Source organism: Streptomyces sp. SAS_270, from assembly GCF_052543295.1.
Map to the genome: position 1 here is coordinate 1 of NZ_JBMNDS010000028.1, position 107,108 is coordinate 107,108.

Consider the following 107,108-nt stretch of genomic DNA (forward strand, 5'->3'; position numbering starts at 1 on the left):
TCCCCCCCCCCCGCCGTCCGCCTGTTCTGCCCCGCACTCACCCGGCGGGAACGGCCTCCGGCTCCCCGGTGCCCGCCACTGCCTCGGCCGGGACATCACCCGGCGTGTCGACCACGGCCGAGTCGAGGGCCGGCCACCCGCCCTTCGGGGTGAGGGCCACACCACGCCACCAGGGATCGGCGGGAACGTTCTCGGCCGTGGGTTCGAAGGGCTCGCCGGGACGGGGCAGTGCGATGCGCGCCCCGGTCGCCCGTGCGGCCGCGATGGTGCCCTCGCCGGGCTCCGCCCACGGGTGCGTGGCCAGGTTGAAGGTCGCCCAGTGGATCGGCATCATCACGCCGGTGGGCTGCCCGCCCTGGAGGTCCAGGTGAGCACGCATGCCCTCCTCGGGCGTCATGTGGATGTCGGGCCAGAAGTCGCTGTACGCGCCGATCTGGATCATCGTGGCGTCGAACGGGCCGTGCTCCGCGCCGATGTCCTTGAAGCCGTCGAAGTAGCCGGTGTCGCCACTGTGGTAGATCCGGTGCTCGTCACCCGCGACCACCCAGGAGGCCCACAGGGTGTGCTGGGTGTTGCGCAGACCCCGGCCGCAGAAGTGGCGGGCGGCCGTCGCCGTCAGGGAGAGCCCTGCGATCTTCGTCGTCTCGTTCCAGTCCAGCTCGCGCAGGCGGTCCGGCGACACTCCCCAGTGCTCCAGGTGGGCACCGACGCCGAGGGGCACCGCGAACACCGTGTCGGTGTCGGCCAGGGCCTTGATGGTGGGCAGGTCGAGGTGGTCGTAATGGTCGTGGGAGATCACGACGACGTCGACCGGGCCGAGCGCGGCCAGCGGCAGCGGCACCGGGTGCAGCCGCTTGGGTCCGACGAAGTCGAACGGAGAGCAGCGCTCTCCCCAGACCGGGTCGAAGAGCACGCGGTGCCCGTCGATCTCGGCGAGCACGCTGGAGTGCCCCATCCAGGTGACCCGCAGCCCGCTCGGCGCGGGCTTGGCGAGGTCCGCGAACGTCGTCGGGTGGACCGGCACCGTGCCCGACGGGCTGCGGTGGACACGCTCCTCCTTGCGGAAGAACACCTTGGCGAACTCGATCATGGAACCGTCGGGCCGGATCCGGGCGCCCTGCGGGTTGACGAAGACACCGTCCGCGAAATTCGGGGATCTCCGGATGCGCTCCAGGCGCGCACCGCTCGGATCCGCGCCGAAGGCGGCGGGCTGCAGCGCGCGGAGCCCGGAGCTCAGGGTACGGAAACCGGTCACGGCACCTCCTGGTGGAGTCGGTCCGACACATGTCTGGGTCGGACACATTTCATTATGGTCGCCCCCTCCGACAGCGCCGAGTCCAGCGCGTCACAGGGTGATGTCTCCGCGAACGGAGGCACGGCCCATGATCCAGGAACCCGATGTCACATCCGTCGAGGGTCCATGGCCCGTATTCCCCTAACCCCGCACCGGGCGTACTTCTTCCGCATCATGGAGTGGCAATCGAAGCGGACATACGGAAAGGTCCTCGCGACCCACCGCATGCCGCCGGGCGTGCGACCCCGGACCGCTCTCCCCGGGGCACCCCCACTGGCGAGGGCCCCACTTCGTTGACAGCGCCGCACACACCTTCCGATACTGACTGACGGTTCAGTACCGGCACCATGGCACCTCACCTGCCGCTCCGCCCCCACCGAAGCCCTGCCCCCGACCCCCACCCCGATCGCCGCACCTGAGGAGAGCTCGTGACCGCCCCCCTGATGTCCCTCACGTGGACCGACCACGTCACCGGTCGGGAGGGCTTTCTCGTCGTCGACCGGCTCGTACGGGGTGTGTCGAGCGGCGGTCTGCGAATGCGGGACGGCTGCACGCTGGAAGAGGTCACCGGCCTGGCCCGGGGCATGACGATGAAGGAGGCCCTGCACTACAACCCCGAGGGCCGCTACATCCCCCTGGGCGGCGCCAAGGGTGGCATCGACTGCGATCCCCGGGCCCCGGAGGCGTACGGCCTGCTGGTGCGATATCTGCGCGCTGTACGGCCGTACATCGAGACCCTGTGGACCACCGGCGAGGATCTCGGCCTCACCCAGGATCTCGTCGACCGCGCCGCCGAGGAGGCAGGCCTCGTCTCGTCCATCCAGGCGGTGTACCCGCTGCTCGACGACGAGCCGACGGCCCGGCAGCGCCTGACGGACGCGTTCGCCGTCGACGTGGACGGAATCGGGCTCGATGAGCTGGTCGGCGGCTGCGGTGTCGCCGAGTCGGTGCTCGCGGCGCTGGACCGGGCCGGGGTGCCCCACTCCGGGACACGGGTCGCCGTACAGGGCCTGGGCACCATGGGAGGGGCGACGGCACGGTTTCTCGCACGGGCCGGCCTCGCGGTCGTGGCCGTCGCCGACGTCAAAGGCACGATCGCCAACCCCGAGGGCCTCGACATCGAGACGCTGCTCGCCGCGCGGGACGCCTACGGGACGGTCGACCGTTCTGCGCTGCGCCCGGCCGACCGTGAACTGCCCGGCGACGCATGGCTGTTCACCGACGACGCCGAGGTACTGGTGCCCGCTGCAGTCTCGTACGCGATCGACACCGTGAACCAGCGGCGGATCACGGCCCGTTGGATCGTCGAGGCGGCCAACATGCCCGTACTGCCGGAGGCGGAACAGTTGCTGGCAGCGCGCGGAATCACCGTCCTGCCGGACGTCGTGGTCAACTCCGGGACGAACGCCTGGTGGTGGTGGACGCTGTTCGGCGACATCGGTGCGGACGCGGACGAGGCGTTCACGTACACACGCCGCTCGATGCGCGCCCTCGTCGACCAGATGCTGGCCCGCGCGGAAGCCGACGGGACGACGCCGAGGGCCGCCGCGCACGCCATCGTCGCCGACCGGCTGCCGCTGATCGCGGAACGGTTCCGGTGGTACAGGTGACGCGGCGTGGGCGGTCCCGACCGGTAACGGGGGCACCGGATCGGTCATTCCCTGCGGGGAATTGAGGCACGGACCGGGGTGAAGCAGAGTCGACGGCACAAGGAACGCGCAAAGGAACGCGCAAGCAACACGCACGGCACCGCGGACCACAAGAACACCCCGCCGCGCCGTCCGACCGCCGAGGAGCCCGCCCCATGCCTGCCATCGACGCACAGGACCTGATCGAGCGCTACATCGGCGTCTGGAACGAACCCGACCCGGAGATCCGCCGCAAGACCGTCCACGAACTCTGGGCAGCGGACGGCCTGCACGCCCTGCGGCCTCCCCAGGAGATGCACGACACGGCGGTGGGCCTCGGCTTCACCACCGCGGCACTGGAAGCCCGGGGCCACGAAGAGCTGCACGCGCGCGTGACGCGCGCCTACGAGGAGTTCGTCGCCCCGGGGACCTACGTCTTCCGGATCCAGGAGGCCGCCCGACAGGTGCGTGACGTCATCACGTTCCGCTGGGAGTCCTTCCACACGCAGGAGGGACAAGTGACCGGCGGCGGCCTGGAGTTCCTCGTGCTCGACGAGGACGGTCGCATCACCGCGGACTACCAGTTCGTCGACTGACCGCACGCGGGTGCCCCCGGGCGCCCGACCGGCGTCAAGGGGTCGGCAGCGCTGCCCTTGGCAAGGGATTAGGGTTGCCGGGTGGCGAGAGTGCGGTTGAGTGTGGCGGAGCGGCGCGAGGAGTTGCTGCGAGCCGCGATTGGGCAGATCGAGGCGCGGGGCGTGGCGGCGGTGCGAATCGCCGACGTGGCCTCGGCACTCGGGGTCAGCAACGCGCTGGTGCTGTACCACTTCTCCACCAAGGAGAAGCTGGTCGCCGCCGCGTTCACCTACGCCGCCGAGGACGACCTCGCCCGTCTGCGCAAGCTGCTCGGCCGCCGGACGACGGCGCTGCGGCGGCTGCGGGCAGCCGTGCGCTGGTACGCGCCGACCGGGCAGGCCAAGGGGTGGCGGCTGTGGATCGAGGGCTGGGCGGTGGCGCTGCGCGAGCCCGTACTTCGCGACGTCACCCGCGATCTCGACCGGCAGTGGAAGGCCGCGATCGCCGAGGTCATCGAGGAGGGCGTCGCCGCCGGCGAGTTCCCGTGCCCGGATCCCGCCGTGGCGGCGCTGCGGCTCACGGCGCTGCTGGACGGGCTGGCGGTGCAGATGACGGCGTACCCGGGGGCGGTGTCGCGGGCCCGGACCCAGGAGTGGGTCGACGAGGCGCTCGCACGGGAACTGGGGGTCCCCCGCGAGGCGTTGACGGCTACGCCCACGGCAGCGGTGTCCGCGACATCGCGCTGAGGCGCCGTCGCACCCCTGGCCCGCGGACCCCTTGGTTCAGCCCGGCTCGTACGGCGGACACGCGAGCGCCGGGACCGCCGGATGACCTCGGCGCCCCAGCGGTCCCGGAGGCTCAGGCCACCGCCTCGATGCGCATCTTGATGTCGTCCGGCGACAGCGTGCCCTTCGCCGCCACGTGGTCCCCGGAGGACTCGCCGCGCAACCGCCGCCCGATCCACGGGACGAGGTACTCGCGTGCCCAGTGGATGTCGTCGCGCCGGACCTCCAGCGTGCCGCGCGGCGGCAGCGGGGGCCACGGCTGGTCCGGATCGGCGGGCACCTCCAGACCGAGGACCTGGCCGGCGCGGAGCGCGACGCGGGTGTGGCCCTCCGGCGAAAGGTGCAGGCGGTCGCCGTCCCAGGCCCGGCGGTCCTGGACCGTCTTGAGCGACCACAGGTCGAGGACCGGACAGCCGTACCGGTCGGCGATGGCACGTACATGCCCGTTGTACGTGGCGATCTTGCCGCGCAGATGCTTCAGCACCGGGACGGTGCGGGTGTCGAAGCCGGTGGTCACCAGGACGGTGCCGACGGCTGAGGTGAGGTCGGCGATCGCGCGCTCGAAGCGCTCCGCGACCTCGTCGGGGTCGGTGCCGGGACGAATGATGTCGTTGCCGCCCGCACAGAAGGAGACCAGGTCCGGGGAGAGCTCCTTGGCCCGCCCGAGCTGGTCCTCGACGATCTGGTCGAGGAGCTTTCCGCGTACCGCAAGGTTGCTGTAGGTGAAGTCGCCCTCGGGCCGGCGGTCCGCGAGAAGCACCGCGAACCGGTCGGCCCATCCGACGAACGCCCCGTCGGGCCCGGGGTCGCCGACGCCTTCGGTGAAGCTGTCCCCCACCGCCACGTACGACCCGATCACTGATCTGTTGTCATTCTTCGAATCGTCTGCCACGTCGGCCCATGATTCACCTTGAGGTGTGAGCTACGCGACCGTAAGAAGGGGTTGACGCGCGGTGAGATAGGCCACTCGTCAAGTATTGGTCAACTTTGGAATAACGTTCTGATCAGGGGCGTTTGGTAAGCCGCCACACTCGGAAGTCCGTGATCCGGAAATGGCTCCATGTGGTCCGGAACCCGAAGTGCCCGCTCGTGTAAGGCTCTGGGTCGGTGTAGTCGAACACGAGCTGCCCGTTGTCCCACCACTGGACGGCCGAGCCGTCGGAGACGATCCGGACGCGGTTCGGTTCGCCCGCGGTGAGCAGCGGGCGCGTGTAGTCGTAGACCAGCGGGCGGACACCTGCCTCACCCACGTACCGGCGCAGTCGGGTCGTGGTGTTGGTGTTGGCGCCGTAGCCGACGTAGTACGTCTTGAGGTAGTCGTACTCCGCGAGCGCGCCGCCGCGCGCGGTGGCGAAGAGGTCGTCCGGGGAGCGGACGTCGACGGCGTTCCAGAAGTTGTTGAGGTCGGAGACCCGGTCGTTGACGCCGCCCGCGGAGACCGGCGTGGCGGTGTACTCGATGACGTACGGGCCTTCCAGCCGCTGTTTGAACCAGACCGTCGCGCCGGCTGGCACATCGACCTCCAGGGTTCCCCGGGAGGCGGCGACCGTGCCGCCCTTCTCCAGCTCCACGGCCCACTGGCCCAGGCCGTGGCAGAAGTCGTCGTGGGCGATCAGCCGTCCACGGCGATGGCGGGACGCGGTGCTCGCGGCGGCGGCCGTCACCGGGGCGAGCGCCGCCAGGGCCGCGCCGGCGGCCAGTGCTCCGAATGCTCTACGCGTGGTCGTCATGGGAAACAGCTCCTTCAGCAGGGATACGGGGTGTGGTGATCGCCGGCTTCGGCACGCGCCGGGTCTCGGTGCCGAGGTAGAAGTCCGTGTACGTCGACTGGAGATAGCCGCGCACGGTCCAGCCGAGCCGGTACTCGGGGTTCTGGGCGAGTGTGTGGATGCGCGTCGACGTCGGCTCGGTGCTGGTGTAGAGGCGCAGCGCGCTGTGGTCGTCGGTCTCGGCGAGGATCTCCTCGCGCCAGTCGCCGAGGAGGTCGCCGTAGAAGGGGGTGGCGTTGCGGGCGCCGGAGACGACGCCGGACGGGTCGAAGACCCTCTCCACGACACGACGCGCGGGCTGCTGCTGCCGGGTGGCCTGCGCGGGGGCGGCGACCAGCCCGGCCAGCAGGGCCGCGGCGGCTACGGCGCCGAGTCTTCGGGGTCTCACGGTTCAGTGCTCCTTGTCGAGAGCGAGCGCGGAGAGGATGACGGCTGAGAGGCGGTCGGCCACCTTGCTGTGGCCCTGGGTGTTGGGGTGGACGGTGCCGTTGAAGTCGCCGTCCTCAAGGGACAGCCACCCCGTGGTGTCGACAAACTCCACGCACTGGTCGGCGAGTTGGTCCACGACGGCCGCGATGTCCTCGGCGTGCGTGCCGTTGAAGGGGCGCAGGGCGAGGATGCGGGCGTGCGGGGCGGCGGCCCTCAGCTCTTCGAGGTAGGACCGGTAGGCCGACCGGAAGTCGCCTGCTGTGGACGCCGCATCGTTCGTGCCCTGGTTGACCACGATCACGTCGGCTCGGCGATCCGAATCCGCCCTGGACTCGGCGTAGTTCCAACCGTAGGCGTCCCCGGCGGCGGGCACTCCCCCGTTTCCGGTCTGGATCACGCCCTGTCTGCCGAAGCCGACCTGGGTGAGGGAGGCGCCCAGCCGGTCCGCGACCAGGGTGGGGTAGGCGGCCGTGCCGTCGGCGCAGTCGGAGGTGTTGACCTCGCACAGCGCCATGACTCCCTGGGTGATGGAGTCGCCGTAGAACGCCAACCGCCTTGTGGGCGGCCGGTGTTGGGGAAGCAGACGCGCGCCCTTGTCGAGTCGCAGCCCGGTGAGCACGACGCCCGTCTCCAGGGGAGGGGTCCAGCGGTTGGCGCGCGAGAACACGTCCTTGACGGAGATCTCGACGGTGTGCGGTCCCCGGCCGGGCGCGTCGATGTCGAGGTCGTCCCGGTCGACGGCGTACAGCCTCTTCGGTCCGCCGTCGACCGACACATAGATCTGCGCGGGTACGGTGATCGACCCGACATCGAAGAGGGCGTGCACCTCGCCGCCGGTGAAGCGGAAGTGCAGCCGTGCGCCGGAGTTGACAGTCGTCGCGGCCTCCGGCGTACGCCTCCAGTGACCTTCGTAGGACAGGCGCCTGTCGTCGGGGCGTGCGACGTTCGCGTGGTCGGACGCGAAGACGGGAGGGGCGCTCGCCAGGGCCAGGAGCGCGGCCACGGCGGTGATCAGCCGGCGTTTCATGACGGGATCCGGTCTCCGATCAGCGCGAGGTTCTGGATCGCCGCGAGTGCCCACTGGGCGGAGGAGTTGGTGGAGATCCAGGGGATCTCCTCCGTGGTGCGCAGCACGGCCGGGGTCTTGATCCTGACGCGCGACCAGTCGTTGGACGGGAAGTAGGTGTCGCTGCCCGTGTAGAACTCGTTCCAGGCGCGCTTGGCGAGGGTCGGGTCGTCCTTGCGGTGGGCCGCGTAGGCGGTGATCCGGGAGTGCGCGGCGGGCAGTGCGGACTTCCAGGTGGAGCCGGTCAGCGCCGTCTTCTCGGCGTTCGAGCCGTTGTAGTACTGCGCGTACTTCAGCCAGGCGTCGGCGAATTCGGGCTCGGCGTCCGCGAGCAGCGAGACGATCTCACTGTTGGTCTCGACGAGGCCGAAGACCGCGGACAGGTGCGAGACGCTGACGCTCTTGTCCGTGGTGACCGTGAACTTCCCGGTGTCGGCGTCGAGGAGGCCCGTCCCGGTGAAGAAGCCGTTCGGCTGTGCGGCGATCGTGCGCAGTGAATTGACCAGCTTGGCCCGGGACTTCTCCGCGTGCGGGCCGCGGCGCTCCCACTCCGTGAGCCAGGCCGCCGACAAGCCGCCCCAGTCGGTGCCGAATCCGACGGACAGGGCATGCCGGTCGCCGGGGGTGTAGCCGTCCGTGCGGACCTTGCGCTGCGGGTCGACCTCCAGGAACGTCAGTTCCACGTCGACGAGTTCGCTCAGCAGGTCGCCGGTGCGCTCGTCGCCCGTGAGGAAGTAGTAGAAGCGGCGGTTGGCCGCGGTGGAGATGCGGACCTGTTTGGCGCTGTCCGCGGAGTGCTGCACGCCGTGCCGGGTGCCGAGGCCCGCCCACTTGCCGAGGTGGTAGACATCGACCTCACCGGTGTGCCGGGTCATCGCCTCCGCGAAGCGGAAGACCTCCGCCGATCCGGTGCGCAGGAAGTGGTACCAGAGCCAGAGGTCGGTGCCCAGTTCGGAGTTGTCCCAGGCGAAGCCGCCGACGTCGTAGCGCCAGACGTGCCGGTCGTTGTCGTAGGTGTGCTGGACGTCGCCGTAGTCGAGGAAGCCGTACCAGCGGCGTTCCTCACGCTGGTCGCGGTAGTAGGCGAAGAGGTCGTCGAGGTGGTCCTCGATGACCTTGCGAGGTGCGATCGAGCGGTCGACCGGCGCCCAGTCGCCGAAGATCCGGGCGGAGTGCAGGCGTTCGGGGCTCGCGGTCAGCAGCGGCGGGGTCGCGACGGCGGCGGCCTGGGCGGCCAGGTCGGCGGCGCCCGGCGTCTTTTCGAGGGCCCAGAACGTCAACTCGCTGGTGCGGGCGATGCCGTAGGGCGTGCCGAAGCCCGGCTCGTAGTCCTCGTAGGTGATCTCCAGGCCCTCGGACTGCTTCTCGTACGTGTCCTGGCCCAGGCCGTCGTGGTAGAAGCGCAGGTCGAGCGGGGGCGCTTCCGGCGAGTAGAGCCAGAGGGTGACCTCGGCGGCGTCCGAGGCGGCGCCGCGGATGTCGAGCTGTGTGGGGTGGCGCTGCCAGAAGTCACGCAGGCCGAAGGAGAGTCCGCCGCTCGCGCCACCGACGTAGCCGAAGCCACCGGCCCGGCGTCCGGCCGCGGCCTGGATCCAGCCGTGCCCGGCCTTGGTGCGCTTGCGGATCGCATAGCCGTCGGCCGTGGGCTGGGTGAGCGTGAAGTCGCCCCACTGCGGGATGTAGGCGAGGCGGCTCGACACGCGGGTGTCCCAGGTCGAGGTGTCGGGCAGCTTCTCGCCCGCGATCTGCGCGGTCCGCGCAGCCTCTCCGGGGTCACGGCGCAGCCCGGTGATGCCCTGGACGGCCTCGCTGAAGAGCCCGCCCGCCGAGTCGGCGAGGCGCACATGGCGGTCGTACGCGGCATCGCTCAGCGGCACCGTGAAGCGGACGCCGAGCCCGCGCAGGAAGTCCCCGTCGTCCTTGCCGGGCTCCTGCTTGCCGTCCCAGACGAAGGTGTGCACCAGCCGGAACGACTCGGCCCCGGCGTGGAAGGAGAAGCGCAGCACGAAGGGCAGCCAGCCGCGGTTGCCGTGCCGGTGGCGGCCTTCGACGCGTACGACGGCGCGGACCGGCCCGTCCTGTTCGACCTCGGTCTTCTCGATGCGCCCGGTGAAGTCCTCGGTCGCGACGCCGTCACGGAGCGAGCCCTGGCGCAGGGCGACCAGCCGTCCGTCGCGGGCGATCTCCGCCGAGCCGCGCCGGACGCTGCGGACGACGGTGTCGGAGCCCTTTGCGCCGAACACGGCCGTGATGACACCGGTCGACACCTCGATACGGTCGCCGGTCCGCGTGACGGTGACCTTCCGGGCGGGGAGGGCGGGGGCGCCCGCGGCCAGCCGGTACGTGTCGGCCTTGGCGGCGCCGGGCGCGATCGCGTGGGCGGTCCACTTCACCGAGCCGTCGGGCCAGTGGCCGGTGACCCAGCTCTGCACGGGGACGTCGTCGCCGGAGGCGGTGCTGAGCCGGAACGTCCGGTCGGGCTGATGGGTGCCGCGGGCCCAGGGCACACCCCAGGTGGTCCCGGCGTGGGCGGCGGGCGCGGAGCCCTCCAGCCAGTGCAGTTCGGTGTCACCGCCCGCATCGTCGGCGGCGGAGGCGCTGCGGGACAGGGCCCAGGAGAACGGGGCGGTGGCGGCCGCGGTTGCGGCGCCCTTGATGACAGTGCGTCGCTGGACGCCGGGCACGGGGACCTCCGTAAGCATAGAAAGCGCTTGCGGAGATCACTGTGGCGTCACTGTCGCACGCCTGTCGATACCTCGTGCGGTCGTGCCACAAGACCGCAATGTGGCGATCATGAACCGCACATGGAGCCGCGCACACCGAAGGCCGGGCCCCGGGGATCGTGGGGTCCGGCCTTCGGAGGCGAGGAGCAGGCGGGCGTCAGCCGACGGCCACGCCGTGCGAGCGCAGATACGCCACGGGGTCCACGTCCGAGCCGTAGTTCGGCGTGGTGCGGATCTCGAAGTGCAGGTGCGGCCCGGTGACGTTGCCGGTCGCGCCCGAGAGGCCGAGCTGCTGGCCCTCGGTCACGGTCTGGCCCGCCGAGACGGAGAGCTGCGACATGTGGGCGTACTGGCTGTACTGGCCGTCGGCGTGCTGGATGACGACCTCGTTGCCGTATGCGCCGTCGTAGGCGGCCGAGACGACGGTGCCCGCGGCGATGGCCTTGATGGTGGTACCGGTCGGGACCACGAAGTCCACACCCGTGTGGTAGCCGCTGGACCACATGCTGCCGGCGACCTTGTAGCCGGTGCCGACGGTGGCGCCGGAGACGGGCAGGCCGTAGCCGGAGCTGCTGGCCGTGTCGGCGGACTGAGTCGTCTTGGACTCGGTCGTCGGCGCGGCCTTCGACTCGGTCGTCTGCGTGCTCTTGCCGGACGACTGGGTTGCCGCGGTCGCGGCCTTCTTGCCGATCGTCAGCTTCAGGCCCGGGTGGATCAGCGAGGGGTCGCTGCCGACAGCCGCGCGGTTGTCGGAGTAGAGCTTCTTCCAGCCGCCGGTGACGTTCTGGTCGTCGGCGATCTTCGAGAGGTAGTCACCGGCCCGCACCGCGTAGGTCCTCGTGCCCGACTTCTGGGCGGCGGCCGGAGCGGCGGTGATGGTCTTCTCCGAGACGTTCTGCGCGACGTTCTCGGCGGTCTTCTCGGGAACCGTCGAAACAGCGGCGGCGGGGGTGGCGGCGTGCGCACCCGTGGCCCCCATCAGCGGCAGCGCGAGCGCGGCGCCACCGGTTCCGGCGACTGCGATGGAGCGGGTGAAACGCTGGGACTTGGGACGGCGATGCTTACCCTTCGCGGGCATGGCGTTTTCCTCTCCGGCGCCTGCGAGGTGAGCTGTCGGGTGCGGACTGGAGATGCCCGGCCGCGCTCTCGCGCGGCTTTACCCCTAGCCGTTCCGGAGACCGGAACAGGCGTTCTACCTGTGGGTCCCCCGCTCCTGCCGTGACGGGTGAGTGTGCGGATTCCGGGCGGCGGCAGGATTGGGCGTCCGTCCGGATTGGTGGCGAACGTAAGCGAAACGAGCGCAGCGGGACAAGCATTGCGATTCCTGTGAACACCGCTTTCTTGATCCTTGTGGACAAACCCGGTGACGCTGCGTGGATAAGGATCTCCGGCATTCTTTGAATCCACTGAAAACAAAGGGAAATTACGTGAGCATGACCACGACTCACCGTTACCACTATGACGCTGCTCACGCCACGCAAGCCCAGGTAGCCCTATTCCAGGGCTAGTTGTAACGAAGGCTCTAATTCGGACAGAACAGTCACTTGCGACGCAGTCGAATAACCGTCGCATCAAGGTCACCGCGCAGCTTTGTGCGCAGCCCGTGATGAAGCAGCACCGCACCACGGTGCACTTCGCCGGTTTCGCGGCATTCGTACGCGTCTTCAGGGCCAAGTCCGCGCAGTCTCAGCGGGGCGACGGGCTCACCGTGACGCTGAGCCTGGAGCCAGGCGAGGACGACGACCTCGTCACCGTGGACGTACTGCACCGCGCTGAGCCCGCCCTCCGGGGGCCGCAACCGGTAGAGGTCCCCACGCTGCACGACGGGCCGGATCTCCTTGTAGAGCTCCACCCACTGCCGCGCCTCGTCGAGCTCCTCCTCGCTCCACTCGGTCAGATCGCCGCCGACACCCAGTACCCCGGCCATGGCGCTCACGAACCGGAAGCGCAGAGTGCTGACACGCCCGTTGAGCTGGGTGTTCGGGCTGTCCGTGACCCAGGCGGCCATGACCCGGGAGGGGTGGATCTGACTGAAGCCGTGCTGGATGGCGAGCCGGTCGAGCGGGTCGGTGTTGTCCGAGGTCCACACCTGGTCCGTGCGGGCCATGATGCCGAGGTCGATCCGGCCGCCGCCGCCCGAGCAGGACTCGAAGGCGACCCCGGGGTGGGCGGCCCGCAGCCGGTCCAGCAGGGCGTACAGGGCCTGCACGTGGTCGACCCACAGCCGCTGCGGGTAGGGGTCGCCGGGCCAGCCGGCATCCGTGAAGCAGCGGTTGAAGTCCCACTTCACGTAGTCGATCGGGGCGCTGGAGAGCATGCTGTGGAGCTGCTCCCACAGGTACTCCTGGACGTCCGGGCGCGCGAGGTTCAGTACGAGCTGATTGCGGTACTCAGTCCTGTTTCGTCCGGGCTGGAACTGCACCCAGTCAGGGTGCTGCCGGTAGAGCTCGCTGTCCGGATTGACCATCTCCGGCTCGACCCAGATCCCGAACTGCATGCCGAGCGCGTGCACGTAGTCGCCGAGCGGCTTGAGGCCGCCCGGGAAGCGGTCCGGGTTGGGCGTCCAGTCACCGAGCCCGGCCCGGTCGCTGGTGCGCGCCCCGAACCAGCCGTCGTCGACCACGAACAGCTCGACACCGATCGCCGCGGCCCGCCGTGCGAGCGTGCCCTGCTGCTCCTCGGAGATGTCGAACTCCGTGGCCTCCCAGGAGTTGAAGAGCACCGGCCGGTCCCGGTCCGCGTCCGGGATGACGTACGCACGCTGGTACGCGTGCCAGGCCCGGCTCGCCCCGCCGAAGCCGCCGTCGCTCCACAGCCCCGCGAAGACCGGCGTCGTGAACGATTCCCCGGACTCCAGGCGCAGCAGGCCCGAGTCGTCGTATCCGGCGCCACCGGTGATCTGCACGCGCCCGTCCGGGAGTTGGGCCACCGAGATCCGCCACGAGCCGGACCAGGCGAGCGCGCAGCCATACACCTCGCCGCGTTCCTCGGTCGCCTCGTCGTCGAGCGCGACCCAGGGCAGGTGCTGATGCCCGGTGTGCCCGCGGCGGCTGCCGATGACCTTCTCACCGTAGGTGAGGGGGGAGCGTACGAGCCGGGACTCGGCCGCCCACCGTCCGTGCAGCTGGGACAGCCGCCGGCCGTCGCGCTCGGGCAGCGTCCAGGTCGCGGAGTCGGCGCGCAGCAGCTCCACGGCCGGGCCCTCGTTCTCGAGGGTCACCCAGCGCTCCACGACGTCACCGCGGGTGCGGTAGTGCAGCGTGATGCCGAGGCCGGAGTCGGAGAAGCGCAACCGCAGTTCGTCACCGTCCGCCTCGTGCGCCTCGAACCGCCACTCGGTGCCGCGCCGCTCGGCCGTACGCACGGACAGCGCGGGGCGTACGAAGCGGGGGCCGCCCTCGACGGGATACTCCTCATGGCCGTCGAGCTGTGACTCGAAGGGCCAGTACTGCGGCGCGGGCAGCGCGGCCAGTGCCTCGGCGTCGGCGAGGGTGATCCGCGGGCCCCAGTGCAGGTGCAGCAGCTCGTCCTGCTCGGTGAGCCGCAGTGCGTAACTGCTGGTCGGCCCGGAAAGCAGCCAGATGCGGCCGTTGCCGCCGATCTCCATCATCAAGCCCCCACAGATACGAACAGGTGCGATCAAGCACCAACATCATCCGGCGCAGTCGGCCCCGCGGGCAACGCCCTGTGGACAACTCATTGCCCCAGGAACCCATGTCGTATCGTCGAGAGCGCACCGTCGGCCACCACCGAAGCCGCGTCGACGGGGCGCAGTGGGAGGAGCCCCCGTGACGCAGCAGGTCCCGTCGACCGAGCCCGAACTGGCCGCAGTGCGCAACTTCCGGGACGTGGGCGGCCTGCCCACCGTGGACGGCCGGAGGGTGCGGCACGGGGTGCTGTTCCGCAGCGGTCACCTCGCGCACGCGACCGAGGACGACGCCGCGTTCCTCGCTTCGCTGGGCCTGCACACGATCTTCGACTTCCGCAATGCCTCGGACCAGAAGCTGGAGGGTCCGGACGTCGAGCTGCCGGGCGTGCGGAACGTGAACCTTCCGCTCAGCGATCCGGCCGACGGCGCCGAGTTCTGGAGGATGGTCCGCGACGGCGACATCGACCAGCTGCGGGAGCTCCTCTCGGACGGCAAGGCGGCGAACCGGATGATCGGGTCGTACCGCAAGATAGTCAGGGATCGCACCGCCGAGCACTCCCAGGTGCTGCGCGCACTGGCCGAGGACAGCGCGCCCGCCCTGATGCACTGCGCGGCGGGCAAGGACCGCGCGGGCCTGTCCATAGCCGTGACGCTCCTCGCCCTCGGCGTCGAGCGCGACGCGATCGTGGCGGACTACCTGGAGTCGAACGCGGCCCACCGTCGCTACAAGGTCCACCGCAGCAGCACGTCCGCCTCCGCGTACTCACCGGAGGTCATGGAACTGCTCGCCCCGCTGTTCGACGCCCGCGCCGAGTACCTCACGGCGGCCTTCGAGACGATCGAGGAGACCTGGGGTGATGTCGACACCTACCTGGAGAAGGGGCTGGGCATCACGCCGGAGCTGCGCGAGCGGCTGCGCGAGCGCCTGCTGGACTGACGGCCGCCGGGGTGGCGGCGCCGCTCACTGGTTGTGCGCGCCCAGGGTGAACAGCAGATAGATGAAGGCCGCGAAGAGGTGGCCCACGGCGACGTAGATGATGAGTCGCACCCACAGGGCGCGGGGGAACTTCTCTTCCATGTCTCTCATGACGTCTCTCCCGTCAGGGGGCCGAGGCACAGCGCGGCGCTGGGGCTCTGCAGCAGGGTGTGTACGAAGAGCAGCTCGGCCCCCTCGCGGCCGTCGGCGGCGAGGCGGTGCGGGGTGAGCGAGTCGAAGTGCGCGCTGTCGCCCGGCGCGAGCACATGCGCGGCGTCGCCGAGGCGCAGCCGCAGCCGCCCCTTGAGGACGTACAGCCACTCCTCACCGGGGTGGACGCGCACGATGTCGCCCTGCGCCCCGTAGGGCACATGCACGCGCAGAGCCTGCATTCCGCGCCCCGCGGCGCCGGCCGGCCAGTACGTCCAGCCACCGGCCCGGGTCGGCTCCATGTCGGCGGCGCGCACGACCGCGTCCCGCTCGGCGACGGTCTCGCCGAGCAGCTCCGAGACGGTCGTATCGTAGATACGGGCGAGCGCGAGCAGCATCGGCAGCGAGGGCTGGCGCTGCCCGGTCTCCAGGCGGGAGAGGTGCGCGGGCGAGAGTCCGGCGGCGCGGGCCGCGGCCTCCAGGGTCAGCGAGGCACGGCGGCGCAGCGCACGCAGCTGGGGTGCGACGGCGGGCAGCACGGCGGACGGCTCTTCTTCGGCCGTCCCCGGTTCGGCAGGGGTCCTGCCCTCAGCAGGGGGCAGATCCTCGGTGGGGCTCATACCTCGATTCAGCCAGAGGCTTGCCTCTGCGGCAAATTTCTTGCCTCAGAGGCAAAATCCTCCCGTAGGCCCACTCACCCGCGCCTACCGGCCGCTCAGCGGTTCGCCACTGCCTGCTTCACCAGGGTCTTCCCGAAGTCCCACATCAGACCGCCACCACTGTGCGCGTCGTCCATCACCGCGGTGAACGCCTCGACGAACCGGTCCACATCGCCCTCGTCGACGACCAGCGGCGGAATCAGCTTGATCACTTCCAGGTGGTCGCCGGAGACCTGGGTGAGGATGCGATGCCGCTGGAGCAGCGGGACGACCACCATCTGCGCGAACAGCCCCTTGCGCGCGGCCTGCAGCATCGTCCAACGGCTGCGCAGCTTCAGCGACTTGGGCCGCCCGAACTCGATGCCGATCATCAGGCCCCGGCCGCGGACGTCGCTCAGCAGCTCGTACTTGTCCACGAGCGCCGCGAGCCGTGTCTTCAGCTGCTCCCCGGTCGCACGGACCTGCGCGACGATCTGCTCGTTCTCCATGACCGACAGCACGGCGAGGCCCGCCGCCATGGCCTGGGCGTTCGAGCCGAAGCTCGCCGAGTGGACGAGGACACGGTCCATCGACGAGTAGACCTTCTTGAAGATCCAGTCCCTGCCGAGGGTCGCGCCGACGGGCACATAGCCGCCGGAGAGCGCCTTGGCCACGCACACCAGGTCCGGCTCCACGCCCTCCTCGTGCTGGTAGGCGTAGAAGTCCCCGGTGCGGCCGAGCCCGGTCTGCACCTCGTCCGCGATGAGCAGCGCCTTGTGCTTGTGCAGCAACTCCTGGGCAGCGCGCAGATATCCGGGCGGCGTCTCGTGCACGCCCTTGCCCTGGATCGGCTCGACGATGAGCGCGGCGACGTCGCCCTTCTTCAACTCCCGTGCCAGTGCGTCGAGATCGCCGAGCGGGACGGCCGTGTCGGGCAGCAGCGGGGCGAAGCCGTCGCGGAAGCCGTCCTCGCCGTTGACGGAGAGCGAGCCGGTGGTGAGCCCGTGGAAGGCGTGCGCGCAGTACAGGATGCGCGGCTTGCCGGTGGCGTACCTGGCGAACTTCAGCGCGGTCTCGACGGCCTCCGTACCGCTGTTGCCGAAGAACACCCGGTCCAGGTGCGGGCTGTGGGTCAGCAGCCGCTCCGCGAGGAGGCCGGGCAGGGGCTGGCAGTCGAAGCGGGTGAGGTCGGCGAGCGAGGCGTCGAGGACGTCGTGCAGCGCCTTGCGGACGACGGGGTGATGGCGGCCCAGGCCCATCACCCCGAACCCGGCGAGCATGTCCAGGTAGTCGTTGCCGTCCGCGTCCCAGAAGTGCGCGCCCTCGGCCCGCTCGTAGACCTTGTCGAAGCCGATGGTGTGCAGCATGCGCGGGAGCTGGTGGTTCAGGTGCTTGGTGTGCAGCTCGTAGCGCTCGGCTCCGCGTTCGGCGAGGAGCGCGCCGAGGTCGAACTCCCCCTTCTGAGCAGGGTCGGTCATTCCTTCTTCTCCTTGGACAGCTCTTCCTTGACGGCCAGCCCGGCGCTGATCCGCCCCGCGATCTCGACGGGCGTGAGCCCTATGTCGGCCAGCACCTCGCCCCGCTTGGCGTGCGCGAGGAACTGCTCCGGAATGCCGAACCGCCGTACGGGAACGTCGACTTCGGCGTCTCCCAGTGCCAGCGCGACGGCTGCGCCGACTCCGGACGCCCGGCTGTTGTCCTCGACGACCGCGATCATGCGGTGCTCGGCGGCCAGTCCCGGCAGCGAGGGGTCGACCGGTTTCACCCAGCGCGGGTCCACGACCGTGCAGCCGATGCCGCGGGCTTCGAGCAGCTCGGCGGCCTGGAGGCAGACCGGCGCCATGACGCCGACGGCGACGAGCAGCACCTCGGGGCGCTCCCCGCGGTGCAGCACGTCCACCCCGCCCACGTGGTCGATCGCCTCGATCGAGGGTCCCACCGACTCCTTGGGGAAGCGGATGAGCGTCGGCGCGTCGTCGACGGCGACCGCTTCGCGCAGCTGGGCCCGGAGCTGGTCGGCGTCGCGCGGCGCGGCAATCCTGAGGCCCGGCACGACCTGGAGGATCGACATGTCCCACATGCCGTTGTGCGAGGCTCCGTCGACGCCGGTGACGCCGGCCCGGTCCAGCACGAAGGTCACGCCGCAGCGGTGCAGCGCGACGTCCATCAGGAGCTGGTCGAAGGCGCGGTTGAGGAAGGTCGCGTAGACGGCGACGACGGGATGCAGTCCGCCGGTGGCGAGGCCTGCCGCCGAGACCGTGGCATGCTGCTCGGCGATGCCGACGTCCCACACCCGGTCGGGGAACTTCTCGGCGAACTTGCCGAGCCCCACGGGGTGCAGCATGGCCGCCGTGATCGCCACGACGTCCTCGCGTTCCGCTCCGATCGAGACGATCTCGTCGCCGAACACCGAGGTCCAGGAAGGTCCGTTGGAGGGCGCGAGGGGCTCGCAGGTGAGCGGGTCCATCACGCCGACCGTGTGGAAGTGGTCCTCCTCGTGCGCGAGGGCGGGCTCGTAGCCGCGGCCCTTCTCCGTCAGACAGTGGATGAGCACGGGCCCGTGGAAGCGTTTCGCGCGCCGCAGCGCCGACTCCACGGCCCCCACGTCGTGCCCGTCGATCGGCCCGACGTACTTGAGCCCCAGGTCCTCGAACATGCCCTGCGGCGCGAACGCGTCCTTGAACCCCTTCTTCGCGCCGTGCAGCGACTCGTAGACGGTGTTCCCGACGACCGGCGTGCGCAGCAGTACGTCCTTGCCCCAGGCGAGGACCTTCTCGTAGCTGTCGGTCGTGCGCAGCGTGGCGAGGTGGTTGGCGAGGCCGCCGATGGTGGGCGAGTACGAGCGTTCGTTGTCGTTGACCACGATGATCAGCGGGCGGTCCTTCGCGGCGGCGATGTTGTTCAGCGCCTCCCACGCCATGCCGCCGGTGAGCGCGCCGTCGCCGATGACGGCGACGACATGCCCCTTCTCGCCCTGCACCTGCCGGGCCTTGGCGAGTCCGTCCGCCCAGCCGAGCGCCGTGGAGGCGTGGCTGTTCTCGATGACGTCGTGCTCGGACTCGTCGCGCGACGGGTAGCCGGACAGGCCGCCCTTTCCGCGCAGCTTGGAGAAGTCCTGACGTCCTGTCAGCAGCTTGTGCACATAGCTCTGGTGGCCGGTGTCCCACAGGATGCGGTCGACGGGTGACTCGAAGGCCCGGTGGAGCGCGATGGAGAGTTCCACCACCCCCAGATTGGGCCCGAGGTGACCGCCTGTCCTGGCGACCGCGTGCACCAGGAACTCCCGGATCTCCTCGGCCAGTTCACGTATCTCCGCCTCGGACAGCGCCTTCAGGTCGCGTGGTCCCCGGATGCTCTCCAAAATCGTCACGCTCGGGCCCCCTCTCGGTCCGTGCCTACTTCAACTCACAGTCACTGCGGGTGTCCCCGTGACGGTCGGAGCGCCGGACTCGGCGCCGTCCTTCCCCATCTGCTCGGCGATCTTCATCGCCTCGTCGATGAGGGTCTCCACGATCTTCGACTCGGGGACGGTCTTGATGACCTCGCCCTTGACGAAGATCTGGCCCTTGCCGTTGCCGGAGGCGACACCGAGGTCGGCCTCGCGCGCCTCGCCGGGACCGTTGACGACGCAGCCCATGACCGCGACGCGCAACGGCACCTCCATTCCCTCCAGGCCGGCCGTGACCTCGTCGGCCAGCTTGTACACGTCGACCTGGGCGCGCCCGCAGGAGGGACACGACACGATCTCCAGGCGCCGCTGCCTGAGCCCGAGGGACTCCAGGATCTGGATGCCGACCTTGCACTCCTCGGCGGGCGGGGCCGACAGGGACACCCGGATGGTGTCCCCGATGCCCTCGCTGAGCAGCGCGCCGAAGGCGACCGCCGACTTGATGGTGCCCTGGAAGGCGGGGCCGGCCTCGGTGACGCCGAGGTGCAGCGGGTAGTCGCACTGGGCGGCCAGTTGCCGGTAGGCGTTGACCATGACCACCGGGTCGTTGTGCTTCACCGAGATCTTGATGTCCCGAAACCCGTGCTCCTCGAAGAGCGAGGCCTCCCACAGCGCCGACTCGACCAGCGCCTCCGGCGTGGCCTTGCCGTACTTCTGCAGCAGCCGCCGGTCGAGCGAGCCCGCGTTGACGCCGATCCGGATCGGGGTGCCCGCGTCCTTGGCGGCGCGCGCGATCTCCTTCACCTTGTCGTCGAACTGCTTGATGTTGCCCGGGTTCACCCGCACCGCCGCGCAGCCCGCGTCGATCGCGGCGAACACGTACTTCGGCTGGAAATGGATGTCCGCGATCACCGGGATCTGCGACTTGCGGGCGATGGTCGCGAGGGCGTCGGCGTCGTCCTGCGTGGGACAGGCGACGCGGACGATCTGGCAGCCGGACGCGGTGAGTTCCGCGATCTGCTGCAGGGTGGCGCCGATGTCCGACGTACGCGTCGTCGTCATCGACTGCACCGAGACGGGTGCCCCGCCCCCGACCGCCACCGGCCCGACCTGGATCTGCCGCGAGAGGCGGCGCTCCGCGATCGGTCGGACCGGCACCTCGGGGACGCCCAAGGAAACGGCGGTCATGACCTCAGCCCTTGCTTTCCGTGAAGGTCTCGCGGGCGGCGCGCAGCGACTCCTTGAGGGAGCCCATGGTCGCGAGGACGGCGGTCGGCTCGTAGCCGCAGTGCGCCATGCAGTTGGCACACCGGTCGTCCTTGCCGCGGCCGTAGGAGTCCCAGTCGGTCTCCTCCAGGAGCTGCTTGTACGTCTGCACGTACCCGTCGCTCATCAGATAGCAGGGCTTCTGCCAGCCGAAGAGCGAATAGCTCGGGATCGCCCACGCGGTGCACGGGAAGTCGACCTTGCCCTCCAGGAAGTCCAGGAAGAGCGGGCTCTGGTTGAGCCGCCAGCGGCGCCTGTTGCCGCCCGCGAAGGCCTTCTTGAACAGCTCCCGGGTCTGCTGGACGCCGAGGAAGTGATCCTGGTCGGGAGCCTTCTCGTAGGCGTAGGCGGGCGAGAGCATCATCTCGTCCACCTTCAGGTCGTCATTGAGGAAGTTGAGGACCTCGATGATGGTCTGCGGGGTGTCGGTGTTGAAGAACGTCGAGTTGGTGGTGACCCGGAAGCCGCGCCGCTTGGCCTCCTTGATGGCCTCGACCGCCTCGTCGAAGACGCCTTCCTTGGCCACGGACTCGTCGTGCCGCTCGCGCAGCCCGTCGATGTGCACGGCCCACGCGAAGTACGGCGAGGGCTTGAACTTGTCCATCTTCTTGCGCAGCAACATGGCGTTGGTGCAGAGGAAGACGAACTTCTTCTTCGCCACCAACTGGCGCACGATCTCGTCGATCTGAGGGTGCATCAGCGGCTCACCGCCGGCGATGGACACCATCGGCGCACCGGACTCCAGCACCGCGCCCACGGCCTGCGCCACGGGCATGCGCTGCTTCAGCACCCCCGCCGGGTGCTGGATCTTGCCGCAGCCCTCGCACGCGAGGTTGCACGCGAAGAGCGGTTCCAACTCGACCAGCAGCGCGAACTTGTCCCGCTTCCTGAGCTTCTGTTCAAACAGGTATGCAGCGACCTTCATGGTCTGCCGAAGGGGCATGGCCATATGGCTCACCTCCGAGGGAGCAGCAAAGAACGGTGCCATTCAAAAAAAGCGGGAAGGACGGCACGAAGGACACGGAAAGCTGATATTCCACCGCGCACCGTCCCGATTCGGACGAGTTCATGTTCTGGAGCGTCCACGACCACCCGTACGGCCGCAACCGGGCGCACGCCCGTGCGCACGGCGCTGTGGAGCGTGGACGCCGATTCCATGTCGACCGCGATTGCGCCGGTCGCGAGCAGATCCGCCCGTTCGTGACCGCGGACGACGTGATCGGAGCCGGTGAGCGGCCCCGTGTGGACGGTGCGCCCCGGCATGGCACGCACGAGTTCCTTGACGAGCAGGTCGGTGCCCACGCAGGCGGTGGTGGAGCGCGGGTCCCTGGTCTCCTCGGCGACCACCAGGTCACCGGGGTGCATGCCGGGTGCGAGCCCCGCGCAGAAGCCCGTGGCCAGGACCGCCGCATCGCGCAGCGCCGGGTCGGCGAGCAGGCGGGTGACGGACCGCTCGGCGGCCTTGGGCCCCATGCCGGTGCGCAGCACGGTGACCGGCCCGTCGGCGCCGCTCCGGTCGCCGCTGCGCAGCGCGAGGTGCTCGATGCCGAGCGCACAGGCGATCACGAGCGGAGTCGGCGCGGGTTGCCTTTCCATCAGACCCCCTTGACCTGGACGACCGGTTCGCCGTTGACGTAGCGACCGAGCGCGGTGAGCGGGAAGACCTGACGGTAGAGGTTGTAGTTGATCGAGAAGTCCCACGGGAACCCGGTCCCGGTGAAGTACGGCTCGTCCCAGGAGCCGTCCGCCAACTGGGTCTCCGCGAGCCAGGCGACCCCGCGCTCGACGGCCTTGGAGTCGGTCTCCCCGGCGGCGAGCAGCGCCATCAGCGCCCACCCCGTCTGGGAGGCCGTGGAGGCGCCGCGTCCGCTCCACTCGGCCACGTCGTGGTAGGAGCGCAGATCCTCCCCCCAGCCGCCGTCCTCGTTCTGCACGGTCTCCAGCCAGGTCACCGCCCGGCGGATCGCGGGGTGCGAGCCGGGGAATCCGGCGGCGACGAGGGCCGGGACAACCGACCCCGTTCCGTAGACGTAGTTGACGCCCCAGCGGCCGAACCAGGAGCCGTTCGCCTCCTGTTCGGCGAGCAGCCACTCGATACCGCGCCGGGTGCGCGGATCGTGGGCGAGGCCTTCGAAGGCGAGCATCTCGACGACGTGCGCGGTGACGTCCGCGGACGGCGGGTCGATGACCTCGCCGAAGTCGCAGAACGGCAGCCGGTTGGGGAACGGGCTGGTGTTGTCGACGTCGAAGGCGCCCCACGCACCGTTCTTCGACTGCATCCCGAGGTTCCAGCGGACCCCGCGCCCGATGGCCTTCTCGACGCGCTCCGGGTCATGGTGCCTGACCCGGCGCAACGCGAGCACCACCTCGGCGGTGTCGTCGATGTCGGGGTAGTTGTCGTTGTGGAACTCGAACGCCCAGCCGCCTGGCGGAAGTTGGGGCCGCTTGACGGACCAGTCGCCGGGCCGGACGATCTCCTCTCCGAGCATCCAGTCCGCGGCCTTCACCAGCGCCGGATGGTCGGCGGGCAGCCCCGCGTCGGCGAGCGCGATGGTGGCGAGGCAGGTGTCCCACACCGGGGACTGACAGGCCTCGATCATCCGCGCCCCGTCCTCGCGCCACACCGTGAAGCGGTCCAGGGACTCCAACCCGGCCCGCATCACCGGGTGTTCGAGGTCGTAGCCCAGCAGGTGCAGCGCGATGACCGAGTACACGGCGGGCGGCTGGATGCCACCCCAGCAGCCGTCGTTCTCCTGCCGCTCGATGATCCAGCGCGCCGCGGTGTTCATGGCGGCCTTGCGCAGCCGGCGCGGTGCGACCTTGCGATAGGTGTGCAGCACCTTGTCCAGGCGCTGGAAGACACCGTCCCAACTCGCCACCGGAGCAAGGGGCTTGACCGGGTTGGGATCGGCGGCGTCGCTGTGCAGCTCGTCCAGCGGGAACGGGGCGGGCCGCACCGGGCGCTTGGCGGAGACGACCGTCAGCGGCACGATGGTCTGCCGCGCCCAGCACCCGAAGTCGTAGATGTTCAGCGGCACCCACTTGGGGAAGTAGATGAGCTCCGGCGGGAGTTCGGGTAGGTCGTCCCACTTCCACCAGCCGAACAGGGCGAGCCAGATCCGGGTGAAGACGCGGGCCGCGGCGATGCCGCCCCGCTCACGGATCCACCCGGACGCCCGCGCCATGTGCGGCTCGTCCGGGCTGTCCCCGGCCAGCCGCAGGGCGACGTACGCCTCGATGGTGGTGGAGAGTTCGCCCGGGCCGCCGTAGAACGTCGCCCAGGCGCCGTCGTCCCGCTGCTCGCCGCGGATGAACAGCCCGGCGGCCCGCGTGGTCGCCTCGTCCTGGATGCCCAGGAACTGACGGAGCAGCAGATCCTCGGCGTCCATCGTGACGTTGGTCTCGAGGTCGCCCTTCCACCAGCCCTCGGCGTCCTGCCGGGTGAGCAGGAAGTCGGTGGCACGCTGCATCGCAAGCGCGGCGGCGTCTCGGGTCTCGACTGTCCCGGCCGCCTCGGGAGTCGTCTGTTTGCGGGTGTCGCTGGCCGAGGCAGCGCGGGGCGGCAGGGCCCCGGTGCTTCCGTCGGTCGTCGCTGTCATGGCTTCCCCTTCGTGCAGTGGTTCTTCTGCTGGGTCCGCCGTCGGCCGGTGCTCGTGCGCTGCCGGGCACCGGCCGGCGACTAAGCGAGGGATATTCGACCGATAACGATCATCTCTTCCGTACGACGACGAAGTCGGCCAGCGCCACGAACTCGTCCCGCACCCGCTCGGGCATGGCGATGGAGTCCAGTGCGTCGATGGCGATGGTGTGCTGGCGGCGCGCCTCCTGGGCGGTCCACTCGCGGCCGCCCGCCTCCTCGATGAGCGCGGCGCGCGCGGCGAACTCCTCCTCGGAGAAGTTCTCGAAGTCGTTGCTCTTGGCGTCGGCGGCGAGGAGTTCGCCGAGGCGCTCGGAGGCGGGTCCGCCCGCGGCGAGCGCTGCCACCACGGGCAGGGACTTCTTGCGCTGGCGCAGATCGCTCCAGGTCTGCTTGCCGGTGGCCTCCGGGTCGCCCCAGATGCCGAGGAGGTCGTCGACGGCCTGGAAGGCGAGGCCGAGGTGGTAGCCGTACTTCTCCAGGGTGTCGGCCGTGCGGTCGTCGGCGCCGCCGAGCACCGCGCCGATGGAGCAGGCGCAGGCGAGCAGGGCGCCCGTCTTGTTGCCCTCCATCTCCAGGCACTCCTCGACGGTGACGCGCTCGCGGTGCTCGTAGGAGATGTCCTGCGCCTGGCCGTCGATGAGGGCGCGGGTGGCGCTGGTCAGTCGGCGGGTGGCACGGCCGGCCTCGACGGTGCCCAGTTCCAGCAGAACTTCGTTGGCCAGCGCGAACAGGGCGTCGCCGACGAGGATGGCCTGGGCGGGCCCGTGCACCTTCCAGACGGTGTCGCGGTGGCGGCGCTGCTCGTCCCCGTCCATGAGGTCGTCGTGCAGCAGCGAGAAGTTGTGCACCAGCTCGACCGCGACCGCGCCGGGCACGCCGACCTCGGGGTCGGCGCCGGCGGCCTGCGCGGAGAGCACGGCGAGCGCGGGGCGCACGGCCTTGCCGCCGTCACCGTCGGCAGGGTTGCCCTCGGCGTCGATCCAGCCGAAGTGGTAGGCGGCGACGGTGTCCATGGGGGGTGCCAGGCGGTCGACGGCCGCCCGCAGTACCGGTGTTGCCAGGGTCCGGCCGCGCTCCAGGAGCGCGGTCACGTCCACCGCGTCGGCAGCCGTTTCGGCCGGGGGCACAGTGGGCACAGTCTCTCCTCTTGTTGCGGTACCGGGGGTGCGGGGACCAGTCCCGTGCAGATCGAGCGTCATGCCGCCTCCTCGAAGGACTCGAAGACTTCGAGAAGGTGATCGCGGGACCGGCCCAGGGCGCTCAGTGCGGCACCGGCCGCACCGACACCACTGCGGACCGCACTCTCCATGGTCGCGGGCCACCCTGTGGCGGTCCACGCTCCGGCCAGGTACAGGCCGGGGGCCTTGGTGCGGGCGCCGGGCCGCAGTCGCCCGACGCCGGGGGTGGGGGCGAACGTCGCCGTGCGCTCCCGGGTCACGAAGAAGTCCTTCACCTCGGCGCCGCGCGCGCCGGGCAGCAGCCGCTCCAGCTCCGGCAGATAGCGCTCGCGCAGCGCGGCGACGGGCGCGTCGATCTCGTCCTGCGCCGCGGACTGCGACAGCGCCAGGTACTGGCCCTCCCGCAGCCCGGACGCCTCGGTGCGGTCGAAGACCCACTGCACCGGGGAGCCGAGCGCCGCGAAGAACGGCCTTGCGAGCACCTTGCGGTCGTAGACCACATGGATGTTGAGGATCGGAGCGGTGCCGATCTCCAGCAGGCGTCCGGGATCGTCGAGCGCACCCTCGGGCAGCAGGTCGTGCGTCTCGCGCTGGGGTACGGCGAGGACGACCGCGTCGGCGTCGATGCTCTCGCCGGGAACCTGAACGCTCCAACGCCCGTTTTCGTAGGGGGAGATGGAGGTGACGCGTGTACGGACTTCGGTACGCACGCCCGCGGAGTCGAGCGCCTTGCGGGCCAGAGTGTCGTGCAGTTCGCCCAGCGGGACGCGCGCCCAGCCGATGTCGGCCGCGCCCGGGTCGGACAGCAGACCGGTCTTGAACACCATCGCGGCGAGCCCGAGCGAAGCATCGCCGGCCACCGCGTTGAGGGTGGCGACCCCCACCAGGTCCCACAGTGCCTCGATGGCACGCTGCGACTGACCGTGCTCGGCCAGCCAGGTGCCGAAGTTCTGCGCGTCGAGCGCCGGATCGGCGAGGTCGAGGCCCTTGAGCGCCAGTGCGGCACGGCCGACCTTGGCGCGCTCGGCGAGCGACAGATGGGGATACGTCGCGAGGCTTTTCGCCAGATGCAGCGGTACGGGCAGTGCCGTGCGGCCGATTCTGCCGAGCCGTCGCCCGGGCCTGGCCTCTGCGTCGAGAACGGGCACGTCGAGACGATCCTGCAACGGCGCGAGCGAGGCCCCGTCGACGCGGTCGAGGAACCACCGGTAGGCGGTGCAGCAGCGCAGGTACACGTGCTGTCCGTTGTCCACGGTGAGATCGCCGCGCCGGAAGGAGAAGGCGAGTCCGCCGAGCCGTGGCCGCCCCTCCAGCAGGGTCACCCGCACGCCGGCGTCGGCGAGCGCGAGCGCGGCGGTGATCCCGGCGAGCCCTCCGCCGACCACCACGGCCGACGCCGGCACGGACGCGCCCGGCGTCTCGGCCTCCGTGGCCTCACTCATCGTGCACCCTCCCCCTCGACCGTGCCGCGGTGCTTGAACGATGCACGGCAGGTCGTTGCAGTCAGGGACGCCACGCGGCAGCGGAGGGTTGCCTGCCGGTTTCCTCCGTTGGAATCACCTTGGCCCAGTTTGTCCATCAGGCGCGCCTCCTGACGGCCTGGCGCGACACATGCCGGGCGTCGAGGCCCGACAGACCGCGCACGGCGACGTAGGCCTTCTCCCGCCCGGGCAGCGAGACCCGGCCGCGCAGCACCGCCTCCGGCTCGCGCTCGATGCGGTCGAGGAGGCGGCGGTAGATGCCGGCCATGGCCGCCACACAGGCGCCGCTGCGCCGGTCCAGCATGGGCAGCAGCCGGTAGCCCTCCGCGAAAAGAGCGCGGGCCCGACGCACTTCGAAGTGCACGAGGCCCGCGAAATCGGAACCCTCGGGTGGATTCGCCCCGCTGAACCCGGCCGAACAGCCGAACTTGGCCAGGTCGTCGGCGGGCAGATAGGTACGCCCGCCCTCGGCGTCCTCACGCACGTCCCGCAGGATGTTGGTGAGCTGGAGCGCGAGCCCGAGCGTGTCGGCATACTCCGGCGCGCGCTCGGCTCCGCGCGCTCCCCGTTCCGTGCCGAACACACCGAGCGAGAGCCGCCCGATCGCCCCGGCCACACAGCGGCAGTAGACCTTCAGGTCGTCCCAGGTCTCGTAGGTCTCGCCGCGGACGTCCATGACGACGCCGTCGATGAGCTCGTCGAGGCCCCCGAGCGGGATCGGGAAGTGCCTGCCCGCGTGGGCGAGGGCGACCGCGACCGGGTCGGTGTCGTCCTCGTCGATCAGGCCCTCGCGGACCTGTTTGAGCAACGCCCTCGTCTCCTCCAGACGGGTCGCCTTGACGTCCGGTGCGAGCGCACCGTCACCGATGTCGTCGACGCGCCGCGAGAACGCGTAGAGCGCGGACATCGCACGGCGCTTGGGCGTCGGCAGCAGTCTGATGCCGTACGCGAAGTTCCTGGCCTGCTGCCCGGTCACTGCCTCGCAGTAGCTGTACGCGGCGAGTACCGGTGCGGACACATGCTGTTCCGACTCCACGGTCCGGATCACCCCTCTCCTCGCAGAGTCACGCCCGCCTCACGCAGCAGCCGGAGCTTGCCGGGCTTGGGCGGGCCGGGAAGTACGTCGTATTCAGCGGCGGCGATCGCGTGGATCGCCGCCCTTCCCCCCGCCACGAACCCTGCGAGCAGCAGCTTCAGCCTGCCGTGGACGCTACCCACGAGGGGGGTGCCTTCATTCAGGAGGTTCAGGGCGCGTTCCGATTCGTATGCAACCAGAGCGCGCAATGATGCGCCCGCGGTGGGCGTGGCGAGATCCGCCTCCTGGACGTGAAAGCGCTTCATGTCCTGGGCGGGCAGGTAGATCCGGTCGCGGCCGAGGTCCTCGGCGACGTCCTGGAGGTGTTCGACGATCTGCAGTGCGGTGCAGACGGCGTCGGAGCGGCGGACGCGCTCGGGCGTCGAGGTGCCGGTGACGGAGAGGACGAGGCGGCCGACGGGGTTGGCGGAGAGCTCGCAGTAGGCGACCAGGTCCTCGTATGTCTCGTACCGGGTGACCAGCTGGTCCTGGCGGTTGGCGGCGATCAGGCCGAGGAAGGGCTCGGGGGTGAGGCGGGCGCGCCGGACGGTGGGCTGCAGCCTGCGCAGCAGGGGGTGGCGCGGCGTCGAGTCGAACACCCGGTGCAGGTCGGCCTCGAAGGCGTCGAGCAGGAGCAGCCGGTCATCGGCGTCCTGCGGCGAAACGCCGAGCAGGCGGGCGTCCGCGCCGCCGGGGGCCAGGTCGCCGTCGCCGATGTCGTCCACGAGGCGGGCGAAGCCGTACACGGCCATCAGGTCGTCGCGCCAGGCCTTGGGCAGAAAGAACGGCGCCACGGGGAAGTTCTCGTGCGCGGCCTTGTCGAGCGTGCTGCGCTCAGGGTCCCCGGCGCGCTCCGTCCCGGCTCCCGTCACCGCTCACTTCCCGGTACGGGGACGGCACGCGCAGCGCGCAGCTGGAGAGTTTCCGTAGCCATGGCCGTCACATCTCCCGTTCTACACTGCCGACCCAATACTGCCCATTTCGGACACGCCGCCCGGAGGTCCGCGCAGCGCGGCGGTGCCGGTGTCGCGCATTATCGCCCCACTTGACGCGATTCAGCACCGGTACAGCTTACGTTGTACAACGCGCCATGCTCCGTCGGGGTGTCCTGCACATCACAAGAACACACCGATTGGCGTCAAGATTCCTAAGGGCAGAGGCAGTTGGCGTTTCCCTTGCAGACGCAGGGCCCCGCCGGAGCAGTTCCGGCGGGGCCCTGGGCAATTCGGGTCACTTACCCGTGAACTTCTCGTATTCCTTGAGGACCTCGTCGGTCGGGCCGTCCATGCGCAGCTCACCGCGTTCCAGCCACAGGACGCGGTCGCAGGTGTCGCGGATCGACTTGTTGTTGTGGCTGACCAGGAACACCGTGCCGGCTTCCTTGCGCAGCTCGCGGATGCGGGCCTCGGAGCGCTTCTGGAACTTGCGGTCGCCGGTGGCGAGGGCCTCGTCGATCATCAGGACGTCGTGGTCCTTGGCGGCGGCGATGGAGAAGCGCAGGCGGGCCGCCATGCCGGACGAGTAGGTGCGCATCGGGAGGGTGATGAAGTCGCCCTTCTCGTTGATGCCCGAGAATTCGACGATGTCCTCGTAGCGCTCCTTGATCTGCTCGCGGGACATGCCCATGGCGAGGCCGCCCAGGATGACGTTCCGCTCGCCGGTCAGGTCGTTCATCAGGGCCGCGTTGACGCCGAGCAGCGAGGGCTGACCGTCGGTGTAGACGTGGCCCTTCTCGGCGGGGAGCAGCCCGGCGATCGCGCGCAGCAGGGTGGACTTGCCGGAGCCGTTGGAGCCGATCAGGCCGATGGCCTCGCCGCGGTAGGCGGTGAAGGAGACGCCCCTGACGGCGTGCACCTTGCGCACGCCGCGCTCCTCGCCGCGCTTGAGGATGCGGCTGAGGGCGGAGGTCGCACTGCCCTTGCCGGTCTTGGCTCCGTTGACGCGGTAGACGATGTGCAGCTCGTCCGCGATGACGGTGGGAACGTGGGAACGCTGCTCGGTCTCAGCCACGGCCGTACCTCTCTTCCGCCTTCCAGAAGTACACGAATCCGCCGACGGAGATTGCTACGGCCCAGAACAGCGCGATGAGCCAGACATGCGGCGGCAGGTTGCCGGATCCGTAGCCGTCGATGAGCGCGAAGCGCATCAGGTCCATGTAGACGGCGGCCGGGTTCACCTGGAGGGCGCGGGCGATCCACTCCGGGCGGCCCTCCAGCATGTGCGCGATGGAGAACATCACGCCGGACGCGTACATCCAGGTGCGCAGCAGGAACGGCATCAGCTGCGCGAGGTCGGGGGTCTTGGCGCCCGCCCGGGCCACGATCAGCGCGAGGCCGGTGTTGAACAGGAACTGCAGGACCAGCACCGGGAAGATCAGCAGCCACGACAGACCGGGGTAGCTGCCGAACGCGACCGCCACGGCGAACAGCACGATCATCGAGAAGAGCAGCTGCTGGAGCTGCTGCAGCGCGAAGGAGATCGGCAGCGAGGCGCGCGGGAAGTGCAGCGCGCGCACCAGGCCGAGGTTGCCGGAGATCGCGCGGACCCCCGCCATGATCGAGCTCTGCGTGAAGGTGAAGACGAACACCCCGGTGACCAGGAACGGGATGTACACGTCGTGCGCCATGCCTCGGCTGGCCTTGAGGATGAAGCCGAAGATGAAGTAGTACACGGCCGCGTTCAGCAGCGGTGTGGCCACCTGCCACAGCTGGCCGAGCTTGGCCTGGCTGTACTGCGCGGTGAGCTTCGCCTGCGAGAAGGCAAGGATGAAGTGACGCCGTCCCCAGAGCTGGCGGACGTACTCGGCGAGGCCGGGCCGGGCGCCGCTCACGGCGAGCCCGTACCTGGCAGCCAGGTCGGCCGATGAAAGCCCTTCATCGGGCGACGGTCGGGCGCTCACCGCGACTCCGCCGTCCTGCGTTGTCTCACTCACAAGTGGAAACTTTCGTCCTCTAAGTACGCATCATTACGCATCAGTACGCAGCCGGATCGGGCCTGGGCACACGCCAGGCACCGGGGTACGGCCGCATGCTCTCAGATATCGAGCTTGTCAGATGACCGGCGGTCGGCCCAGTCGGGTCAGCCGCCACACCGTACGCCACTTCATGGGGCGCCGGGGCCCGCACGGGCTGGTCCAGCCCTCCTTGAAACCGCCGAACCACGCCTTCAGGGCGGGGGCGGAGGGCCTGCGGGCCAGCGTCAGGAGCATCCAGACGCCGAGGTAGACCGGGACCAGCGGCGCGGGCAGGTTGCGGCGCGCGAGCCAGACGCGGTTGCGGGCCACCATGCGGTGGTAGACCGCGTGCCGGGACGGGGCAGTCGTGGGGTGGTACAGCACCATGTCGGACCGGTAGTCGATCATCCAGCCCGCGTCGAGGGCCCGCCATGCCAGATCGGTTTCCTCGTGCGCGTAGAAGAACGCGTCCGGGAGTCCGCCGACCTCGGCCAGCACCTTCGTACGGACGGCGTTGGCGCCGCCGAGGAAGGTGGTCACGCGGGAGTTGCGCATCGGGTCGGAGGCGCGCAGCCGCGGCACATGGCGGCGTTGGGTGACGCCGGTCTCGGGGTCGGCGATGCGGAAGCTGATGATGCCGAGTTCGGGGTCGGCCGCGAAGGCGGTGCGGCACAGCTCGGCCGTGTCGTGCTGGGCGAGCAGGCCGTCGTCGTCCAGGAAGAGCAGGATGTCGACGTCGGTGCCGCCGGGGCCGAAGGCCTCGATGCCGACGTTGCGGCCGCCGGGGATGCCCAGGTTCTCGGGCAGCTCGACCGTGCGGACGCCCTCGGGGACCTCCGGGACGGGCGAGCCGTTGCCGACCACGACGACCTGGACCGCGTCGCCGTCCTGCTTGGCGACGGAGTCGAGCAGGGCGCGCAGCTCGTCGGGGCGGTTGCCCATGGTGATGATGACCGCGCCGACCTTCAGGGCCGCACTGTTCATGGCCGTACTCATTTCAGCCTGCTGGAGGCGAGGATGGACACGAGGTGCAGCAGGGTCTGGAGCAGTGCGATGCCGGCGAGTACGGCGGTGCCGAGGCGGGTGAAGAACAGGTCGCCCCGGCTCGCGTCCATGATCGCGAGGACCAGGATCAGCAGGGACGCCTCGATTCCGAGGATCAGCCGGTGGAACTTGAGTGCGCCGGCGGCCCTGCGGGCCAGTGCCATGCCGGAGGAGCGCGGCTCGGACGCGGACTCCTTCACCGGCGGCAGCCCACCCTGGTGGCGGGCGACGCCGACGAGGTCGGTCTCGGCCTTGACCAGGATCGCGCCGAGGGCGGCCAGGGTGCCGAGGAAGGCCCACAGCCAGTCGATGCGCCCGGGGCCCCACAGATCGGCGGCGCGCAGGCCGAGGCCGACCAGGACCGCGGCATCGGTGAGATAGGCCCCGACCCGGTCCAGGTAGACCCCGCCGAGCGAGAACTGCTTGTTCCAGCGCGCGACTTCGCCGTCGACGCAGTCCAGCAGCAGGTACAGCTGGACCATCACGACGCCGAGCACGGCGCCCGTGATCCCCGGCACCAGAAGTGCCGGGGCCGCGAGTACACCGAAAACGGTCATCAGGTAGGTGAGCTGGTTGGGCGTGACGCTGGTGTCGACCAGGTAGCGGTCGATTCGCAGGGACACCTCGCGCATGTAGAGGCGTCCCATCCAGTGCTCACCGCTGCGCCGGTCCTTCACCCCTGCGGGGTGAACGACGGGGCGGAGTTCAGCTACTGATGGCCTTGGCATAGTCGGTGTAGATGTCCTTGATCTGGTTGGTCTTCAGGTCGAGGTGCTCGAGGATCGTGTAGCGGCCGGGCCGGGTCTGCGGAGCGAACTCCACGACCTGGACGAACTCGTCCACGGTGAAGCCGATCTCCTCCGGCAGCACCGGCAGTCCGTGCCGGCGCAGTACCTCGGCCATGTAGGCCGCCTCCTCGTGCGCCCCTCGCAGGTACATCGCGAAGGCCGCGCCCAGGCCGCACTGCTCGCCGTGGCTCGCCGCGCGCTTGGGGAAGAGGAGGTCGAAGGCGTGGTTGATCTCGTGGCAGGCGCCGGAGGAGGGGCGGGAGTCGCCCGACACCGACATGGCGATCCCGGTGAGGACCAGTGCCTCGGCCAGCACCTGGAGGAAGGCGTCGTCGCCGATCCCGCCGGGGTGGCGCAGCACGGCCTCGCCGGCCTGCCGGGCCATCGCGGCGGCGAGACCGTCGATCTTCTCGCCGTTGACGCGGCCGGCCAGCTCCCAGTCCGCCACCGCGGAGATGTTGGACAGGGCGTCGCCGATGCCGGAGCGGACGAAGCGGACCGGGGCCTCCCGGATCACGTCGAGGTCGATGACGACCGCGATGGGATTCGGTACGCCGTAGGAGCCGCGGCCCGCGTCGTTGTCGAGCGTCGCGACCGGCGAGCACAGGCCGTCGTGCGCGAGGTTCGTGGCGACGGCGACCAGCGGGAGGCCGACGCGCGCGGAGGCGAACTTCGCACAGTCGATGATCTTGCCGCCGCCGAGACCCACGACGGCGTCGTAGTGGCCGGACTTTATGGCGTCGGCCAGCCGGACCGCGTCGTCGAGGGTGCCGCCGCCGACCTCGTACCAGGTCGCACCCGGCAGCGAGGGCTCCAGCCGCTCGCGCAGCCGGGCGCCCGAGCCGTTGCTGACCGCGATGGCCAGCTTGCCGGAGTGCGAGATCCGCTGGTCGGAGAGCACGCCCGCCAGGTCGTCCAGGGCACCCGGGCGGATGTCCACGACGACCGGCGAGGGAATGAGCCTCGTCAGTACTGGCACGCGATCTCCCGTCCCTTGGCGAGGTCCTCGTGGTTGTCGATCTCGACCCACTTGACGTCGCCGATCGGTGCCACGTCGATCCGGAAGCCGCGGTTGACCAGTTCCTGGTAGCCGTGCTCGTAGAACTGCTGCGGGTCGGCCTCCCACACCGTCTTCAGGGCGTCGGCCAGCTCGGCGGCGGCCTCGCCCTCGATGAGGGTGACCCCGATGTACTCACCGGTGGCCTCGGACGGGTCCATCAGCTTGGTGATCTTCTGGACGCCCTTGGCGGGGTCCACGACGACCTTCATCTCCTCGTCGGCGAGGGACTTCACCGTGTCGAGGGCGAGGATGATCTTCTTGCCGTCGCCGCGGGCGGCGAGCAGCGTCTTCTCGACGGAGACCGGGTGGACGGTGTCGCCGTTGGCGAGGATCACGCCGTCCTTGAGGGCGTCACGGCCGCACCACAGGGAGTAGGCGTTGTTCCACTCCTCGGCCTTGTCGTTGTCGATCAGCGTGATCTTGACGCCGTACTTCGCCTCCAGGGCGGCCTGGCGCTCGTAGACGGCTTCCTTGCGGTAGCCGACGATGATGCCGACCTCCGTCAGGCCGATCTCCGCGAAGTTGCCGAGGGTCAGGTCGAGAACCGTGATGCTGTCCTCTATGCCTGCGGGTCCCACCGGAACGAGAGCCTTGGGAAGGCTGTCGGTGTAGGGACGCAGACGCCTTCCGGCGCCGGCCGCCAGCACGAGGCCGATCATGCGGGTTCTCCTTCATCGTGTACGGCGGGGGCCCCGGAGGACACCCAGAAGCGGATGCTCTCGAAGAGCACCAGCAGGGCCACGGCCACGGCGAGCGCCGTGAGCGCGACCTTGAACTGTGTGGCGGTGAGCAGCGCGGCCAGGACGGTGACCAGCAGCGTCCTGCCTTCGTGCCCGCCGATCGCCCGCACCAGCCAGTGCGGGGACGCGCCGGCGTTGCCGCGAATGCGGTACACCGTGTCGTAGTGATGGTAGGCGACCGCGGCCACCAGGCCGAAAGCCGCAGGAAGGGCTCCGTTCACGTCCGCTTCGGCGGCCAGGATCAGCACGGTGCAGTACTCGGCCGCCCGGAAGAACGGCGGGATCAGCCAGTCCAGGGCGCCCTTGAGGGGGTGCGACACGGCTTCCACCGAGAGCAGGACATACAGGCCGGCCAGCAGGACCAGCTGCCAGCCCGGCCCGAACGCCCAGGCCGCGGTCACCATCGCGACGGCTCCGAAGGCCGCGGAGAGCGGGGCTGTGCGGCGCGGCTTGCCCCGCAGGACGGGGGTGAGCAGTTCGACGAGCGGTCCGCTGTCCGCCAGGTCCGCCAGCGCCTGCGCGGCCCGGTCCGTGCGCTTCGCCTTGCGGGTCAGCGAGCGCAGCACCCGGCCGGCCGTCGTGTACGTCGCCGCGAAGGCGCAGCCGACGAGCAGGGCGTAGAAGGTGATGCGGGGCGTGGTGAGGGCCGTCAGGACGGCGATCATCGCCCAGCGCTCGCCGATCGGAAGCACGATCATCCGGCGCACCCAGACCGTCCAGCCGACGCTGTCGAGCTTGTCGGAGAGCGCGGCGGTGGGGCTGGTGTTGGCGGTGGCGTCGTGGTTCGCCTCGTTGAAGGAGAAGTCGACGACGTGCCGGCAGGTCTGCAGGATCATCGCGCCGAGGGCGAGCGCCCACACGTCGTCGCCGCCGCGGGCCGCCCCGAGAGCGAGGCCCGCGTAGTAGGCGTACTCCTTGGCGCGGTCGAAGGTCGCGTCGAGCCAGGCGCCGAGCGTGGAGTACTGCAGCGAGTAGCGGGCGAGCTGCCCGTCGGTGCAGTCAAGGACGAAGGAGAACAGCAGGAGCAGTCCCGCCGCGACGAACCCGGCGCGGGTGCCGGTGGCGGCGCAGCCTGCCGCTATCAGGGCGGTGACGAGCGAGGCGGTGGTGACCTGGTTCGGGGTCAGGCCGCGGCGGGCGCACCAGCGGGCGATGTAGCGCGAGTACGGGCTGATGCAGTACGTCGTGAAGAAGCCGTCGCGGGCCTTCACCGCCGAGCGCAGCCGTACGGCCTCGTCGTCCACGGCGGAGACGGCCTGCCGGGCTTCGTTGCGCTCCTGGGGGTCGGCGGGGACCGCGGCGACGAGCGTGCCGAGTTCCGGGCGGCGCACGTCGAGGCCGTCCGCGGCGAGGGCCGCGGTGATGCGGTCGGCGAGGTTGTCCGTGGCGACGGCGACACTTCCGGCTGCGGAGCTCTCGCGGGCCATGGCCCGGGTCAGCGCCCGGCGGGCCTCGGGCTGCACGGTGACGGCGCCGGGCAGGCCCGCGGCGGCGAACCGGGGGTCGGTGAGGCCGAGGCGCAGTGCGTGGAGGTGCCCGACGAAGCGGGCGTCGACGAGGGCGACGCGCTGGTCCGCCGGAACCGCGGCGAGGAGCGTTTCGGCGTCACCGGCGTCGGAGGCGACCCGCACGTCGAAGCCGAGCGACCGCAGATCGCCCTCGAGCGACGATCCGGGGACCGGCTGGCCGGTGAGGATGGCGGTCGACAGCGAACTCACTCCCTGGGTGCCCGGCGCGGCCTCGCGCCGGGCGTTGCGTGATGGAGGGCGCCCTGGCGCCGAGAACAGCGGCCGGGCGGCGTGTCGGCAGAGGCTATCGGATGAACGGAAGCGGCCGTTCACCGCCCGTTCACGGCCCGATCAACCCGGTCTGCTCGGTCGCCTCCGCCGCGATCATCATCGGGGATCCGGGGCCCGCGCCACAAACCGCTGCCGCATACCGGCACATTCACGGCATTGCCCGCGGCGCCCTGGGAGACGGTCGTGAACGGCTCGGGCCGGGGTGCGTGGGGCACCGGCATAGGGTGGGCGTCCATGACATGGCTGATCACCGGCGGGGCCGGATACATCGGGGCACACGTGACGCGGGCGATGGCCGAGGCCGGTGAGCGCGTCGTCGTGCTCGACGACCTGTCGGCCGGGGTGCCGGCCCGCCTCCCGGCGGACATCGAGCTGGTGCAGGGTTCGTCGCTGGACGGGCAGCTGCTGAAGCGGGTCCTCGCCGAGCACGCGGTGACGGGTGTGGTGCATCTCGCGGCCCGCAAGCAGGTCGGTGAGTCCGTGGCCCAGCCGACGCGCTACTACCAGGAGAACGTGGGCGGCCTCGCCACGCTCCTGGAGGCGGCGGCCGGGGCGGATGTCCGGCGCTTCCTGTTCTCCTCTTCCGCGGCCGTCTACGGCAACCCGGACGTGGACCTCATCACGGAGGACACCTCCTGCGCCCCGGTGAACCCCTACGGCGAGACGAAGCTGGCCGGGGAGTGGCTGGTGCGGGCGGCGGGCCGAGCCCACGGCATCGCGACCGTGTGCCTGCGCTACTTCAACGTGGCGGGGGCGGCCGCGCCCGAGCTGGCCGACACCGGCGTCTTCAACGTGGTCCCGATGGTCTTCGACCGGCTCACGCGCGACGAGTCCCCGCGGATCTTCGGCGACGACTACCCGACACCGGACGGCACCTGCATCCGTGACTACATCCACGTCTCCGACCTCGCCGAGGCCCACCTCGCGGCGGCCCGGCGGCTGGCCGGGGACACCGCCGGGGGCGATCTGACGGTGAACGTCGGCCGCGGCGAAGGCGTGTCGGTGCGCGAGCTCCTCACGCTGATAGGCGAGGTGAGCGGAGACACCCGGCCGGCGCTCGTCGAGCCGCGCCGTCCCGGTGACGCGCCGCGCGCGGTCGCCTCGGCCGCCCGAGCCGCGGCCGAGCTGGGCTGGAGCGCACGGCGAGGGGTACGCGAGATGGTCGAGTCGGCGTGGGAGGGCTGGCTGCTGCACCATCCCGAGACATCCGCCAGGTGATCTTCCGATGCTCTGACCAGCGGATCGTTTCCGCAGGTCAGGGCACATGACAACGGTGTTCACTGCCGCGTTGCCCGATACCCCCTGCCCGTAGTTCACTGTGATCCCGAGCAGAGCGCAGGAAGGCGGCTTCCATGGGGGCTGGGCACGATCACGGACACGCGCACGCCGCGCCCACCACGGGTACGGCGGCCGCGGCGTACCGGGGAAGACTGCGCGTCGCGCTGTCGATCACGCTCGCCGTGATGGTCGTCGAGATCGTCGGCGGTCTCCTCGCGGACTCGCTCGCGCTCATCGCGGACTCGGCGCACATGGCGACGGACGCGCTGGGCCTGGGCATGGCGCTGCTCGCGATCCACTTCGCCAACCGGCCGGCGAGCACGAACCGCACATTCGGGTACGCGCGCGCCGAGATCCTCGCCGCGCTCGCCAACTGTCTGCTGCTGCTCGGGGTCGGCGGTTACGTCCTGTACGAGGCGATCCAGCGCTTCATGACGCCCGCCGACACCGAGGGCGGCCTGACCGTCGTCTTCGGTCTGATCGGCCTGGTCGCGAACATGATCTCGCTGACGCTGCTGATGCGGGGCCAGAAGGACAGCCTGAACGTGCGCGGCGCCTTCCTGGAGGTGGCTGCGGACGCGCTGGGTTCGCTGGCGGTGCTGATCTCCGCCCTCGTCATCATGACGACCGGCTGGCAGGCCGCCGACCCGATCGCCTCGCTCGTCATCGGCCTGATGATCGTGCCGCGCACCTGGAAGCTCCTGCACGAGACGCTCGACGTCCTGCTGGAGGCGGCTCCCAAGGACGTCGACATGGCGGAGGTGCGGTCGCACATCATCGCGCTGCCCGGCGTCGAGGACGTCCATGACCTGCACGCCTGGACCATCACCTCGGGCATGCCGGTCCTCTCCGCCCACGTGGTCGTCAGCTCCGACACGCTCAACGCGATCGGCCACGAGAAGATGCTCCACGAGCTCCAGGGCTGCCTGGGCGACCACTTCGACGTGGAGCACTGCACGTTCCAGCTGGAGCCGAGCGGTCACGCGGAGCACGAGGCGAGGCTCTGCCACTGAGGACCGGCTACGCACCGCCTCCGGTCGTCGCAGGCGGCCGGCAGCAGACGCCTGGCGTATCAGCGCCGCGGCGCGGTTCCCCGTCGCCGTCACCGGGCACGAACGGGTATCCGACGGCTCGCGGGGCGGGACATGCGGGAGCCGCGAAGTGTCGGGAGTGCCGGTTTCGTACGGCAGACTTGAGGTTCGAAGACCGAGGCGAAGGATGGGTATGCCGATCACACCTGCCACCGCGACGCACAGTTCGTCGAACGGCACCGCTGAAGCGATCATGCTGGAACTGGTCGACGAGGACGGCAACACCATCGGCACGGCGGAGAAGCTCGCCGCCCACCAGGCGCCGGGGCAACTGCACCGCGCGTTCTCCGTGTTCCTCTTCGACGAGCGCGGCCGGCTGCTGCTGCAGCAGCGGGCCCTCGGCAAGTACCACTCCCCGGGCGTCTGGTCGAACACCTGCTGCGGCCACCCCTACCCCGGCGAGGCGCCCTTCGCGGCGGCCGCCCGGCGGACGTACGAGGAGCTCGGGGTCTCGCCGTCGCTGATGGCCGAGGCGGGCACCGTCCGCTACAACCACCCGGACCCGGACTCGGGCCTGGTGGAGCAGGAGTACAACCACCTCTTCGTCGGGATGGTGCAGTCGGCGCTGCGGCCCGATCCGGAGGAGGTCGGCTCGACGGCCTTCGTGACCGCCGCCGAACTGGCCGAGCGGCACGCGAAGGACACCTTCTCGTCGTGGTTCATGACCGTGCTGGACGCGGCTCGTCCCGCGGTCCGGGAGCTGACGGGCCCGGCCGCGGGCTGGTAGCCCCGGCCCTCAGATCAGTTCGGCGGGCTTGAGCGGCAGGGCGGCCCAGATCACCTTGCCGCCGCTCGCCGTGTGCTCGACGTCGCACACCCCGCCCGCCTCCCTGGTGACCTCCCGCACGAGCAGCAGGCCCCGGCCGCCGGTCTGCCCGTGGTCGGCCTCCAGGGCTGTCGGGCGGTAGGGGTGATTGTCCTCCACGGAGACCCGCACCCACTCGGCGCCGACGGCGATCTCGACCGCGAGCATCGGCGACAGCAGGGCCGCGTGCCGGACGGCGTTCGTGACCAGTTCGGAGACGATCAGCAGGAGTCCGTGGACCAGATCGGCCGACACGGGCACTCCCTGCCGGGCGAGCAGATCGCGGACGGCGTGCCGCGCCTGGGGTACGGAGGCGTCGACGGCGGGAGCGGTGAACCGCCACACCCCTTCGTACGGCAGCGGTCCCGGCGGTCTCGCGTCGGGGGGCGTCTGCCCGCCGCCTTCTGGGCGCGGGTCGGGCCCCCGCCCATGGTTCTCCATCGTTCGGTCGCCACCCTTGCGCTCGATTGTCACCACACGTCGAGTGTCAGTAACGCGCTGCTCCGGACCCGAGAACTGAACAGAAGTCAGCGACTATCGACGGCATTTGACCGTTCGGGTATGACGACGTCACCTGATGGGACCGATCCCGTCCCCGTTGTGCCGACTTACAGAACTATTCGGGTTGTACGGGTTTGCCGCCGGACTCAACCGATTCGTCCCCCTCGACCGCCTCCGCGGTGAGCCGTTCGGAGACCATGCCGACGATGCGGCGCCCACCGTAGCCGGTGGCGATCAGACCGAGGCCGTCGAAGAGCAGCGCCAGTCCGAAGAAGGTGCCGATGACGTACTTGCTGCTGCTCGGCCAGGCGGCGAGCACGAGGATGCCCAGCAGCAGGTCGAAGGTGCCCTGCAGCAGGGTCCAGCCGAACTGCGGGCCGCGCACCACGAGGCTGCCGGCCAGCCGGAACACACCGCCGGTCAGGAACAGCAGGGCCGCGAACATGGTCAGCGCCTCTGCGGCCGCCTCCGGCCTGCTCATGATCACCACGCCCGCCGCGATGTTCAGGGCCGCGACGACGACGCCGAGCCAGAAGAAGTTGGTGCCGCGTGCCTGGATCGCGTGCAGCAGCCCCACCACACCGCCGATCAGGAGCAGCCACCCGAACAGGAGCATCGAGGTGAGGGTGGCGAGCCCGGTGTAGATGAGTCCGACCAGCCCGGCGAGCACCAGGATCACGCCGAGTGCGGCGAGCCAGCCGAAGCCGCGGCTGAGCTTGGCGGTCTCGTCCTTGGCGGTGGCCGCACCGGGCGTCGCACCTGGCCCGGCCGACTCCGATCCGTCCATCAGCGCCTCCTCGCGCGCCTACCCCTTCTTGATCGTGCGTTCGACGGTTGCGGATAGCATCCGGCTCATGGAGCCGCAGCTACTGCACCGCGTCACCGACGGTGTCGCCACCGTCGTCATCCACCATCCGGCCAAGCGCAACGCCATGACGGCCGGCATGTGGCGGGCGCTGCCGCCCTTGCTCGACGAGTTGACCGTCGACGCCGATGTACACGCACTGGTTCTGACCGGTGAGGGCGGGACGTTCTGCGCCGGGGCCGACATCTCGACCCTGCGCGGGTCCCCGGACGAGGCGCAGCGCCTGGCCGTGGCCGCCGAGGAGGCGCTCGCCGCGTTCCCGAAGCCGACGCTCGCGGCGGTCCGCGGGTACTGCGTGGGCGGCGGCTCGCAGCTCGCGGCGGCCTGCGACCTGCGGTTCGCGGAGGAGGGGGCGTTGTTCGGGGTGACTCCGGCCAAGCTCGGGATCGTCTACGCGGCCTCGTCCACCCGGCGGTTGGTGTCGCTGGTGGGCCCTGCGACCACCAAGTACCTGCTGTTCTCGGGCGAGTTGATCGATGCGGAGCGGGCGCTGCGTACCGGCCTGGTGGACGAGCTGCTGCCCTCGGGTGAACTCGACAAGCGTGTCGCCGAGTTCACCCGGGTGCTGGTCTCGCGCTCGCAGCTGACGCAGGCCGCCGCCAAGGAGTTCGCGGACGGCCGCACGGACCGCGACGCCCACTGGGCCGCGCAGGCGCTCGGCAGTGGTGACACCGAGGAGGGGGTCACCGCCTTCCTGGAGCGCAGACAGCCGCGGTTCACCTGGACTACGTCAGGCTGAAGCGGTTGTTGGTGCGGAACTCCTCGACGAGGTACGCGGGCGCCTTGTGCGGCGATCCCGCGTCGTAGGGCGGCTGCGGGTCGTACTCCGTCAACAGCTGGACGGCCTGGGCGTGTTCGTCGCCCGCGACTTTGCCGACCAGGGTGAGCCCCATGTCGATTCCGGAGGAGACGCCGGCGGCGGTGACGTACTTGCCGTCGAACACGACCCGCTCCCCCGTCGCCTCGGCGCCGTACTCCTTGAGGAGGTCGAGGGCCAGCCAGTGGGAGGTGGCGCGGCGGCCGTCGAGGAGCCCGGCGGCGCCGAGCAGCAGCGAGCCGCTGCACACGGACGTCGTCCAGGTGCTGGTGGCGTCGACGGCGCGCAGCCAGTCCAGCAGCACCTCGTTGTCCATCTGGTCGAACTGTCCCGGGCCGCCGGGGACCACGACGATGTCGGGGTGCGCCACCTCGGCCAGAGTCCTGTCGGCCGTGAGGGCGAGGCTTCCCACGTCGTTGCGGACCGGGCCCGTGTGCTCGGCGACGAACACGGTCTCCGCGTCGGGCAGCCGTCCGAGGGTCTCGTACGGGCCCACGGCGTCCAGGGCGGTGAAGCGGTCGTAGAGGACGATCGCGATCTGCATGGCGTTCTCTCCTGGGTGAGGTTCTGTGAGGTTCAGTGAGGTTCAGTTGGTGAGTGACGGGCGGAAACGGCGTCGGTACTCGGCCGGTGCCGTGTCGAGCGCTTTGACGAAGGCGCGGCGCATCGCCTCCGGTGTGCCGTAGCCGCTCGCGCGGGAGACCTCCTCGACACCGTCGGCGGTGTCCTCCAGGAGGCGCCGGGCGTGTTCCAGGCGGACGCGGTCGACGTAGCGGCCGGGCGTCGTGCCCGTCTCGGCCCGGAAGGCGCGGGCGAAGTGCCGGGGCGAGAACCCGGCGCGGGCGGCGAGTGCCTCGACCGACAGATCGCCGGCGGGGTGCTCGGTGATCCACTGCTGGACCTCGCGCAGCGGTTCGCGCCGCGCGGTCTGCGCGGCCAGCTGTGCGCTGAACTGGGCCTGGTTGCCGGGGCGGCGCAGGAACACCACCAGATGGCGGGCGATCTCGAGCGCGACCTCACGGCTGAGGTCCTCCTCGACGAGCGCGAGCGCGAGGTCGATGCCGCAGGTGACGCCCGCCGACGTGGCCACGCGTCCGTCGCGTACGTAGATGGGGTCCGGGTCGACCTCGATCGCCGGATGGTCGCGGGCGAGTTGGTCGCAGTACGCCCAGTGGGTCGTCGCCCGCAGGCCGTCCAGAAGCCCCGCCTCGGCGAGCAGGACGGCGCCGGTGCAGACGGAGACCAGGCGCTCGCAGCGCGGCCCGTGCGCACCCAGCCACCCGGTCAGGCGGGGGTCCGGGAGCCGGGTGCCCGTACCGCCCGGCACGATCAGGGTGTGCGGCGCGGGTACGTCGGCGAGTGCGTGGTCCGGCACGAGGGTGAGGCCGCTGGAGGCGCGCACGGGGGCACCGTCCACGGACGCGGTGCGGATGCGGTAGGACCCCGGGCGCGCGATCTCGGCGCCCGCGAAGACCTCCATGGGGCCCGTGACATCGAGACTCTGCACGTCGTCGAAGAGAACGACCAGGACGGTTCGCATGCCCCGATTCTTGGGCAGCTGCCCGATGGCCGCAACGACGAGTACCCCACCTTTTCTGCCACCGTGCCCTCACCCGTTCCCTCCGTACCGACCAGTCGGTAACGTGCAGGTCATGACCTCTCCCCTGCCGGAGCGCGCCGGGCGGCGCTGCCACAACATCCTCAATCCGCTCCACTCGACGCACTACTTCTCCCCCGATCTGGGCCGGGAGCTGGCCTCGGTCGGGATCGAGGACCGCAGTGCCGCGTACTTCGCCGTGCGCGCGGCCGCGATGGGGCCGGTGGGCGCGGGGGTGGTGACGGCGACGTTCTACAACTTCCGCCACGAACTCGTGGCACGGCACGTGCCCGCGGTGTGGGCGACGGCCTCCGCCGAGACCGTCCTCGCGGCACGCGCGCGTGCCGTCGACGCGACACTGCGGCGGCTGCTCGGCGAGGACGCCGTCGCCGCCAAGGAGGTGGCCGAGGCGGCGGAGCTCGCGCTGCGGGCAGCCGAGGCCTGCGGCAGGGCCGCGCGCCCGCTGTACGCCGCCCACGCCGACCTGCCCGTTCCCGACGCGCCGCACATGGCGCTCTGGCACGCGGCCACCCTGCTGCGCGAGCACCGCGGCGACGGCCACCTCGCGGTGCTGCTGGAGGCGGAACTCGACCCGGTCGAGGCGCTGGTGAGCCACACCGCGACCGGCAAGGGCATGGCCCCGAAGTGGGCGCTGGCCACCCGCGGCTGGTCACGGGCGGACTGGGACGCGGCGGTCGGGCGGCTGCGGGGGCGCGGACTGCTGGACGCCGCGGGCGAGCTGACGCAGGCCGGCATCGCGCTGCGCAAGGGGATCGAGGCAGAGACCGACCGGCTGGACCGCGCGCCGTACGAGCACCTCGGCGCGGCGGGCGTCGAGCGGCTCACGGAGCTGGCCACCGGGCTGCTGAGCACGGCACTCGCGGCGGGGGCGTTCCCCGAGGGCGTGACCGGCAAGGCATGACCCGCACGGCACGAGGTACCCGTACTCTCCCGGCGCACCCGCCGGGAGACGAAAGGGGAAGCACGTGTTCCGCGCGATCGCAGACGTATTCCGACAGATCGGCGGGGCGCTCGCCACTGTGGTGACACTGCCGTTCCGGGCGGTGGCCCGACTGTTCGGGGGCGCCTCGCAGTCCACCCGGCGCGGCGGCCGGACCCGCAGGGCCTGACCGCCGGGGGAGGCCGGAGCCGGGCGTGTCGGCGCGCCCGGCTCCCCGTATGTCCGGCCCCGGCCGCGACCGGCCGGCGGACCTCAGCTCCTGACGGCCTCGGCGATCCGCCGGGCGGCCTCGGCGGGTGTGAGGTGTGTGGTGTCGACGACCTCGGCCTCGCCGTGCAGCCAGGTGCGGGCCGCCTCGGCGTAGGGCTCCAGGTATTTGAGACGGAACGGGGAGTCGGGGCCGAGAACGGTGTCGCCCGCGATGCGCCCGCGGAGGGTGTCCTGGTCGGCGTGGAGGACGAAGTGCCGTACCGGAATGGCATGGTGGGCCAGACCCGTGCTGATCTCACGCCAGTACTCCTCGACCAGGACGGTCATGGGCATCACCAGAGTGCCGCCGGTGTAGTCGAGTACCCGGCGGGCGGTCTCGACCACGAGCTGCCGCCACGGCGGCCAGTGCTGGAAGTTGTCCGTCCCGGGCAGCCCCGGTGTGATGTCCATGAGCGTCTCGCCGACCTTCTCGGCGTCGAACACCCGTGAATCCGGGATCAGCCGCTGCACGAGTGGACTGGTCGTCGTCTTGCCTGCGCCGTGGGTGCCGTTGAGCCATACGATCATGGGACTTGACGCTAGCGCTGCGCGGACCGCGGGAACGGGCACACCGGAAATCCGCAACGGCCGGGCCCCGCCCTGATCCCCCGTTGTCGGCGCCACCTGCCACAATTGCCGCGCAACCCCAGTGGAGAAGGCGGTACGGGATCGTGACGACACCCCTCGTAGGGTCCATCGAAGGCAGGATCGCCGAAGAACTCGGCGTACGGGAGCGGCAGGTCAAGGCGGCCGTCGACTTGCTCGACGGCGGTTCGACGGTGCCCTTCATCGCCCGCTACCGCAAGGAAGCGACGGAGATGCTCGACGATGCGCAGCTGCGCACCCTCGAAGAGCGGCTGCGCTATCTGCGGGAGCTGGAGGAGCGGCGTACGGCGATCCTCGATTCGGTACGCGAGCAGGGCAAGCTCAGCGACGAGCTGGAGGCGCGGATCCGGGGTGCCGAGACGAAGGCACGCCTGGAGGACATCTATCTGCCGTTCAAGCCGAAGCGGCGCACCAAGGCGCAGATCGCACGCGAGGCGGGTCTGGAGCCGCTGGCCGAGGGCCTGCTGGGCGACCCGTCGATCGATCCGCTCGCCGCGGCCACGGCCTTCGTCGACGCCGACAAGGGAGTGGCCGATCCGCAGGCCGCCCTCGACGGCGCGCGGGCGATCCTCACCGAGCGGTTCTCGGAGGACGCCGACCTGATCGGTGAGCTGCGTGAGCGCATGTGGGTGCGCGGCCGGCTGGCCGCCAAGGTGCGGGAGGGCAAGGAGGAGGCGGGCGCCAAGTTCGCCGACTACTTCGACTTCGCCGAGCCGTTCACGGACCTGCCCTCGCACCGCGTCCTCGCGATGCTGCGCGGCGAGAAGGAGGAGGTTCTCGACCTCGTCCTGGAGCCGGAGGAACCCTCCGAGCAGCCCGGCCCTTCCTCGTACGAGGGAATCGTCGCGCACCGCTTCGGGATCGCCGAGCGCGGCCGCCCGGGCGACAAGTGGCTCACGGACACGGTCCGCTGGGCCTGGCGGACCCGCCTCCTGGTGCACCTCGGGATCGATGTGCGGCTGCGGCTGCGGACGGGAGCCGAGGACGAGGCGGTCAACGTGTTCGCGGCGAACCTGCGCGACCTGCTGCTCGCCGCCCCGGCGGGCACGCGCGCGACGCTGGGCCTGGACCCCGGGTTCCGTACGGGCGTGAAGGTCGCCGTCGTCGACGCGACGGGCAAGGTCGTCGCCACCGACGTCATCCACCCCCACGTCCCGGCCAACAAGTGGGACGAGGCCATCGCGAAACTCGCCCGGCTCGCCAAGGAGCACGCGGTCGACCTGGTCGCCATCGGCAACGGCACGGCGTCCCGCGAGACCGACAAGCTCGCCGGTGAACTCATCACCAAGCACCCGGAGTTGAACCTCACCAAGGTCATGGTCTCCGAGGCGGGGGCGTCCGTGTACTCGGCGTCCGCGTTCGCCTCGCAGGAGCTGCCCGACATGGACGTGTCGCTGCGCGGCGCCGTGTCCATCGCCCGGCGCCTGCAGGACCCGCTGGCCGAACTGGTGAAGATCGACCCGAAGTCGATCGGCGTCGGGCAGTACCAGCACGACCTGTCCGAGGTGAAGCTGTCGCGGTCGCTGGACGCGGTGGTCGAGGACTGTGTGAACGGGGTGGGGGTGGACGTGAACACCGCGTCCGCGCCGCTGCTCTCCCGTGTCTCGGGCATCACCTCCGGCCTCGCCGAGAACATCGTGGCGCACCGCGACGCGAACGGGCCGTTCGCCTCCCGCACGGCCCTCAAGAAGGTCGCCCGGCTCGGGCCGAAGGCGTACGAGCAGTGCGCGGGCTTCCTGCGGATCCGCGGCGGGGACGACCCGCTGGACGCGTCCAGCGTGCACCCCGAGGCGTACCCCGTGGTCCGGCGCATGGTGAAGACCGCCGGGAACGAGGTCGCTTCGCTGGTCGGCAACACGGCGGTGCTGCGTTCGCTGCGGCCGGACGACTTCGTGGACGAGACGTTCGGTCTGCCGACCGTGACCGACATCCTGAAGGAGCTGGAGAAGCCCGGGCGCGACCCCCGGCCCGCCTTCAAGACCGCCACCTTCAAGGAAGGCGTGGAGAAGCTCTCCGACCTTGCCTCCGGGATGGTGCTGGAAGGCGTCGTCACCAACGTGGCCGCCTTCGGTGCCTTCGTGGACATCGGCGTCCACCAGGACGGGCTCGTCCATGTCTCCGCCATGTCCAAGACCTTCGTCAAGGATCCGCGGGACGTCGTGAAGCCGGGTGACATCGTCAAGGTGAAGGTGCTCGACGTCGACATCCCGCGCAAGCGGGTGTCGCTGACGCTGCGGCTGGACGACGAGGCGGCACCGCAGGCTCAGCAGGACGGTGGGCGGCGTCCCCAGCGCGGCGGGCGGCCGCCGCAGCAGCGCGGGCAGCAACCGGCGCGCCAAGGGCGTGGCGGTGGTGGCGGTGGTGGCGGTGCACGTCAGGCGGCGCCGCCTGCCAACAGTGCGATGGCGGATGCTCTGCGCCGGGCCGGGCTGACCGACCCGAAGCGGGGCCGGGGCTGACGTTCCGGTCCTCGCCCCGGGTGCCCAGGTGACCGGGCGCCCAGGGCGAGGCCGGCCTCGAAAAAGCCCCTGGCTGTCTGGTGTCTAGGGCGTGCGGCGCTGGTGGTGCCACGCGTCGTACAGCAGCCAGAAGTACGGGGAATCCTCGCCTGTTCCGGCGTAGTCACGGAGCACTTCGTCGCCGCGGGGGTCGTCGCGCAGCACGAGGCGGGTCGCCGCCGTGACGCGTACGGCTTCGTCCTCGTCGTCGAGGCGGGCGGCAAGGGCGTCCGAGGGAGCCGGAAGGTTGGCGGGGGCTTCGGCGAGGGTGAGGCAGGCGGCCCGGCGTACGTCGGCGACGGCGTCCCGGGTGCGGGCCAGCACGACGGTCAGGGAGCCGGAGTCCCCCGCGGCGACCTGCTCGGCCAGGCCGTGGACGGCACGTTCGCGGACCCTGCCGTCGTCGTGGGCGGCCAGCGCCCGGAGTGGGTCGACGCGTCGGGGATCCGTGGTGTCGGCCAGTCCCGCGGTGAGCACCCGCAGCACGCGCGGGTCGGTCTCCTCGGCTGCCAGGTCGACGAACAGGTCGACGAGCGGGCCCTCGAAGCGCGAGTCCTCGCTCTCGTCGAACAGGTTGGTCACCCGGAGCACCTCCGCGCCGAAACACCGCTCCCGCGGATCGGGGCGGGCGCACAGGGCTGCCGCTGCCTGCCACACCAGGGGATCGTGGCGCTCCTGGAGGACGCCGGTCGTGGTCCACCACACGACATGGTCTACATCGGGTTCGGCCAGGGCGCGGGCGAGCAGGTCCCCGAAGGACGGCCTGACGCCGTACTTGGGCTCCAGGAACGTGAGGATGGCGGCATGTCCGGTGCGGACCGTGAGCTCTCCGAGGGTGATCTCCTCGCGGGTGCAGCCGTCCTCGTCACGGATCGCCGTACGGCGGACCGGTCCCGTCAGTCCCGTTCTGCGGCGGAGTTCGAGCGCCGCACCCGTCTCGTGCCAGTACCGGGCCAGTGCCAGGGCGTCACGGCCCTCGGCGTCCTTGGCCCACAGGTGCGCGCCCTTGGCGATCAGGACGACCGTGGTGTCGTAGTCACCGCGGTCGACGGCGCGCAGCAGCAGTGCCCGGCCGTCGGGGGCGGCCCGGTCGAGCCGGGCGCACCAGGCCAGCTCCTCGACGACCGCGGTGTCGAAGGTGTCGACGGCCAGGCAGAGCGCGGGCGTGCCGTGCTCGTCGACGGCGTCGGGATCGGCGCCCGCCTCCAGCGCGGCCTTCACCCCCACCGCGTTCCCGCCGCGTACCGCTGCCACGAGTCGCGCATCCGGCGTCACCCGGCCTCCCCCTCCCCTGCTTCGGCCGCCCGCTCTACACCGTCTCCGTCACCTTGCCGTCCGCGACTTCCAGGCGGCGTGTCGTGTGGACGGCGTCGAGCATCCGGCGGTCGTGCGTGACCAGCAGCAGCGTGCCTTCGTAGGAGTCGAGGGCCGACTCCAGCTGCTCGATGGCCGGGAGGTCGAGGTGGTTGGTCGGCTCGTCGAGGACGAGGAGGTTCACGCCTCGGCCCTGGAGCAGCGCCAGGGCGGCGCGGGTGCGCTCGCCCGGGGAGAGCGTCACCGCGGAGCGCAGGACGTGGTCCGCCTTGAGGCCGAACTTGGCCAGCAGGGTGCGGACCTCGGCGGGCTCGGTCTCGGGCACCGCCGCGCAGAACGCGTCCAGCAGCGATTCGGAGCCGTGGAAGAGCTTGCGGGCCTGGTCGACCTCGCCGACCACGACGCCGGAGCCGAGCGTCGCGTGCCCTGCGTCCAGCGGGATGCGGCCGAGCAGCGCGCCCAGCAGTGTCGACTTGCCCGCACCGTTGGCGCCGGTGACGGCGACCCGGTCCGCCCAGTCGATCTGCAGCGTCGCCGGGCCGAAGGCGAAGTCGCCGCGGCGCACCTCGGCGTCGCGCAGGGTCGCGACGACCGAGCCGGAGCGCGGCGCCGCCGCGATCTCCATGCGCAGCTCCCACTCCTTGCGGGGTTCCTCCACGACATCGAGGCGCTCGATCATGCGCTGGGTCTGCCGGGCCTTCGCGGCCTGCTTCTCGCTGGCCTCGCTGCGGAACTTGCGCCCGATCTTGTCGTTGTCGTTGTTCGCCTTGCGCCGGGCGTTCTTGACGCCCTTGTCCATCCAGGAGCGCTGCATCTGGGCGCGGCCTTCGAGGGCGGAGCGCTTGTCGGCGTACTCCTCGAAGTCCTCGCGGGCGTGCCGGCGCGCCACGTCCCGCTCCTCCAGGTAGGCCTCGTACCCGCCGCCGTACAGGGTGATCTCCTGCTGTGCCAGGTCGAGTTCGAGGACCTTGGTGACCGTGCGGGTGAGGAACTCGCGGTCGTGGCTGACGACGACGGTGCCCGCCCGCAGGCCGCTCACGAAGCGTTCGAGGCGTTCCAGGCCGTCCAGGTCCAGGTCGTTGGTCGGCTCGTCGAGCAGGAAGACGTCGTAGCGGGACAGCAGCAGGGAGGCCAGGCCCGCGCGGGCTGCCTGGCCGCCGGACAGGGCGGTCATCGGCTGGTCCAGGTCCACCGCGAGGCCGAGGGAGTCGGCGACCTCCTCCGCCCGCTCGTCGAGGTCGGCGCCGCCGAGGTCGAGCCACCGCTCCAGGCTGGTCGCGTACGCGTCATCGGCGCCCGGGGCCCCGTCGACGAGCCCCTGTGTGGCCTCGTCCATCACGCGCTGGGCCTCGGCCACGCCGGTACGGCGGGCCAGGAAGTCGCGGACCGTCTCGCCCTCCCGCCGCTCCGGCTCCTGTGGCAGATGCCCCACCGTCGCGCTGGGCGGGGACAGCCGCAGCTCCCCCTCCTCGGGCGTGAGGAGCCCGGCGAGCAGGCGCAGCAGGGTGGACTTGCCCGCGCCGTTGGCACCGACGAGCCCGATCACGTCACCGGGCGCGACGACGAGGTCGAGCCCGGAGAAGAGCGAGCGGTCGCCGTGTCCGGCGGCGAGGTTCTTGGCGACGAGAGTGGCAGTCATCAGGAGGCCGATCCTAACGGCCCCGCCTTCCGGGTCGCGCCCGGGTTTTCAGTGCGCCATCGCCTCCACCAGCACACTCCCCGATGTGCGGGCGACCAGGAAGGACTCCCCCTTCACGACTCCGGCGTCGAGCGCGACGCGGTGCCGGCCCGCGTCCAGGACTCCGTCGAAGACCTCGTGCGCGTGGGTGCGGCGCAAGCGGTCCAGGCGGTAGGCGGTCACCCGGACCCGGCAGGTCGAGGTCACCTCTATGCCGGCCTCGCCGTCGGCGGCGACCAGGCGGGTCAGGCGGCGCTGCTCCGTCGCACTGCGGTCCAGGGCGTGCTCGATCTGAGCGACCAGGAGCGGAATGATCGGGGCGAGACCCTCGACGTAGGCGACGTCGACGCCTGCGCGCGCGAAGGAGTCGCGTACGGCGGCACGTTCCTGCTCCGCCACGGCGCGGCCGAAGGCGACGGCGCCGTACGCGCGCAGTTCGTCGGCGGGCACGCCGGACGCGTCGTGGGTGATGTCGGCGCCGATACCGATGGTGCGCAGGGCGGCGGCGAGCTTGGCGAGGACGGCGACGCGCGCGCCGATCAGCAGGACGCGGCGGCGTGCCCCGGAGTCGCCGTCGAGCAGGGAGGAGAGCGCGCTGCGGTATTCGGCACCGCGGAAGCGGAACGGCCCTATGCCGTGATAGCCGTTGAGCTCCAGGTCGGCGTGCTCATCGGTCTGCCAGGCGAAGTCGCGCCATACGTAGTCGTCGCCGGCCTTTTCGATGGCGGCGGTGACGGCCCCGCATTCGAGGCTCTGGCATTCGGGGCAGCCGTAGATGACGTACCGGCCGCCGTCGAGCGGTGCCTCGGCCTCCAGGAGGAGGCTGCGCACCTGTGCGGTGAAGATGGCGGGCGGCACGTCGGAGGCGAGCGGGGACACCGCGTCGAGGTCGGAGAGCTGGAACAGCAGCGGGCGGCCGTCGACGATGAAGTCCACGAAATCCCGGTGCACTTGGTAGTCACCGTTGGCGAGGACTCCACCGGCACGCATCGCCGGTGCCAGGCCGAAGGTCGCGTACTCGGCAGACATGCTGTGAGTATTCCCGCACGGGGAGTGATATGAGCACGGCATGACATATTCCGCTAACGTCCCGGCGTGGAGAGAGCGCGAAGCGGTGATGTGATCGTGGTCGGCGGCGGCGTCATAGGCCTCACGACGGCCGTCGTCCTGGCCGAGGCCGGCAGGCGCGTACGGGTGTGGGCGCGCGACCCCGTCGGGCGGACCACCTCGGCGGTTGCGGGCGGACTGTGGTGGCCGTACCGCATCGAACCGGAGGCGCTGGTCGGCGCCTGGTCGCTGCGCTCGTTCGCCGTGTACGAGGAGTTGGCGGCGCGGCCCGACGAGACGGGCGTACGCATGGTCGAGGGCGTACAGGGCGAGACACGGCTGGACGACCTGGGCCCGTGGGCCGCGCATGTGCCGGGGCTGCGGGCCGCGACCGCGGACGAGTACGCCGGGACCGGGCTGTGGGCGCGGCTGCCGTTGATCGACATGCCGGTGTACCTGAGGTGGCTGCAGGAGCGGCTGGTCGCGGCGGGCGGCACGGTCGAGGAGCGGGTCGTGCACGATCTCGGCGAGGCGGGCGCCGAGGCGCCGGTGGTGGTCAACTGCACGGGGCTCGGCGCCCGGGATCTCGTGCCGGACCGGGCGGTGCGTCCGGTGCGCGGGCAACTGGTCGTGGTCGAGAACCCGGGCATCCGCACCTGGCTGACGTCCGTGGACCACACCGCGGCGAAGAGCACGTACTTCATGCCGCAGCCGGGCGGGCTGATCCTGGGCGGCACGGCCGACGAGGACGACTGGTCTCTGACGCCCGACCCGAGGGTGGCCGAGGAGATCGTCAGGCGGTGCGCGGCGGTGCGGCCGGAGATCGCCGGGGCGCGTGTGCTCGACCACCGGGTGGGTCTGCGTCCGGTGCGCACGGCGGTGCGCCTGGAGCGTGAAGTGCTGCCCGGCGGGCGGGTGTTGGTGCACAACTACGGGCACGGCGGTGCGGGTGTGACGGTGGCGTGGGGCTGCGCGCGGGAGGCGGCCGAGCTGGTGGGCCCGGCCGCCTCCTGAGCTCAGCAGTCGGTGTCGGGCTCCCCCGCCACGAGGTGGTAGGGCGCGCGTCCGTCGAGGAGCAGCGGGACGAGGGCGCGCGACGACTGCCTCAGCAGTACGAGGACGCCGTCGCCGTCGCGTCTCATGTGCACGCCGTGCAGGGCGAGTTCGTCCCGCACGTCCGCGTACTGGTCCGCCGTGAGCCGGTAGCCGCAGGGCGGGTCCTGGAGCACCTCGGAGGGTTCGGCGGGGTCGTTGTCGGCGCCGCCGAGGTGGACCGGGCCGCTGTCCCGGTACCCCGCGAGCCGGGCCGCCCCGGTCGCCGCCGCGAGCTTTCGGCCCCGTTGCTTCGTGAAGTCGAACAGGCCGCCGAGTGCGGCGAGTTGGGAGTGGACGCGGCGCCGGTGGTTCGTGGCGGGGTCCGCCTTCTCGGCGTCCGTGAGCGGATCGACGCGGCTCTCGATGAGCAGCCCGGCAGCATGCTTGATGCCCGACATGTTGCGCAGGATGCGCTCCTGGCCGTCCCCTGCGGTCTGCTTGATCGGGTCGCCGGTGACGGGGTCGGTCCAGATGCCGTACGTGCCCGTCGAGTACCCGGCGTCCTGGGCGGCGGGACGCACGTACTCCTGCGACAGGGTCCGCGCCTCGTCGTGCACGGCCTCGTCGGTGTTGAGGTTGCGCGGCCAGAGGTCGAAGAGGTCCTTGTCGTAGTAGGGAGGTGTGGCGCCGTACTCGTGCAGGTCGTAGACGACGTCAGGCGTCCGGTCGCGCAGGACTCCGGCCATGGCGCGGGCCTCGGCCGTCCTCAGTGCGAGGTGGTCGCGGTTGATGTCGACACCGTCGCTGTTCTCGCGGGTGTCGGCGGCCCGGCCGTCGGGGTTGGCGGTGGGTACGACGAGGAGGGTGGTGTCCGCGAGAATACGCCGGGTCCGCGCGTCCTTCGCGAAGGCCAGGTCGCGGATGGTGGTGAGACAGGCCTCGCGGCCGGAGGGTTCGTCGCCGTGCTGGCTGCACACGAGGAGGACGGTGGTGGCCGTGCGGTGTCCGCCCTGGATGCGGGCCAGACGGAGCGGACGGCCCTGTTGCGTGGTGCCGACGCGCGACACGGCGACCCGTTCGCTCGCCTTGTCGACGGCCGCCAGGAAGTCCTGCTCCTCTGACTGGCTGGTCCAGCGCGCGCCGTCGCTCTGCTCGAATCCGGTGCGCGGCGGGGTCTGCGTCGCGTAGGCGGGCGCGGTCAGCAGGGGCGCGGCCAAGGCCGTGGCGGAGACCGCCACGGCCAGGGCGCGAACGCGTCGGGACATCACAGACCCGGGACGCGGTGGACGGTGCGCGGTGCGCCGACACCGTCGAGGACGGTGGCGCTCGGCGCGACGGAGGCCGCACCGGTCGCGTGCTCGAAGGCCTTGGCGCCGCCGACCAGCGGGACGCGGGCCGAGGTGCGGGAGAGGTCGAGCGTGAGGGTGGGCGTGGTCGACGGCGGATCGATGAGGTCCTTGTCGGTGCCCGCGACGATCAGCGCCAGGCGGTGGCCCTTGGGGACGACGTGGTCGGTGGCGGCCAGGTCGAGCGTGATCGTGTACGGCTTGCCCGGGGTGAGCGGGACGCCCTTCAGGTCGGAGCCGTAGTTGCCGAGGTCGGCCCAGCCGCGGCTGAAGACGGTGTAGTCGACGGCCGCGGTCTTCGCCTGCGTCACCTTGAAGCAGGAGCTGTCGCCCGTGGTGCTCGAGCCCCAGCAGGTGCGGTCGGTGAGCGTGCTGATCCCCTCGCCGGCAGCGTTGTAGTCGCGGATGGTGTCCGGGCCGAGGTCGACGAGGACCGCGGAGAGGTGGGCGGTCGCGGTGGTGGGCGTCGCGGTGACGGTCACCTTGGAGGAGCCCGACAGGCGCACGTCGTGGGTGAGCGGTCCGGTGGTGAACCCGGCCTTGTCCGGGGTGGACCGGCCGATGTTCGCGGCCCAGTCGGTCTCGCTCAGCTGCGGGTTGTCCGTGAAGGTCTCCGTTCCGGAGCCGGTCCTCAGGCCGAGGGTGCCGACGCCCGCCTGAGTGCCCCGGCCGGGGCGGAGCTTCACGGTGTCGGTGCTGCGGGGCGGCCAGACGGCGGACGTGACCCACTGGTCGGGGTGGCGCTCGATGTCGGCCATGGGCTGCTTGTCGATGCCGTTGTCGTAGCCGAGAAGTTCATGGTCGAACCAGCGGTGCAGGGTGTCGACCCAGGCCCCGCGTCGGAAGTCGAAGGGGTCGACGTGGCCGGTCTGCGACAGCCAGATCTTGCGGTCGACGCCCTTCTTGCCGAGGGCGTTCCACCACTGGCCGAGGTGCTTGGTGCGGACGTTGAGGTCCTGCATGCCGTGGACGAGGAAGACGCTGGCGGTGACCTTGCTCGCGTCCTTCACATAGTCCCGCTCGGTCCACAGCGACGTCCAGTCGCCGGTGCGCGGCGCCTGGTCGACGAGTTTCTGCTGTACGGCGGCGCACTTGGCGCGGGCGTCTGGGCTGTCGACGTAGTCGGAGAGGGCGTCGGGGCCCGAGTCGTAGAGCGGGGCGCCCTTGGCGAAGTAGTAGTCGTACCAGGAGGAGATGGCGCTGATCGGGACGATGGTCCTGAGGCCCTTGACCCCGGTGGCGGCGACGCCGTTGGCGATCGTGCCGTCCCAGCTCTTGCCGATCATTCCGGTCTTGCCGTTGGTCCAGCTCGCCTTGGCGGTCGCGGTGCCGGTGCGCGTGGTGTACGCCTTGGCGCGGCCGTTGAGCCAGTCGACGACGGCCTTCGCGGACTGGATGTCGGAGCGGCCGCCGACGTCCACGCAGCCGTCGGAGCGGTTGGTGCCGGCCAGGTCGACGCCGACGAAGGCGTAGCCGCGGGGCACGAAGTAGTTGTCGTAGAACAACGGCATCTGGACGACGTTGCCGTCGGCGTCGTACGTCTTCAGCTGGCCCTCGTTGCCACGGCCGCAGCAGGAGTAGTAGGGACTCGCGTCCATGATCACGGGGATCTTGCGGTGCTGCTGGGCGGGTTCGCGGGGCCTGACGATGTCGACGGCGACACGGTCGGCCTTCCCGTCCTTGTCGCCGTCGAGTCCGGTGTCCACCCAGACGGCCTCGCGGATCGCGTTCGCGTACGAGTAGACGGGTGTGCTCTCCCGGGGGGCGCCGTGTGCGGCGGCCGGGGTGAGGAAGGCGGCCATCAGGGCGGCTGTGGCCGCCGTCGCGAGCGATCTCCAGGTCGTGAAGCGCATGCGGCGCGCAGGTATCGACATGCGCGGACGGTACTCCGGTCAACTCCTGGACAACAGGGGGCAGATGAAGACACGCCCGGGGCGCAGTCGCTCATGTCGGCCGAATGGCGATCGTGTGACAGGAGCGGCCATGGACACGACCGGGGCCACAGGGACTGAATAGGCTGCGAACAGACTTCGTGCCCCTACGACTTGGAGATTCCGTGCACCGCAGACTCATCGCCCCGGGCGCACTCGCGGCCTCCCTGCTGCTGGCGATCCCGGCATCGGCCGCAAGTTACTCCCCCGGGGCGCCGGGCATCGGCGACCCCTACTACCCGGCCTACGGCAACGGCGGATACGACGTCTCGCACTACGACCTGCGACTGAAGTACCAGCCGCAGACGGACGAACTGGAGGGCACGGCCACCCTGTCGGCCAGGACCACCCAGGATCTGTCCCGCTTCGATCTGGACTTCCTGCTCGATGTCAGTGAGGTGCGGGTCAACGGCGCGAAGGCGACGTTCGCCGCCTCGGGCCAGCACGAGCTGGAGATCACTCCGGCGAAGCCGCTGCCCAAGGACACCGCGATCACCGTCGTCGTCCGCTACAGCGGGGTGCCGTCCACGAAGAGCGCGTACGGCTTCAACACCTGGCACCGCACCCCCGACGGGGCGATCGCGGCGGACGAGCCCGAGGCGGCTTGGTGGTGGTACCCGAGCAACGACCACCCGAGCGACAAGGCCACCTACGACGTCTCGGTGGCCGTGCCGGACGGCACCCAGGCGATCTCCAACGGCCTGCTGCAGTCGACGAGTTCGAAGCTCGGCTGGACCCGCTACAACTGGCGGTCCAACAAGCCCCAGGCCACGTACCTCACCACGCTCGCCGTCGGCAAATTCGACATCACGACGGGGACGTCGGACAGCGGCATCCCGGTCGTCAACGCCTACAGCAAGGATCTCGGCGACAACGAGGGGGCGGCGCGGGCGAGCGTCGAGCGCACCGGCGAGCTCGTCGACTGGCTGAGCGGGTACTTCGGCCCGTACCCCTTCAACTCGGTGGGCGGGTACGTCCCGAACACGACCACCGGGTACGCGCTGGAGACCCAGACCCGGGTGTACTACAGCCCGAAGCAGTTCGCGAACGGCTCCAACACCTCAGTGGTCGTGCACGAGTTGGCCCACCAGTGGTACGGCGACGACGTGTCGCTCAAGGGCTGGAAGGACATCTGGATCAACGAGGGCTTCGCGCGCTACGCCCAGTGGCTGTGGTCCGAGCACGAGGACGAGGGCACGGCGCAGGAGCTCGCGGACTACGTGTACGCCTCCCACCCGGCCGACGACGCGTTCTGGACCGTGAAGCCCGGTGACCCGGGGCCGGACAACCAGTTCGACATCGCCGTGTACGACCGGGGCGCGCTCGCCGTCCAGGCGCTGCGGGGCGAGGTCGGGGACGACACGTTCTTCGCCATCCTGAAGGGGTGGCCGAAGGAGCACGCGTACGGCAACGCATCGGTCGGCGACTTCCAGGCGTACGCCGAGAAGGTGTCCGGGAAGTCGCTCGGCGCGCTCTTCGGCACCTGGCTCTTCCAGCCGTCGAAGCCGGCCGCGCCCGCGGCCCAAGGCGCTTCCATCGCGCGCTCGAAGTCGGTGCCCGCGCAGCCCAGGTCGTGGAAGAAGATCGCGGCCACGAACTCCGCGCACGCCGGTTGATCACTTGAGCGGCGGCTGATCAGAACCGCGACCGAACCCCCGGTCCTCGACCGGGGGTTCTGCACGCTCGCCGCCGATCCGGCGTCAGTTGGCGTGCTCCGCGGATGCGGCGACCGGCTCGCCCACGATGCGGCTCGCCAGTGCCGAGGCCAGTTCCGGGACGGACCTGTGGAGTGCGGCCTCGGCTGCCGTGCGTTCGGACTCGACGGCGGCCCGGCCCCGGACCAGGATCTCCGCGCGGTCGCGCTGCCCGCGTGCGCGAGCTTCGGCTATCAGGGCGTTGCCCTGTTCCAGGGCCTGCTGACGGGTGCGGGCGGCGTCGTGGCGCGCCTCGGCCAGTACAGCCTCGGCATGCGCCCGGAAGGCATCGCCCTCGCCGCGGCACTTCTCGACATCGGCCCAGCTGAGGGCCTCGTGACGCTCAGCAAGAACCTGGTTGATCCGGGGCAGCACCCGGGAGACCAACAGGTAGCAGAGGGCGAACAGTGCCAGTGCGAGGAACACGTCCTGAACTTGGGGGTTGAGTGGTCCTATCGGGTAAGGGATGAGATCCATACCGGCGATCTACCCGCTCATACGTGCATACCAACGCGCATCCGAGCCAGAGTTGGCCGAAAGTCACCCCTCCCGGTCGTACACCGTCACCGATATGCCCCGCCGTACGAGCCTCTCCTCGACAAGCGGCTCGATGCGGGACCATTTGCCGCCCGCCAGGCCGCAGCCGATGCGGGGCATGTGGACGGAGGCGCCGAGTTCGGTCGCGCGGTCGGCGAGCTCGGTCAGCGCCGCGTCGATCGCTTCGTAGCGCACGGGGACGCCCTTGCTGCCCGTCCGTATGCCGCGCTGCCCGACCATGTTGGCCACCCACACATACCGCTCGGCGCGCACCAGTTGGACCGCGCCCAGGCCGAAGTCGTTCGCCGCGCGGCCGCGGTGCCAGGCGCGGTACGCCGCCTCCGGTTCCGGCCAGCGGCGCGACAGGGCCAGCACGAAGCCCTTCCCCCAGCCCCCGATGTCGTTGCAGACATGGGCGATCACCTTGACGCCCTTCCCCAACGGCACGGTGGCGTCACCCCGGACATACGTGATCTCCGACATGACACCACCGTAGGCGCTGCCACTGACAGTGGCCTTGGGCTTGTTTCGCCGCGCGGGCCGCTACTTCGTGAGGTCCGCCAGTTCCCGGTCCTCGTCGCGCGCGACGCGGCGGCGGACGGCGAACCAGCCGCCGACCAGCAGGGCCGCGATGACCGGGATGAGAAGGAGGGTCTTGCGGCCGACGTCAGGGTCGTTGCCCATCAGGCCGAGCACGGCGATCAGGAAGGCGATCGTGACGAGCTCGGTGACCGGGCTGCCCGGCAGGCGGAAGGACGGGCGGGTCACCAGGCCCGCCCTGGCGCGGCCGGCGATACAGCTCACGAGGAAGGGGTGCAAAGGCCGTCATCTGCAGAGGTCGTCAATCGGTGTAGAGCTCGTCGAGCACGCGCGCGTAGCGGTCGCGGATCGCTCGGCGGCGGAGCTTGAGCGAGGGGGTGAGTTCGCCGGTCTGCGGGCTCCATTCCCCGTCGAGGACCCGGTAGCGCTTGATCTGCTCGGGGCGGCTCAGGCGCGCGTTGGCCTGCTCGACGGCCTGGGCGATGCCCTCCCGCAGGGCGGCCGGGTCGGTCGGTGCCGTGGTGTCCGGGACGAGCAGGGCCACCAGGTAGGAGCGGCCGTCGCCGTGCACATAGGCCTGGTCGACGAGCGGATGCTCCTTGAGGGTGTTCTCGACGAGCGCGGGCGAGACGTTCTTGCCCGTCGAGGTCACGATCATTTCCTTCTTGCGGTCGGTGAGCCACAGGAAGCCGTCCTCGTCGATCCGGCCGATGTCGCCGGTGGCGAACCAGCCGTCGGCGTCGCGGGCGTCCTCGACCGAACCGTCCGGGCGCAGATAGCCGTCGAAGACGGTCGCGCCGCGCACGAGGATCTCGCCGTCGGCGGCGATGCGCAGTTCCAGGCCGTCGATCGGCCTGCCGACCGAGCCGAGCCGGAAGGCCCCGGGGCTGTTGGTGGTGGCGACCCCGATCGTCTCGGTCAGCCCCCAGGCGTCCATGATCGCGAGACCGAAGCCGGCCCAGAACGCCGCCACGTCCTGCGGCATCGGGGCCGACGCGCTCGCCGTCCACACCAGGCGGTCGAACCCGGCGAGGGCGAGGACCGGGTCGAGCACCCGCTCCTTGGCGGTGCGGTACGCGGCCTCCAGCTCGGTGGAGGGATCCTCGCCGCGCTCGCGGCAGGCCACGTGCGCGCGGGCCGTGTCCATCGCGGCCTCGACCGCCCGGCGCCGCTCCTCCGGGAGTGCGGCGAGAGCGGCCCGTACGGCGGCGGCGAGCTTCTCCCACACCCGCGGGACCCCGAAGAACTGCGCGGGACGCAGCTCGCGCGCGAGTGCGCCGACGGCCGTGGGGTCGGGGCACAGGTACACGTGCGAGGCGCGGAACACCGGCAGGTAGATCCCGAGCATGCGTTCGGCGATGTGCGCGAAGGGCAGGTAGCAGAGGTGCTCGACATGGTCGGGGAGTTCGACGAGACGGTCGAGGGCGAGCGCGTCGAGGACGACATTGCGGTGGGTGATCCGTACGCCCTTGGGGTCGCCGGTCGTGCCCGAGGTGTAGACGACCGTGAGCGGGTCCGTGGGGCGGCTCTCGCACCAGGCCTTGTCGTCCGGGACCGCCGCACCCTTCAGGGAGTCGTACGTCCGATGGGGTCCGGCCTGCGCCGGCTCGGCGACGACCAGCTGCTCCAGGGGCACGTCCTCCTGTGCCAACAGGGGTTCCCACAGCGCCCGTTCACGCGTGCCCTCGACGATCGCGAGGCGGGCGCGGCTGTGCCGGGCGATGTGCGCGATCTGCTCGGGGGCGGCGGTGCCGTAGACGGAGACCGGGACGGCACCCAGGTGAGTGAGCGCGAGGTCGCTGAGCCAGTGCTCGGGGCGGTTGCCCATCATCATGAGGACGTGGTCGCCGCGCCCTGCGCCGAGGTCCGCGTATCCGGCGGCGAGGGCGACGGCCTCGCGGCGCACCTCGCTCCAGGTGAGGGTGGACCAGTTCTCGCCGGTGCGCCAGGAGAGCGCGGGGAGGTCTCCGTGGTCCTCGGCGTTGCGCAGCAGCAGGGCGGGGAGGGTGAGTTCGGCGGGGTCCGAGGGAAGTCGCAGGATCGTGGTCATGACCGCCTCCCGGCGCCGTCGGCTGGACGTTCCTACGGGCGTACCTGGTCCTACCTCGGACGGACGCTTTCACAACACTGGTGAGACAGCAATACTGTTGCACCTGATCGCCGCACCACCGGGAGAGGCAGGGCCTGCCATGACGACGGACACCGAGGAGCCGACGCTCACGGTCGACGAGCTGGCCGCGCGTGCGGGCGTCACGGTCCGTACCGTCCGCTTCTACAGCACCAAGGGCCTGCTGCCGCCGCCGGTGATCGGTCCCCGGCGCGTGGGTCACTACGGGCAGGACCACCTGGCGCGGCTCGCGCTCATCGAGGAACTGCAGCACCAGGGCATGACGCTGGCCGCGATCGAGCGCTATCTGCAGCAGCTGCCGCCCGATCTCAGCGCCCACGACCTGGCCATCCACCGCGCCGTCGTGGCCTCCTGGGCCCCCGACGCGGCGGAGGAGGTCCCGCGCGACGAGCTGGAGCGGCGGGCGGGTCGCCCCCTGGGCGCGGAGGATCTGGACCGGCTCGCCGCGATGAACGTGATCACGCCTACCGGCGACACGTTCCGCGTGGACCCCGGGCTGCTGCGGCTCGGCGTCCAGCTCCTCGACGTACCGATCGCGCCGGAGACGATCCTCGCGGCGCGGAACGTCCTGCTGGAGCATTCCCGCGCCGCGGCCCACGAACTGTCCGGGCTCTTTCGCGAGGAGGTCGCCGAGCGTGACTCGGTCGCGGCGGTCAGGTCGCTGTCCGCCCATATGCAGCCGCTGGTGGTACAGGCACTGCTGACCGCGTTCCAGCGCTCGTTGAAGGAAGAGCTGCGGGAGTGGCTCAAGGAGTCCTGAGCCACTCCCCCTTAGGGGACCCGGCTCTCAGGCGACCTCGACTCCGGCCGCGGACGCGGTGGGCGTCTCGTCGGCCGCGACCTGGCGCAGCCGCTCGGCGTACATCCGGGTGAGACCGGTCAGGGTGGTGGAGGCCCCCGCGCGCGCCGAGTTGGCGTCGGAGCGGTAGTCCAGGATGCCGATGTACGACCCCTGGAGGATCACCGTCTCCTGAGTGTGCGCCCGTGCCGCCGCCTTGTACTGGAAGGTGACACTTCCGGCGTCGTACGTCGGCGCCTTGAGCACCTGAAGCGCGCTGGTGCGGTTGCGGACGTTGCTGTCCCAGGCCCGGAAGGCCTTCGAGGCGGCGCGCGCGTTGCGGTAGACGATGACCTCGAAGCGGGCGCCCTCACCGTGGTCGGTGCTGCTGTATCCGACGTCGCCGTGCGCCACCGCGTTCCTGCACTTCGCGGACGGTTCCTTGCAGTTGGTCGGCGCCTTGGCCCGGCTGGAGGCGCCCTCCGTGACCGTGCGCAGGGCGGCGGGCATGGTGTCCGCGGCCGGCAGCACGTCCTGGGCGTCCTGGGCGCCGCTCAGCGAACCGCCGCCCGTGGAACCGGTGCCCCTCGAACCGGTACCTGTCGAACCGCCGACGGTGCGACTGTGGGACGTGGACGAACTCCCCCGGTGTTTCTTCTTGTTCTTCTTGCTCTGGCAACCCGTGAGCGCGAGCGACAGGACGAGAACGCCGACTCCGGCCCCTCGCAGCGCTCGTTTGGTGGTGCACCGCACGTACGGCCCCTCCGTTGGCGTGATCATGATCTTCGGCAGCGTAGGGCGTGTGCGTGCGCAGGGGCGGTGTCGCCCTGCGCACACACAACGAATCCTCACAAGAACGCCGAGGCACCTGCCACTTCGGAAGTCGTGAGCCGCCCGCGGTCACGTCATCACGGCCTACTGGTCACGTGCGGCTTCGCCGGACTCGGGCTCCGACTTGGGAAGGATGAGGACGTCGCCGGCGATGCCCCAGCCGCCGTCGGCCACCTCCTCGACGAGGACCATGGTGTTGGGGCGGACGTGGTCGCCGTAGATATCGGCGTACAGGTCGGTGGTCCGGTGCACGATCTGCTCCTTCTGCTTCGGCGTCAACGAGCCCGCGGGGACCTTGAAGTTGGCGAAAGGCATGTCCGTCTCCTGAATGTTGGTGATGAGGAAGGGGGGTGGGGAAATCACGGCCGGTACGGCCGTGAGCGGCACGGTGACAGGAGGCTGCCACCGGTCGGAGAACTGCCGTCGGTCAGAACCGGCTGCCGGTCAGAACCTGCTGCCCGTCAGACACCGCTGCCGCTGGTCAAGAGGTCTTCCAGGCCGACTCGCCGGAAGAATTCGCCCCGGATGCGGTCGGCGACCACGGAGACGACCTCGCTGCCGTCCCGGCTGGGATCCACGTGCACGCGGAACGGGCGCTGCCCGCGAGGCAGTTCGACCACGCGCCGGATCTCGCGGGCCACGTCGGCGACATCGGCATCCGCCGGAACGAGGTCGGCGAGCCGGGAGTTCACGTCGTCCATCAGGGACTTGTAGCGGGCGTCGTAGTCCGCGGCCCTGCGGGTGTCGGCAGGTGCTCCGGCGTGGGCGAAGTGCTGGGTGCCGGAGGTGAACGCGCCGGGCACGACGATCGAGGTGTCGATCCCGAACCGGATGAGCTCGGCGGCGTAACTCACGGCGAGGGCGTCCATGGCGGCCTTGGCCGCGAAGTACGGGGCGAGGAAGGGCGGGCAGCCGCCGCGGGTGCTGGACGAGCCGACCCAGACCAGCAGCCCCTCGCCCCGCTCGCGCAGATGCGGCAGCGCGGCACGGTTGACGCGCTGGGTCCCCAGGACGTTGGTGTCGTAGACCCCGGCGAGTTGTTCGGGGGTGAACGCCTCGGCCGGGCCGAGCACCATGTGCCCGGCGTTGTGGACGACGACGTCCAGGTGTCCCTGCTCCGTGATGATCCGGCCGATCGCCGCGTCCGCGGACTCCTGCGACAGGACGTCCAGTTCGACCGGGTGGGCCCGGACCTGGTGCGCCGCGGCGAAGGAGGTCAGTTCGGCGGCGGCTGAGGCGTTCCGGGTCCCCACGGCGCGCATCCCGGCGTACACGGTGTGTCCTGCGCGGGCCAGTTCCCGCACGGTCAGCGCCCCGAACCCGCTGGAGGCACCGGTCACGACGACGACCTTGCTCTGTTCGGTCATGATGTGTTCCTTCCTCCGGCCCGCGGGCCCGGTTTCCCGACGCCCGCGCGGCGGGTGTCAGATGATGCCGCCGTTGGCGCGCAGGACCTGGCCGTTGACCCAGTGGCCCGACGGTCCGGCGAGGAATCCGACGACGGAGGCGATGTCCTCCGGGGTGCCGAGGCGCTCCAGCGGGGGCTGGGCGGCCAGCCGCGCGATGGTCTCCTCGTCCTTGCCGTCCAGGAACAGTCCGGTCGCCGTGGGGCCGGGGGCGACGGCGTTGACCGAGACGTCCCGGCCGCGCATCTCGCGTGCGAGGACCAGGGTGAGGGCTTCGACGGCTCCCTTGCTCGCCGTGTACGCGCCGTAGCCGGGGAAGGCCAGTCCGACCACGGACGTGGAGAAGGTGACGACGGCGCCGCCGCTGCGGATCCGGCGGGCGGCCTGCTGGGCCACCACGAACGTGCCGCGGATGTTGGTGCGGTACAGGGAGTCCAGGACGTCCAGGTCCAGTTCCGCGACGGGCGCGAGGCTCATGCGTCCGGCGGCGTGCACGACGACGTCGACGCCTCCGAAAGTGCGCTCGGCGGTGTCGAACAGGGCTGTCACCTGCTGCTCGTCCGCCACGTCGGCCTGGACGGCCGTCGCCTGCCCGCCGGCCTGCCGGACTTCCGCGACCGCCTCGTCGGCCGCGTCCTTGCGCCCGGCGTAGCCGACGACCACGGCGAAGCCGTCGCCGGCCAGCTGCTGGACGACCGCGCGTCCGATGCCGCGCGAGCCGCCCGTGACGATCGCGACCCGGGGGGTTGGGGTTGGGGTTTCGGATGTCATGACCGGTCTCCAGAATCATCGCTTACCGCTTGATGTAAGCAACGATAACACAGGATCGAACTACCGCTATCTCCAAATACGTAACATCGATACGGGACGCCGTAGACTGCCCTCATGGACCCCATGGACCCGAGGGAACGCATCCTCAAGGCAGCCACCGACCTGCTGGTCTCGTCAGCGGACGCGGACTTCTCGACCCGCGCCGTGTGCGAGGCCGCCGGCGTCGGGGCACCCGTGCTCTACCGGCACTTCGGCGACAAGGCGGGTCTGCTGTCGGCGGTCGTGGACAGGGGTTTCGAGGAGTACCTGGCGTCCAAGCGCGCCGCACGGCCGAGCGCCGACCCCGTCCAGGACGTCAGGGACGGCTGGGACAACCACGTACGGTTCGCCCTTGCGCACCCCAACCACTACCGGGTGATGTTCTCCCCGGGGCTGCCCGTTCCGCCGGACGCGCTCAACGAGGCCCACCAGCTGCTGCGCGAGACGCTGGACCGTTGTGCGGTCGCCGGACGCCTGACGGTCGCGCTGGAGGCGGCCACACAGATGGTGATGTCCGCCAACACGGGTGTGGCGCTGTCCCTGGTGGCCCGCGCCGCCCACTATCCGGACACGGAGTTCTCCGCCCGTGTCCGTGACGCCGTCATCGACTCCATCACGCAGCCTCTCGCGCAGGAGGAGCAGCCGTCCGCGGCCGCCGACGGCGTCCCGGCCGCGGCCGCGACCCTCGGGGCCCGACTGCGCGTGGCGCCTCCCGCCGCACTCAGCGCGGCCGAGACCGGACTGCTCCACCAGTGGCTGGACACACTGGCCCGCGGTGACGGCAGCGCCTGAGGCCTGTCCGGGCACGCCCGGGCCCGGCACGCGAAGGCGGCGTACCGCTGAGCGATACGCCGCCTCACCTCATCTCACGTCACGTCACTTCTTGGCGTCGCTGAACCTCTCGCCCTTCTCGGCCTTCTCGACCAGCAGGGCCGGGGGCGTGAACCGCTCGCCGTAGCGTTCGGCGAGCTCACGCGCGCGTGCGACGAATCCGGGGAGACCGCCTTCGTAGCCGTTGATGTACTGCAGGACACCGCCTGTCCAGCCCGGGAAGCCGATGCCGAAGATGGAGCCGATGTTGGCGTCGGCGACCGAGGTCAGGACGCCCTCTTCGAGGAGGCGGACGGTGTCCAGGGCCTCGGAGAAGAGCATGCGTTCCTGCATGTCCTCGAAGGGGATCTCGTGACCCGGCTTCGTGAAGTGCTCGCGCAGGCCCGGCCACAGCTTGGCGCGCTTGCCGTCCGTGTAGTCGTAGAAGCCCGCGCCGCCGCTGCGTCCGGGCCGGCCGAACTCGTCGACCATGCGGTCGATGACGGCCTCGGCCGGGTGGGTCGCCCAGGTGCCGCCGGCCTCCTCGACGGCTCGCTTCGACTCGGCCCGGATCTTGCGCGGGAGGGTCAGCGTCAACTCGTCCATGAGGGAGAGGACCTTGGCCGGGTAGCCCGCCTGTGCGGCGGCCTGCTCGACGGACGCGGGCTCGATGCCCTCGCCGACCATCGCGACACCCTCGTTGATGAAGTGCCCGATGACGCGGGAGGTGAAGAAGCCGCGCGAGTCGTTGACGACGATCGGTGTCTTCTTGATCTGGCGGACCAGGTCGAAGGCGCGGGCCAGCGCCTCGTCGCCGGTGCGCTCGCCCTTGATGATCTCGACGAGCGGCATCTTGTCGACCGGCGAGAAGAAGTGCAGGCCGATGAAGTCGCCCTGGCGCTCCACGCCTTCGGCGAGGGCGGTGATCGGGAGCGTGGAGGTGTTGGAGCACAGGAGTGCGTCCGGCTCGACGATGTGCTGGATCTCCTGGAACACCTTGTGCTTGAGGGACGTGTCCTCGAAGACCGCCTCGATCACCGCGTCGCAGCCCGCCAGGTCGGCCGGGTCGGACGTGGGCGTGATGCGGGCCAGCAGCTCGTCCGCCTTCTCCTGCGTCGTACGGCCCCGGGAGACCGCCTTCGCGCAGAGCTTCTCGGAGTAGGCCTTGCCCTTGGCGGCGGCTTCCGCCGACACGTCCTTGAGGACGACCTCGATGCCCGCGCGGGCGCACGAGTAGGCGATGCCGGCGCCCATCATCCCGGCGCCGAGGACGGCGGCCCTGCGCACCGGGCGCGGCTCGATGCCCTGGGGGCGGTTGGCACCGGAGTTGACGGCCTGGAGGTCGAAGAAGAACGCCTGGATCATGTTCTTCGCGGTCTGGCCGGTGACCAGCTCGGTGAAGTAGCGCGCCTCGATGATCAGAGCGGTCTCGAAGTCGACCTGCGAGCCCTCGACGGCGGCCGCGAGGATGTTGCGCGGCGCCGGGTAGGGGGCGCCGTTCAGCTGCTTCTTCAGGTTGGCCGGGAAGGCCGGCAGGTTGGCGGCGAACTTCGGGTTCGCCGGCGTACCGCCCGGGATCCGGTAGCCCGGGACGTCCCACGGCTGCCGCGACTCGGGGTTGGCGTCGATGAAGGCGCGCGCCTTGGCGAGCATCTCCTGGGGGGTGGCGGCCACTTCGTGGACGAGGCCGTTGTCCAGGGCGCGCTGCGGGGAGTACTGGGTGCCCTGGAGCAGCACCTTCAGCAGTGCGTCCGCGATGCCCATGAGGCGCACGGTGCGGGTGACGCCGCCGCCCGCCGGGAGCAGGCCGAGGGTGACCTCGGGCAGGCCGATCTTGGAGCCGGGGGCGTCGAGGGCGACGCGGTGGTGGGAGGCGAGGGCGATCTCGTAACCGCCGCCCAGGGCCGCGCCGTTGATGGCGGCGACGACGGGCTTGCCGAGGGTCTCGATGCGGCGCAGGGACGACTTGATGGCCGTACCGGTGTCGAAGGCGGCCTGGGCGTTCTCCGGGCCCGCCTTCATCATGTCCTTGAGATCGCCGCCCGCGAAGAAGGTCTTCTTGGCGGAGGTGTAGATGATCCCGCGGATGGAGTCCTTCTCGGCCTCGGCGCGGTCGGCGATCGCCGCGATGGAGTCCTTGAAGGCCTGGTTCATGGTGTTCGCGGACTGGTTGGGGTCGTCGAGGACGAGAGTGACGACGCCGGTCTCGTCCTGTTCCCAGCGGATGGTGGTGGGCTCAGTGCTCATCAGGGTGCTCCGTAACAATCCGTTGGGGGGTCAGACGCGCTCGACGATGGTGGCGATGCCCATGCCGCCGCCCACGCACAGGGTGGCGAGCCCGAACCGCTTGTCCTGGCGCTCCAGTTCGTCGACGAGGGTGCCGAGGATCATCGCGCCGGTGGCGCCGAGCGGGTGGCCGAGCGCGATCGCGCCGCCGTTGACGTTGACCTTGTCCAGGGACAGGCCCATCTCGCGCACGAAGCGCAGCACGACGGCGGCGAAGGCCTCGTTGATCTCGACGAGGTCGATGTCGTCGATGGTCAGACCGGCCTTGGCGAGCGCCTTGCGGGTCGCGGGCGCGGGCCCGGTCAGCATGATCGTGGGCTCGGAGCCGGAGACGGCCGCGGAGACGATGCGGGCGCGCGGGGTCAGGCCGTAGCGCTCGCCGACCTCCTTCGTGCCGATGGCGACGAGGGAGGCGCCGTCCACGATGCCGGAGGAGTTGCCCGCGTGGTGGACGTGGTCGATCTCCTCGACCCAGTGGTACTTCTGCAGGGCCACGGCGTCGAAGCCGCCGAGCTCGCCGATGTCCTTGAAGGACGGCTTCAGCTTCGCGAGCGAGTCGGCGGTGGTGCCCGGGCGCAGGAACTCGTCGTGGTCGAGGATCACCAGGCCGCTGCGGTCCTTCACGGGGACGACGGACCGCTCGAAGCGGCCGTCCTTCCAGGCCGCGGCGGCGCGCTCCTGGGAGAGGGCCGCGTACTCGTCGACGTCGCGGCGGGTGAGGCCCTCGATGGTCGCGATGAGGTCGGCGCCGATGCCCTGCGGCACGAAGTTGGTCGCCATGTTGGTCATCGGGTCGGCGAACCAGGCGCCGCCGTCGGAGGCCATCGGCACTCGCGACATCGACTCGACGCCACCGGCGAGCACCAGGTCCTCCCAGCCCGAACGGACCTTCATCGCCGCCAGGTTGACGGCCTCCAGGCCCGAGGCACAGAAGCGGTTCTCCTGGACGCCGGCGACCGTGTCGGGCAGCCCGGCGGCGATCGCGGCGATGCGGGCGATGTCGGAGCCCTGGTCGCCGACGGGGCCGACGACGCCGAGCACGATGTCGTCGATCGCGGCGGGGTCGAGGCTCGGGAAGCGGGCCTGGATCTCGTGGATGAGTCCGACGACGAGGTCGATGGGCTTGGTGCCGTGCAGGGCGCCGTTGGCCTTGCCGCGGCCGCGCGGGGTGCGGATCGCGTCGTACACATACGCTTCGGTGCTCACTGACAAGCCTTTCAGGAAGAGCCGGGAGGGCGGGGAGGGTTAGCCGAGCAGGGAACGGCCGATGATCTCCTTCATGATCTCGGTGGTCCCGCCGTAGATGGTCTGTATGCGTCCGTCGGTGAAGGCCTTGGCGACGCGGGTCTCGGTCATGTAGCCGTAGCCGCCGTGCAGTTGGAGGCAGCGGTCCGCGACGCGCTTTTGCAGTTCGGTGGCCCACCACTTGGCCATCGAGGCGTGCACGGCGTCGAGTTCGCCGTCGCTGTGGTCGGCTGTGCAGCGGTCGAGGAAGGTGCGGGTGACGGCGCACTCCGTGGCCATCTCGGCCACTTCGAAGCGGATGTGCTGGAGCTTGGCGAGCGGACGGCCGAAGGCCTCGCGCTCCTTGACGTACTCCGTGGTGATCTCCAGCAGGTGCTCGGCGGCGGCGATCGCGGAGACGGCGATGCTGAGGCGCTCCTGCGCGAGGTTGGTCATCAGGTGCACGAAGGCGCCGTTGAGGTCGCCGAGCAGGTTCTCCTTGGGCACGCGCACGTCGTGGAAGAACAACTCGGCGGTGTCCTGGGCCTTCTGGCCGATCTTGTCGAGGTTGCGGCCGCGTTCGAAGCCCTCGGTGCCGCGCTCGACGACCAGCAGGGAGAGTCCGTGGGCGCCGCCCTCGGGGCTCGTCCTCGCGACGACGATGACGAGGTCGGCGAGGATGCCGTTCGAGATGAACGTCTTGGAGCCGTTGAGCACCCAGTGGTCGCCGTGGTCCTCGGCGTGTGTCCGAATGCCCTGGAGGTCCGATCCGGCGCCGGGTTCGGTCATGGCGATCGCCGTGATGAGCGAGCCGTCGCAGAAGCCGGGCAGCCAGCGGCGCTTCTGCTCCTCGGTCGCGAGACCTGTCAGATAGGGCCCGATGATGTCGTTGTGCAGGCCGAGCGCGAGCCCGGCGGCTCCCGCGCGCGTGAACTCCTCGGCGAGTACGGCGCTGTAGCGGAAGTCGGGTTCACCACCGCCCCCGTACTCCTCGGGCACGGCGAGCCCGAGGAGGCCCTGCTTGCCGGCCGCCCGCCAGGCGTCGCGCGAGACGATGCCGTCCTTCTCCCACTGCTCGTAGTGGGGCAGCACCTCCTTGGCGAGGAAGGTACGGACGGTCTCGCGGAACGCGTCGTGCTCGGCGGTGAAGATCTGCCGCTTCATTGCCTCAAAGCCTCCTAGAGCCAGCTCTTGACGGTCTCGACCAGCCTGGCCGGCTCCGGTCCCACCGGCGTGACGTTGAGCATGGTCACTCCGGCCTCGCGGAAGGCCTCCACCCGCTCGCGCACGTAACCCTCCGGGCCGCACAGCGACATGAGTTCGCAGAACTCGTCCGGCACGGCGGCCTCGGCCTCCTTCTTGCGGCCGGACAGGTACAGCTCCTGGATCAGCGCGGCTTCCTTCTCGTAGCCGTACGCCGCGGCGAGGTCGTTGTAGAAGTTCTTGCCGGGCGCGCCCATCCCTCCTACGTAGAGGGCGATTTTGGGCCGCGCGAGATCCCGTACGGCCGCCGCGTCCGCGCCGATGGCGAGCAGTCCGCCCGCGACGGTCGCCAGCGGTCCGAGTGCGGGATCCCGGCGCGCGGCGCCCTCCGCCAGGGGTGTCCCCCACACATGGTGGGCCTTCTCGGGGATGAAAAGGGTGGGCAGCCAGCCGTCGGCGAGTTCGGCGGTCATGCGGACGTTGGCGGGGCCCAGCGCGGCGACATAGAGCGGGACTTCGGGGCGCACGGGCCTGGTGAGGATCTTCAGGGGCTTGCCGAGGCCGCCGGGGCGGGGCATGTCGGTGATTCCGTGGTGGTCGATGACCTCGCGACGCAGGATGCGGCGGGTCAGCTCGATGGCCTCGCGGGTACGGCCCAGTGGCCTGTCGTACGGCTTCCCGTGCCAGCCCTCGACGACCTGCGGGCCCGAGGCGCCGAGGCCGATGATGGCGCGGCCGCCGGAGATCGCGTCGAGTCCGGCGGCGGTCTGGGCGATGAGGGCCGGAGTGCGGGAGTAGACGTTGAGGATCCCGGCGCCGATCTTCATGCGTTCGGTGCGGGCGGCCAGATAGCCCATGATCGACGGCGCGTCGAAGCCGTAGGCCTCGGCGACCCAGACGGCGTCCACACCGGCGGACTCCAGCGCGGCGACCTCGTCGGCGGCCGTTCGGGGGTCGCCCGCGTAGTCGAGCGGGAGGGAGAGCTCCATCAGTGGCCGTCCTTGGTGAGGTCGTCCTTGGCGAGGTGGGGTACGTCCCAGTCTCGTGCCACGGCCTCGGTGTCGGCGCCCGGCTGCGCGGGGCCGCTGCGGACGGAGGTGGGCGTCGCGGAGAAGCGGGGCGCGGGGGCGGGCTGGGTGATGCCGCCGTGGTCGGTGAAGGTGCCGCGCGCGGCGAGGTGCGGGTGGGCCGGGGCCTCGCGCAGCGACAGGACAGGCGCCACGCACGCGTCGGAGCCCTCGAAGACGGCCGTCCACTCCTCGCGCGTACGGGTCCTGAAGCGGGCCGCGACACTCTCGCGCAGTTCGCCCCAGCGGGACACGTCCTTGCGGGCCGGGGCCTCGTCCCGGATGCCGAGCAGCGCCACGAACTCGTCGTAGAACTGCTGCTCCAGAGCGCCCACCGCCATGTACTGCCCGTCGGCCGTCTCGTAGGTGCCGTAGAAGGGGCAGCCGCCGTCGAGGAGGTTGGCTCCGCGCCGGTCCTGCCAGCCGCCGGCGGCGAGCATGCCGTGGATCATCGAGGTGAGGTGCGCGGTTCCGTCGACGATGGCGGCGTCGACGACCTGTCCGGTGCCGGTCGCGCGCGCGTGGTGCAGCGCGGCGAGGACACCGACGACGAGATACAGCGAGCCGCCCGCATAGTCACCGACCAGGTTGGCGGGGACCGCGGGTGGCTCGCCCGGATTCCCGATCATGCCGAGGGTGCCGGTCGGCGCGATGTAGGCGATGTCGTGCCCGGCCCGCTGGGCGAGCGGGCCCTGCTGACCCCAGCCGGTCATCCGGCCGTAGACGAGCTTCGGGTTGCGGGCGTGGCAGTCCTCGGGGCCGACACCGAGGCGCTCGGCGACGCCCGGGCGGTAGCCCTCGACGAGGACGTCGGCGCGGTCGACGAGGTCGAGGACGCGGGCCGCGCCGTGCTCGCTCTTCAGGTCGACGACGACGGAACGCTTGTTGCGGTTGGTGATGTCGTAGGCCGGGTCGATCGCGAGGCCGGCGCCGCCCGGGCGGTCCACGCGGACGACGTCCGCACCGAGGTCGGCGAGGATCATGGCGGCGAACGGGCCGGGGCCGATCCCCGCGAGCTCGACCACGCGCACCCCGGCGAGCGGACCGTGCCTTGGCGTCCCTGCTTCTGCCATCGAGCCCCCAGCACTGTGACACTACTGATGTGACATCAGCGATGTTAAGAACGTGTTCCACATCAGACAAGCCTTGACGAGCAAGCGCTTAGTTAAATTACGCCGGGCAGACCGGCCCGGAGCGGGGCGAATCGGGGTGCTTCAGCGAGCGTCCAGCTCCGCGACCAGCTTCTTCGGCGCGATCACGCGGTAGCTCTCCTCGACCCAGTCGCAGAGCAGCTCCGCGGCCGGGGCCCCGTGCCCGTCCAGGGGTATGCGCACCCAGCCGGCTTTGCCCAGGCCGTATCCGGCGGGCTCGGCTCCGGGCGAGGTCAGCGCGTGCGCGTGCGCCTCCTCATCCTTGAGTTTGACCGTGAGGCCGAGTGGATGGCTGCCGTCGTCGACGCCGAGGAAGACGAACACCCTCTTGTTGACCTTCGCGACGGTCTCGCCCCAGGGGAACTCCTCGGCGGCGCCCGGCAGGCCGAGCGCGAAGGCGCGCACCTTCCGCCACCTCTTCAGCGCGTTCTCGGCCACCGCCACCTCCGACCTCGTTGTCCGGCTGCTCGTACCTCACGCTAGCCTCAGCCACCGACAACGGCGCGGGGCGCACGGCTGAGGGGTGTCATGAGCAGGCTGAAGACGACGGATCGCGCGTACGACCTGGTGCTCTTCGGAGCAACCGGCTTCGTCGGGACGCTCACCGCGGAGTACCTCGCCGCCCATGCGCCCGAAGGGCTGCGCTGGGCGATCGCCGGGCGCAGCACCTCCCGGCTGGAGCAGCTGCGCGAGCGGCTGGCCGACGCCTGCGGCGCCGAGGTCGGGGTGCTGCGGGCGGACGTGGCCGATGCGGAGTCGCTGCGTGAACTCGCCCGCCACGCGCGCGTGGTGGCCACGACGGTCGGGCCGTACCTGACGTACGGCGAGGAGCTGGTCGCCGCCTGCGCGGACGCCGGCACCGACTACGTCGACCTCACCGGTGAGCCGGAGTTCGTGGACCTGATGTACGTCCGGCACGACGCACGCGCGCGGGAGACCGGCGCGCGGATCGTGCACGCCTGCGGTTTCGACTCCATTCCGCATGACCTCGGCGCCTACTTCACGGTGCGGCAGCTCCCTGAGGGGGTGCCGCTGACCGTCGACGGATTCGTGCGCTCCCAGGCGATGTTCTCGGGCGGTACGTTCGCCTCCGCGCTCAACCAGTTCGCGCGTGGCAGGCACATGATCTCCGCCGCCCGGGACCGCAGGCGGCACGAACCGCGGCTGATGGGAAGGCGGGCCGCCGCGCCGCCGAGCGCGCCGCGGTTCGCCAAGGAGATCGGCGCGTGGGCACTGCCGCTGCCCACCATCGACCCGCAGGTGGTGCAGCGTTCGGCGCGGGCACTGGAGCGGTACGGTCCGGACTTCCGCTACCGCCACTACGCGGCCGTCGAGAGCCTGCCCGTGGCGCTCGGTGGGGTCGCGGCCGTCGGCGCGATTTTCGCGGCCGCCCAACTGCCGCCCGCGCGGCGCTGGTTGTCGGACCGGGTAAGGCCCGGGGAGGGACCGAGCGCGGAGCGGCGTGCGAAGAGCTGGTTCTCGGTGCGGTTCGTGGGCGAGGGCGGCGGGCGGCGCGTGTTCACGGAGGTCGCGGGCGGCGACCCCGGCTACGACGAGACGGCCAAGATGCTCGCGGAGTCCGCGCTCTGTCTCGCCTTCGACGACCTGCCGGAGACGGCCGGGCAGGTCACGACGGCGGTGGCGATGGGCGACGCGCTCACGGAACGGCTCCGCGGGGCGGGCATCACGTTCCGGGTCGCGGCCACCCGCTGACCGATCCGCGGCCCGCTCGACAACGTCCTTACTGCGCCCATCCCGTGACCGTGTAGACCATCGCGCCGATCCAGGCGACGCCGGCGATCACGGCGAGGATCAGTGCGGCCAGGACGGCACGCTCGACGGGCTGGACAGGGCTGGCGGCGGGCTTCGCGGCACGGTGCGTTGTCATGGGGCACAGCCTGCCGATCATGGCCGGGTCCCACATCCGTACACGTACTCAGAACTCCTACTCAGCACTCGTACTCAGAGCGGACCTTCGCAACGGCCTTCAGAGAGTTGCTTCCTTCAGGGCCCGCCTGCAGAGGGAGTCGGCTCGCCGGGTGGTCTCCGGGAGGCGGTATGCGGGAGTGAGCGCGAGCGTGTGCGCGCAGGCGGTGTCGAGGCTCACCCGGTGGCCCACGGAGACGAACACCGGTTTGATGCCGGGCTGGGTGCGCAGGGCGCGGCCTACCTCCTCGTCGCCCGCGAGGAGCGGGGAGGCGCTGCCGCGCGGGGTGCCGGGCTCCTCGTAGGTGAACGTGAAGGGGTTCTTGGCGACCCCGATCGTGGGAAGCCCGGTGAGCACGCCGAGGTGGCTCGCGAGGCCGAAGCGGCGTGGGTGGGCCAGGCCGTAGCCGTCGCAGACGACGAGGCCGGGCGGGCACGGCAGCGCGTCGAGGGCGGCCAGGACGGTCGGGATCTCACGGAAGGCGAGCAGCCCGGGAACGTACGGGAAGGAGACCTGCCCGACGGCGGTGGCCTCGGCGACGACGTCGAGGCTCGCCGCGTCCAGCACGACCGCCGCGGCCACGACGACGTCGCGCTCGTCGTCGTACGCCACGTCGACGCCCGTCACATGGCCGGTGCCGGGCGGCGGCCCGGGCTCGTCGCGCGCCACCCTCCCCCGCAACTCGTCCTGGACGGCGCGGGCTTGCTCTTCGGTCGCGGGCCAGCCCGCGGGGATCGCTACGGTCGTCATGGTGAGGACGAGCGTAAGGGCCGGCCCCGGCCCGTGTTCTCGCCGGAGTACGCTCGCGATCATGTTTCTTCTCGAACTGACGTACACCGCACCGCTGGAGGCCGTCGACGCCGTGCTGGAGGCGCATGTCGGCTGGCTCGACGAGCACTTCGCGGCGGGCGTCTTCCTGACCGCCGGGCGCAAGAACCCGCGGGACGGCGGAGTGATCCTCGCCGTCGCGGAGAGCCGCGCGCGGATCGAGGAGATCAGCGCCGGCGACCCGTTCGTCACCGCCGGTGTGTGCGAGTACCGGATAACGGAGTTCGTCGCGGCGAAGACCGCGCCCGCCCTGGAGGCGTACCGGGAGACACTGGCCTGAGCCGGGTGCCTCCCGGTCGCCCGCCGGATCACTTGCCGCCGAGGGCGCGCTGCAGCTGCTGCTTGTTCATGTCCGAGCGGCCGTCGATGTTGCGCCGCTTGGCCTCTTCGTAGAGCTGGTCGTACGTCGGCCCCTGCGAGCCCTTGCCCGAGCGCCGGCCGCCACGCTCGCCGGACGACATGTCCTGGGTGGACGTCTTGCTCGCGCTCTTCGACTCGCCGGAGCGGGCGCGCTCCTTGTTGACGGTGCGCGCGGCGATCTCCTCGGCGCGCTTGTTGCTCTCGCCCCGGTCTCGCGCACTCTCCTTGATGTGCTCGTACTGGCGTTCCCGCTTGGCGTTCGAACCGCGTGGCATGACCGGTCACTTCCTTTCGGGGTGCGGTCACGCACGAGTACCCGTTTTCGCCGGGAACATCATCAGCGCTCCAGCCGGGCCACCCTGCCCTTCTCACCGGAGGCCCAGCAGGCCAGGTCGGGGGTGCAGTCCACGGTGTCGTACGAGCCGGTGTCCAGCGTCTGCCAGCTGCGGCCGCCGTCCGTGGTCAGGTCGGTGCCGGTGGGGCCCACCGCGAGTGCGGCCGTGCGGCTGTGCGGGAGCCAGGCCACGCCGGAGCGGTAGGCGGGCGGGGGCCGGCCGGCGGGCGTCCAGGTGCGGCCGCCGTCGGGGGTGACGGCTGCGGCCCGGGGTGACGCCTGGTCGGCGCGGTAGTCGCCGCCGACCGCGAGGCCGTGCGTACGGTCGCGGAAGGCGACGGCGAAGACGCCGCGGGCCGGGTCGCCGGCCGGGACCGGGGTCTCGGCGGCTGTCCAGGTCAGCCCTCGGTCGGCGGAGTGCAGCACGCGCGCGTGGGCGCCGCCGCCGGTGGCGAGCCACACGTCGCGCGGCCCCGAGGCGACCAGGCACTGCCCGCTCGCCGCGAAGCCCGCCTCGCCGTCCTGCGCCGCGGGCATCCCTGCACTGGGCAGCACCGTCCAGGAGCGGCCGCCGTCACTGGTCGACAGGATGCGGAACTTTCCGTCCACCGGGTCGCTCATCGCCAGGCCGTGGCGGCGGTCGAAGAAGGTGAGGCAATCGTAGAAGGCCTTCTCGTCGGTGTTGCGGAAGGACTCGGTCCAGGTCGCGCCGCCGTCGTCGGTGCGAAAGACCCGCGAGGCCTCGCCCTCGCCGATGGACAGGGCCACGGCGCGCCGCGCGTCGAACGCCTCGATGTCGCGGAACTCCAGGTCCGCGGCGCCGGGTGGCGAGACGTTTCGCCAGTGCGCGCCGCCGTCGGTGGTGCGCAGCACGGTGCCCTTGGAGCCGGCCACCCAGGCGGTGTCCCGGGCGACCGCCGAGAGCCCGCGGAACCGTACGTCGGTGCCGCTGTCCTTGAGTTCCCAGTGCGGCACCCGCTTCTCCGCCTGGCTCGCCTGCGCACTGTCCGCTTCATGTGCCTGTGCGGGCGCGGCCAGTACGGCGGCCAGCGCGACCGCGCATGCCCCCACCGTCGTCGTCCGACTCGTACGTCTCATGCGTCGCGTCTTCCCCATGCCCCTCATGGCGGGCGAAGCTAGTCCACGGACCCGATGTCGTCCAGATGCCCTTGGCGGGAACCCCGGAGCCCCCGTCCGGTGTCCTCTCCGATGTCCGTGGGAGCGCGGACGAGAGGTGGATCACCTCAGTGAATGGATTCGGTGACAGAGGTCACTCGGGTCCCTGGTGCACGCATTGGCCGAATCCATCGTCTCTCCAAGTGCCCGTCCTCGTCCGCCCGGAGTACTTCCAGCCGTCACACAAGGGAGCAAGGCGTTGTCCACCGTCATCGAGCAGCCCGTAGAGGCCCGCCTCGTCGCCGCCGCGCCGCGGATGCCGAGCATTCCCGCAACGCTCCACTACGACCGGCGCGACCCCTTCGCCATCCGTATGACCTTCCCCGCCCCGGCCACGCTGGAGGGCGTCGAGGTGTGCTGGACGTTCGCGCGTGAGCTGCTCGTGTGCGGAATGGAGGACCAGGCGGGATACGGCGACGTACGCGTGCGGCCCTACGGCTACGACCGCACCGTCCTGGAGTTCCACGCGCCCGAGGGGACCGCTGTCGTGCACGTCCGCTCCGGCGAACTGCGCGGCTTCCTCGAGCGCACGACGGAGCTGGTTCCCCTCGGGCTGGAGCACCTCCATGTCGACCTCGACCACGACCTCGCGGAACTGATGCGGGACGCGTGCTGAGCGGTGCCGACGTTGGCTTGATTGCGCCTACGGCGGGCTCAGGTCACCCGGACGGGAAACGGGTTCCGTTGGCGAGCGCTAACGAACGCCTCCCAGCAGCCCGTTGAGCTCGGCGTAGTCGAGGCCTCCGGCCAGCGGCCCGTACGTCCCCTCGCCCAGCAGCTCCCGCGCGGCGCGGCGGACCACGGCGTGCGCGGCCTGCGCGAGTCCGGCACCCGCGCTGATCCGGGCGACTCCGAGGGCGGCGAGCTCGGCGACGGACGGCGCACCGGGGCCCACCATCACGTTCAGCGGGCCCTCGACGCCCTCGACGAGGGACTTCACCACCTCCGGGTCGACGGCCCCGGGGACGAAGATCCCGTCGGCACCGGCGGCAAGGAAGGCGGCGGCCCGCTCCAGGGTCTCCTCGACTTTTCCGGCACCCCTCAGATACGTGTCGATGCGGGCGTTGACGAACAAGGGCACTCCGGCCGCGTCGGCCGCGGCACGGGCCGCGGCGATCCGTTCGGCCTGCTCGGCGACCGGGCGAAGGGGCGCCTCTGCGCCGTAGAGGGCGTCCTCGATGTTCACGCCCACCGCGCCGGCCGCGAGGACGGCGCGGATCGTGTCCCCCACACCCTCGGCGTCGGCGGCGTAGCCGCTCTCGACATCCGCGCTGACGGGCACGCGGACGGCTGCGGCGATCCGCTCGACGGCACCGAGCGCGCTGTCCCGGTCGAGCCGGTCCATGTCCGCCGCGCCCAGGTCCCAGGCGAGGCCCGCGCTGGTGGTCGCCACCGCGGCGGCGCCCGCCTCCTCGATGATCCGGGCACTGGCGGTGTCCCAGGCGTTCGGGAGGACGAGCGGACGGCCCGGGACGTGCAGCGCGCGGAAGGCCACGGCGGATTCGTGCAGCGGGTGCGGGGTGGGGTTCGCGTTCTCATTCGCCTGCAGGTTCGTCATGGGCCCGAGCCAACCAGGGGGCACGCTCGGTGGCTGGCGAGAATCCGACATGTATGTGAACCCCCGAGCGTTCGGCGCTCTCGGTGGGCTGCGGCATTTAATGCGTTGACAGCATCCCGGACTGTTCCTACTTTGGTTGACGGTCCTGTTGCCGTCGATTGGAGAAGGACGTTGCTCGTCTGAGGTCTTGAGACACCGCGTCACACAACGCAGCCCCCTTCATGGGCGCCCGTGTGCGCAGCGTGCGACCTCGGCATTCGAGCCGTCCTCCGGAACAGGGCCTTTCTGCTGCCCGCCGGTACTGGACCGTCGTCGCCCCGCGGTGTCCCGAACGCGTTGCCCCCGACCCCACCTAGCAACCGCGAGGCACTCATGTCAACCTTCCCCATCTCCATCGCCTGCACGTCCCTGTCCTTCGCCTGGCCGGACGGAACGGTCGTCTTCGACGATCTCCAAGTCGCCTTCGGCCCCGGCAGGACCGGGCTCGTCGGCGTCAACGGATCAGGGAAATCAACCCTCTTGAAGCTGATCGCCGGGGAACTCACCCCGGCGGACGGCGCGATCCGTGTCGCGGGCGAGGTCGGCTACCTGCCGCAGAGCGTCACGCTGGACACCGGCCTGCGCGTCGACGAGGCGCTCGGCATCGCCGCCGTCCGCGCCGCGCTGCACGCCATCGAGGCGGGTGACGTCGCCGAGGAGCACTTCGAGGCCGTCGGCGACGACTGGGACGTAGAGGAGCGCGCGCTCGCGACGCTCGGTGAACTCGGCCTCGGTCACATCGAGTTGGACCGCACCATCGGGGAGGTCTCCGGTGGCGAGTCGGTACTGCTGCGGCTGGCCGCGCTGCTGCTGCGCCGACCCGACGTCCTGCTCCTCGACGAGCCGACCAACAACCTGGACCTGTATGCGCGGCGACGGCTGTACGCCGCCGTCCAGGCCTGGTCCGGGGTCATGGTCGTGGTCAGCCACGACCGCGAACTCCTCGACCTGGTCGACCAGATCGCCGATCTGCGTTCCGGAGAGATCACCTGGTACGGCGGCACCTTCTCCGCGTACGAGGAGGCGCTCGCCACCGAGCAGGAGGCGGCGGAGCGCATGGTGCGCGTCGCCGAGTCCGACCTGAAGAAGCAGAAGCGCGAACTGTCGGAGGCACACATGAAGTTGGCCCGCCGCAAGCGGTACGGCCAGAAGATGTGGGACCAGAAGCGCGAACCGAAGATCGTGATGGGCGCGCGCAAACGTGCCGCCCAGGAGTCCGCGGGCAAACACCGCATCATGCACGAGGAGAAGCTCACCGAGGCCAAGGAACGGCTCGACGAGGCGGTGGACGCCGTACGGGACGACGACGAGGTCCGTATCGAGCTGCCGTACACGGCCGTACCGCCCGGCCGCACCGTACTCACACTCCAGCAACTGGAGTTGCTGTACGGGGCGCGCGTGAACGGGATCTTCGAGCTGCGCGGGCCGGAGCGGATCGCGCTGATCGGACGCAACGGCGCGGGCAAGACCACGCTGCTGCGCACCGTCGCGGGCGAACTGGCGGCGGTGTCCGGCGAGGCGCAGGCCCATGTGCCGCTGCGCTTTCTGCCGCAGCGGCTCGATGTCCTCGACGACGAGCTGACCGTCGCCGAGAACGTCGCCCGCTTCGCGCCGGGTGCCACCAACAACCGGATCCGGGCGCGGCTGGCCCGCTTCCTGTTCCGCGGGGCGCGCGCCGACCAGCAGGCGGCGACGCTCTCCGGAGGCGAGCGTTTCCGGGCGGCCCTGGCCGCCCTGATGCTCGCCGAGCCCGCACCGCAGCTGCTGATGCTCGACGAGCCGACGAACAACCTCGACATGGCGAGCGTCCGGCAGCTCACCACGGCTCTGGAGTCGTACGAGGGCGCACTGATCGTCGCCGGCCACGACGTGCCGTTCCTGAAGTCGATCGGAATCACGCGGTGGCTGCTGCTGGAAGGAGGAGAACTGAAAGAAATCGCTCCGGAAGCTGTCGGGTATCCCGCTTAGCGGCCGGTACCGCGAGCGCCTACCGTCGGGTACGGAGGCCGGCCCACGTCGACCCCGGGGGCTTTTGTCGGCGCGCACCATCGCTGCATGATGTGCGCCGACACCCCCTGCCGTTTTGGAGACCTGCCCGTGCCCAGCCAGAAAGCCCTGATACGCCGTCCCGGTCCACGCCTCGCCGAGGGGCTGGTGACGCACATCGAGCGCGAGAAGGTGGACGTCGACCTGGCGGTCGAGCAGTGGGAGGCGTACGCGGAGGCGCTGCGTGCGCACGGCTGGGACACCGTCGAGGTGGAGCCCGCCGACGACTGCCCGGACGCCGTGTTCGTCGAGGACGCCGTCGTCGTGTACCGCAACGTCGCCCTGATCTCGCGCCCGGGCGCCGAGTCCCGGCGCGGCGAGACCGCCGGGGTCGAGGAGGCCGTGGCCCGCCTCGGCTGCTCGGTGAACTGGGTCTGGGAGCCGGGCACCCTGGACGGCGGCGACATCCTGAAGGTCGGCGACACCGTGTACGTGGGCCGCGGCGGGCGCACCAACGCGGCCGGGCTCCAACAGCTCAGGGCGGCCTTCGAACCGCTCGGGGCGCGGGTCGTTGCCGTACCCGTCAGCAAAGTGCTGCACCTGAAGTCGGCGGTCACGGCGCTGCCCGACGGCACCGTGATCGGGCACGAACCGCTCGTGGACACGCCTTCGCTGTTCCCGCGCTTCCTGCCGGTGCCGGAGGAGTCCGGGGCGCATGTGGTGCTGCTCGGCGGCGGAAAGCTGCTGATGGCGGCGAGCGCGCCGAAGACGGCCGAGCTGTTCGCGGATCTCGGCCACGAACCCGTTCTCGTGGACATCAGCGAGTTCGAGAAGCTCGAAGGCTGTGTGACATGTCTCTCTGTCCGCCTGAGAGAGCTGTACGGGTGAACGGATGATCGATATGCCCCATTCGACCCCCCGACCTGCGGGTCCACCGAATACCCGGTTCCCGGCAGGCACCCCTACTGATCAGCAGTGTTTACACCGCCCTTAACCTACGGATACGTAACCTACGGATACGTAGCCTACGATGCCGTAGGTTGCGAATCCCGCTCAGTGTTCCCGTTCGGCAATCACGTCCCCTCTGGAGTACCCGTGACGATCACCTCCCCGCACCTCGGTAGCCCGTCCACCGCCTGGACCGACGCTCGGCTGCTGTACGCCTTGGAGGAAGTGGTCGAGACGGAGCTCAACCGCCACCTGAAGGTGGCCAAGGACTGGATGCCGCACGAGTACGTGCCGTGGAGCGACGCCCGCAACTTCCCGGGCATCTTCGAGGACGGCGAGGCCTGGGGCAAGGAGCAGTCCAAGGTCACCGAGCTCGGCCGGATCGCCCTGGTGGTCAACCTCCTGACCGAGGACAACCTGCCGAGCTACCACCACGAGATCGCCTCGCTCTTCGGCCGCGACGGCGCCTGGGGCACCTGGGTGCACCGCTGGACCGCGGAGGAGGGCCGGCACGGCATCGTGATGCGCGACTACCTGCTCGCCTCGCGCGCCGTGGACCCGGACCAGCTCGAAGCGTTCCGTATGCAGCACATGAGCGAGGGCTTCGAGTCGGACAACCGCCACTCGATGCTGCACTCCGTCGCGTACGTCGCCTTCCAGGAGCTCGCGACCCGCGTCTCGCACCGCAACACCGGCCACCAGTCGGGCGACCCGGTCTGCGACCGCATGCTGGCGCGCATCGCGACCGACGAGAACCTGCACATGGTCTTCTACCGCAACCTCCTCAAGGCCGCGTTCGAGCTGGCCCCCGACCTCACCATGCAGGCCGTGCGCGACGTCGTCGTGAACTTCCGGATGCCCGGCCACGGCATGCCCGGCTTCGAGCGCGCCGCCGCACAGATGGCCATCGGCGAGGTCTACAACATGCGCATCCACCACGACGACGTGCTGCAGCCGGTGCTGCGCCACCTCAAGGTGCTGGAGATCGACGGCCTCGGCCCTGAGGGCCTGCACGCGCAGGAGGAGCTCGGTCTCTTCATGGGCGGCCTGGACGCCGAGGCCCTCAAGTTCGACGAGAAGCTCGCGGCCCGCAAGGCGCGGATGGCCGCGCGCGCCGCCGGCTGACCCTCTTCCTTCCCGGCCACCCCAGGTCAGGGCCCGTCGCGGGCCCTGACCGGGTCACCTCACTCGTACGCCGTCACCTGGTCCAGCGCCGCGTCCCGCACGTCGGCCACCGGGTGGCGGCGCAGTGCTCTCAGCCGCTCCCGCCAGGGCGCGGTCCAGCCCGTGCGGCCGCCGATCGCCTCGGTGACGGCCGCGGCGAGCATCCCCTCGCCGTACCCGCCGTGCTCCGTGAGCCGCCCCACCGCGTCGAGCAGCGCCTCGGAGTCCCCCTCCTGCGGCTGCCGCTGCAACCGCTCCCCCAGCTCACGGGCCGTCCGGGCGGCGAGCGCCGGGCGGCCTTCGGTGAGGGCGGACAGCCGGTCGAGCCGCAGCGGCTCCTCGTCCAGGTCCAGATGGAACGCCATGATCGCGGCGGCCTGCGGTACGAAGGCGTCGTACCCGGCGAGCAGCTCGGCGGCGGCCAGCGCCGCGGACCGGATGGTTCCAGGAGCCGTCCTGGCCCGCTGGTCGAGGACCCCGACGAGATGGTCGACGCGCTGCCGGGCCGGACGATCGCGATGCTCGCCGGCATCGGCGTGCGCGTCGGCGTGCGCAGCCGGGGCCGCCTCCGCCTCGGCCAACGTCCTCAGGGCCCACTCAAGGGCCGCCACCCCCCGAGGTGCACCGGCGGCCGCGGTCACCAGACCGTCCGCGGCCGCGCGCCATGTCGTACGTTCGTCCAGATCGGTGGTGGCCTCGGCGAGGACCGTCGCGGCTTGCGGGGACCACAGGGCCCAGCGGGCCAGGGCGGCGAAAGCGGGCGCGGCGGTCTCCGGGTCGTCGGTGCGGGACACCTCGCGCACCAGGCGGGCGTAGCGCTCTCGATGGGGCTCGGGCAGGTCGAAGGGGGTGACGCGCAGGATCGCGGCGCGCAGCACCGGCTCGGCGCCCGCCGCGTCGTGCAGCAGGTTCCACACGGATTCCTCGGCGAGCAGGCTGCCCGCGAAGGCCACGACGGCGGCGCGGACGTCGCGGTGGGTGCCCGGCGCCGCGTACGCCTCGGTCAGCAGCGCCGCCGCCTGCGGTACCGGAAGCCGCACCGCGGCCAGCCGGGCGGCCTCCTTGCGGCTGGTCACCTTGCTGTCCGACGCGAACAGCACCGCGCGCAGCTGCTCGGCGAGGCGGGACGGTGCGGCATACCGCGACGCCTGCGTGGCCGCGTACACCGCGACCCGTGCGCGCTCGCCGCCCGCGTGGGCCAGCAGTTCGGGCAGCGCCTCGGCGGGCCGGTCGGTACGGGCGAGCGCGGCCAGGGCCGCCTCGGCGAGCACCACGTCCGGGGAATCCGTCCAGCGCCGTACGAGATCGGCGCCGCAGCCCGGGATGCGCGCACCCTGTGCGACGGCCTCGGCCCGCTGGTACGCCGGCAGTCCGGTGTCCTCGGCCTCCTTGGTCAACTGCCGTGCCACCGCGAGCTGTTGGCGTGGTACCCAACGCCGGATGTCACGGTCCACCGACACGGTCCAGGGGGTGCCCTTGGTCAGAAAGCGCCCGTACGGAGGGGCCTCGGCGAGCAGCAGGTCGAGCAGATCGGTACGGCGCCGCGTGACGATCTCGCGGACGGACCACAGTGCGCTCGCGGAGGGTTCCAGTGCGAGGATGCGCGCCACCCGCTCGTCCCGCGCCGCGGGCGCCTCCAGCCACAGTTCGACCGCGCTGCGCACGGTCCCGTCACTGCCGTAACGGATGGCCTGCCACAGCAGTTCCTGCAGCTCGGGCATGCCGGCGGCGCGGCGCCCCACCGCGCGGGCGAGCGCGAAGGCGAGACTGTAGTCGGACTTCTCGGCGCCGGCCTCGATCCAGGGGCGCAGGGCCTCGTACACCTGGTGTTCCTGGCCGCGGCGCAGTTTCGCGTCGAGTCGGCCGAGGTCGGCGCCGCCGGTGTTGCCGGAGATCCGGACCAGGGTGCGCAGGGCCCAGTTCACCAACTCCCGTCGCCCGTCGGCCGCGTGCTCGCGCAGCACGCCGACGGCGAGTCGGCTCAGGTGCCGGCGGGTGTCGGGCGAGGAGTCGCGGGCCTCGACGGCGTCCACGGCGATCCGGTCGAGGTACGGCTCGGCGTCCTCGGTGAACAACGCCGCCCGGACGCCGGACAGCGCGCCGAGGGCGGCCGAGCGCACCGGGTCCTGCTCGTTGCGCAGCCGCCCCATTTCCTCCAGTACGAAGGCGACGGCCCCCGGGTCGCCGGAGCGGGCGGCGTTGCGGATGAGGAAGGGCCAGGCGTCCGCGCGGTCTTCGGCGGCCGGACGGCGGGTGGCCTCGATGAGCCGCTCGCGCACTTCGGCGACGGGCAGGAAGGAATCGGCGAGCAGCAGAGTCTTCCATGTGGCGCCGCGTTCGCGCGCGACGGCGGCCATCCGCCGGGCCTCCTCGGCGACAGCACTGCGAGGCAGTACTCCGAGGATGACCGCGTCGAGGACGACGTGTCCGCCTCCGCGGCCTTCCTGCGTGGCCCGGTAGAAGGCGTGGCGCCGAGCGGGCGGCAGGGCCTTCACGAGCGGGTCGAGGCCGCCCCAGTCGGCCAGGACGCCGGCGTACGCGGCGAGTTCGGGTGCGCCGGAACGGGCCAGCCTGTGCAGCACGGCGCGGCTCAGGGCCCTTCTGCGGCGCGCGGCGATTCCGGCGAGCGTGAGCAGCAGCCTCAGCAGCCCGCTCGGGTCGGCCTTCGCGAACTCCCCCAGCACGTCGTGCAGTTGGTACGGCAACGTGGGAGGCCCGAAGCGCTCCAGCAGGTCGAGTACGCGCAGGGGCTCCGCTCGGGCGGTGGCGGCCACGCCCGGCGTGTACCGGGCCCACCAGGTGGCGCGCAACGCCTCGGGCAGCGCCGTCAACTCCCGTTCCGCGACGTCGAGAAGGGGGCCGGGGTGCCACTTGGCGAGCGCCTTCCAGCCGGTGACGGCATGGAAGAGGTCGGGAAGCAGCCGGGCGACCGTCTGCGGAGTGCATCCGGGCAGCAGCCGCGCCGCCTCCGCGTCACCCCAGTCGTGCCGCACCGCGTCCACCAGCCGCTCGGCGAGCGCAATGCGCCGTCCGGCGACGATCGCACGCAGCAGCTCTCTGCGGATCACCTCCGGGGCGTCGTCGAGCGCCGACTCGTAGGCGGCGTCGGGCACATGGAGGCTTTCGGCGACCCGCTGGGCGTGTCCGCGCACGAAGGCGTCCGGATCGGCGAGGCGGTCCGCGATCCACTCGACGTCCTGGCCCACGGAAGCGGCCACGACAGCGATCCCGCGTTCGTAAGGGCCGCGCGTTTCGAGCTCCTCCAGCACCGGTCGCAGCGCGGCCGTCTCCTTGACCCGCCGGGCGAGCTCACGCATGCGCTGGGGGTACGCGAGCGGGTCGAGGGCGTGCAGCAGCCCTTCGACGTGCTGCTCGGCATGCTGCTGCTCGGAGGTGCGGGTCATACAGGGATTCTGTCTGCTGGATGCCGTACGGCGTACTGATTTCCCGGCGGCCGCCGGGGCGCCCCCAGCAGTTCCCGGGCGGGGAGGGGGCGGAGCGGCTGGATTCGAACCAGCGTGTTCCGGTTTTGGAGACCGGCGCGCCTGCCTCTGCGCTACGGCCCCGCCCTTGCGGCCGAGCGTAATGCCTCAGCCAGGCGGATGGGTCCCACCGCACGCGTCCCCGTCGGGCGGCTCGGCGGGGGCGGTCCGGTGGACGCTGCGTACGGCGGCGACGTCCGCCGGAACGAGTGGCGCGGGAACGTGCGCGCTGCAGGCATCCAGGCGCCGCTTGATGCTCGCCGCGATGCCCTGTCCGAGCACGAACCGCGTGGCCGTGACCGCGCGCGGTGCCGTGTCGAGGAGCCGGTGCGCCTCGCGGCTGCGCAGACCCGTGTGGCTGAGGACGAGGTGGGTGAGGCGGTGTTCACCACCGGCGAGTACATCGGCCATCGCCTCGACGGCGGCGAGGTCGACGCTGTTGTCGTCCGCCCCGAGCACGGCGGCGGCCCGCACCCGGCCCAGGTCGAGCAACGCGACCCCGGCCGCGGTCGCAGCGGTCACCAGCCGGGCGGCGCTCTCGGGCCCAATCCCGTTACTGGCGATCGAGAGCCGAGACAGCCGTCCGTACGGCGCGCGGTCCAGGGCGGCGGCGAGGTGCTGCGCACCGGCGTCACCCAACCGGGCCGCGGACACATACAGTTCATCGACCGCGCCGGCGGCGATCAGGGCGGCCAACGCGGCCGCGCCCCGCAGACCCACCGGGTTGCCGCCGATGAACAGCCGCTCGACGCGGCGACCGTTGTCCGCCGCAGCGAGCAGCGCGTCAACGAGAACGACCGTGCCCGCCGCGTCGAGCCCGGTCTGCACGAGGTCGAGCGTGCGCAACGCACGTGCGGCGTCGATGAGTTCGGCCGCCGCCCGTCCTCCCTCACTGCCCAGCGGATTGCGCTTGAGCCACACGCCGGTGACGACGCTCGGCGAGGCTCGCAGGTTGTCGGCGATCCGGCAGGCGCCACCGGCCGTGATGCCGTTGCACCCGAGGTAGAGCGTCTCGGCGGCCGTGCCGCCCGCCACCGCCGCAGCACCCTCGTCGCCGAGCCCATCGGTGCCGAGCAGCAAGTGCCGTACGGGAGACGCACTTTGCGACATGGCCTCGGCCACGAGTACCGCGCCCCGGACACCCAGGCTCTGCTTGCACAGGTCGAGGCGGCCGTCGGGCAGCGCGGTGCCGGCCGTGAAGTCGAGCCGCTCCCCCGCCGGGCGGCCGTCGCGCAACCAGTCGAGCAGCGGCGCCAGTTCGGCCACCGGACGCGGTACGACGGAAGGCACTCCGGCAAAGCCTCGCACCGATGCCTCCTCGCGCCCGCTCACCACGCCGCCTCCCGGTAGTCCTTGAGGAACACCCCGGACACGGGCGCGCCCGCCTCCCCGCGCACGATCGGGTCGTACACGCGCGCCGCCCCGTCGACGATGTCCAGCGGCGTCCGGAACCCGGCGTCCGCCATCCGCGCCTTCTTCGGGGCAGGGTTCTCGTCGGTGATCCAGCCGGTGTCCACGGCGCACATGTGCACGCCCTGCTCGGCCAGTTCGGCGGAACTCGTCCGGGTGAGCATGTTGAGGGCGGCCTTGGCCATATTGGTGTGCGGGTGCCCCGCCATCTTGTTGCGCACGGCGAAACGGCCCTCGACCGCCGTCACGTTGACCACATAGCGGCGCGGATGCGGCGACGCCAGCAGCAGCGGCAGCAGCCGGTCGCAGAGCAGCGTCGGGGCCAGGGCGTTGACGAGCTGGGTCTCCAGGACCTCGGCCGGGTCGAGTTGGCCCAGTCTCGCCGACCAGGAGTTGTCCGGCGACGGATCGGGCAGCAGCCCGGCCTCGTCGGCCTCCCGCAAGGCCAGGGGGAGCGCCGCCGAACCGGTCCCCAACGCCCGCAGGGGCGTGAACCCAGGAGCCTCCCGCGCCCCTTCGGGCAGTCCGGGCAACTCCCCCGCAGCCAGCAGGGCGTACGACTCCACGGGCCTGCGCACCGTCTGCGCCGCGTTGTTCACGAGGATGTCGAGCGGCTCCCCCTCATGCCTCAACTGCTCGCACAGCCCGAGGACTTGGCGCGGATCACGCAGATCGACGGCGAGTACGGTCAGCCGGTCGCGCCACTTCTCGCTGCCCGGCTCGGCCCAGAACCGGCGCACGGTGTCGTGCGGGAACCGGCTGGTGACGAGGAGTTCGGCCCCGTCCCTCAGCATCATCAGAGCCAGCTGGAAACCGATCTTGACCCTGCCGCCGGTCAGCAGGGCGCGGCGACCGCTCAGATCGGTGCCGAGCGCCCGCCGGGCCGTGTTCTCGGCGGCGCACTCGGGGCACAGCCGGTGGTAGAAGGAGTCGACCTGTCGGTAAGGCGTCTTGCAGACGTAGCAGGCGCGCGGTTTCCGGAATACGCCGCCGAGGCCGGGGCCTGAACCAAGGCTGGGATCGAGACCAGGGCCAAGATCGGGGGCGAGGCCGGAACCGGGGTCGATGCCCGAGCCGGGGTCGGAGCCGGCGCCGAGGCCCGCGCCAGAGTCCGGACCGTCGATGGAGCCGGCGTCGGGGCCGCGACCAGTGGTCGTGAGCGGTGCGTCCTCGCGCCGGTCGAGCGCCCCGGTCGCGGTCGTCGCCATCACGGCCGCGTCGGCGGCGGACACTTCCGCTCCGCGCGCCTTGCGCCGACGCAGCCTGCCGTCGCGCGCGAAGGACACGGCGACCTGCTCGGCCCGCAGCCGTACCGGGTCGTCGACGGGCAACGCCCGCAGCCTGCCGACCGTACGGTGGAAGGCCGCCAGCTCCTCCTCGGTGATCGCGTCACCATCGCCCATGTCCCACCCCTGTGTGCTTCGCGGTGGATCAGGCCGGATTCGAACCGACGTAGCCTTCATGCGGTGAAGGAGCGCCTGCCTCTGCGCGACTGACCCGTAGGACACGGTCCGGACGACCGGATTCGAACCGGCGTGACCGCCTTGAGAGGGCGGCGAGTCTGCCTCTGCTCTACGTCCGGATGTGCCGGCAGAATCTTAGCCACACGCCCATTTGGACGCCCACCGATTTACCGGCCACGCCGGTACGGCGGGTACGGCGGGTACGGCAGGACCGGCAGGCACGGCAGGCACGGCAGACCAGTGAAGCGGCGGCCGCCCGCTCAGTCCTGCGTGCGCCGCAGGCTCAGCCGTTCCTTTTCGGAGAGGCCGCCCCAGACTCCGAAGCGCTCGTCGTTGTTGAGGGCGTACTCCAGGCACGCCGAACGCATCTGGCACATACCGCAGATGCGCTTCGCCTCGCGTACGGAGCTGCCCGGCTCGGGGAAGAAGAACTCGGCCCCCGTCTGTGCGCACAGCGCCTGCTCGTGCCAGGCGACGTCCGGCGGGGTGATCGTTTCGATGTGCATGGGCGAGATCGTGCCGTGCGGCGAAAAACGTTCGATCAACGCCGGATCAACGCCGTGTACCGAAGCCTCACCCCGCCCTCAGATGGTTGCCCGCCGCGCACCGGAGCGCACGGCGGCGCGCGAGGCGCGCGAGGACTTGGTGGATCCGACTGGTCACGTGAGGTGACGGCGTCCGTCACTGCGGCGGGCGGCCGCGCTGCGGCAGCGATTGTCAGTGGGCGGTGCAAGACTCGGCAGAGCAGGCAACGGGACCCCTCAAAGGAGGGCAATGATGCTCACCACCCGTTTTGTCACCGGCGCCCCTAACTGGATCGATGTCGGCACGTCCGACATCGACGGCGCCATCTCCTTCTACGGCGGCCTCTTCGGCTGGCAGTTCCAGTCGGCGGGACCGGACGCCGGCGGTTACGGCTTCTTCCAGCTCGCCGGAAAGACCGCGGCGGGCGGCATGCAGACCACGCCGGAACAGGGCCCGCCGTCCTGGACCGTGTACTTCCAGACCCCCGACGCGGAGGCCACGGCGAAGGCGGCCGAGCAGGCCAGGGGCTCCGTTCTCATGCAGCCCATGGACGTGATGGGCCAGGGGCACATGGCGATTCTCGCGGACCGGGCGGGCGCGCACTTCGGTCTCTGGCAGCCCGGCCAGACCAAGGGCATCGAGGTGGCGGGTGATCCGGGCTCGCTGTGCTGGGTCGAGCTGTACACACCGGACATCGCCTCGGCTGCCGCGTTCTACGACTCCGTGTTCGGCTGGGGCACCTCGGCCGCACCCTTCCCGGGTGGCACCTACACCTGTGTGAACCCGGCGGGAGCCGAGGAGGAGGACATGTTCGGCGGCTTCGTCCCGCTCGCCGACGACCCGGCCGAGGCGGACTCCGGTGCGTACTGGCTGCCGTACTTCGAGGTCGAGGACACGGACGCCGCGGTCGCCAAGGCCCAGGAGTCGGGCGGCGCGGTCCTCGTGCCCGCCACGGACATGGAGGGCGTCGGCCGGATGGCGAGGCTCGCCGACCCGTACGGGGCCAGGTTCGCCGTGATCAAGAGCGCGTCACAGCAGGGCTGAGCCGGACATCGGCCGGGCCCCGCCGCGTCGGGGTCCGGCCGTTGCGCTGTTCCGGGGGCGGGGTCCATCCGCTGTTCCAGGGCCGGGCCGTGCCGCTGTCCCCGGGTCGGGGGCCGGTCAGCCGTCCCAGGGTCCGGCCGGTCCGCCGTTTCAGGATCCGGCCGGTCCGCCGTTTCAGGATCCGGCCGGTCCGCCGTTTCAGGATCCGGCCGGTCCGCCGCCCCCTCCGACTCGCTTCCTCAGCACCCCACCCAGCCTTCACCTTCTGAACGCGAGGAGTTTTCGAGAGCGCTCTCAGTCATAACCCTTGACGGTGCAACTCCCCCTGGGAACAGTGGTGGACCGCAGGGACCGGCCTTCCCCACAGGGCCATGGTTCTCCCCTGCCTCCCCCCACATCCAGGAGGTCTGCCGTGATATCACGCCGCCTGTTCCTGACCGGAGCCGCCGCAGCCACGACCGCTGCCACCTACCCCGTATGGGGCAGCGCTCTCAGCCCCAGCGCCAAGGCCGCACCCGCTACCTGCCAACTCGCCCTGCGCAACGCCTCGTTGCCGGGCACCGTCCGGGCGTACGTCACCGGGCACGAGCAGGCCACCGGCAACTGGATCCTGCTGCGGGCCGACGGCAGCGTCTACCGGCCGAGCTCGCCGTCGGCCCCACAGACACCGCTGCCCGTCGACTGTTCCATCCCGCTCGGCGCCGCAGGCTCGGCACCCAAGGTACTGACACTCCCTCAGATGTACGGCGCCCGGATCTACTTCGTGCGCGACAACACCCTCTCCTTCTTCCTCAACCCCGGCCCCGCCCTGGTGGAGCCGGCCTTCGCCACGGCCGCCGACGCCAACTACGGCAGGACGTGGTCGTTCTGCGAGTTCACCTTCAACAGCGATCAGTTGTACGCGAACATCAGCTACGTCGACCTGGTGACCGCCCTGCCGATCGGTCTGACCCTGGAGGGCGACGCCACGCACACCGTCGCCCCGCTGCCCAACGGCGCCCTGGACAAGATCGCCTCGGGCCTCACGGCACAGGCCGCCAAGGACGGCCAGCCGTGGGACAAGCTCGTCATCCGGGGCTCCGACGGCAAGGTGCTGCGCGTCATCTCCCCGCAGAACCTGATGGCCCCCTACTTCGACCGGCCCGACCAGATGCCCTTCCGGTCCGTCTGGGACAGCTACATCGACCAGGTGTGGGCGAAGTACCGGAGCACCGACCTGCGGATCGACCTCCAGGGCGGCCGTGGCGTGTTCACCGGCCGGGTCAGCGGCGACACACTCACCTTCACCGGCGGGCACACCTTCACCAAGCCGACCTCGAAGGACATCTTCACCTGCAACCACGGCCCGTTCGCCAACAACCCCGGCGACCCCGACGACAAGAAGGGCCTGCTCGCCCGGCTCGCCGCCGGCTTCAACCGCTCGATCATGCTCACCCACCCCTCCCAGCCGAACGGCACGAGCACCGCCGACTACTACCAGGGCGCCACCACCAACCACTGGGCCCGAGTCGTCCACGCCAACTCGCCCATCGGGTACGCCTTCCCGTACGACGACGTACGCCCCGACGGCCAGCCGGACGTGTCGGGCGCGGCCCACGACGGCAACCCGCGACGGTTCACGGTGACCGTCGGGGCGTGAGCGCCGGCTGAGCCTCCGGACGCCCGGGCCTGGTGCCCGGGAGGCGACACCTGGCACCTGGTGCCCGGCGTCAGGCGGCCGAGCACGGCATCCGACCCGCCCCGATCGGCGATAGCATCAGCGGCAGTACCGGGGACAAGCCCCCACTACTGTCAAGGTCGAGGGGTGAGCACATGACGGCTGGCGTAAACGGGCCGGAGCCGGTACGGCGGCGCGACGCACAGCGCAACCGTGACCTGCTCGTCGCGGCGGCCCGTGCCGTCTTCGCCGAGCAGGGGCTCGACGCGCCGCTCGACGTGATCGCCCGGCGGGCCGGGGTGGGAAACGCCACGCTGTACCGGAACTTTCCCACCCGTGCCGCGCTCGTGGACGAGGTCTTCCAGGACGCACTGACCGGGACCATGGCCGCCGGGGAGCAGGCCCGGACCGTCGAGGACGGCTGGACGGGTCTGCTGGGTTACCTGGAAGCCGTCTTCGCCGGGCTGGCCGCGGACCGCGGCACGAACGACCTGATGACCACACATCTGGAGGGCGTCGCCTCGCTGGAGGCCGTCCACGCCCACAACCGGGAGACCGTGGACGTACTCCTGCGCCGCGGACGCGACCAGGGCACCGTGCGCGCCGACGTCACCACCGAGGACCTGCTTCTCGCGCTGGCCGCGCTCGGCCGCACCGTCCCGGCGCTCACCGTCGCGGACCCCGACGCGTGGCGCCGCCCACTCGCCCTCTTCCTCGACGGACTGCGCCCCTCCCCTGCCATGTCGAAGCTGCCGCAACCCCCGCTCACCGCAGCCCAACTAGGCACAGTTCTGACCGAGTTGGGCCCGCACCAGGACTGACGGGAGCGCGTCGACAGGATCCGGGCGAAGGCGCCCGGGAGGACGGCTAGGCGGAGGCCCGTCGTACGAGTGTCGTCGGCAGCACGACACTGGAGGGCAGGCCCGCCTGTACCGCCCGGCGGTCGAGGCCGCGCAGCAGCAGACGGGCCATCAACTTGCCCATTTCCTCTATGTCCTGACGGACCGTCGTGAGCGGTGGGTCGGTCTGCTCGGCGACCGGCAGCATGTCGTCGAAGCCGATCACGGCGACGTCGTCGGGCACGCGCCGCCCCTGGTCACGCAGGACGCGCAGGGCGCCGGAGGCCGTCAGATCGTTCGCGGCGAAGACGGCGTCCACGTCCGGGCAGTTTTCGAGCAGCTCCCGCATCGCCCGCTCGCCGCCCGTGGGCGTGAAGTCGCCCTGGACGACGAGCCGCGGGTCGGCGTCGACCATCACGTCCCGGAACCCGTCGAGCCGGTCGACGGCCGAGGTCTGGTCGAGGGGGCCGGTGATGTGGGCGATGCGCGTCCGGCCGAGTTCGACGAGATGGCGTACGGCGTCGCGGGCGCCACCCCGGTTGTCGCTGTCCACGTACACCGCGCCGCGCATGCCCTCGCCCCAGCCCGGCCGCCCGCCGAACACGGTGGGCACACCGGCGCCGTGGATCAGGCCCGGCAGCGGGTCGTCGAGGTGGAGCGAGAAGACGAGCGCTCCGTCCACGTGTCCGCCGGCGAGATAGCGGCCCACGCGTGCGTAGTCGTCGCGCCCCTCCGTGAGCAGCAGCACCAGCTGTGAGTCATGAGCGGTCAACTCCTTGCTGATTCCCCGGAGTTGGAGTGCGAAGAAGGGGTCGGCGAAGACCCGGGGTTCCGGTTCGGCGATCACCACGGCCACGGCGTCGTGGCGCCGGGTGACCAGGCTGCGCGCGGCCTGGTTGGGCACGTATCCGAGTTCTTCGACGGCTCTTCTGACGCGCTCCACGAGGGGCTCGCGCACCCCGTCGCCCCCGTTGACGACCCGCGACACGGTGGCCCGGGAGACCCCGGCCCGCGCGGCCACCGCCTCCAGCGTGGGGCGCGGCTCTGTCGTCGACTCGGTCACCTCGGGGCTCCTCAGCGGGTGGCGGTTGTGGATCAGGATAGCCGCCGTCCTGCGTGCGGTGAGAGCGCTCCCGGCGCGAAGTCCGCCTCGCCGAAATCGTGTTGCGCGGACCGTGCGGCACCTCGTGCCCGGCACGGTCGCGCCGGGTCCCGGCCGAGCCCGGGGCTCCTACTGGTCCGTGTGCCTGGCCCGGCTCGGCTGCACCCGTTTCGGCTCGCCCGGCATCTTCGGGTACTCGGGCGGGTACGGCAGGTCGCCCAGGCCGTGGTCGTGCTCGTCCCGGCTGGCGAGTTCGAGCAGCGCCTCCAGGGAGAAGGCGTGGTCGTCCATGTCGGCGTGCACGTCGCCGAGTTCGGCGAAGCGTGCGGGCATGGTCGCCAGGTCGAAGTCCCGGGGCCTGGCGTCCTCCACCTCGTCCCAGCTCAGCGGGGCGGAGACGGGGGCGTGCGGCCGGGGGCGCACGGAGTAGGCGGAGGCGATGGTGCGGTCGCGGGCGGTCTGGTTGTAGTCGACGAAGATCTTCTCGCCGCGTTCCTCCTTCCACCAGTGCGTGGTCACCTGGTCGGGCATCCGGCGCTCCAGTTCGCGCCCGACGGCGATCGCGGCCCGGCGTACCTGGGTGAAGGTCCAACGCGGTTCGATCGGCACGAAGACGTGCAGGCCGCGGCCGCCGGACGTCTTGGGCCAGCCGCGCAGGCCGCCGTACTCGTGGAGGACTTCGCGCAGTTCATGGGCGGCGCGGACGGCGTCGGTGTAGTCCGTGCCGGGCTGCGGGTCGAGGTCGATACGGAGTTCGTCGGGGCTGTCGACGTCGTCGCGGCGTACCGGCCACGGGTGGAAGGTGAGTGTGCCGAACTGGGCGGCCCACAGGACGGCGGCGGGCTCGGTGGGGCACATCTCGTCGGCGCTGCGGCCGCTGGGGAAGGTGATGTGAGCGGTCGGGATCCAGTCGGGCATGTTCTTCGGCGCCCGCTTCTGGAAGAAGGACTCGCCGGCCACGCCGTCCGGGTAGCGCTCCAGGGTGGTGGGGCGGTTGCGCAGCGCGCGCAGGATGCCGTCGCCGACCGCCAGGTAGTACTGGGCGAGGTCCAGCTTCGTGAAGCCGCGCTCCGGAAAGAAGATCTTGTCCGGACTGGACAGCCGTACCGTCCTGCCGGCCGTCTCCAGTTCCACCGCATCGCCCATGCGAGCCACGGTAGGCGTATCGCTCATACATCGCATACCGGGCAAAATTCTGCGAACCGCAGCAGAATCGGACCATGGATCTGCCGGTGATGCCGCCCGTGAAGCCGATGCTCGCCAAGTCCGTGGCGAAGATCCCGCCGGACATGCAGTACGAGGCGAAGTGGGACGGGTTCCGGGCGATCGTGTTCCGCGACGGGGACGAGGTCGAGCTCGGCAGCCGTACCGGCAAGACGCTGACCAGGTATTTTCCTGAGCTCGTGGCCGCGCTGAAGGAGCGGCTGCCGGGGCGCTGCGTGATGGACGGGGAGATCGTGATCGCCCGGGAGGGCCGGCTCGACTTCGACGCGCTCACCGAGCGCATCCACCCGGCGGACTCACGGGTGCGGATGCTGGCCGAGAGGAACCCGGCCTCGTTCGTGGCCTTCGACCTGCTGGCGCTGGCCGACGAGTCCCTGCTCGACGTCCCGCTGGGCGACCGGCGCGCCCTGCTGGTGATGGCTCTGTCGGGGGTGATGGCGCCGGTCCACCTGGCGCCCGCGACGACGGACCGCGAGGTGGCCGAGCGGTGGTTCGATCAGTACGAGGGGGCGGGCCTCGACGGGGTCGTCGCCAAGCCGCTGACCCTGCGCTACCGCCAGGACGAACGCGCCATGTTCAAGATCAAGCACGAGCGCACGGCGGACGTGGTCGTCGCCGGCTACCGCCTCCACAAGAGCGGGCCCGTCGTCGGCTCCCTGCTGCTCGGCCTCTACGACGCCGAAGGCACCCTTCAGCACGTGGGGGTGAGCGCCGCGTTCCCGATGAAGCGGCGCGCGGAGCTGGTGGAGGAGCTGGAGCCGCTGCGGCTGGAGGATGTCGGCCTGCATCCGTGGGCCGCCTGGTCGGATGAGGCCGCGCACGAGACGGCGCGGCTGCCGGGGGCGCCCAGCCGGTGGTCCACCAAGAAGGACTTCTCCTGGGTGCCGCTGCGGCCCGAGCTGGTGGCCGAGGTGGCGTACGACCACATGGAGAACGGCGTCCGCTTCCGCCACACGGCCCGCTTCCGCCGCTGGCGCCCCGACCGTACGGCCGAGAGCTGCACCTACAGCCAGCTCGAGGAGCCGGTCGGATACGACCTCGCGGAGGTCTTCGGCCCGCAGGACTGATCGCTTCCGCCCCACTCCCACCCCTGCCGCATGGTCGCGCTGAGCCGATCGGCCTACCCACCGCGCACAATCAGAACCGATCGGGTATGGCCATCAAAGAGCGTATAAGCGCACAATGAACGACACAGGACAGGGTGGCAGGGTGGCCATGAGACAGGTGGCGCGGGTGCGGCGTAGTGCGATGACGGCAGCGCTGCTGACCGCGGCGGTGGTGGGCTCGTTGAGTACGGGCTGCACCGTGCGTGGTGGCGGAGTCGACGACGGGCGCGGCCGGGGACAGGGCCAGGGGGAGAGCGAGGGCACGGGGCAGGACAACAGGACGGCGCCGAGCGGCGGTTCGGTCCTCGCGGTGAAGATCGACAACGTGAGTGCGGCCCGCCCCCAGACGGGTCTGGACGCGGCCGACATCGTGTACGCGGAGCAGGTCGAAGGCGGTCTGAGCCGGCTGATGGCGGTGTACGCGACCCAGCTGCCGAAGTCCGTCGGGCCGGTGCGCAGTGCCCGCGAGTCCGATCTGGAGCTATTGCGCCAGTTCGACGACCCGACGCTGGCGTTCTCCGGGGCGCAGCACAAGCTCCTGCCACTGATCGACAAGGCGCCGCTGCACGCGCGGCCGGCGGACAGCGGGACCGACGGCTTCTACCGGGGCGCGGACAAGCCCGCTCCGCACAATCTCTATCTCCACCCCCAGCAGCTGGTGGGGACCGCGGCAGGCTCCGGGGCCCTGACGACGGGGTTCCACTACGGTGCGGCTCCCGCTGGTGGCAGCCCGGAGAGCGAGCGCACGGTCCGCTTCCCCTCGGCCCGCTTCACCTTCACCTGGTCCACGAGCCGGTCGCGCTGGCTGGTGTCGATGGACGGGACGCCGACGGTCCTGACGTCGGGGCAGCGGGTGGCTCCCGCGACCGTGGTGGTGCAGCACGTGAAGGTGCGCGCGTCGAAGTTCCACGACTACCTGGGCAACAACACGCCGTACACGGAGACCGTGGGTGCGGGGAAGGCCGAGGTGCTGCGCGACGGACAGGTTTTCGACGTCGGCTGGAAGCGCGCGACGGCCACGGGCGGCACCGAGTTCACGACGGCGGACGGAGCGCCGATGAACTTCGCGAAGGGCCAGGTGTGGGTGATCTTCGCGAAGGCGTGAACCAGGAGAAGGCGGGAAGCGGCACGCGAGGTCAGCGCTGGGTGACGAGGGGATCCGCGGGAGCGGGGTTGCGGAGCCCCTCGGCTGCGTCGGAGACGCGCTGGATGAGATCGAAGAAGACGCCCTGCTCCTCCGCGGAGAGCGGGGCCAGGAAGACCTGGTTCATCCGGGCCGTACGCACGGTGAGCTTGCGGTGCGTACGCGTCCCCTCGTCCGTCAGGCGGAGCAGGAAGCGGCGGCCGTCCTGCGGGTCGCGCACCTTGTCGAGCAGCCCTCGACGGCCGAGCCTGCTGATCACCTCGGCGATGGTCGACCGGTCCAGGCCCACCCGCTCCCCCACGGTCCGCTGGTCGAGGCCCGGCTCCGCGACGAGCGCGTTCAGGACCGCGAACTGCGGTGACGTGATCTCCTCCGACACCATCGCGTTCCAGAGCAGGTAGTGCGCCTGCTGCAGCCGCCGGGCCAGGTGCCCGGGGTGCGTGGACAGGTCCACCGCGGCCATGTGCGCTCCTCAGCTCCGGGTACGCGCCGCACCTCGCCGCGCGTCGGGTTCGTTTCGTCGGTGTACTGATTCGTTGGTGTACTGAACGATACAAGGATGCACCTCACCCTGTCTCCTACGTGGCACGGAGACTCTCACCTGCACATTCATTCGGGGTCTTGACTGCCAGGAGATCCGGTGGCAGCGTGTTTGAAACCTCGGACAAATAATCAGTGCCCTGACTAAATGCGGTGCTGGACGCTCGGTAGAGATGGGGCTTCACGGATGGACAAGGTGGTCGCCACAGCCGTTGAGGCCGTGGCCGATGTGCCGGACGGTGCGACGCTCGCCGTGGGCGGGTTCGGACTGAGCGGTGTGCCGAACGTGCTGATCCAGGCTCTGTACGAGCGGGGAATCTCCGGTCTGGGCGTGGTCTCCAACAACTGCGGGGCGATGGAGTCCGGTCTCGCGGTGCTGCTGGCGGCGGGGCGGATCGCCCGGGTGACCGGCTCCTACATCGGCGCGAACAAGGAGTTCGCCCGGCAGTACCTGGCCGGGGAGCTGGAAGTCGAGATGATCCCCCAGGGCACGCTGGCCGAACGGCTGCGCGCGGGCGGGGCCGGGATCCCGGCCTTCTACACCCCGGCCGGAGTGGGCACCCAGGTCGCCGACGGCGGGCTGCCGTGGCGCTACGACGGCTCCGGCGGGGTCGCGGTGGCGTCGCCGCCCAAGGAGGTGCGGGAGTTCGACGGCACCGCGTACGTGCTGGAGCGCGGTATCCGCACCGACTTCGCGCTGGTACGCGCCTGGAAGGGCGACCGGCACGGCAACCTGGTCTTCAACAAGTCCTCCCGCAACTTCAACCCCCTCGCCGCGATGGCCGGGCGCGTGACGATCGCGGAGGTCGAGGAGCTCGTGGAGCCCGGGGAGATCGACCCGGACGCGGTGCACCTGCCGGGAATCTTCGTGCAGCGGGTGGTCGCGCTCACAGCGGAGCAGGCAGGCGCGAAGATGATCGAACGGCGCACGGTTTCCGCGCCTGCGGGACAAGGGACGGTGGGTGCCTGATGGCCTGGACACGCGAGGAGATGGCGGCGCGCGCCGCGCGAGAGCTCCAGGACGGGCAGTACGTCAACCTCGGCATCGGTCTGCCGACGCTGATCCCCAACTACCTCCCCGACGACGTCGAGGTGATCCTGGAGTCGGAGAACGGCATCCTGGGCACCGGCCCCTATCCCACCGACGAACAGGTCGACCCGGACCTGATCAACGCGGGCAAGGAGACCGTCACCGTCCTGCCGGGCGCCTCCTTCTTCGACTCGGCGCTCTCCTTCGGGATGATCCGCGGCGGGCACATCGACGTCGCCGTCCTGGGTGCCATGCAGGTCTCCGCGGCCGGGGACCTCGCCAACTGGGCCATCCCCGGCAAGCTGATCACCGGCATCGGCGGGGCGATGGACCTGGTGCACGGCGCCCGCACCGTCATCGTGGTGATGACGCACACCGCCAAGGACGGCAGCCCGAAGATCCTTCAGGAGTGCGCCCTGCCGCTGACGGGCCAGGCCTGCGTCAACCGGATCATCACCGACCTCGGCGTCCTCGACGTCACCGCCGACGGGCTGCTCCTGGTGGAGTGCGCGCCGGGCGTGAGCATCGAGGACATCATCGCCAAGACCGACGCCAAGCTGACCGTTGCGGAGGACCTGCAGTGAAGGACGTCTACATCGTCGATGCCGTGCGCACGCCGATCGGCCGTTACAACGGCGCCCTGTCGAGCGTGCGCCCGGACGACTTGGCCGCTCACGCGATTCGCGAACTCCTGGCGCGTACACCGAAGTTGGACCCGTCCCGGATCGAGGACGTGTACTTCGGCAACGCCAACGGCGCCGGTGAGGAGAACCGCAACGTGGGCCGGATGGCCGCCCTGCTCGCCGGGCTGCCCACCTCCGTGCCGGGCGTGACCGTCAACCGGCTGTGCGCCTCCGGCCTGGAGGCGGTCATCCAGGCCGCGCGCGCCATCGCGGTCGGCGACGCCCACATCGCGCTCGCGGGCGGGGTGGAGTCCATGACCCGGGCCCCCTACGTGCTGCCCAAGAACGACAGGCCCTTCCCCGCCGGGCACGCCGAGCTGTACTCGACCACGCTGGGCTGGCGCATGGTCAACCCGAGGATGGACCCGCAGTGGACGATCCCGCTCGGCGAGTCCGCGGAACTGATCGCCGACAAGCACAAGATCAGCCGCGAGCAGCAGGACGAGTTCGCCCTCAACAGCCACCGCAAGGCGGCCGCCGCTCAGCAGACGGGCCTGTTCGACGCCGAGCTCGCGCCGGTGACGATCCCGCAGCGCAAGGGCGACCCGGTCGTCTTCGGCGCCGACGAGAGCGTACGACCGGACGGCTCTCTGGCGGCGATGGCCAAGCTCAAGCCGTCCTTCCGCACCGAGAACGGAACGGTCACCGCGGGCAACGCCTCCCCCCTCAACGACGGCGCCGCCGCCCTGCTCCTGGTCGACGAGGAGGGGCTGAAGGCGACCGGCCGCGAACCCCTGGCCCGCGTCTCGGCGACCGGCGTCTCCGCGATCGACCCGCAGTACTTCGGCCTCGCCCCCGTCGAAGCCGTCAACCGAGCCCTGGCCAAGGCGGGCAAGGGATTTGACGATCTGTCAACTCTTGAGCTGAACGAGGCCTTCGCCGCTCAGGTGCTCGGCTGCGTGGCCGAGTGGCCCGAGTTCGACCCCGCGATCCTCAACCCCCGGGGCGGCGCGATCGCCCTCGGCCACCCGCTCGGCGCGTCCGGCGCCCGGCTCGCCGGGACCGTCGCCCACCAACTCGCCCGCCAGGGCGGCGGAGTCGGCGTCGCCACCCTCTGCATCGGTGTCGGCCAGGGCCTCGCCCTCGTCCTCGAACGCTGAAGGAAGCACCAGGAACCCCCATGACTCTCACACAAGCCGACATCGACCTGGAGATCGCGGCCGAGCACGCCGCGTACGAGAAGCGCCTCGCCGACGGCGCCCCCGTCGAGCACCAGCCGCGCCGCGACTACGCGCCGTACCGCTCCTCGGTGCTGCGGCACCCCAAGCAGCCGCCGATCACCATCGACGTGAGCAAGGACCCGGAGCTGGTGGAGCTGTCCTCCCCCGCCTTCGGGGAGCGGGACATCACCGAGATCGACAACGACCTCACCCGGCAGCACCAGGGCGAGCCGATCGGCGAGCGCATCACCGTCTCCGGACGCGTCCTCGACCGCGACGGGCGCCCCGTCCGCGGTCAGCTGGTCGAGGTCTGGCAGGCGAACTCCGCCGGCCGCTACGCCCACCAGCGCGAGCAGCACGACGCCCCGCTGGACCCGAACTTCACCGGCGTGGGCCGCACGCTGACGGACGACAGCGGCTTCTACCACTTCACCACCGTCCAGCCGGGCCCCTACCCGTGGCGTCAGCACGTCAACGCCTGGCGACCGGCCCACATCCACTTCTCGCTGTTCGGTTCGGCCTTCACGCAGCGGCTCGTGACACAGATGTACTTCCCGAGCGACCCGCTGTTCCCCTACGACCCGATCATCCAGTCCGTGACGGACGACGCGGCCCGGCAGCGGCTGGTGGCGACCTACGACCACAGCCTGTCGGTGCCCGAGTTCTCGATGGGCTACCACTGGGACATCGTGCTCGACGGGCCGACCGCCACCTGGATCGAAGAAGGGCGCTGACCCGCCATGACGAAGATCGACACGACCAGGCCGGAAGCCGTGCTGCCCACGCCCTCGCACACGGTCGGCCCCTTCTACGGCCACGCGCTGCCCTTCCCCGGCGGCGGTGACATCGCGCCCCTCGGCCACCCGGACACCCTCACCCTGCGCGGATACGTGTACGACGGCGACGGCAATCCGTTGCCGGACGCCTTCCTGGAGCTGTGGGGACCCGACACGGACGGCACCCTGTCCACGGTCGACGGCTCGATCAGGCGCGACGCCGCGACGGGGGGCTATCTGGGCCGCAACGGCGTGGAGTTCACCGGCTGGGGACGCGTGCAGGTCGACGCAGGCGGGCACTGGACCGCGCACACTTTGCGGCCCGGAGCACGCGGACACAGCGCGCCGTACATCAGCGTGTGCGTGTTCGCCCGTGGTCTGCTCGTGCACCTGTTCACCCGGATCTACCTGCCGGGCGACGAGGCGGCGCACGCCACGGACCCCTTGCTGTCCCAGCTGGACGAGGAGCGACGCGACACGCTGATCGCCGTACGGGAGGACAGCGGCACGTACCGTTTCGACATCCGCCTTCAGGGCGAAGGCGAAACGGTCTTCCTGGAGTTCGAGTGACCTTCACGTCCGCTCCGTATGCCGACACCGGCCTGCTCGCCCCCGAGTGGGGGCTGTCCGCCGCCGCGTCCGAGACCGGCGACCACGCCTATCTGCGGGCGATGCTCGACGCGGAGGCCGCGCTGACGCGGGCCCAGGCGACGCTGGGGCTCGCTCCGGCCGAGGCCGCGGCAGCGGTGACCGAGGCAGCCGTTCCGGCGGGCTTCGGCATCCGCTCCCTGGCTGCACGCACCCCGGCCGGCGGCAACCCGGTCATCCCGCTGGTCGCCGACCTGACGGCGGCGGTCGGCGAGGAGTACGGCCCCTACGTCCACCGGGGTGCGACCAGCCAGGACATCATGGACACGGCGACGATGCTGGTCGCCCGGCGCACCCTGGACCTGATCCTCGCCGACCTCGCCCGCACCGCACAGGCACTGGCCCGCTCGGCGGCCGAGCACCGCGACACGGCGATGCCCGGACGCACGCTCACCCAGCACGCCGTACCGACGACGTTCGGGCTGAAGGCGGCCGGCTGGCGCTCACTGGTCCTGGACGCGAGGGACCGCATCACCCGGGTACGGGACGCGCTGCCCGCCCAACTCGGCGGCGCCGCCGGGACCTTGGCGGCCTTCCACGCGTACGGGGCCGAGGACACCGGCGCGCTGACGGAGGCGTACGCCCGCGAAGTGGGCCTCGCGGCACCGCCGTTGCCCTGGCACACGCTCCGTACACCCGTCGCCGACCTGGCCGGCTGTCTGGCCTTGACGGCGGGGGCGCTGGGCAAGCTCGGCGTGGATGTGCTGACGCTGTCGCGCACCGAGATCGGCGAGGTGGCCGAGGGCAGTGGCGGCGGTTCGTCGGCCATGCCGCACAAGGCCAACCCGGTGCGGTCCACGCTCCTCGCGGCGGCCGCCCGGCGGGCCCCGCAGCTCGCGGCCACCCTGTACGGCTCTCTCGCCGCCGAGGACGAGCGGCCGGCCGGGGCCTGGCACGCCGAGTGGGCGCCGCTGCGCGACCTGCTGCGCCTGGTGGGCGGCGCCGCCGGCCATGCCGCCGAGCTCACCGAGGGGCTGCAGGTGCACCCCGCCGCGATGCGCCGGAACCTCGACGCGACCCGGGGCCTGATCGTCTCCGAGCGACTGTCCGCGGAGCTGGCACCCCTGCTCGGCCGCGCCCGCGCCAAGGAACTGCTCACCGGCCTGGCACGGCGCACCCACACCGAAGGCCGCACGCTCCCCGAACTCCTCGCCGAGGAACCGGAGTTGAAGGACGTCGACCTCGACGATCTCACCGACCCCACCCGCTACACCGGCTCCGCCGGGGCCCTCACCGACCGTGCTCTGGAGCGACGTTGACCGACACCCTCCTCAACCACCGTGCCGAAGGTCCCGCCTCCGCTCCCCCGCTGCTGCTCGGGCCCTCGCTCGGCACCTCGCTCGCCCTGTGGGACCAGGTCGCGCCCGAACTGTCCATCAGCCACCGGGTGGTCCGCTGGGACCTGCCGGGGCACGGCGGCTCCGCGGCCGGCCTGATCGGCCCGGGCGCGAGTGTCGGCGACCTCGCCGATCTGGTGCTCGCGCTCGCCGACTCCCTCGGCATCGGGCAATTCGCCTACGCGGGCGTGTCGTTGGGCGGCGCGGTGGGGCTGCATCTCGCCGTGCACCACCCTGAGCGGCTGTCGTCCCTGGCGGTGATCTGCTCGTCCGCCCACTTCAACGGCTCGAAGCCGTGGGAGGAGCGGGCGGCTGCCGTACGCGCGGGCGGCCTGGCGACGCTCGTCGAGTCCGCGAACTCCCGCTGGTTCACGGGTGGTTTCACCGTGCCGCGGCTGGTCGAGGACCAGCGCACGGCGGACCCGGACGCGTACGCCGCCTGCTGTGACGCCCTGGCCGCCTTCGACCTCCGCGACCGGCTCCCGGAGATCGCCGCACGCACCCTGCTCATCGCGGGCCGCGAGGACCGGGCGACGCCGCCCCCGCACCTGCGGGAGATCGCGGACGCGGTGCCCGGCGCCACGCTGGTGGAACTCCCCGGGGCTTCACATCTGGCGCCCGCCCAGTGCCCGGCGGCCGTACTGACCGCGCTGCGGGCCCACCTCACCGGCGGCGCCAAGCGGGGCATGGAGGTGCGGCGCGAGGTGCTCGGCGACGCACACGTGGACCGGGCGCAGGACCGCCAGACGCCTTTCACCGCACGCTTCCAGGACTTCATCTCCCGCTACGCCTGGGGCGAGGTCTGGACCGACCCCACCCTCTCGCGCCGCGAGCGCAGCATGATCACGCTGACGGCGCTGGTCGCGCACGGCCACTACGACGAGCTGGCCATGCATGTACGGGCGGCGCGGCGCAACGGGCTCACCCCGGAGGAGATCGGCGCCGTACTCCTGCAGACCGCGGTGTACTGCGGGGTGCCGGCGGCGAACTCGGCGTTCGCGACGGCGCAGCGGGTGCTGGCCGAGGAGGACGGCAGCGGAGGGTGACCCTGGTGGTCGTAGCTTCAGCAGCATCTCGCGGACGCCTCCGCCGTGTGTCTACGGTGGAAACATGTCCACCATCCTGATCACCGGTTCCACCTCCGGCCTCGGCCGTCACGTCGCCTTCGAACTGGTCCGCGCCGGGCACACCGTCCTCGCGCACGGCCGCGACCCGGGCCGCACCGAGCGGCTCGTCGACGAACTGCGCGCCGAGGGCGACGCCCGGGGATTCGTCGCCGATCTGGCTTCGCTGGCCCAGGTCGGCGAGCTGGGCCGGCAGGTTGCCGCGGCGCACCCGGACCTGAACGTACTGATCAACAACGCCGGTGTGGGCAGCGGAGCACGCGGCGAGGACCGTGAGCTGAGCTCCGACGGCCATGAACTGCGCCTGGCGGTCAACTACTTGGCCCCTGTCGCCCTCACCCGCGCTCTCCTGCCCGTGCTGCGCGCGAACGCCCCCGCGCGCATCGTCAACGTCGGTTCCGCGGGCCAGGAGCCGCTGGACTTCGACGACCCGGAGCTGACCCGCGGCTACAACGGCGTCTCGGCGTACTGCCGCAGCAAGTTCGCACTCGCCGCCCACACGTTCTCGCTCGCCGAGGAGCTGGCGGGCAGCGGCGTCTTTGTGAACGTCCTGCACCCGGCCACGTACATGGACACGACGATGGTCCGCGAGGCAGGCATCAGCCCATGGTCCACCGTCGCCGACGGCGCGGCGGGCGTACTGGCCCTGGCCGGCCAGGAGTTGGGGACCGGCGGGTACTACGACGGTACGAGCCCGTCGCGGGCGCACACGGGGACGTACGACCCCGAGGTCCGGGGACGCCTGGCGGCGGTCACGGATCAGCTCCTCAAGAGCTGAACGGGCTCCGGGGCGTTGCGTGCGTCACCGCAGGCCGCGCCCCGTCGCCAGCACCTCTTCCGCCTTGACGACCAGGCCGTCCGCGCCGCACGAACGCGCCAGTGCCAGGCCCTTGTTGAGCTCGGAGACGGACCGCGCGGCGATGCCGTACTCGACGCGTGCTGCCGCGTGTTCGTACTGGCAGGGGGAGGCTTCCAGATAGGCGACCGCCTGGGTGGCCAGCCGTACCGCCTGCTGGCCGGTGGCCAGGGCCGCGGCACAGCGCAGGGCCTCGCCGATGGCCGTGTCGGTTCCGAAGCGCTCGGCCTGGCGGCGGGCGTCGGCGGCGAGGGCGGCGGCACGCGGCGGGTCGTCGTGGGCGAGCGCCCGGGCGAGGTCCACGGCCCAGGGCGCCAGCACCGTGTTGTGGTGACCGCGGGCGGCGGCCTCCTTCTCGGCCACCTCCAGTTCGTTGACGCCTTCCTTCGTACGGCCGACGGCGAGCAGCAGCCGGCCGCGTACGGAGCGGGTGTCCGGCAGGACGATCGTGGACGGGTAGGGCGGGGCGAAGCCGTACCGCTCGGCGATCTCCGCGGCCTCGTCGACATGGCCGCGGGCGAGCAGCGTGTCGACGAGTCCGCAGGTCGCCGACCAGTACAGGGGCAGCCCGCGGCCGACGCGCTCCGCCAGCCGCAGTGACTCGCGCAGGATGGTCTCGGCGTCCCTGAGACGGCCCTGCCTGCGGTAGGCGAGGCCGAGGAACGCGTGGGCGAGCGCGAGGTGGCCGCCGCTCCACCCAGCGGTCGTATAGGCGCGCAGGGCTTCGTTGAAGAGACTCTCCGCGCGCTCCAGCCGGTCGGCGTAGGCGTACGAACTGCCCAGCATCATGAGGAGTTCGATGCCCCACTCGGTGTCGGTCCAGCCGAGTCCGGGGGCGAGGCGTCCGTTGACCAGGGCGCGGTCGCAGAGTTCCACGACCTCCTCGGCGCTCTCGCCCCGGGTCATCGCGTCGAAACCGCGCAGTATGAGCAGGGCGCGTTCGGAGTTGTCGCGGCCGGTGCACGTCCTGACGAGTTCGGCGAGGCTGCGCGAGCGGTTCGGGGAGTGCTCCTCCCCGGCGTGGATGCCCTCCCACATGTAGTGCACGGCCTGCAGCCGCATACGGGCGGGGCCCGGTGCGAGACGGGCGGCCTCGGCGTCGACCGTGCGGACGGCCTCGTCCAGCTGGTCGTTGTGCAGCAGGGCCTGGGAGAGGCGGAAGACCGCGTCCACCCTCAGGTCGCCTTCGAGGCCCGGCCGTTCCAGGGCGGCGCGCAGATGGCCGATCGTGGTGGCGGGCGCCGTCAGCAGGGTGGCACAGCCCAACTCGTAGAGCACGCGCGCGTGGACCTCGGGAAGCGGCGGCTCCGCGAGGGCACGCTCCAGACAGCGCCGCGCCGCGTCGGGTGCGCCGACGGCTCGAAAGCGTCCGAAATTTTCGCTCGCCGCAGTCCCGCCCCCACCGATTGACGCACTGTCCCCCGCTGGTGACACTCCGAGGGCAGCTCAATCAACAGAA

97 protein-coding genes, 3 tRNA genes, 2 pseudogenes and 1 riboswitch are annotated in these 107,108 nt (G+C 71.0%); of the genes and pseudogenes, 34 read left to right on the forward strand and 68 right to left on the reverse strand.

The annotated features are described in order from the left end of the window. Positions 1-37 precede the first annotated feature (37 nt). Positions 38-1,255 carry an MBL fold metallo-hydrolase gene (locus tag ACN6LB_RS20105; RefSeq protein WP_445027130.1) on the reverse strand — a complete coding sequence of 406 codons (1,218 nt, stop codon included), beginning with the start codon at positions 1,253-1,255 and terminating at the stop codon, positions 38-40. Positions 1,256-1,722: 467 nt separating this feature from the next. Between ACN6LB_RS20105 and ACN6LB_RS20110 the strand changes: the two genes are divergently transcribed. From ACN6LB_RS20110 to ACN6LB_RS20120, 3 genes are all read left to right on the forward strand, one after another. Then, a complete protein-coding gene (locus ACN6LB_RS20110) occupies positions 1,723-2,904 on the forward strand; it encodes a glutamate dehydrogenase (protein ID WP_356134409.1) in 1,182 nt (393 codons plus the stop codon). A 194-nt stretch (positions 2,905-3,098) separates the two neighbouring features. Then, positions 3,099-3,518 carry a hypothetical protein gene (locus ACN6LB_RS20115; RefSeq protein WP_356134407.1) on the forward strand — a complete coding sequence of 140 codons (420 nt, stop codon included), beginning with the start codon at positions 3,099-3,101 and terminating at the stop codon, positions 3,516-3,518. Between the two features lie 81 nt (positions 3,519-3,599). Further along, entirely contained in the window at positions 3,600-4,244 is a 645-nt protein-coding gene (locus tag ACN6LB_RS20120; protein WP_445027131.1) for a TetR/AcrR family transcriptional regulator, read from the forward strand. A gap of 112 nt (positions 4,245-4,356) precedes the next feature. Here the strand turns inward: ACN6LB_RS20120 and ACN6LB_RS20125 are convergent, their stop codons facing one another. From ACN6LB_RS20125 to ACN6LB_RS20155, 7 genes are all read right to left on the reverse strand, one after another. Then, a complete protein-coding gene (locus ACN6LB_RS20125; RefSeq protein ID WP_445027202.1) occupies positions 4,357-5,142 on the reverse strand; it encodes an SGNH/GDSL hydrolase family protein in 786 nt (261 codons plus the stop codon). 145 nt (positions 5,143-5,287) lie between these two features. Next, on the reverse strand, positions 5,288-6,013 hold the full coding sequence (locus tag ACN6LB_RS20130) for a DUF6250 domain-containing protein (protein WP_445027132.1): 726 nt from the start codon (positions 6,011-6,013) through the stop codon (positions 5,288-5,290). Next, positions 5,997-6,440 carry a rhamnogalacturonan lyase family protein gene (locus ACN6LB_RS20135; protein WP_445027133.1) on the reverse strand — a complete coding sequence of 148 codons (444 nt, stop codon included), beginning with the start codon at positions 6,438-6,440 and terminating at the stop codon, positions 5,997-5,999. The genes ACN6LB_RS20130 and ACN6LB_RS20135 overlap by 17 nt, the downstream gene beginning before the upstream one ends. Positions 6,441-6,443: 3 nt before the next feature. Next, the gene (locus tag ACN6LB_RS20140) at positions 6,444-7,508 is read right to left on the reverse strand and encodes a GDSL-type esterase/lipase family protein (RefSeq protein ID WP_445027134.1); all 1,065 of its coding nucleotides are present in this window, start codon (positions 7,506-7,508) and stop codon (positions 6,444-6,446) included. Continuing rightward, positions 7,505-10,231: an exo-rhamnogalacturonan lyase family protein gene (locus ACN6LB_RS20145; protein WP_445027135.1), complete on the reverse strand. Its 2,727-nt coding sequence runs from the start codon at positions 10,229-10,231 to the stop codon at positions 7,505-7,507. Before ACN6LB_RS20145 ends, ACN6LB_RS20140 begins: the two co-directional genes overlap by 4 nt. A gap of 196 nt (positions 10,232-10,427) precedes the next feature. Continuing rightward, positions 10,428-11,348, reverse strand: a complete 921-nt coding sequence (locus tag ACN6LB_RS20150) for a M23 family metallopeptidase (protein WP_445027136.1) — start codon at positions 11,346-11,348, stop codon at positions 10,428-10,430. A gap of 2 nt (positions 11,349-11,350) precedes the next feature. Continuing rightward, a riboswitch (cyclic di-AMP (ydaO/yuaA leader) is annotated at positions 11,351-11,508 on the reverse strand. A gap of 302 nt (positions 11,509-11,810) precedes the next feature. Further along, positions 11,811-13,880, reverse strand: a complete 2,070-nt coding sequence (locus tag ACN6LB_RS20155) for an alpha-galactosidase (protein WP_445027137.1) — start codon at positions 13,878-13,880, stop codon at positions 11,811-11,813. Between the two features lie 178 nt (positions 13,881-14,058). Between ACN6LB_RS20155 and ACN6LB_RS20160 the strand changes: the two genes are divergently transcribed. Beyond that, on the forward strand, positions 14,059-14,856 hold the full coding sequence (locus ACN6LB_RS20160; protein ID WP_356134391.1) for a tyrosine-protein phosphatase: 798 nt from the start codon (positions 14,059-14,061) through the stop codon (positions 14,854-14,856). 24 nt (positions 14,857-14,880) lie between these two features. On the opposite strand, the gene ACN6LB_RS20165 is transcribed toward ACN6LB_RS20160, so the two are convergent. The 20 genes from ACN6LB_RS20165 to ACN6LB_RS20260 form a co-directional block, all read right to left on the reverse strand. Then, positions 14,881-15,006, reverse strand: coding sequence for a DUF6126 family protein (locus tag ACN6LB_RS20165; protein ID WP_356134389.1), 126 nt, complete (start codon positions 15,004-15,006; stop codon positions 14,881-14,883). Further along, positions 15,003-15,665, reverse strand: coding sequence for a helix-turn-helix domain-containing protein (locus ACN6LB_RS20170; RefSeq protein ID WP_445027138.1), 663 nt, complete (start codon positions 15,663-15,665; stop codon positions 15,003-15,005). Before ACN6LB_RS20170 ends, ACN6LB_RS20165 begins: the two co-directional genes overlap by 4 nt. Before the next feature lie 95 nt (positions 15,666-15,760). Continuing rightward, complete coding sequence (locus ACN6LB_RS20175) at positions 15,761-17,161, reverse strand: aspartate aminotransferase family protein (RefSeq protein ID WP_445027139.1); 1,401 nt, start codon at positions 17,159-17,161, stop codon at positions 15,761-15,763. Beyond that, positions 17,158-19,053: a 1-deoxy-D-xylulose-5-phosphate synthase gene (gene dxs / locus ACN6LB_RS20180; protein WP_356134383.1), complete on the reverse strand. Its 1,896-nt coding sequence runs from the start codon at positions 19,051-19,053 to the stop codon at positions 17,158-17,160. The genes ACN6LB_RS20175 and dxs overlap by 4 nt, the downstream gene beginning before the upstream one ends. A gap of 30 nt (positions 19,054-19,083) precedes the next feature. After that, on the reverse strand, positions 19,084-20,259 hold the full coding sequence (gene ispG / locus ACN6LB_RS20185; protein WP_356134381.1) for a flavodoxin-dependent (E)-4-hydroxy-3-methylbut-2-enyl-diphosphate synthase: 1,176 nt from the start codon (positions 20,257-20,259) through the stop codon (positions 19,084-19,086). A 4-nt stretch (positions 20,260-20,263) separates the two neighbouring features. After that, positions 20,264-21,286 (reverse strand): adenosyl-hopene transferase HpnH, encoded by a 1,023-nt coding sequence (gene hpnH, locus ACN6LB_RS20190; RefSeq protein ID WP_356134379.1) that lies wholly within the window; start codon positions 21,284-21,286, stop codon positions 20,264-20,266. Positions 21,287-21,291: 5 nt separating this feature from the next. After that, positions 21,292-21,933: a phosphorylase family protein gene (locus tag ACN6LB_RS20195; protein ID WP_356134377.1), complete on the reverse strand. Its 642-nt coding sequence runs from the start codon at positions 21,931-21,933 to the stop codon at positions 21,292-21,294. After that, complete coding sequence (shc, locus tag ACN6LB_RS20200; RefSeq protein ID WP_445027140.1) at positions 21,933-23,936, reverse strand: squalene--hopene cyclase; 2,004 nt, start codon at positions 23,934-23,936, stop codon at positions 21,933-21,935. Before shc ends, ACN6LB_RS20195 begins: the two co-directional genes overlap by 1 nt. Before the next feature lie 109 nt (positions 23,937-24,045). Continuing rightward, positions 24,046-25,176, reverse strand: a complete 1,131-nt coding sequence (locus ACN6LB_RS20205) for a polyprenyl synthetase family protein (protein WP_356134372.1) — start codon at positions 25,174-25,176, stop codon at positions 24,046-24,048. Further along, positions 25,173-26,597 carry a hydroxysqualene dehydroxylase HpnE gene (hpnE, locus tag ACN6LB_RS20210; RefSeq protein WP_445027141.1) on the reverse strand — a complete coding sequence of 475 codons (1,425 nt, stop codon included), beginning with the start codon at positions 26,595-26,597 and terminating at the stop codon, positions 25,173-25,175. The genes ACN6LB_RS20205 and hpnE overlap by 4 nt, the downstream gene beginning before the upstream one ends. Next, a complete protein-coding gene (locus ACN6LB_RS20215) occupies positions 26,594-26,734 on the reverse strand; it encodes a DUF6380 family protein (protein ID WP_356134368.1) in 141 nt (46 codons plus the stop codon). The genes hpnE and ACN6LB_RS20215 overlap by 4 nt, the downstream gene beginning before the upstream one ends. Beyond that, a complete protein-coding gene (gene hpnD, locus ACN6LB_RS20220; protein ID WP_356134366.1) occupies positions 26,734-27,684 on the reverse strand; it encodes a presqualene diphosphate synthase HpnD in 951 nt (316 codons plus the stop codon). Before hpnD ends, ACN6LB_RS20215 begins: the two co-directional genes overlap by 1 nt. Further along, the gene (gene hpnC, locus ACN6LB_RS20225; protein ID WP_445027142.1) at positions 27,681-28,583 is read right to left on the reverse strand and encodes a squalene synthase HpnC; all 903 of its coding nucleotides are present in this window, start codon (positions 28,581-28,583) and stop codon (positions 27,681-27,683) included. Before hpnC ends, hpnD begins: the two co-directional genes overlap by 4 nt. Before the next feature lie 358 nt (positions 28,584-28,941). Continuing rightward, a complete protein-coding gene (locus tag ACN6LB_RS20230; protein WP_356134362.1) occupies positions 28,942-29,721 on the reverse strand; it encodes an ABC transporter ATP-binding protein in 780 nt (259 codons plus the stop codon). Further along, complete coding sequence (locus ACN6LB_RS20235) at positions 29,714-30,643, reverse strand: ABC transporter permease (RefSeq protein ID WP_445027143.1); 930 nt, start codon at positions 30,641-30,643, stop codon at positions 29,714-29,716. The genes ACN6LB_RS20230 and ACN6LB_RS20235 overlap by 8 nt, the downstream gene beginning before the upstream one ends. Before the next feature lie 117 nt (positions 30,644-30,760). Further along, positions 30,761-31,648, reverse strand: coding sequence for a glycosyltransferase family 2 protein (locus ACN6LB_RS20240; RefSeq protein WP_445027144.1), 888 nt, complete (start codon positions 31,646-31,648; stop codon positions 30,761-30,763). A gap of 8 nt (positions 31,649-31,656) precedes the next feature. Beyond that, entirely contained in the window at positions 31,657-32,436 is a 780-nt protein-coding gene (locus ACN6LB_RS20245) for a CDP-alcohol phosphatidyltransferase family protein (RefSeq protein ID WP_445027145.1), read from the reverse strand. After that, positions 32,414-33,475, reverse strand: coding sequence for an iron-containing alcohol dehydrogenase family protein (locus ACN6LB_RS20250; RefSeq protein WP_445027146.1), 1,062 nt, complete (start codon positions 33,473-33,475; stop codon positions 32,414-32,416). Before ACN6LB_RS20250 ends, ACN6LB_RS20245 begins: the two co-directional genes overlap by 23 nt. Beyond that, positions 33,463-34,215 carry a phosphocholine cytidylyltransferase family protein gene (locus ACN6LB_RS20255; protein WP_356134352.1) on the reverse strand — a complete coding sequence of 251 codons (753 nt, stop codon included), beginning with the start codon at positions 34,213-34,215 and terminating at the stop codon, positions 33,463-33,465. The genes ACN6LB_RS20250 and ACN6LB_RS20255 overlap by 13 nt, the downstream gene beginning before the upstream one ends. Next, positions 34,212-36,005, reverse strand: a complete 1,794-nt coding sequence (locus ACN6LB_RS20260) for a DUF5941 domain-containing protein (protein WP_445027203.1) — start codon at positions 36,003-36,005, stop codon at positions 34,212-34,214. The genes ACN6LB_RS20255 and ACN6LB_RS20260 overlap by 4 nt, the downstream gene beginning before the upstream one ends. A gap of 324 nt (positions 36,006-36,329) precedes the next feature. Here ACN6LB_RS20260 and galE point away from each other — a divergent pair, with 324 nt between their 5' ends. From galE to idi, 3 genes are all read left to right on the forward strand, one after another. Further along, the gene (gene galE, locus ACN6LB_RS20265) at positions 36,330-37,313 is read left to right on the forward strand and encodes a UDP-glucose 4-epimerase GalE (protein ID WP_445027147.1); all 984 of its coding nucleotides are present in this window, start codon (positions 36,330-36,332) and stop codon (positions 37,311-37,313) included. A gap of 134 nt (positions 37,314-37,447) precedes the next feature. Then, complete coding sequence (locus tag ACN6LB_RS20270) at positions 37,448-38,386, forward strand: cation diffusion facilitator family transporter (RefSeq protein WP_445027148.1); 939 nt, start codon at positions 37,448-37,450, stop codon at positions 38,384-38,386. Between the two features lie 211 nt (positions 38,387-38,597). After that, entirely contained in the window at positions 38,598-39,191 is a 594-nt protein-coding gene (gene idi / locus ACN6LB_RS20275) for an isopentenyl-diphosphate Delta-isomerase (RefSeq protein ID WP_445027149.1), read from the forward strand. Positions 39,192-39,200: 9 nt separating this feature from the next. On the opposite strand, the gene ACN6LB_RS20280 is transcribed toward idi, so the two are convergent. Next, a complete protein-coding gene (locus ACN6LB_RS20280; RefSeq protein ID WP_445027204.1) occupies positions 39,201-39,710 on the reverse strand; it encodes an ATP-binding protein in 510 nt (169 codons plus the stop codon). Between the two features lie 175 nt (positions 39,711-39,885). Continuing rightward, positions 39,886-40,557 carry an HdeD family acid-resistance protein gene (locus ACN6LB_RS20285; protein WP_445027150.1) on the reverse strand — a complete coding sequence of 224 codons (672 nt, stop codon included), beginning with the start codon at positions 40,555-40,557 and terminating at the stop codon, positions 39,886-39,888. Positions 40,558-40,624: 67 nt separating this feature from the next. Between ACN6LB_RS20285 and ACN6LB_RS20290 the strand changes: the two genes are divergently transcribed. Continuing rightward, positions 40,625-41,374 (forward strand): enoyl-CoA hydratase/isomerase family protein, encoded by a 750-nt coding sequence (locus ACN6LB_RS20290; RefSeq protein WP_445027151.1) that lies wholly within the window; start codon positions 40,625-40,627, stop codon positions 41,372-41,374. On the opposite strand, the gene ACN6LB_RS20295 is transcribed toward ACN6LB_RS20290, so the two are convergent. Both ACN6LB_RS20295 and ACN6LB_RS20300 read right to left on the reverse strand, forming a co-directional pair. After that, positions 41,361-41,996 carry a DJ-1/PfpI family protein gene (locus ACN6LB_RS20295; RefSeq protein ID WP_445027152.1) on the reverse strand — a complete coding sequence of 212 codons (636 nt, stop codon included), beginning with the start codon at positions 41,994-41,996 and terminating at the stop codon, positions 41,361-41,363. The genes ACN6LB_RS20290 and ACN6LB_RS20295 overlap by 14 nt on opposite strands. Positions 41,997-42,038: 42 nt before the next feature. After that, on the reverse strand, positions 42,039-42,992 hold the full coding sequence (locus ACN6LB_RS20300) for a GlxA family transcriptional regulator (protein WP_445027153.1): 954 nt from the start codon (positions 42,990-42,992) through the stop codon (positions 42,039-42,041). A gap of 112 nt (positions 42,993-43,104) precedes the next feature. Between ACN6LB_RS20300 and ACN6LB_RS20305 the strand changes: the two genes are divergently transcribed. After that, positions 43,105-43,971 (forward strand): SCO6745 family protein, encoded by an 867-nt coding sequence (locus ACN6LB_RS20305; protein ID WP_445027154.1) that lies wholly within the window; start codon positions 43,105-43,107, stop codon positions 43,969-43,971. A 64-nt stretch (positions 43,972-44,035) separates the two neighbouring features. After that, complete coding sequence (locus ACN6LB_RS20310; RefSeq protein ID WP_356134336.1) at positions 44,036-44,179, forward strand: LPFR motif small protein; 144 nt, start codon at positions 44,036-44,038, stop codon at positions 44,177-44,179. Positions 44,180-44,262: 83 nt separating this feature from the next. Here ACN6LB_RS20310 and ACN6LB_RS20315 read toward each other — a convergent pair whose 3' ends face one another. After that, on the reverse strand, positions 44,263-44,787 hold the full coding sequence (locus ACN6LB_RS20315; protein ID WP_445027155.1) for an ATP-binding protein: 525 nt from the start codon (positions 44,785-44,787) through the stop codon (positions 44,263-44,265). Between the two features lie 143 nt (positions 44,788-44,930). Here ACN6LB_RS20315 and ACN6LB_RS20320 point away from each other — a divergent pair, with 143 nt between their 5' ends. After that, positions 44,931-47,324 carry a Tex family protein gene (locus ACN6LB_RS20320; protein WP_445027156.1) on the forward strand — a complete coding sequence of 798 codons (2,394 nt, stop codon included), beginning with the start codon at positions 44,931-44,933 and terminating at the stop codon, positions 47,322-47,324. 84 nt (positions 47,325-47,408) lie between these two features. On the opposite strand, the gene ACN6LB_RS20325 is transcribed toward ACN6LB_RS20320, so the two are convergent. From ACN6LB_RS20325 to ACN6LB_RS20335, 3 genes are read right to left on the reverse strand one after another with little or no spacing between them, the layout of a single operon-like run. Beyond that, positions 47,409-48,638, reverse strand: a complete 1,230-nt coding sequence (locus ACN6LB_RS20325) for a HEAT repeat domain-containing protein (RefSeq protein ID WP_445027157.1) — start codon at positions 48,636-48,638, stop codon at positions 47,409-47,411. A 34-nt stretch (positions 48,639-48,672) separates the two neighbouring features. Beyond that, the gene (locus ACN6LB_RS20330) at positions 48,673-50,316 is read right to left on the reverse strand and encodes an ABC-F family ATP-binding cassette domain-containing protein (RefSeq protein WP_356142904.1); all 1,644 of its coding nucleotides are present in this window, start codon (positions 50,314-50,316) and stop codon (positions 48,673-48,675) included. A 48-nt stretch (positions 50,317-50,364) separates the two neighbouring features. After that, positions 50,365-51,384, reverse strand: coding sequence for an oxidoreductase (locus tag ACN6LB_RS20335; protein WP_445027158.1), 1,020 nt, complete (start codon positions 51,382-51,384; stop codon positions 50,365-50,367). Positions 51,385-51,450: 66 nt separating this feature from the next. Here ACN6LB_RS20335 and ACN6LB_RS20340 point away from each other — a divergent pair, with 66 nt between their 5' ends. Further along, on the forward strand, positions 51,451-52,416 hold the full coding sequence (locus ACN6LB_RS20340; RefSeq protein ID WP_445027159.1) for an FAD-dependent oxidoreductase: 966 nt from the start codon (positions 51,451-51,453) through the stop codon (positions 52,414-52,416). 2 nt (positions 52,417-52,418) lie between these two features. Here the strand turns inward: ACN6LB_RS20340 and ACN6LB_RS20345 are convergent, their stop codons facing one another. Both ACN6LB_RS20345 and ACN6LB_RS20350 read right to left on the reverse strand, forming a co-directional pair. Then, positions 52,419-53,702, reverse strand: a complete 1,284-nt coding sequence (locus ACN6LB_RS20345) for a M14 family metallopeptidase (protein ID WP_445027160.1) — start codon at positions 53,700-53,702, stop codon at positions 52,419-52,421. Then, the gene (locus tag ACN6LB_RS20350) at positions 53,702-55,657 is read right to left on the reverse strand and encodes a Xaa-Pro dipeptidyl-peptidase (RefSeq protein WP_445027161.1); all 1,956 of its coding nucleotides are present in this window, start codon (positions 55,655-55,657) and stop codon (positions 53,702-53,704) included. Before ACN6LB_RS20350 ends, ACN6LB_RS20345 begins: the two co-directional genes overlap by 1 nt. Positions 55,658-55,839: 182 nt before the next feature. On the opposite strand from ACN6LB_RS20350, the gene ACN6LB_RS20355 reads away from it, so the two are divergent. After that, on the forward strand, positions 55,840-57,330 hold the full coding sequence (locus tag ACN6LB_RS20355; protein WP_445027162.1) for a M1 family metallopeptidase: 1,491 nt from the start codon (positions 55,840-55,842) through the stop codon (positions 57,328-57,330). Positions 57,331-57,414: 84 nt separating this feature from the next. Here the strand turns inward: ACN6LB_RS20355 and ACN6LB_RS20360 are convergent, their stop codons facing one another. The 4 genes and pseudogenes from ACN6LB_RS20360 to ACN6LB_RS20375 form a co-directional block, all read right to left on the reverse strand. Beyond that, positions 57,415-57,834, reverse strand: a complete 420-nt coding sequence (locus tag ACN6LB_RS20360; protein ID WP_445027163.1) for a F0F1 ATP synthase subunit B family protein — start codon at positions 57,832-57,834, stop codon at positions 57,415-57,417. 114 nt (positions 57,835-57,948) lie between these two features. Next, positions 57,949-58,428 (reverse strand): macro domain-containing protein, encoded by a 480-nt coding sequence (locus tag ACN6LB_RS20365; protein WP_445027164.1) that lies wholly within the window; start codon positions 58,426-58,428, stop codon positions 57,949-57,951. 60 nt (positions 58,429-58,488) lie between these two features. Continuing rightward, positions 58,489-58,731 (reverse strand): annotated as a pseudogene (locus ACN6LB_RS20370) (amino acid permease); the annotation flags it as partial. 55 nt (positions 58,732-58,786) lie between these two features. Beyond that, positions 58,787-60,535, reverse strand: coding sequence for an AMP-dependent synthetase/ligase (locus ACN6LB_RS20375; protein WP_445027165.1), 1,749 nt, complete (start codon positions 60,533-60,535; stop codon positions 58,787-58,789). A 139-nt stretch (positions 60,536-60,674) separates the two neighbouring features. Between ACN6LB_RS20375 and ACN6LB_RS20380 the strand changes: the two genes are divergently transcribed. Beyond that, positions 60,675-61,373 (forward strand): MerR family transcriptional regulator, encoded by a 699-nt coding sequence (locus ACN6LB_RS20380; RefSeq protein WP_445027166.1) that lies wholly within the window; start codon positions 60,675-60,677, stop codon positions 61,371-61,373. Between the two features lie 27 nt (positions 61,374-61,400). Here the strand turns inward: ACN6LB_RS20380 and ACN6LB_RS20385 are convergent, their stop codons facing one another. The 4 genes from ACN6LB_RS20385 to ACN6LB_RS20400 all read right to left on the reverse strand — a co-directional run bounded on the left by ACN6LB_RS20385 (position 61,401) and on the right by ACN6LB_RS20400 (position 64,399). Continuing rightward, positions 61,401-62,171 (reverse strand): hypothetical protein, encoded by a 771-nt coding sequence (locus ACN6LB_RS20385; protein WP_445027167.1) that lies wholly within the window; start codon positions 62,169-62,171, stop codon positions 61,401-61,403. A gap of 135 nt (positions 62,172-62,306) precedes the next feature. Then, positions 62,307-62,537: a tautomerase family protein gene (locus ACN6LB_RS20390; RefSeq protein WP_445027168.1), complete on the reverse strand. Its 231-nt coding sequence runs from the start codon at positions 62,535-62,537 to the stop codon at positions 62,307-62,309. Positions 62,538-62,683: 146 nt separating this feature from the next. After that, positions 62,684-63,589 carry an SDR family oxidoreductase gene (locus tag ACN6LB_RS20395; RefSeq protein ID WP_445027169.1) on the reverse strand — a complete coding sequence of 302 codons (906 nt, stop codon included), beginning with the start codon at positions 63,587-63,589 and terminating at the stop codon, positions 62,684-62,686. Positions 63,590-63,646: 57 nt separating this feature from the next. Beyond that, positions 63,647-64,399, reverse strand: coding sequence for an SDR family oxidoreductase (locus ACN6LB_RS20400; protein WP_445027170.1), 753 nt, complete (start codon positions 64,397-64,399; stop codon positions 63,647-63,649). 123 nt (positions 64,400-64,522) lie between these two features. Here ACN6LB_RS20400 and ACN6LB_RS20405 point away from each other — a divergent pair, with 123 nt between their 5' ends. Then, positions 64,523-65,230 (forward strand): TetR/AcrR family transcriptional regulator, encoded by a 708-nt coding sequence (locus ACN6LB_RS20405; RefSeq protein WP_445027205.1) that lies wholly within the window; start codon positions 64,523-64,525, stop codon positions 65,228-65,230. Positions 65,231-65,314: 84 nt separating this feature from the next. Here the strand turns inward: ACN6LB_RS20405 and ACN6LB_RS20410 are convergent, their stop codons facing one another. The 6 genes from ACN6LB_RS20410 to ACN6LB_RS20435 all read right to left on the reverse strand — a co-directional run bounded on the left by ACN6LB_RS20410 (position 65,315) and on the right by ACN6LB_RS20435 (position 72,623). Further along, a complete protein-coding gene (locus ACN6LB_RS20410) occupies positions 65,315-67,495 on the reverse strand; it encodes a 3-hydroxyacyl-CoA dehydrogenase NAD-binding domain-containing protein (protein ID WP_445027171.1) in 2,181 nt (726 codons plus the stop codon). Positions 67,496-67,525: 30 nt separating this feature from the next. Continuing rightward, positions 67,526-68,740: an acetyl-CoA C-acetyltransferase gene (locus tag ACN6LB_RS20415; protein ID WP_445027172.1), complete on the reverse strand. Its 1,215-nt coding sequence runs from the start codon at positions 68,738-68,740 to the stop codon at positions 67,526-67,528. 39 nt (positions 68,741-68,779) lie between these two features. Further along, positions 68,780-69,922, reverse strand: coding sequence for an acyl-CoA dehydrogenase family protein (locus ACN6LB_RS20420; RefSeq protein ID WP_445027173.1), 1,143 nt, complete (start codon positions 69,920-69,922; stop codon positions 68,780-68,782). A gap of 14 nt (positions 69,923-69,936) precedes the next feature. Then, positions 69,937-70,950, reverse strand: coding sequence for an LLM class F420-dependent oxidoreductase (locus tag ACN6LB_RS20425; protein ID WP_445027174.1), 1,014 nt, complete (start codon positions 70,948-70,950; stop codon positions 69,937-69,939). Further along, positions 70,950-72,101: a CaiB/BaiF CoA transferase family protein gene (locus ACN6LB_RS20430; protein ID WP_445027175.1), complete on the reverse strand. Its 1,152-nt coding sequence runs from the start codon at positions 72,099-72,101 to the stop codon at positions 70,950-70,952. Before ACN6LB_RS20430 ends, ACN6LB_RS20425 begins: the two co-directional genes overlap by 1 nt. A gap of 141 nt (positions 72,102-72,242) precedes the next feature. Continuing rightward, positions 72,243-72,623 carry an MmcQ/YjbR family DNA-binding protein gene (locus tag ACN6LB_RS20435; RefSeq protein ID WP_445027176.1) on the reverse strand — a complete coding sequence of 127 codons (381 nt, stop codon included), beginning with the start codon at positions 72,621-72,623 and terminating at the stop codon, positions 72,243-72,245. 84 nt (positions 72,624-72,707) lie between these two features. Between ACN6LB_RS20435 and ACN6LB_RS20440 the strand changes: the two genes are divergently transcribed. Next, positions 72,708-73,892 carry a saccharopine dehydrogenase family protein gene (locus ACN6LB_RS20440; protein ID WP_445027177.1) on the forward strand — a complete coding sequence of 395 codons (1,185 nt, stop codon included), beginning with the start codon at positions 72,708-72,710 and terminating at the stop codon, positions 73,890-73,892. A gap of 28 nt (positions 73,893-73,920) precedes the next feature. Here ACN6LB_RS20440 and mmpA read toward each other — a convergent pair whose 3' ends face one another. Together mmpA and ACN6LB_RS20450 are read right to left on the reverse strand one after the other, a co-directional pair. Continuing rightward, positions 73,921-74,067 (reverse strand): morphogenic membrane protein MmpA, encoded by a 147-nt coding sequence (gene mmpA / locus ACN6LB_RS20445; protein ID WP_356142953.1) that lies wholly within the window; start codon positions 74,065-74,067, stop codon positions 73,921-73,923. Positions 74,068-74,166: 99 nt separating this feature from the next. Continuing rightward, positions 74,167-74,856 carry an endonuclease V gene (locus tag ACN6LB_RS20450; RefSeq protein ID WP_445027178.1) on the reverse strand — a complete coding sequence of 230 codons (690 nt, stop codon included), beginning with the start codon at positions 74,854-74,856 and terminating at the stop codon, positions 74,167-74,169. 61 nt (positions 74,857-74,917) lie between these two features. On the opposite strand from ACN6LB_RS20450, the gene ACN6LB_RS20455 reads away from it, so the two are divergent. Continuing rightward, entirely contained in the window at positions 74,918-75,214 is a 297-nt protein-coding gene (locus tag ACN6LB_RS20455; RefSeq protein ID WP_445027179.1) for a YciI family protein, read from the forward strand. A 28-nt stretch (positions 75,215-75,242) separates the two neighbouring features. Here the strand turns inward: ACN6LB_RS20455 and ACN6LB_RS20460 are convergent, their stop codons facing one another. Both ACN6LB_RS20460 and ACN6LB_RS20465 read right to left on the reverse strand, forming a co-directional pair. Further along, positions 75,243-75,569, reverse strand: coding sequence for a plasmid stabilization protein (locus ACN6LB_RS20460; RefSeq protein ID WP_445027180.1), 327 nt, complete (start codon positions 75,567-75,569; stop codon positions 75,243-75,245). 62 nt (positions 75,570-75,631) lie between these two features. Continuing rightward, positions 75,632-76,726, reverse strand: coding sequence for a WD40/YVTN/BNR-like repeat-containing protein (locus ACN6LB_RS20465; protein ID WP_445027181.1), 1,095 nt, complete (start codon positions 76,724-76,726; stop codon positions 75,632-75,634). Between the two features lie 277 nt (positions 76,727-77,003). Between ACN6LB_RS20465 and ssgD the strand changes: the two genes are divergently transcribed. Beyond that, positions 77,004-77,420 carry a spore wall synthesis regulator SsgD gene (ssgD, locus tag ACN6LB_RS20470; RefSeq protein WP_356143103.1) on the forward strand — a complete coding sequence of 139 codons (417 nt, stop codon included), beginning with the start codon at positions 77,004-77,006 and terminating at the stop codon, positions 77,418-77,420. A gap of 78 nt (positions 77,421-77,498) precedes the next feature. On the opposite strand, the gene ACN6LB_RS20475 is transcribed toward ssgD, so the two are convergent. Beyond that, on the reverse strand, positions 77,499-78,362 hold the full coding sequence (locus tag ACN6LB_RS20475; RefSeq protein WP_445027182.1) for an isocitrate lyase/PEP mutase family protein: 864 nt from the start codon (positions 78,360-78,362) through the stop codon (positions 77,499-77,501). A 372-nt stretch (positions 78,363-78,734) separates the two neighbouring features. Here ACN6LB_RS20475 and ACN6LB_RS20480 point away from each other — a divergent pair, with 372 nt between their 5' ends. From ACN6LB_RS20480 to ACN6LB_RS20490, 3 genes are all read left to right on the forward strand, one after another. After that, positions 78,735-80,369, forward strand: a complete 1,635-nt coding sequence (locus ACN6LB_RS20480) for an ABC-F family ATP-binding cassette domain-containing protein (protein ID WP_445027183.1) — start codon at positions 78,735-78,737, stop codon at positions 80,367-80,369. Positions 80,370-80,498: 129 nt separating this feature from the next. After that, positions 80,499-81,275 carry a dimethylargininase gene (gene ddaH / locus ACN6LB_RS20485; protein ID WP_445027184.1) on the forward strand — a complete coding sequence of 259 codons (777 nt, stop codon included), beginning with the start codon at positions 80,499-80,501 and terminating at the stop codon, positions 81,273-81,275. 207 nt (positions 81,276-81,482) lie between these two features. Continuing rightward, positions 81,483-82,460 (forward strand): acyl-ACP desaturase, encoded by a 978-nt coding sequence (locus ACN6LB_RS20490; protein ID WP_356143111.1) that lies wholly within the window; start codon positions 81,483-81,485, stop codon positions 82,458-82,460. Positions 82,461-82,519: 59 nt separating this feature from the next. Here ACN6LB_RS20490 and ACN6LB_RS20495 read toward each other — a convergent pair whose 3' ends face one another. From ACN6LB_RS20495 to ACN6LB_RS20525, 7 genes are all read right to left on the reverse strand, one after another. Further along, positions 82,520-85,903 carry a hypothetical protein gene (locus ACN6LB_RS20495; protein ID WP_445027185.1) on the reverse strand — a complete coding sequence of 1,128 codons (3,384 nt, stop codon included), beginning with the start codon at positions 85,901-85,903 and terminating at the stop codon, positions 82,520-82,522. Between the two features lie 88 nt (positions 85,904-85,991). Next, positions 85,992-86,067 (reverse strand) — tRNA-Trp (locus ACN6LB_RS20500). Between the two features lie 22 nt (positions 86,068-86,089). Next, the gene (locus ACN6LB_RS20505) at positions 86,090-87,289 is read right to left on the reverse strand and encodes a ribonuclease inhibitor (RefSeq protein WP_445027186.1); all 1,200 of its coding nucleotides are present in this window, start codon (positions 87,287-87,289) and stop codon (positions 86,090-86,092) included. Positions 87,290-87,309: 20 nt separating this feature from the next. Beyond that, positions 87,310-88,794, reverse strand: a complete 1,485-nt coding sequence (locus ACN6LB_RS20510) for an SDR family NAD(P)-dependent oxidoreductase (RefSeq protein ID WP_445027187.1) — start codon at positions 88,792-88,794, stop codon at positions 87,310-87,312. Between the two features lie 24 nt (positions 88,795-88,818). Beyond that, positions 88,819-88,890, reverse strand: a tRNA-Ala gene (locus ACN6LB_RS20515). A gap of 11 nt (positions 88,891-88,901) precedes the next feature. Then, a tRNA-Glu gene (locus ACN6LB_RS20520) sits at positions 88,902-88,973 on the reverse strand. A 141-nt stretch (positions 88,974-89,114) separates the two neighbouring features. Next, complete coding sequence (locus ACN6LB_RS20525; RefSeq protein WP_356143121.1) at positions 89,115-89,360, reverse strand: WhiB family transcriptional regulator; 246 nt, start codon at positions 89,358-89,360, stop codon at positions 89,115-89,117. A gap of 271 nt (positions 89,361-89,631) precedes the next feature. On the opposite strand from ACN6LB_RS20525, the gene ACN6LB_RS20530 reads away from it, so the two are divergent. From ACN6LB_RS20530 to ACN6LB_RS20540, 3 genes are all read left to right on the forward strand, one after another. Beyond that, complete coding sequence (locus ACN6LB_RS20530; protein ID WP_445027188.1) at positions 89,632-90,423, forward strand: VOC family protein; 792 nt, start codon at positions 89,632-89,634, stop codon at positions 90,421-90,423. 412 nt (positions 90,424-90,835) lie between these two features. After that, positions 90,836-92,062 carry a glycoside hydrolase family 64 protein gene (locus ACN6LB_RS20535; RefSeq protein ID WP_445027189.1) on the forward strand — a complete coding sequence of 409 codons (1,227 nt, stop codon included), beginning with the start codon at positions 90,836-90,838 and terminating at the stop codon, positions 92,060-92,062. A gap of 173 nt (positions 92,063-92,235) precedes the next feature. Then, positions 92,236-92,901 carry a TetR/AcrR family transcriptional regulator gene (locus ACN6LB_RS20540; RefSeq protein ID WP_445027190.1) on the forward strand — a complete coding sequence of 222 codons (666 nt, stop codon included), beginning with the start codon at positions 92,236-92,238 and terminating at the stop codon, positions 92,899-92,901. A gap of 46 nt (positions 92,902-92,947) precedes the next feature. Here ACN6LB_RS20540 and ACN6LB_RS20545 read toward each other — a convergent pair whose 3' ends face one another. Both ACN6LB_RS20545 and ligD read right to left on the reverse strand, forming a co-directional pair. Continuing rightward, positions 92,948-93,982, reverse strand: coding sequence for a LacI family DNA-binding transcriptional regulator (locus tag ACN6LB_RS20545; protein WP_445027191.1), 1,035 nt, complete (start codon positions 93,980-93,982; stop codon positions 92,948-92,950). A 168-nt stretch (positions 93,983-94,150) separates the two neighbouring features. Then, positions 94,151-95,167 (reverse strand): non-homologous end-joining DNA ligase, encoded by a 1,017-nt coding sequence (gene ligD, locus ACN6LB_RS20550; protein WP_445027192.1) that lies wholly within the window; start codon positions 95,165-95,167, stop codon positions 94,151-94,153. A gap of 74 nt (positions 95,168-95,241) precedes the next feature. Here ligD and ACN6LB_RS20555 point away from each other — a divergent pair, with 74 nt between their 5' ends. Beyond that, positions 95,242-96,312 (forward strand): ATP-dependent DNA ligase, encoded by a 1,071-nt coding sequence (locus ACN6LB_RS20555; protein ID WP_445027193.1) that lies wholly within the window; start codon positions 95,242-95,244, stop codon positions 96,310-96,312. A 148-nt stretch (positions 96,313-96,460) separates the two neighbouring features. Next, a complete protein-coding gene (locus ACN6LB_RS20560; RefSeq protein WP_445027194.1) occupies positions 96,461-97,456 on the forward strand; it encodes a DUF3048 domain-containing protein in 996 nt (331 codons plus the stop codon). 31 nt (positions 97,457-97,487) lie between these two features. Here ACN6LB_RS20560 and ACN6LB_RS20565 read toward each other — a convergent pair whose 3' ends face one another. Beyond that, entirely contained in the window at positions 97,488-97,958 is a 471-nt protein-coding gene (locus tag ACN6LB_RS20565) for a MarR family winged helix-turn-helix transcriptional regulator (protein ID WP_356143137.1), read from the reverse strand. Positions 97,959-98,222: 264 nt separating this feature from the next. On the opposite strand from ACN6LB_RS20565, the gene ACN6LB_RS20570 reads away from it, so the two are divergent. The 8 genes from ACN6LB_RS20570 (at position 98,223) to ACN6LB_RS20605 (ending at position 105,571) form a co-directional block, all read left to right on the forward strand. Next, complete coding sequence (locus tag ACN6LB_RS20570) at positions 98,223-99,005, forward strand: CoA transferase subunit A (RefSeq protein ID WP_445027195.1); 783 nt, start codon at positions 98,223-98,225, stop codon at positions 99,003-99,005. Then, complete coding sequence (locus ACN6LB_RS20575; protein WP_445027196.1) at positions 99,005-99,649, forward strand: CoA transferase subunit B; 645 nt, start codon at positions 99,005-99,007, stop codon at positions 99,647-99,649. The genes ACN6LB_RS20570 and ACN6LB_RS20575 overlap by 1 nt, the downstream gene beginning before the upstream one ends. Beyond that, positions 99,646-100,848 carry a thiolase family protein gene (locus ACN6LB_RS20580; RefSeq protein WP_445027197.1) on the forward strand — a complete coding sequence of 401 codons (1,203 nt, stop codon included), beginning with the start codon at positions 99,646-99,648 and terminating at the stop codon, positions 100,846-100,848. The genes ACN6LB_RS20575 and ACN6LB_RS20580 overlap by 4 nt, the downstream gene beginning before the upstream one ends. A gap of 20 nt (positions 100,849-100,868) precedes the next feature. Continuing rightward, entirely contained in the window at positions 100,869-101,642 is a 774-nt protein-coding gene (pcaH, locus tag ACN6LB_RS20585; protein ID WP_356143145.1) for a protocatechuate 3,4-dioxygenase subunit beta, read from the forward strand. Between the two features lie 6 nt (positions 101,643-101,648). Next, the gene (gene pcaG, locus ACN6LB_RS20590) at positions 101,649-102,254 is read left to right on the forward strand and encodes a protocatechuate 3,4-dioxygenase subunit alpha (RefSeq protein ID WP_445027198.1); all 606 of its coding nucleotides are present in this window, start codon (positions 101,649-101,651) and stop codon (positions 102,252-102,254) included. Next, positions 102,251-103,591, forward strand: a complete 1,341-nt coding sequence (gene pcaB / locus ACN6LB_RS20595) for a 3-carboxy-cis,cis-muconate cycloisomerase (protein WP_445027199.1) — start codon at positions 102,251-102,253, stop codon at positions 103,589-103,591. The genes pcaG and pcaB overlap by 4 nt, the downstream gene beginning before the upstream one ends. Beyond that, entirely contained in the window at positions 103,588-104,715 is a 1,128-nt protein-coding gene (gene pcaDC, locus ACN6LB_RS20600) for a bifunctional 3-oxoadipate enol-lactonase/4-carboxymuconolactone decarboxylase PcaDC (RefSeq protein ID WP_445027200.1), read from the forward strand. Before pcaB ends, pcaDC begins: the two co-directional genes overlap by 4 nt. Positions 104,716-104,779: 64 nt before the next feature. Beyond that, a complete protein-coding gene (locus ACN6LB_RS20605) occupies positions 104,780-105,571 on the forward strand; it encodes an SDR family NAD(P)-dependent oxidoreductase (protein ID WP_445027201.1) in 792 nt (263 codons plus the stop codon). A gap of 24 nt (positions 105,572-105,595) precedes the next feature. On the opposite strand, the pseudogene ACN6LB_RS20610 reads toward ACN6LB_RS20605, so the two are convergent. Continuing rightward, positions 105,596-107,089, reverse strand: a pseudogene (locus ACN6LB_RS20610) (tetratricopeptide repeat protein); the annotation flags it as partial. Between the last annotated feature and the right edge of the window lie 19 nt (positions 107,090-107,108).

Excerpts from the sequence above, each read along its gene's own strand:
- pcaG (WP_445027198.1), top strand. The coding sequence starts at position 101,649 with ATGACGAAGATCGACACGACCAGGCCGGAAGCCGTGCTGCCCACGCCC.
- idi (WP_445027149.1), top strand. The coding sequence starts at position 38,598 with ATGCCGATCACACCTGCCACCGCGACGCACAGTTCGTCGAACGGCACC.
- ACN6LB_RS20170 (WP_445027138.1), bottom strand. The coding sequence starts at position 15,665 with ATGAGCCCCACCGAGGATCTGCCCCCTGCTGAGGGCAGGACCCCTGCC.
- ACN6LB_RS20115 (WP_356134407.1), top strand. The coding sequence starts at position 3,099 with ATGCCTGCCATCGACGCACAGGACCTGATCGAGCGCTACATCGGCGTC.
- ACN6LB_RS20305 (WP_445027154.1), top strand. The coding sequence starts at position 43,105 with ATGACCTCTCCCCTGCCGGAGCGCGCCGGGCGGCGCTGCCACAACATC.
- ACN6LB_RS20405 (WP_445027205.1), top strand. The coding sequence starts at position 64,523 with ATGGACCCGAGGGAACGCATCCTCAAGGCAGCCACCGACCTGCTGGTC.
- ACN6LB_RS20510 (WP_445027187.1), bottom strand. The coding sequence starts at position 88,794 with ATGGGCGATGGTGACGCGATCACCGAGGAGGAGCTGGCGGCCTTCCAC.
- ACN6LB_RS20525 (WP_356143121.1), bottom strand. The coding sequence starts at position 89,360 with ATGCACATCGAAACGATCACCCCGCCGGACGTCGCCTGGCACGAGCAG.
- ACN6LB_RS20380 (WP_445027166.1), top strand. The coding sequence starts at position 60,675 with ATGACGACGGACACCGAGGAGCCGACGCTCACGGTCGACGAGCTGGCC.
- ACN6LB_RS20350 (WP_445027161.1), bottom strand. The coding sequence starts at position 55,657 with ATGTCGATACCTGCGCGCCGCATGCGCTTCACGACCTGGAGATCGCTC.
- ACN6LB_RS20375 (WP_445027165.1), bottom strand. The coding sequence starts at position 60,535 with ATGACCACGATCCTGCGACTTCCCTCGGACCCCGCCGAACTCACCCTC.
- ACN6LB_RS20605 (WP_445027201.1), top strand. The coding sequence starts at position 104,780 with ATGTCCACCATCCTGATCACCGGTTCCACCTCCGGCCTCGGCCGTCAC.
- ACN6LB_RS20335 (WP_445027158.1), bottom strand. The coding sequence starts at position 51,384 with ATGTCTGCCGAGTACGCGACCTTCGGCCTGGCACCGGCGATGCGTGCC.
- ACN6LB_RS20195 (WP_356134377.1), bottom strand. The coding sequence starts at position 21,933 with ATGGAAAGGCAACCCGCGCCGACTCCGCTCGTGATCGCCTGTGCGCTC.
- ACN6LB_RS20565 (WP_356143137.1), bottom strand. The coding sequence starts at position 97,958 with ATGGCCGCGGTGGACCTGTCCACGCACCCCGGGCACCTGGCCCGGCGG.
- ACN6LB_RS20155 (WP_445027137.1), bottom strand. The coding sequence starts at position 13,880 with ATGATGGAGATCGGCGGCAACGGCCGCATCTGGCTGCTTTCCGGGCCG.
- ACN6LB_RS20575 (WP_445027196.1), top strand. The coding sequence starts at position 99,005 with ATGGCCTGGACACGCGAGGAGATGGCGGCGCGCGCCGCGCGAGAGCTC.
- ACN6LB_RS20390 (WP_445027168.1), bottom strand. The coding sequence starts at position 62,537 with ATGCCTTTCGCCAACTTCAAGGTCCCCGCGGGCTCGTTGACGCCGAAG.
- galE (WP_445027147.1), top strand. The coding sequence starts at position 36,330 with ATGACATGGCTGATCACCGGCGGGGCCGGATACATCGGGGCACACGTG.
- ACN6LB_RS20130 (WP_445027132.1), bottom strand. The coding sequence starts at position 6,013 with ATGACGACCACGCGTAGAGCATTCGGAGCACTGGCCGCCGGCGCGGCC.
- ACN6LB_RS20280 (WP_445027204.1), bottom strand. The coding sequence starts at position 39,710 with ATGGAGAACCATGGGCGGGGGCCCGACCCGCGCCCAGAAGGCGGCGGG.
- ACN6LB_RS20205 (WP_356134372.1), bottom strand. The coding sequence starts at position 25,176 with ATGACGCTCGATCTGCACGGGACTGGTCCCCGCACCCCCGGTACCGCA.
- ACN6LB_RS20570 (WP_445027195.1), top strand. The coding sequence starts at position 98,223 with ATGGACAAGGTGGTCGCCACAGCCGTTGAGGCCGTGGCCGATGTGCCG.
- ACN6LB_RS20450 (WP_445027178.1), bottom strand. The coding sequence starts at position 74,856 with ATGACGACCGTAGCGATCCCCGCGGGCTGGCCCGCGACCGAAGAGCAA.
- ACN6LB_RS20150 (WP_445027136.1), bottom strand. The coding sequence starts at position 11,348 with ATGCCCGCGAAGGGTAAGCATCGCCGTCCCAAGTCCCAGCGTTTCACC.
- ACN6LB_RS20300 (WP_445027153.1), bottom strand. The coding sequence starts at position 42,992 with ATGCGAACCGTCCTGGTCGTTCTCTTCGACGACGTGCAGAGTCTCGAT.
- mmpA (WP_356142953.1), bottom strand. The coding sequence starts at position 74,067 with ATGACAACGCACCGTGCCGCGAAGCCCGCCGCCAGCCCTGTCCAGCCC.
- ACN6LB_RS20530 (WP_445027188.1), top strand. The coding sequence starts at position 89,632 with ATGCTCACCACCCGTTTTGTCACCGGCGCCCCTAACTGGATCGATGTC.
- ACN6LB_RS20425 (WP_445027174.1), bottom strand. The coding sequence starts at position 70,950 with ATGGAGCTCTCCCTCCCGCTCGACTACGCGGGCGACCCCCGAACGGCC.
- ACN6LB_RS20365 (WP_445027164.1), bottom strand. The coding sequence starts at position 58,428 with ATGTCGGAGATCACGTATGTCCGGGGTGACGCCACCGTGCCGTTGGGG.
- ACN6LB_RS20330 (WP_356142904.1), bottom strand. The coding sequence starts at position 50,316 with ATGACTGCCACTCTCGTCGCCAAGAACCTCGCCGCCGGACACGGCGAC.
- ACN6LB_RS20295 (WP_445027152.1), bottom strand. The coding sequence starts at position 41,996 with ATGCAGATCGCGATCGTCCTCTACGACCGCTTCACCGCCCTGGACGCC.
- ACN6LB_RS20430 (WP_445027175.1), bottom strand. The coding sequence starts at position 72,101 with ATGGCAGAAGCAGGGACGCCAAGGCACGGTCCGCTCGCCGGGGTGCGC.
- ACN6LB_RS20315 (WP_445027155.1), bottom strand. The coding sequence starts at position 44,787 with ATGATCGTATGGCTCAACGGCACCCACGGCGCAGGCAAGACGACGACC.
- ACN6LB_RS20480 (WP_445027183.1), top strand. The coding sequence starts at position 78,735 with ATGTCAACCTTCCCCATCTCCATCGCCTGCACGTCCCTGTCCTTCGCC.
- ACN6LB_RS20285 (WP_445027150.1), bottom strand. The coding sequence starts at position 40,557 with ATGGACGGATCGGAGTCGGCCGGGCCAGGTGCGACGCCCGGTGCGGCC.
- ACN6LB_RS20440 (WP_445027177.1), top strand. The coding sequence starts at position 72,708 with ATGAGCAGGCTGAAGACGACGGATCGCGCGTACGACCTGGTGCTCTTC.
- ACN6LB_RS20240 (WP_445027144.1), bottom strand. The coding sequence starts at position 31,648 with ATGAACAGTGCGGCCCTGAAGGTCGGCGCGGTCATCATCACCATGGGC.
- ACN6LB_RS20175 (WP_445027139.1), bottom strand. The coding sequence starts at position 17,161 with ATGACCGACCCTGCTCAGAAGGGGGAGTTCGACCTCGGCGCGCTCCTC.
- ACN6LB_RS20215 (WP_356134368.1), bottom strand. The coding sequence starts at position 26,734 with ATGGACAAACTGGGCCAAGGTGATTCCAACGGAGGAAACCGGCAGGCA.
- ACN6LB_RS20245 (WP_445027145.1), bottom strand. The coding sequence starts at position 32,436 with ATGCCAAGGCCATCAGTAGCTGAACTCCGCCCCGTCGTTCACCCCGCA.
- ACN6LB_RS20345 (WP_445027160.1), bottom strand. The coding sequence starts at position 53,702 with ATGTCCCGACGCGTTCGCGCCCTGGCCGTGGCGGTCTCCGCCACGGCC.
- ligD (WP_445027192.1), bottom strand. The coding sequence starts at position 95,167 with ATGGGCGATGCGGTGGAACTGGAGACGGCCGGCAGGACGGTACGGCTG.
- shc (WP_445027140.1), bottom strand. The coding sequence starts at position 23,936 with ATGACAGCGACGACCGACGGAAGCACCGGGGCCCTGCCGCCCCGCGCT.
- hpnH (WP_356134379.1), bottom strand. The coding sequence starts at position 21,286 with ATGGCCATGCCCCTTCGGCAGACCATGAAGGTCGCTGCATACCTGTTT.
- hpnE (WP_445027141.1), bottom strand. The coding sequence starts at position 26,597 with ATGAGTGAGGCCACGGAGGCCGAGACGCCGGGCGCGTCCGTGCCGGCG.
- ACN6LB_RS20400 (WP_445027170.1), bottom strand. The coding sequence starts at position 64,399 with ATGACATCCGAAACCCCAACCCCAACCCCCCGGGTCGCGATCGTCACG.
- ACN6LB_RS20475 (WP_445027182.1), bottom strand. The coding sequence starts at position 78,362 with ATGACGAACCTGCAGGCGAATGAGAACGCGAACCCCACCCCGCACCCG.
- ACN6LB_RS20460 (WP_445027180.1), bottom strand. The coding sequence starts at position 75,569 with ATGCCACGCGGTTCGAACGCCAAGCGGGAACGCCAGTACGAGCACATC.
- ACN6LB_RS20555 (WP_445027193.1), top strand. The coding sequence starts at position 95,242 with ATGGATCTGCCGGTGATGCCGCCCGTGAAGCCGATGCTCGCCAAGTCC.
- ACN6LB_RS20270 (WP_445027148.1), top strand. The coding sequence starts at position 37,448 with ATGGGGGCTGGGCACGATCACGGACACGCGCACGCCGCGCCCACCACG.
- ACN6LB_RS20385 (WP_445027167.1), bottom strand. The coding sequence starts at position 62,171 with ATGATCACGCCAACGGAGGGGCCGTACGTGCGGTGCACCACCAAACGA.
- ACN6LB_RS20465 (WP_445027181.1), bottom strand. The coding sequence starts at position 76,726 with ATGAGACGTACGAGTCGGACGACGACGGTGGGGGCATGCGCGGTCGCG.
- ispG (WP_356134381.1), bottom strand. The coding sequence starts at position 20,259 with ATGACCGCCGTTTCCTTGGGCGTCCCCGAGGTGCCGGTCCGACCGATC.
- pcaH (WP_356143145.1), top strand. The coding sequence starts at position 100,869 with ATGACTCTCACACAAGCCGACATCGACCTGGAGATCGCGGCCGAGCAC.
- ACN6LB_RS20560 (WP_445027194.1), top strand. The coding sequence starts at position 96,461 with ATGAGACAGGTGGCGCGGGTGCGGCGTAGTGCGATGACGGCAGCGCTG.
- ACN6LB_RS20165 (WP_356134389.1), bottom strand. The coding sequence starts at position 15,006 with ATGAGAGACATGGAAGAGAAGTTCCCCCGCGCCCTGTGGGTGCGACTC.
- ACN6LB_RS20410 (WP_445027171.1), bottom strand. The coding sequence starts at position 67,495 with ATGAGCACTGAGCCCACCACCATCCGCTGGGAACAGGACGAGACCGGC.
- ACN6LB_RS20140 (WP_445027134.1), bottom strand. The coding sequence starts at position 7,508 with ATGAAACGCCGGCTGATCACCGCCGTGGCCGCGCTCCTGGCCCTGGCG.
- ACN6LB_RS20540 (WP_445027190.1), top strand. The coding sequence starts at position 92,236 with ATGACGGCTGGCGTAAACGGGCCGGAGCCGGTACGGCGGCGCGACGCA.
- ACN6LB_RS20395 (WP_445027169.1), bottom strand. The coding sequence starts at position 63,589 with ATGACCGAACAGAGCAAGGTCGTCGTCGTGACCGGTGCCTCCAGCGGG.
- ACN6LB_RS20495 (WP_445027185.1), bottom strand. The coding sequence starts at position 85,903 with ATGACCCGCACCTCCGAGCAGCAGCATGCCGAGCAGCACGTCGAAGGG.
- ACN6LB_RS20455 (WP_445027179.1), top strand. The coding sequence starts at position 74,918 with ATGTTTCTTCTCGAACTGACGTACACCGCACCGCTGGAGGCCGTCGAC.
- ACN6LB_RS20420 (WP_445027173.1), bottom strand. The coding sequence starts at position 69,922 with ATGAAGCGGCAGATCTTCACCGCCGAGCACGACGCGTTCCGCGAGACC.
- ACN6LB_RS20255 (WP_356134352.1), bottom strand. The coding sequence starts at position 34,215 with ATGATCGGCCTCGTGCTGGCGGCCGGCGCCGGAAGGCGTCTGCGTCCC.
- ACN6LB_RS20290 (WP_445027151.1), top strand. The coding sequence starts at position 40,625 with ATGGAGCCGCAGCTACTGCACCGCGTCACCGACGGTGTCGCCACCGTC.